The sequence below is a fragment of the Bacillus sp. K2I17 genome (assembly GCF_002209985.1).
Classification (GTDB): domain Bacteria; phylum Bacillota; class Bacilli; order Bacillales; family Bacillaceae_G; genus Bacillus_A; species Bacillus_A wiedmannii.
This window is the reverse complement of record NZ_NJGF01000007.1, coordinates 1-115,343: the sequence shown is the minus strand read 5'-3', so window position 1 is coordinate 115,343 and position 115,343 is coordinate 1. Positions and strand designations below refer to the sequence as shown.

General features: G+C 35.7%; 125 protein-coding genes, 1 pseudogene, 4 riboswitches and 3 other annotated features. Of the genes and pseudogenes, 26 read left to right on the top strand and 100 right to left on the bottom strand.

Going from position 1 to position 115,343, the window contains the following annotated elements:
* Positions 1 to 164 precede the first annotated feature (164 nt).
* The 15 genes from ndk to CER22_RS10965 form a co-directional block, all read right to left on the bottom strand.
* A complete protein-coding gene (gene ndk / locus CER22_RS11035) occupies positions 165 to 611 on the bottom strand; it encodes a nucleoside-diphosphate kinase (protein WP_000415885.1) in 447 nt (148 codons plus the stop codon).
* A 124-nt stretch (positions 612 to 735) separates the two neighbouring features.
* Positions 736 to 1,698, bottom strand: a complete 963-nt coding sequence (gene hepT / locus CER22_RS11030) for a heptaprenyl diphosphate synthase component II (RefSeq protein ID WP_000776075.1) — start codon at positions 1,696 to 1,698, stop codon at positions 736 to 738.
* Positions 1,699 to 1,736: 38 nt separating this feature from the next.
* Positions 1,737 to 2,450, bottom strand: coding sequence for a 2-heptaprenyl-1,4-naphthoquinone methyltransferase (gene menG / locus CER22_RS11025; protein WP_087985543.1), 714 nt, complete (start codon positions 2,448 to 2,450; stop codon positions 1,737 to 1,739).
* A gap of 29 nt (positions 2,451 to 2,479) precedes the next feature.
* A complete protein-coding gene (locus CER22_RS11020; RefSeq protein ID WP_141542766.1) occupies positions 2,480 to 3,229 on the bottom strand; it encodes a heptaprenyl diphosphate synthase component 1 in 750 nt (249 codons plus the stop codon).
* 212 nt (positions 3,230 to 3,441) lie between these two features.
* The gene (gene folE / locus CER22_RS11015) at positions 3,442 to 4,011 is read right to left on the bottom strand and encodes a GTP cyclohydrolase I FolE (RefSeq protein WP_001151478.1); all 570 of its coding nucleotides are present in this window, start codon (positions 4,009 to 4,011) and stop codon (positions 3,442 to 3,444) included.
* A 120-nt stretch (positions 4,012 to 4,131) separates the two neighbouring features.
* Positions 4,132 to 4,404 carry an HU family DNA-binding protein gene (locus CER22_RS11010; RefSeq protein WP_001043860.1) on the bottom strand — a complete coding sequence of 91 codons (273 nt, stop codon included), beginning with the start codon at positions 4,402 to 4,404 and terminating at the stop codon, positions 4,132 to 4,134.
* Between the two features lie 299 nt (positions 4,405 to 4,703).
* Complete coding sequence (gene spoIVA / locus CER22_RS11005; protein ID WP_000416519.1) at positions 4,704 to 6,182, bottom strand: stage IV sporulation protein A; 1,479 nt, start codon at positions 6,180 to 6,182, stop codon at positions 4,704 to 4,706.
* 242 nt (positions 6,183 to 6,424) lie between these two features.
* Entirely contained in the window at positions 6,425 to 7,138 is a 714-nt protein-coding gene (locus tag CER22_RS11000; RefSeq protein ID WP_000755477.1) for a hypothetical protein, read from the bottom strand.
* Positions 7,139 to 7,202: 64 nt separating this feature from the next.
* Positions 7,203 to 7,406, bottom strand: a complete 204-nt coding sequence (locus CER22_RS10995; protein ID WP_001288995.1) for a DUF2768 domain-containing protein — start codon at positions 7,404 to 7,406, stop codon at positions 7,203 to 7,205.
* A gap of 266 nt (positions 7,407 to 7,672) precedes the next feature.
* On the bottom strand, positions 7,673 to 7,924 hold the full coding sequence (locus CER22_RS10990; RefSeq protein ID WP_000369753.1) for a stage VI sporulation protein F: 252 nt from the start codon (positions 7,922 to 7,924) through the stop codon (positions 7,673 to 7,675).
* A gap of 115 nt (positions 7,925 to 8,039) precedes the next feature.
* On the bottom strand, positions 8,040 to 9,062 hold the full coding sequence (locus CER22_RS10985; RefSeq protein WP_088062692.1) for an NAD(P)H-dependent glycerol-3-phosphate dehydrogenase: 1,023 nt from the start codon (positions 9,060 to 9,062) through the stop codon (positions 8,040 to 8,042).
* An 18-nt stretch (positions 9,063 to 9,080) separates the two neighbouring features.
* Positions 9,081 to 10,391, bottom strand: coding sequence for a ribosome biogenesis GTPase Der (gene der / locus CER22_RS10980; RefSeq protein WP_001125888.1), 1,311 nt, complete (start codon positions 10,389 to 10,391; stop codon positions 9,081 to 9,083).
* A gap of 124 nt (positions 10,392 to 10,515) precedes the next feature.
* Positions 10,516 to 10,701 carry a capping complex subunit for YIEGIA gene (locus CER22_RS10975; RefSeq protein ID WP_000979052.1) on the bottom strand — a complete coding sequence of 62 codons (186 nt, stop codon included), beginning with the start codon at positions 10,699 to 10,701 and terminating at the stop codon, positions 10,516 to 10,518.
* Positions 10,698 to 11,591, bottom strand: coding sequence for a YIEGIA family protein (locus CER22_RS10970; RefSeq protein WP_000141603.1), 894 nt, complete (start codon positions 11,589 to 11,591; stop codon positions 10,698 to 10,700). Before CER22_RS10970 ends, CER22_RS10975 begins: the two co-directional genes overlap by 4 nt.
* Positions 11,584 to 12,195, bottom strand: coding sequence for a YphA family membrane protein (locus tag CER22_RS10965; RefSeq protein WP_088062691.1), 612 nt, complete (start codon positions 12,193 to 12,195; stop codon positions 11,584 to 11,586). Before CER22_RS10965 ends, CER22_RS10970 begins: the two co-directional genes overlap by 8 nt.
* Before the next feature lie 116 nt (positions 12,196 to 12,311).
* Here CER22_RS10965 and CER22_RS32520 point away from each other — a divergent pair, with 116 nt between their 5' ends.
* Positions 12,312 to 12,446, top strand: coding sequence for a YpzI family protein (locus tag CER22_RS32520; protein ID WP_000513900.1), 135 nt, complete (start codon positions 12,312 to 12,314; stop codon positions 12,444 to 12,446).
* 331 nt (positions 12,447 to 12,777) lie between these two features.
* Here the strand turns inward: CER22_RS32520 and CER22_RS10955 are convergent, their stop codons facing one another.
* The 4 genes from CER22_RS10955 to CER22_RS33030 all read right to left on the bottom strand — a co-directional run bounded on the left by CER22_RS10955 (position 12,778) and on the right by CER22_RS33030 (position 16,302).
* Positions 12,778 to 13,827 carry a type 2 isopentenyl-diphosphate Delta-isomerase gene (locus tag CER22_RS10955; protein WP_087985539.1) on the bottom strand — a complete coding sequence of 350 codons (1,050 nt, stop codon included), beginning with the start codon at positions 13,825 to 13,827 and terminating at the stop codon, positions 12,778 to 12,780.
* Positions 13,828 to 13,839: 12 nt separating this feature from the next.
* Complete coding sequence (gene rpsA / locus CER22_RS10950) at positions 13,840 to 14,988, bottom strand: 30S ribosomal protein S1 (RefSeq protein WP_000229549.1); 1,149 nt, start codon at positions 14,986 to 14,988, stop codon at positions 13,840 to 13,842.
* A 334-nt stretch (positions 14,989 to 15,322) separates the two neighbouring features.
* Positions 15,323 to 16,000 carry a (d)CMP kinase gene (cmk, locus tag CER22_RS10945; RefSeq protein WP_000361262.1) on the bottom strand — a complete coding sequence of 226 codons (678 nt, stop codon included), beginning with the start codon at positions 15,998 to 16,000 and terminating at the stop codon, positions 15,323 to 15,325.
* 128 nt (positions 16,001 to 16,128) lie between these two features.
* The gene (locus tag CER22_RS33030) at positions 16,129 to 16,302 is read right to left on the bottom strand and encodes a YpfB family protein (protein ID WP_000738047.1); all 174 of its coding nucleotides are present in this window, start codon (positions 16,300 to 16,302) and stop codon (positions 16,129 to 16,131) included.
* Positions 16,303 to 16,482: 180 nt separating this feature from the next.
* Between CER22_RS33030 and ansA the strand changes: the two genes are divergently transcribed.
* Positions 16,483 to 17,457 carry an asparaginase gene (gene ansA / locus CER22_RS10935; protein ID WP_087985537.1) on the top strand — a complete coding sequence of 325 codons (975 nt, stop codon included), beginning with the start codon at positions 16,483 to 16,485 and terminating at the stop codon, positions 17,455 to 17,457.
* A 36-nt stretch (positions 17,458 to 17,493) separates the two neighbouring features.
* Here ansA and CER22_RS10930 read toward each other — a convergent pair whose 3' ends face one another.
* From CER22_RS10930 to CER22_RS10875, 12 genes are all read right to left on the bottom strand, one after another.
* Entirely contained in the window at positions 17,494 to 18,474 is a 981-nt protein-coding gene (locus tag CER22_RS10930) for a YpdA family putative bacillithiol disulfide reductase (RefSeq protein WP_088608749.1), read from the bottom strand.
* Positions 18,475 to 18,583: 109 nt separating this feature from the next.
* Complete coding sequence (locus CER22_RS10925) at positions 18,584 to 19,114, bottom strand: peptidoglycan recognition protein family protein (protein ID WP_001240648.1); 531 nt, start codon at positions 19,112 to 19,114, stop codon at positions 18,584 to 18,586.
* Between the two features lie 79 nt (positions 19,115 to 19,193).
* Positions 19,194 to 19,430, bottom strand: a complete 237-nt coding sequence (locus tag CER22_RS10920) for a DUF3961 domain-containing protein (protein WP_001983018.1) — start codon at positions 19,428 to 19,430, stop codon at positions 19,194 to 19,196.
* A 93-nt stretch (positions 19,431 to 19,523) separates the two neighbouring features.
* Positions 19,524 to 19,733, bottom strand: coding sequence for a hypothetical protein (locus CER22_RS10915; protein ID WP_000426773.1), 210 nt, complete (start codon positions 19,731 to 19,733; stop codon positions 19,524 to 19,526).
* A gap of 78 nt (positions 19,734 to 19,811) precedes the next feature.
* The gene (gene gudB, locus CER22_RS10910; protein WP_000225171.1) at positions 19,812 to 21,098 is read right to left on the bottom strand and encodes an NAD-specific glutamate dehydrogenase; all 1,287 of its coding nucleotides are present in this window, start codon (positions 21,096 to 21,098) and stop codon (positions 19,812 to 19,814) included.
* A gap of 351 nt (positions 21,099 to 21,449) precedes the next feature.
* On the bottom strand, positions 21,450 to 22,058 hold the full coding sequence (locus CER22_RS10905) for a genetic competence negative regulator (protein WP_001235391.1): 609 nt from the start codon (positions 22,056 to 22,058) through the stop codon (positions 21,450 to 21,452).
* Between the two features lie 77 nt (positions 22,059 to 22,135).
* Positions 22,136 to 23,011: a MerR family transcriptional regulator gene (locus CER22_RS10900; RefSeq protein ID WP_142291699.1), complete on the bottom strand. Its 876-nt coding sequence runs from the start codon at positions 23,009 to 23,011 to the stop codon at positions 22,136 to 22,138.
* Entirely contained in the window at positions 23,011 to 23,793 is a 783-nt protein-coding gene (locus tag CER22_RS10895) for a metallophosphoesterase (protein ID WP_088062688.1), read from the bottom strand. The genes CER22_RS10900 and CER22_RS10895 overlap by 1 nt, the downstream gene beginning before the upstream one ends.
* A gap of 58 nt (positions 23,794 to 23,851) precedes the next feature.
* Positions 23,852 to 24,331, bottom strand: a complete 480-nt coding sequence (locus CER22_RS10890; RefSeq protein ID WP_001231546.1) for a LysM peptidoglycan-binding domain-containing protein — start codon at positions 24,329 to 24,331, stop codon at positions 23,852 to 23,854.
* A 22-nt stretch (positions 24,332 to 24,353) separates the two neighbouring features.
* On the bottom strand, positions 24,354 to 24,917 hold the full coding sequence (locus tag CER22_RS10885) for a CPBP family intramembrane glutamic endopeptidase (protein WP_001025770.1): 564 nt from the start codon (positions 24,915 to 24,917) through the stop codon (positions 24,354 to 24,356).
* Positions 24,917 to 26,446, bottom strand: coding sequence for a RecQ family ATP-dependent DNA helicase (locus CER22_RS10880; RefSeq protein ID WP_088608748.1), 1,530 nt, complete (start codon positions 26,444 to 26,446; stop codon positions 24,917 to 24,919). Before CER22_RS10880 ends, CER22_RS10885 begins: the two co-directional genes overlap by 1 nt.
* Complete coding sequence (locus tag CER22_RS10875) at positions 26,436 to 27,497, bottom strand: helix-turn-helix domain-containing protein (protein WP_088062686.1); 1,062 nt, start codon at positions 27,495 to 27,497, stop codon at positions 26,436 to 26,438. The genes CER22_RS10880 and CER22_RS10875 overlap by 11 nt, the downstream gene beginning before the upstream one ends.
* Positions 27,498 to 27,786: 289 nt before the next feature.
* On the opposite strand from CER22_RS10875, the gene CER22_RS10870 reads away from it, so the two are divergent.
* Positions 27,787 to 28,035 (top strand): ferredoxin, encoded by a 249-nt coding sequence (locus tag CER22_RS10870; protein WP_001151994.1) that lies wholly within the window; start codon positions 27,787 to 27,789, stop codon positions 28,033 to 28,035.
* A gap of 123 nt (positions 28,036 to 28,158) precedes the next feature.
* Here CER22_RS10870 and CER22_RS10865 read toward each other — a convergent pair whose 3' ends face one another.
* Positions 28,159 to 28,737 carry an ECF transporter S component gene (locus CER22_RS10865; RefSeq protein ID WP_000810851.1) on the bottom strand — a complete coding sequence of 193 codons (579 nt, stop codon included), beginning with the start codon at positions 28,735 to 28,737 and terminating at the stop codon, positions 28,159 to 28,161.
* A 162-nt stretch (positions 28,738 to 28,899) separates the two neighbouring features.
* Positions 28,900 to 29,039, bottom strand: a riboswitch (FMN riboswitch).
* Between the two features lie 245 nt (positions 29,040 to 29,284).
* Here CER22_RS10865 and CER22_RS10860 point away from each other — a divergent pair.
* Positions 29,285 to 29,971, top strand: a complete 687-nt coding sequence (locus CER22_RS10860) for a hypothetical protein (RefSeq protein ID WP_000711800.1) — start codon at positions 29,285 to 29,287, stop codon at positions 29,969 to 29,971.
* A 29-nt stretch (positions 29,972 to 30,000) separates the two neighbouring features.
* On the opposite strand, the gene CER22_RS10855 is transcribed toward CER22_RS10860, so the two are convergent.
* The 14 genes from CER22_RS10855 to CER22_RS10790 form a co-directional block, all read right to left on the bottom strand.
* The gene (locus CER22_RS10855) at positions 30,001 to 30,615 is read right to left on the bottom strand and encodes a peptidoglycan DD-metalloendopeptidase family protein (protein ID WP_088062685.1); all 615 of its coding nucleotides are present in this window, start codon (positions 30,613 to 30,615) and stop codon (positions 30,001 to 30,003) included.
* Positions 30,616 to 30,700: 85 nt separating this feature from the next.
* Entirely contained in the window at positions 30,701 to 31,282 is a 582-nt protein-coding gene (locus CER22_RS10850; protein WP_087985531.1) for a cob(I)yrinic acid a,c-diamide adenosyltransferase, read from the bottom strand.
* Positions 31,283 to 31,419: 137 nt separating this feature from the next.
* Complete coding sequence (resE, locus tag CER22_RS10845) at positions 31,420 to 33,195, bottom strand: sensor histidine kinase ResE (protein WP_000964666.1); 1,776 nt, start codon at positions 33,193 to 33,195, stop codon at positions 31,420 to 31,422.
* On the bottom strand, positions 33,195 to 33,911 hold the full coding sequence (gene resD / locus CER22_RS10840) for a DNA-binding response regulator ResD (protein ID WP_000426862.1): 717 nt from the start codon (positions 33,909 to 33,911) through the stop codon (positions 33,195 to 33,197). Before resD ends, resE begins: the two co-directional genes overlap by 1 nt.
* Positions 33,912 to 34,213: 302 nt before the next feature.
* Positions 34,214 to 35,371, bottom strand: coding sequence for a cytochrome c biogenesis protein ResC (gene resC / locus CER22_RS10835; protein ID WP_087985530.1), 1,158 nt, complete (start codon positions 35,369 to 35,371; stop codon positions 34,214 to 34,216).
* Between the two features lie 14 nt (positions 35,372 to 35,385).
* Complete coding sequence (gene resB, locus CER22_RS10830) at positions 35,386 to 37,011, bottom strand: cytochrome c biogenesis protein ResB (RefSeq protein ID WP_000910540.1); 1,626 nt, start codon at positions 37,009 to 37,011, stop codon at positions 35,386 to 35,388.
* 121 nt (positions 37,012 to 37,132) lie between these two features.
* Positions 37,133 to 37,654, bottom strand: a complete 522-nt coding sequence (gene resA / locus CER22_RS10825; protein WP_000742211.1) for a thiol-disulfide oxidoreductase ResA — start codon at positions 37,652 to 37,654, stop codon at positions 37,133 to 37,135.
* Positions 37,655 to 37,748: 94 nt separating this feature from the next.
* On the bottom strand, positions 37,749 to 38,477 hold the full coding sequence (gene rluB, locus CER22_RS10820; protein ID WP_000440552.1) for a 23S rRNA pseudouridine(2605) synthase RluB: 729 nt from the start codon (positions 38,475 to 38,477) through the stop codon (positions 37,749 to 37,751).
* Positions 38,478 to 38,769: 292 nt separating this feature from the next.
* Positions 38,770 to 39,300: a spore maturation protein SpmB gene (spmB, locus tag CER22_RS10815; protein ID WP_000029511.1), complete on the bottom strand. Its 531-nt coding sequence runs from the start codon at positions 39,298 to 39,300 to the stop codon at positions 38,770 to 38,772.
* Positions 39,297 to 39,893, bottom strand: coding sequence for a spore maturation protein SpmA (gene spmA, locus CER22_RS10810; protein WP_000247806.1), 597 nt, complete (start codon positions 39,891 to 39,893; stop codon positions 39,297 to 39,299). The genes spmB and spmA overlap by 4 nt, the downstream gene beginning before the upstream one ends.
* Positions 39,886 to 41,010: a D-alanyl-D-alanine carboxypeptidase DacB gene (gene dacB / locus CER22_RS10805; RefSeq protein WP_001252621.1), complete on the bottom strand. Its 1,125-nt coding sequence runs from the start codon at positions 41,008 to 41,010 to the stop codon at positions 39,886 to 39,888. The genes spmA and dacB overlap by 8 nt, the downstream gene beginning before the upstream one ends.
* 110 nt (positions 41,011 to 41,120) lie before the next feature.
* On the bottom strand, positions 41,121 to 42,035 hold the full coding sequence (locus CER22_RS10800; protein ID WP_000082674.1) for a superoxide dismutase: 915 nt from the start codon (positions 42,033 to 42,035) through the stop codon (positions 41,121 to 41,123).
* 105 nt (positions 42,036 to 42,140) lie between these two features.
* Positions 42,141 to 42,632 carry a YpuI family protein gene (locus tag CER22_RS10795; RefSeq protein ID WP_000067570.1) on the bottom strand — a complete coding sequence of 164 codons (492 nt, stop codon included), beginning with the start codon at positions 42,630 to 42,632 and terminating at the stop codon, positions 42,141 to 42,143.
* Between the two features lie 22 nt (positions 42,633 to 42,654).
* Entirely contained in the window at positions 42,655 to 43,044 is a 390-nt protein-coding gene (locus tag CER22_RS10790) for a hypothetical protein (RefSeq protein WP_000583791.1), read from the bottom strand.
* Positions 43,045 to 43,230: 186 nt separating this feature from the next.
* On the opposite strand from CER22_RS10790, the gene mprF reads away from it, so the two are divergent.
* A complete protein-coding gene (mprF, locus tag CER22_RS10785) occupies positions 43,231 to 45,816 on the top strand; it encodes a bifunctional lysylphosphatidylglycerol flippase/synthetase MprF (RefSeq protein WP_048541887.1) in 2,586 nt (861 codons plus the stop codon).
* Positions 45,817 to 45,820: 4 nt separating this feature from the next.
* Here the strand turns inward: mprF and CER22_RS10780 are convergent, their stop codons facing one another.
* Complete coding sequence (locus CER22_RS10780; RefSeq protein ID WP_142293463.1) at positions 45,821 to 46,609, bottom strand: hypothetical protein; 789 nt, start codon at positions 46,607 to 46,609, stop codon at positions 45,821 to 45,823.
* 175 nt (positions 46,610 to 46,784) lie between these two features.
* Between CER22_RS10780 and deoD the strand changes: the two genes are divergently transcribed.
* From deoD to CER22_RS10760, 4 genes are all read left to right on the top strand, one after another.
* Entirely contained in the window at positions 46,785 to 47,492 is a 708-nt protein-coding gene (deoD, locus tag CER22_RS10775) for a purine-nucleoside phosphorylase (protein WP_000110707.1), read from the top strand.
* Positions 47,493 to 47,648: 156 nt separating this feature from the next.
* The gene (locus CER22_RS10770) at positions 47,649 to 49,460 is read left to right on the top strand and encodes a sensor histidine kinase (protein ID WP_088608747.1); all 1,812 of its coding nucleotides are present in this window, start codon (positions 47,649 to 47,651) and stop codon (positions 49,458 to 49,460) included.
* A 107-nt stretch (positions 49,461 to 49,567) separates the two neighbouring features.
* Positions 49,568 to 50,098: a tyrosine-type recombinase/integrase gene (locus CER22_RS10765; RefSeq protein WP_000806231.1), complete on the top strand. Its 531-nt coding sequence runs from the start codon at positions 49,568 to 49,570 to the stop codon at positions 50,096 to 50,098.
* Between the two features lie 119 nt (positions 50,099 to 50,217).
* Positions 50,218 to 50,412, top strand: coding sequence for a DUF3924 domain-containing protein (locus tag CER22_RS10760; protein ID WP_001094861.1), 195 nt, complete (start codon positions 50,218 to 50,220; stop codon positions 50,410 to 50,412).
* A 298-nt stretch (positions 50,413 to 50,710) separates the two neighbouring features.
* On the opposite strand, the gene CER22_RS10755 is transcribed toward CER22_RS10760, so the two are convergent.
* Complete coding sequence (locus CER22_RS10755; protein WP_000897337.1) at positions 50,711 to 51,556, bottom strand: DUF72 domain-containing protein; 846 nt, start codon at positions 51,554 to 51,556, stop codon at positions 50,711 to 50,713.
* A gap of 160 nt (positions 51,557 to 51,716) precedes the next feature.
* On the opposite strand from CER22_RS10755, the gene CER22_RS10750 reads away from it, so the two are divergent.
* The 3 genes and pseudogenes from CER22_RS10750 (at position 51,717) to CER22_RS10740 (ending at position 55,152) form a co-directional block, all read left to right on the top strand.
* On the top strand, positions 51,717 to 52,988 hold the full coding sequence (locus CER22_RS10750; RefSeq protein WP_088062682.1) for an ATP-binding protein: 1,272 nt from the start codon (positions 51,717 to 51,719) through the stop codon (positions 52,986 to 52,988).
* 229 nt (positions 52,989 to 53,217) lie between these two features.
* A pseudogene (locus CER22_RS10745) lies at positions 53,218 to 54,528 on the top strand (Gly-Xaa-Xaa repeat protein); the annotation flags it as partial.
* Positions 54,529 to 54,723: 195 nt separating this feature from the next.
* A complete protein-coding gene (locus tag CER22_RS10740; RefSeq protein ID WP_088608746.1) occupies positions 54,724 to 55,152 on the top strand; it encodes a hypothetical protein in 429 nt (142 codons plus the stop codon).
* 126 nt (positions 55,153 to 55,278) lie between these two features.
* Here CER22_RS10740 and CER22_RS10735 read toward each other — a convergent pair whose 3' ends face one another.
* Positions 55,279 to 57,321, bottom strand: coding sequence for a transglycosylase domain-containing protein (locus CER22_RS10735; protein WP_088062680.1), 2,043 nt, complete (start codon positions 57,319 to 57,321; stop codon positions 55,279 to 55,281).
* 312 nt (positions 57,322 to 57,633) lie between these two features.
* On the opposite strand from CER22_RS10735, the gene CER22_RS10730 reads away from it, so the two are divergent.
* The 3 genes from CER22_RS10730 to CER22_RS10720 all read left to right on the top strand — a co-directional run bounded on the left by CER22_RS10730 (position 57,634) and on the right by CER22_RS10720 (position 60,182).
* Positions 57,634 to 58,254, top strand: a complete 621-nt coding sequence (locus CER22_RS10730; protein WP_000231446.1) for a DUF47 domain-containing protein — start codon at positions 57,634 to 57,636, stop codon at positions 58,252 to 58,254.
* A gap of 11 nt (positions 58,255 to 58,265) precedes the next feature.
* On the top strand, positions 58,266 to 59,264 hold the full coding sequence (locus CER22_RS10725) for an inorganic phosphate transporter (RefSeq protein WP_048544857.1): 999 nt from the start codon (positions 58,266 to 58,268) through the stop codon (positions 59,262 to 59,264).
* Between the two features lie 117 nt (positions 59,265 to 59,381).
* Entirely contained in the window at positions 59,382 to 60,182 is an 801-nt protein-coding gene (locus tag CER22_RS10720; protein WP_000455764.1) for a sulfite exporter TauE/SafE family protein, read from the top strand.
* A gap of 293 nt (positions 60,183 to 60,475) precedes the next feature.
* Here CER22_RS10720 and CER22_RS10710 read toward each other — a convergent pair whose 3' ends face one another.
* A complete protein-coding gene (locus CER22_RS10710; protein ID WP_000882907.1) occupies positions 60,476 to 60,703 on the bottom strand; it encodes a hypothetical protein in 228 nt (75 codons plus the stop codon).
* Between the two features lie 169 nt (positions 60,704 to 60,872).
* Between CER22_RS10710 and CER22_RS10705 the strand changes: the two genes are divergently transcribed.
* Positions 60,873 to 61,385, top strand: a complete 513-nt coding sequence (locus CER22_RS10705) for a Crp/Fnr family transcriptional regulator (RefSeq protein WP_000600574.1) — start codon at positions 60,873 to 60,875, stop codon at positions 61,383 to 61,385.
* Between the two features lie 31 nt (positions 61,386 to 61,416).
* Here CER22_RS10705 and hmpA read toward each other — a convergent pair whose 3' ends face one another.
* From hmpA to CER22_RS10690, 3 genes are all read right to left on the bottom strand, one after another.
* Complete coding sequence (gene hmpA / locus CER22_RS10700; protein WP_088062679.1) at positions 61,417 to 62,625, bottom strand: NO-inducible flavohemoprotein; 1,209 nt, start codon at positions 62,623 to 62,625, stop codon at positions 61,417 to 61,419.
* 159 nt (positions 62,626 to 62,784) lie between these two features.
* Complete coding sequence (locus CER22_RS10695) at positions 62,785 to 63,303, bottom strand: hypothetical protein (RefSeq protein WP_000734814.1); 519 nt, start codon at positions 63,301 to 63,303, stop codon at positions 62,785 to 62,787.
* A gap of 114 nt (positions 63,304 to 63,417) precedes the next feature.
* Positions 63,418 to 64,515 (bottom strand): site-2 protease family protein, encoded by a 1,098-nt coding sequence (locus CER22_RS10690; protein WP_075308733.1) that lies wholly within the window; start codon positions 64,513 to 64,515, stop codon positions 63,418 to 63,420.
* A 156-nt stretch (positions 64,516 to 64,671) separates the two neighbouring features.
* On the opposite strand from CER22_RS10690, the gene CER22_RS10685 reads away from it, so the two are divergent.
* Positions 64,672 to 64,869 carry a hypothetical protein gene (locus CER22_RS10685; RefSeq protein WP_001053356.1) on the top strand — a complete coding sequence of 66 codons (198 nt, stop codon included), beginning with the start codon at positions 64,672 to 64,674 and terminating at the stop codon, positions 64,867 to 64,869.
* Between the two features lie 107 nt (positions 64,870 to 64,976).
* On the opposite strand, the gene CER22_RS10680 is transcribed toward CER22_RS10685, so the two are convergent.
* On the bottom strand, positions 64,977 to 65,828 hold the full coding sequence (locus CER22_RS10680; protein WP_142291698.1) for a hypothetical protein: 852 nt from the start codon (positions 65,826 to 65,828) through the stop codon (positions 64,977 to 64,979).
* A gap of 108 nt (positions 65,829 to 65,936) precedes the next feature.
* Here CER22_RS10680 and CER22_RS10675 point away from each other — a divergent pair, with 108 nt between their 5' ends.
* The gene (locus CER22_RS10675; protein ID WP_088062678.1) at positions 65,937 to 66,713 is read left to right on the top strand and encodes a class I SAM-dependent methyltransferase; all 777 of its coding nucleotides are present in this window, start codon (positions 65,937 to 65,939) and stop codon (positions 66,711 to 66,713) included.
* A gap of 39 nt (positions 66,714 to 66,752) precedes the next feature.
* On the opposite strand, the gene CER22_RS10670 is transcribed toward CER22_RS10675, so the two are convergent.
* Positions 66,753 to 66,962 (bottom strand): hypothetical protein, encoded by a 210-nt coding sequence (locus CER22_RS10670; protein ID WP_000880630.1) that lies wholly within the window; start codon positions 66,960 to 66,962, stop codon positions 66,753 to 66,755.
* 271 nt (positions 66,963 to 67,233) lie between these two features.
* Positions 67,234 to 67,492 (top strand) — a binding site (T-box leader).
* A gap of 56 nt (positions 67,493 to 67,548) precedes the next feature.
* Here CER22_RS10670 and brnQ3 point away from each other — a divergent pair.
* Positions 67,549 to 68,904: a branched-chain amino acid transport system II carrier protein BrnQ3 gene (gene brnQ3, locus CER22_RS10665; protein ID WP_088062677.1), complete on the top strand. Its 1,356-nt coding sequence runs from the start codon at positions 67,549 to 67,551 to the stop codon at positions 68,902 to 68,904.
* Between the two features lie 23 nt (positions 68,905 to 68,927).
* Here the strand turns inward: brnQ3 and CER22_RS10660 are convergent, their stop codons facing one another.
* From CER22_RS10660 to gltP, 9 genes are all read right to left on the bottom strand, one after another.
* Positions 68,928 to 69,224, bottom strand: coding sequence for a DUF3922 domain-containing protein (locus CER22_RS10660; protein ID WP_131932946.1), 297 nt, complete (start codon positions 69,222 to 69,224; stop codon positions 68,928 to 68,930).
* A gap of 98 nt (positions 69,225 to 69,322) precedes the next feature.
* Positions 69,323 to 69,955 carry a response regulator gene (locus CER22_RS10655; RefSeq protein ID WP_000598709.1) on the bottom strand — a complete coding sequence of 211 codons (633 nt, stop codon included), beginning with the start codon at positions 69,953 to 69,955 and terminating at the stop codon, positions 69,323 to 69,325.
* Positions 69,952 to 71,007, bottom strand: a complete 1,056-nt coding sequence (locus CER22_RS10650; protein ID WP_064476649.1) for a sensor histidine kinase — start codon at positions 71,005 to 71,007, stop codon at positions 69,952 to 69,954. The genes CER22_RS10655 and CER22_RS10650 overlap by 4 nt, the downstream gene beginning before the upstream one ends.
* Positions 71,007 to 71,747 (bottom strand): cell wall-active antibiotics response protein LiaF, encoded by a 741-nt coding sequence (gene liaF, locus CER22_RS10645; RefSeq protein ID WP_075308724.1) that lies wholly within the window; start codon positions 71,745 to 71,747, stop codon positions 71,007 to 71,009. The genes CER22_RS10650 and liaF overlap by 1 nt, the downstream gene beginning before the upstream one ends.
* Before the next feature lie 106 nt (positions 71,748 to 71,853).
* The gene (locus tag CER22_RS10640) at positions 71,854 to 72,516 is read right to left on the bottom strand and encodes a PspA/IM30 family protein (RefSeq protein ID WP_075308722.1); all 663 of its coding nucleotides are present in this window, start codon (positions 72,514 to 72,516) and stop codon (positions 71,854 to 71,856) included.
* Between the two features lie 56 nt (positions 72,517 to 72,572).
* The gene (locus CER22_RS10635) at positions 72,573 to 72,929 is read right to left on the bottom strand and encodes a lmo0954 family membrane protein (RefSeq protein WP_000808634.1); all 357 of its coding nucleotides are present in this window, start codon (positions 72,927 to 72,929) and stop codon (positions 72,573 to 72,575) included.
* Positions 72,930 to 73,158: 229 nt separating this feature from the next.
* A complete protein-coding gene (locus CER22_RS10630; protein ID WP_088062675.1) occupies positions 73,159 to 74,475 on the bottom strand; it encodes a Na+/H+ antiporter NhaC family protein in 1,317 nt (438 codons plus the stop codon).
* A gap of 94 nt (positions 74,476 to 74,569) precedes the next feature.
* Positions 74,570 to 74,675, bottom strand: a riboswitch (SAM riboswitch).
* A 120-nt stretch (positions 74,676 to 74,795) separates the two neighbouring features.
* Positions 74,796 to 75,314 carry a DUF402 domain-containing protein gene (locus CER22_RS10625; protein WP_088062674.1) on the bottom strand — a complete coding sequence of 173 codons (519 nt, stop codon included), beginning with the start codon at positions 75,312 to 75,314 and terminating at the stop codon, positions 74,796 to 74,798.
* A 66-nt stretch (positions 75,315 to 75,380) separates the two neighbouring features.
* A complete protein-coding gene (gltP, locus tag CER22_RS10620) occupies positions 75,381 to 76,655 on the bottom strand; it encodes a glutamate/aspartate:proton symporter GltP (protein ID WP_087985514.1) in 1,275 nt (424 codons plus the stop codon).
* 493 nt (positions 76,656 to 77,148) lie between these two features.
* On the opposite strand from gltP, the gene CER22_RS10615 reads away from it, so the two are divergent.
* Together CER22_RS10615 and CER22_RS33025 are read left to right on the top strand one after the other, a co-directional pair.
* The gene (locus CER22_RS10615) at positions 77,149 to 78,438 is read left to right on the top strand and encodes a murein hydrolase activator EnvC family protein (RefSeq protein WP_088608745.1); all 1,290 of its coding nucleotides are present in this window, start codon (positions 77,149 to 77,151) and stop codon (positions 78,436 to 78,438) included.
* Between the two features lie 102 nt (positions 78,439 to 78,540).
* Entirely contained in the window at positions 78,541 to 78,702 is a 162-nt protein-coding gene (locus CER22_RS33025; protein WP_001096003.1) for a hypothetical protein, read from the top strand.
* A 30-nt stretch (positions 78,703 to 78,732) separates the two neighbouring features.
* Here the strand turns inward: CER22_RS33025 and CER22_RS10610 are convergent, their stop codons facing one another.
* The 12 genes from CER22_RS10610 to CER22_RS10550 all read right to left on the bottom strand — a co-directional run bounded on the left by CER22_RS10610 (position 78,733) and on the right by CER22_RS10550 (position 89,741).
* Positions 78,733 to 80,088: a sodium-dependent transporter gene (locus CER22_RS10610; protein WP_046958187.1), complete on the bottom strand. Its 1,356-nt coding sequence runs from the start codon at positions 80,086 to 80,088 to the stop codon at positions 78,733 to 78,735.
* Positions 80,089 to 80,199: 111 nt separating this feature from the next.
* Positions 80,200 to 80,447 (bottom strand) — a binding site (T-box leader).
* 61 nt (positions 80,448 to 80,508) lie between these two features.
* Positions 80,509 to 81,126, bottom strand: coding sequence for an NAD(P)-binding protein (locus tag CER22_RS10600; RefSeq protein ID WP_088062670.1), 618 nt, complete (start codon positions 81,124 to 81,126; stop codon positions 80,509 to 80,511).
* On the bottom strand, positions 81,101 to 81,856 hold the full coding sequence (locus CER22_RS10595; protein ID WP_088062668.1) for a sirohydrochlorin chelatase: 756 nt from the start codon (positions 81,854 to 81,856) through the stop codon (positions 81,101 to 81,103). Before CER22_RS10595 ends, CER22_RS10600 begins: the two co-directional genes overlap by 26 nt.
* Before the next feature lies 1 nt (position 81,857).
* Positions 81,858 to 82,634: a uroporphyrinogen-III C-methyltransferase gene (cobA, locus tag CER22_RS10590; RefSeq protein WP_088062666.1), complete on the bottom strand. Its 777-nt coding sequence runs from the start codon at positions 82,632 to 82,634 to the stop codon at positions 81,858 to 81,860.
* Between the two features lie 85 nt (positions 82,635 to 82,719).
* Positions 82,720 to 82,920: a DUF3906 family protein gene (locus tag CER22_RS10585; RefSeq protein ID WP_000366913.1), complete on the bottom strand. Its 201-nt coding sequence runs from the start codon at positions 82,918 to 82,920 to the stop codon at positions 82,720 to 82,722.
* A 10-nt stretch (positions 82,921 to 82,930) separates the two neighbouring features.
* On the bottom strand, positions 82,931 to 84,553 hold the full coding sequence (locus tag CER22_RS10580) for a nitrite/sulfite reductase (RefSeq protein WP_088062664.1): 1,623 nt from the start codon (positions 84,551 to 84,553) through the stop codon (positions 82,931 to 82,933).
* Positions 84,554 to 84,564: 11 nt separating this feature from the next.
* Positions 84,565 to 85,158 carry an adenylyl-sulfate kinase gene (gene cysC / locus CER22_RS10575; protein ID WP_048561381.1) on the bottom strand — a complete coding sequence of 198 codons (594 nt, stop codon included), beginning with the start codon at positions 85,156 to 85,158 and terminating at the stop codon, positions 84,565 to 84,567.
* Positions 85,159 to 85,170: 12 nt separating this feature from the next.
* The gene (sat, locus tag CER22_RS10570; RefSeq protein WP_088608744.1) at positions 85,171 to 86,307 is read right to left on the bottom strand and encodes a sulfate adenylyltransferase; all 1,137 of its coding nucleotides are present in this window, start codon (positions 86,305 to 86,307) and stop codon (positions 85,171 to 85,173) included.
* Between the two features lie 38 nt (positions 86,308 to 86,345).
* Entirely contained in the window at positions 86,346 to 87,050 is a 705-nt protein-coding gene (locus tag CER22_RS10565; protein WP_075308704.1) for a phosphoadenylyl-sulfate reductase, read from the bottom strand.
* 86 nt (positions 87,051 to 87,136) lie between these two features.
* Positions 87,137 to 87,280, bottom strand: coding sequence for a YezD family protein (locus CER22_RS10560; RefSeq protein WP_000116163.1), 144 nt, complete (start codon positions 87,278 to 87,280; stop codon positions 87,137 to 87,139).
* A gap of 72 nt (positions 87,281 to 87,352) precedes the next feature.
* Positions 87,353 to 87,461, bottom strand: a riboswitch (SAM riboswitch).
* A gap of 116 nt (positions 87,462 to 87,577) precedes the next feature.
* The gene (gene lysA / locus CER22_RS10555) at positions 87,578 to 88,894 is read right to left on the bottom strand and encodes a diaminopimelate decarboxylase (protein ID WP_000280662.1); all 1,317 of its coding nucleotides are present in this window, start codon (positions 88,892 to 88,894) and stop codon (positions 87,578 to 87,580) included.
* Positions 88,895 to 89,074: 180 nt separating this feature from the next.
* Positions 89,075 to 89,256: riboswitch (Lysine riboswitch) on the bottom strand.
* Positions 89,257 to 89,345: 89 nt separating this feature from the next.
* Positions 89,346 to 89,741 (bottom strand): DUF3888 domain-containing protein, encoded by a 396-nt coding sequence (locus CER22_RS10550; protein WP_001228833.1) that lies wholly within the window; start codon positions 89,739 to 89,741, stop codon positions 89,346 to 89,348.
* A gap of 254 nt (positions 89,742 to 89,995) precedes the next feature.
* Between CER22_RS10550 and CER22_RS10545 the strand changes: the two genes are divergently transcribed.
* Both CER22_RS10545 and pssA read left to right on the top strand, forming a co-directional pair.
* On the top strand, positions 89,996 to 91,882 hold the full coding sequence (locus CER22_RS10545; RefSeq protein WP_088062660.1) for an LTA synthase family protein: 1,887 nt from the start codon (positions 89,996 to 89,998) through the stop codon (positions 91,880 to 91,882).
* A 182-nt stretch (positions 91,883 to 92,064) separates the two neighbouring features.
* Positions 92,065 to 92,766 (top strand): CDP-diacylglycerol--serine O-phosphatidyltransferase, encoded by a 702-nt coding sequence (gene pssA, locus CER22_RS10540; protein WP_000285422.1) that lies wholly within the window; start codon positions 92,065 to 92,067, stop codon positions 92,764 to 92,766.
* 29 nt (positions 92,767 to 92,795) lie between these two features.
* On the opposite strand, the gene CER22_RS10535 is transcribed toward pssA, so the two are convergent.
* From CER22_RS10535 to CER22_RS34100, 21 genes are all read right to left on the bottom strand, one after another.
* Complete coding sequence (locus CER22_RS10535) at positions 92,796 to 93,767, bottom strand: NAD(P)-dependent oxidoreductase (protein ID WP_088062658.1); 972 nt, start codon at positions 93,765 to 93,767, stop codon at positions 92,796 to 92,798.
* Between the two features lie 145 nt (positions 93,768 to 93,912).
* Positions 93,913 to 94,080, bottom strand: coding sequence for a YozQ family protein (locus CER22_RS10530; protein ID WP_087985505.1), 168 nt, complete (start codon positions 94,078 to 94,080; stop codon positions 93,913 to 93,915).
* A gap of 67 nt (positions 94,081 to 94,147) precedes the next feature.
* Positions 94,148 to 95,167, bottom strand: coding sequence for a histidinol phosphate phosphatase domain-containing protein (locus CER22_RS10525; protein ID WP_088062656.1), 1,020 nt, complete (start codon positions 95,165 to 95,167; stop codon positions 94,148 to 94,150).
* A gap of 13 nt (positions 95,168 to 95,180) precedes the next feature.
* Positions 95,181 to 95,504 (bottom strand): phosphoribosyl-ATP pyrophosphatase, encoded by a 324-nt coding sequence (gene hisI / locus CER22_RS10520; protein WP_088608743.1) that lies wholly within the window; start codon positions 95,502 to 95,504, stop codon positions 95,181 to 95,183.
* 10 nt (positions 95,505 to 95,514) lie between these two features.
* Positions 95,515 to 95,820: a phosphoribosyl-AMP cyclohydrolase gene (gene hisI, locus CER22_RS10515; protein WP_088608742.1), complete on the bottom strand. Its 306-nt coding sequence runs from the start codon at positions 95,818 to 95,820 to the stop codon at positions 95,515 to 95,517.
* Positions 95,817 to 96,575 (bottom strand): imidazoleglycerol phosphate synthase cyclase subunit, encoded by a 759-nt coding sequence (hisF, locus tag CER22_RS10510; protein WP_046955256.1) that lies wholly within the window; start codon positions 96,573 to 96,575, stop codon positions 95,817 to 95,819. Before hisF ends, hisI (CER22_RS10515) begins: the two co-directional genes overlap by 4 nt.
* A complete protein-coding gene (gene hisA, locus CER22_RS10505; protein ID WP_000402304.1) occupies positions 96,569 to 97,288 on the bottom strand; it encodes a 1-(5-phosphoribosyl)-5-[(5-phosphoribosylamino)methylideneamino]imidazole-4-carboxamide isomerase in 720 nt (239 codons plus the stop codon). Before hisA ends, hisF begins: the two co-directional genes overlap by 7 nt.
* Positions 97,261 to 97,890: an imidazole glycerol phosphate synthase subunit HisH gene (gene hisH / locus CER22_RS10500; RefSeq protein WP_000560363.1), complete on the bottom strand. Its 630-nt coding sequence runs from the start codon at positions 97,888 to 97,890 to the stop codon at positions 97,261 to 97,263. The genes hisA and hisH overlap by 28 nt, the downstream gene beginning before the upstream one ends.
* Positions 97,891 to 98,475 (bottom strand): imidazoleglycerol-phosphate dehydratase HisB, encoded by a 585-nt coding sequence (gene hisB / locus CER22_RS10495; protein ID WP_088608741.1) that lies wholly within the window; start codon positions 98,473 to 98,475, stop codon positions 97,891 to 97,893.
* Positions 98,475 to 99,764 carry a histidinol dehydrogenase gene (gene hisD, locus CER22_RS10490; protein ID WP_088062648.1) on the bottom strand — a complete coding sequence of 430 codons (1,290 nt, stop codon included), beginning with the start codon at positions 99,762 to 99,764 and terminating at the stop codon, positions 98,475 to 98,477. Before hisD ends, hisB begins: the two co-directional genes overlap by 1 nt.
* Before the next feature lie 11 nt (positions 99,765 to 99,775).
* A complete protein-coding gene (hisG, locus tag CER22_RS10485) occupies positions 99,776 to 100,411 on the bottom strand; it encodes an ATP phosphoribosyltransferase (RefSeq protein ID WP_088608740.1) in 636 nt (211 codons plus the stop codon).
* Positions 100,387 to 101,649, bottom strand: coding sequence for an ATP phosphoribosyltransferase regulatory subunit (gene hisZ / locus CER22_RS10480; protein WP_088608739.1), 1,263 nt, complete (start codon positions 101,647 to 101,649; stop codon positions 100,387 to 100,389). Before hisZ ends, hisG begins: the two co-directional genes overlap by 25 nt.
* Positions 101,650 to 101,957: 308 nt before the next feature.
* A complete protein-coding gene (gene leuD / locus CER22_RS10475) occupies positions 101,958 to 102,539 on the bottom strand; it encodes a 3-isopropylmalate dehydratase small subunit (protein WP_088608738.1) in 582 nt (193 codons plus the stop codon).
* Positions 102,517 to 103,911: a 3-isopropylmalate dehydratase large subunit gene (gene leuC / locus CER22_RS10470; protein ID WP_088608737.1), complete on the bottom strand. Its 1,395-nt coding sequence runs from the start codon at positions 103,909 to 103,911 to the stop codon at positions 102,517 to 102,519. Before leuC ends, leuD begins: the two co-directional genes overlap by 23 nt.
* Positions 103,911 to 104,975: a 3-isopropylmalate dehydrogenase gene (leuB, locus tag CER22_RS10465; RefSeq protein ID WP_088608736.1), complete on the bottom strand. Its 1,065-nt coding sequence runs from the start codon at positions 104,973 to 104,975 to the stop codon at positions 103,911 to 103,913. The genes leuC and leuB overlap by 1 nt, the downstream gene beginning before the upstream one ends.
* A gap of 78 nt (positions 104,976 to 105,053) precedes the next feature.
* Positions 105,054 to 106,574, bottom strand: a complete 1,521-nt coding sequence (leuA, locus tag CER22_RS10460) for a 2-isopropylmalate synthase (RefSeq protein ID WP_088608735.1) — start codon at positions 106,572 to 106,574, stop codon at positions 105,054 to 105,056.
* Between the two features lies 1 nt (position 106,575).
* The gene (gene ilvC, locus CER22_RS10455) at positions 106,576 to 107,592 is read right to left on the bottom strand and encodes a ketol-acid reductoisomerase (protein ID WP_097889760.1); all 1,017 of its coding nucleotides are present in this window, start codon (positions 107,590 to 107,592) and stop codon (positions 106,576 to 106,578) included.
* Positions 107,593 to 107,612: 20 nt separating this feature from the next.
* Complete coding sequence (gene ilvN, locus CER22_RS10450) at positions 107,613 to 108,122, bottom strand: acetolactate synthase small subunit (RefSeq protein WP_088608733.1); 510 nt, start codon at positions 108,120 to 108,122, stop codon at positions 107,613 to 107,615.
* A complete protein-coding gene (gene ilvB, locus CER22_RS10445; RefSeq protein ID WP_088608732.1) occupies positions 108,119 to 109,819 on the bottom strand; it encodes an acetolactate synthase large subunit in 1,701 nt (566 codons plus the stop codon). The genes ilvN and ilvB overlap by 4 nt, the downstream gene beginning before the upstream one ends.
* Before the next feature lie 73 nt (positions 109,820 to 109,892).
* Positions 109,893 to 110,120, bottom strand: a binding site (T-box leader).
* 17 nt (positions 110,121 to 110,137) lie between these two features.
* Positions 110,138 to 111,034 carry a branched-chain-amino-acid transaminase gene (gene ilvE, locus CER22_RS10440; protein ID WP_087985494.1) on the bottom strand — a complete coding sequence of 299 codons (897 nt, stop codon included), beginning with the start codon at positions 111,032 to 111,034 and terminating at the stop codon, positions 110,138 to 110,140.
* Between the two features lie 158 nt (positions 111,035 to 111,192).
* Complete coding sequence (locus CER22_RS34100; protein ID WP_087985493.1) at positions 111,193 to 111,381, bottom strand: hypothetical protein; 189 nt, start codon at positions 111,379 to 111,381, stop codon at positions 111,193 to 111,195.
* A gap of 68 nt (positions 111,382 to 111,449) precedes the next feature.
* Here CER22_RS34100 and CER22_RS10430 point away from each other — a divergent pair, with 68 nt between their 5' ends.
* Both CER22_RS10430 and CER22_RS10425 read left to right on the top strand, forming a co-directional pair.
* Positions 111,450 to 111,689 (top strand): DUF3911 family protein, encoded by a 240-nt coding sequence (locus CER22_RS10430; RefSeq protein WP_000752504.1) that lies wholly within the window; start codon positions 111,450 to 111,452, stop codon positions 111,687 to 111,689.
* A gap of 86 nt (positions 111,690 to 111,775) precedes the next feature.
* A complete protein-coding gene (locus CER22_RS10425; protein ID WP_060489510.1) occupies positions 111,776 to 112,015 on the top strand; it encodes a YkuS family protein in 240 nt (79 codons plus the stop codon).
* A gap of 363 nt (positions 112,016 to 112,378) precedes the next feature.
* Here the strand turns inward: CER22_RS10425 and CER22_RS10415 are convergent, their stop codons facing one another.
* A complete protein-coding gene (locus CER22_RS10415; protein WP_000608225.1) occupies positions 112,379 to 112,468 on the bottom strand; it encodes a hypothetical protein in 90 nt (29 codons plus the stop codon).
* 108 nt (positions 112,469 to 112,576) lie between these two features.
* Positions 112,577 to 113,044 carry a GerW family sporulation protein gene (gene ytfJ, locus CER22_RS10410; protein ID WP_053078521.1) on the bottom strand — a complete coding sequence of 156 codons (468 nt, stop codon included), beginning with the start codon at positions 113,042 to 113,044 and terminating at the stop codon, positions 112,577 to 112,579.
* A 202-nt stretch (positions 113,045 to 113,246) separates the two neighbouring features.
* On the opposite strand from ytfJ, the gene CER22_RS10405 reads away from it, so the two are divergent.
* The gene (locus CER22_RS10405; protein ID WP_137012683.1) at positions 113,247 to 113,639 is read left to right on the top strand and encodes an imidazole glycerol phosphate synthase; all 393 of its coding nucleotides are present in this window, start codon (positions 113,247 to 113,249) and stop codon (positions 113,637 to 113,639) included.
* 33 nt (positions 113,640 to 113,672) lie between these two features.
* Here the strand turns inward: CER22_RS10405 and CER22_RS10400 are convergent, their stop codons facing one another.
* The gene (locus tag CER22_RS10400) at positions 113,673 to 115,016 is read right to left on the bottom strand and encodes a TrkH family potassium uptake protein (RefSeq protein ID WP_088062622.1); all 1,344 of its coding nucleotides are present in this window, start codon (positions 115,014 to 115,016) and stop codon (positions 113,673 to 113,675) included.
* Positions 115,017 to 115,343 lie beyond the last annotated feature (327 nt).

Sequence of the window (115,343 nt, the reverse complement as noted above, 5' to 3'; positions counted from 1 at the left end):
CTTATTCTCCGATAGGCCTTTTACTTTACATATCAATATATCATAACAGCTCTAACTTCGTAACTAATTGAAACAAAAAAAGTGCAAGAAGAATACCCCTATTCTCCTTGCACTTTCTACTATTATCACAGTGATTAAAGCGTTTACAAATTATTTCAAAATAATTAGTAAATCCATTCATTCATTAATTTTGAGTAGTCAACTAATTCTTCTTCCTTAAAGAAAATAGCAATCTCGCGCTCTGCACTTTCTAACGAATCAGAACCATGGATAATGTTTTTCGCAACAGTTACACCGAAATCTCCACGAATTGTTCCAGGAGCTGCTTCATGTGGTCTTGTTTTACCCATCATGTTACGAGCTGTATCTACTACGCCTTCACCTTGCCATACCATTGCGAATACAGGTCCAGATGTAATAAAGTCTACTAATTCACCAAAGAAAGGTTTCTCTGTGTGCTCAGCATAGTGTTGTCCAGCAATTTCCGGAGTGACTTGCATTAATTTTGCACCAACTAATTGAAAGCCTTTTTTCTCAAAACGAGCTACGATTTCCCCAATGAAGGCACGTTGTACACCGTCTGGTTTTACCATTAGAAATGTTTTTTCCATAAAAAATCTCTCCACTTCTGAATTATGTATGTAATTGTATATCCCCACACACATATTAACACCCTTATCACAATTGCGCAATAGTTTTGAAATAGAGAGATTATTTTATTTTTTAGAAAAAACACTAAAATTTTCGTTTCCCAATATACTTTGCTACATTTTGTAATGCATACTTCGCTTGTCCACGCGGAAGTGGTTTTATGATTTCTAATGCTTTATGTAAATAACGTTCACTAAACGCAAATGCTTGATCAATAGCGTCACTATTTTTTACAGCCTCAATAATTCCTTTCATTTCGTCCGCTGTTGTATTTTCATGTACAGATGTGATTTTCTTACGAAGCACGGGATCTTCCATAGCGTATAGGGCAGGAAGCGTAATATTCCCTTGTAACAAATCACCACCAGCAGGTTTTCCAAGCTTCTCTTCTGTGGAAACGAAGTCTAAAATATCATCAATAATTTGATACGACATTCCTACAAAATACCCATACCAAAATAGTCGATTTACCGTATCACGATTAGCGCCAGCAGCAATTGCTCCTAGTTGACAACTCGCAGCAATTAATAAGGCTGTTTTTCGCTTTATTCTTCTTAAATACGTTCGTAAATTTTGGTCATAATTGTACTTATCTTTAATTTGTTCAATTTCACCTTTACACACTTCTAAAATGGTATGCGATAGCGCCTGATGCGCCTCTGGAATTTCGATATTTGTTATACATTCAAGAGACTTAGCGAACAAATAGTCCCCTGTATACATTGCAATACGATCTCCCCATTTCGCATTCACAGTTGCACTACCACGTCGTAAAAATGCAGCATCAATAACATCATCGTGAACAAGAGAAGCCATATGAATAAGTTCTAACGCAACAGCTACATGTTTAATTGCATCTAACTTATAATCTCCAAATTTTCCCGCAAGCAACACAAATACAGGACGAATTCGCTTCCCACCAGCTTCAATAAGTTGTAATGCCGCCTCTTCTACCAATGGCTGTTCAGAAGCAACTGTCTTTTTTAATTCTTTTTCTATCACATTAATATCCGATCGTAAAAAAGAGTACATAAGTTGTAACTTCATATTGTTCACCTTAACCTAAAACTTCTTTTTTCTTTTTTCTATTTTGATTCTGGTTTCATACCTAAGTGCATCGCTGCTACCCCAAAAGTAAACGGCTTCACTTGTACACGTTCAAGTCCAGCTTTTTCGAACATATGAGCCAATTCTTTCATACCTGGGAATGTACTAGCAGATTCTTGCAGCCATGAATATTCTTTAAAACTTTTCGCAAATAACTTTCCAAATAACGGCATGATATATTTAAAGTATAAAATATACCCTTGTCGAAAACCAATCATTGTTGGTTGAGATGTTTCTAAACAAATCACTTTTCCACCTGGTTTTACTACACGCGTCATTTCTTTTAATACGTGCATATAATCCGGTACGTTACGTAAACCAAATCCAATCGTTACATAATCAAAGGTGTTATCTTCAAATGGAAGTTCCATTGCATTCCCGTGTAAAAGTTCTACTTGTTTTAATTGTAACGCCTCTACCTTTTGCTTACCGACAGATAACATATTTTCACTGAAGTCTAAACCAACAACCTCGCCCTGTTCACCTACCGCTCCAGCTAGCGCAATTGTCCAGTCCGCTGTCCCGCAGCATACATCAAGAGCTTTGCTACCTGGTTTTACATCCATAATGCGCATCGTCTCTTTACGCCACGCTTTATGTCTTTGAAAACTAATGACAGAATTCATCACATCGTATTTATCAGAGATTTTCTCAAATACATCATGTACTCTTTCTTCTTTTGATTGTTGCATGCTCGTACCTTCTTCCAATGTAAAATTGCTTATGTCTTCGATTTATCTCTTAACACAGAGTTTATTTCGCTTATATCTGTGTGGTTTTCCAAATATTGATTTTCTTTCTTTCTGAGTTCCATCATCCATCCATGAATAACTGTTTCTACCTCCGCTTTATCCTTCATAATCCCTTGAACTGCTTGAAAAACAGGTGAATGTTGTTTATCAGCGTGCAGTTCATATTCTTTTTGAAGACGGTTTTTTCCTAGTACATACGTTATAAACGGCTTCCAATGCGATAAATGAAAATGATCACATGTTTTTTGCAAGAGTGCAGACTCAATCGTTACTACACTTTCCATTATGTCATCCATCGTTTCATGCGCTTTTTGATATAACATTATTTTGTGTTCATTAATTTCTTTAATTCCTTCAGCAAGCGCACGAATTAAAACAATATCACAATTCATAGACAGTAAGTAATAATATAACCCACTATAGTAATCACCAGCAAGCACTGTTAACTGGCGACGTTTATGCGATTCATTTGCTTCTTCCCCTGCTTTATTTGATACTCTTTCATGTGTATCAAGTGCAATTTGCACAAGCATAATCGTTACTACATAATGCTCAATTTGTTCTATATGTAAATTTTCACTTTTTAAAGCACCATACAACAATGCTATTTTTTCTTCATCAATAAATGGTTCTTCAATATAGTTTATAAAATAAGGATGGCGTAATTTCTCCATCAATTTCTCTCTTATACCCGCATACCCTCCGTAGATGTCACACACAAAAATCACCCTTGTTTTCTAATTCATAAAACTTATTATAACACATACATTCTATTTTCTATAACCAAAACTTGGCTACTCTTTCCAAACTTCCACCGAACTAAATAACATCTTCCATTCTTTTTAGTAGTCTTTCTATTCTCACTCTGCCTTGCTAAAACTATATCATTTATTTACATAAAAAAAAAAGAAAAGCAGTTTCCTACTTTTCTTTACTTTGTTTTAATAAAAGATAAAATTTCACTACGTGCCGCTGCATCATTTTCTAACACACCACGTACTGCTGTTGTTACAGTTTTCGCGCCCGGCTTTTTCACACCACGCATCGTCATGCACATATGTTCCGCTTCTACTACTACCATTACACCATGCGGTTCTAGTACTTCCATAATAGAGTTCGCTACTGTTGATGTAATACGTTCTTGCAGTTGTGGACGACGTGCAATTGTATCTACAGTTCGAGCTAATTTACTTAACCCTGTCACTTTTCCGCCTTGCGGAATATATGCAACGTGAGCAACTCCATAGAATGGAACTAAATGATGCTCACACATCGAATAAAACGGTATATCTTTTACTAGTACAAGCTCCTCGTGATCTTCTCCGAACACTTTATGCAAATGTTCTTTCGGATCTTCATGCATACCCGCGAACACTTCTGCGTACATTTTTGCCACACGCTTTGGTGTATCAAGTACTCCCTCACGATTTGGGTCATCTCCGATTGCCTCTAAAATAAGGCGTACTGCATGTTCAATTTGTTCTAAATTAACTTTTGCCATCCGCTAGCCCTCCCGAAAACCTAAAAGTGATACGAACACATTCTAGCATATTTATGTTTTTAAAAGCAAAAAGAAGAGTTCCCAAAAAGGAAACTCTTCTTCCCTGTTAATATGTAAGGATTATTTAACCGCATCTTTTAACGCTTTACCAGGTTTGAATGCAGGTACTTTACTTGCAGCGATTTCAATCTCCTCACCTGTTTGTGGGTTACGACCTTTACGAGCCGCACGCTCACGAACTTCGAAGTTACCGAATCCGATCAGTTGTACTTTATCACCTTGTTTTAAAGCTTCTAAGATAGAATCAAAAACAGCGTCTACTGCTTTTGTTGCGTCCTTTTTAGAAAGGGAACTTGCTTCTGCAACAGCATTGATTAAATCTGTCTTGTTCATGCCATTCACCTCCTCCCAAAGATAAGACTGTATAATGATCATAAAATGAGTCTTACTTTCATTTGTAGGCAATTTTTACAAATTCTATACTACAAAGATGTAGATAAATCATTATCAACGCCTATATTATACGATTCTCCCTTATAATTCAATATTTTTAAGGAAATTGTTACTCTTAAAATGTGAAAATCTGATGAAACTTGACAATTTACAACAATATATTAGATAATGACTGTTTATTTTGCTATTCTATACGCGAAAATCAAAAAAAATCCCTCTACGATGAGAGGGATTTTTTCTTATAATATAATCGCAATTAATCCGCCAGATCCTTCATTAATAATTCTTTCTAGCGTTTCTTTTAATTTATATCTTGCATTTTCTGGCATTAAAGATAGTTTCGCTTGAATGCCTTCTCGAACAATAGAGCTAAGTGAACGTCCGAATATATCAGAATTCCAAATTGATAATGGGTCATCTTCAAAATCCTGCATTAAATAACGAACTAATTCTTCACTTTGCTTTTCAGTACCAATAATTGGCTCAAACGTTGACTCCACATCTACTTTAATCATATGAATAGACGGAGCTACAGCTTTTAGTTTCACACCAAACCTTGAACCGTGACGAATAATTTCTGGCTCATCTAAGCTCATGTCAGCTAACGCAGGCGCTGCTACACCATATCCTGTTTGCTTTACCATACGCAGGGCATCCGCCACTTGATCGTATTCTATTTTCGCATGAGATAAATCGAGCATAAGCTTTAATAAATGATCTTTCCCTCGAATTTCTACTCCTACTACTTCTTTTAAAATTTGATCATATAATTCATCTGGTGCATATAAATCAATCTCTGCTACACCTTGCCCCATATCAATGCCAGCTAAGCTCGCTCGATCAATAAATTCATACTGACTAAACTGCCAAACGACACGGTCCACATCACGAAGACGTTTTATATCCTTCACAGTCTCTTGAACAGCTTCTTGATAACTTTGGCGCAACCAATGCCCTTCATTTAACACCATCACCCAGCTCGGAAGGTTAACATTCACTTCTAAAACCGGGAACTCAAATAAAGCCTCTCGAAGCACATTGTACACATCTGTTTCCCTTAAACTTTCTACACTCATCGCAATGACTGGGATATCATATTCTTCAGATAAACTTTGGCGCAATTGCTCTGTATCTGGATGATACGGCTGTACAGTGTTAATGATCATAATGAAAGGTTTTCCGACTTCTTTTAACTCATTTACTACGCGTTCTTCTGCCTCTATATAATCTCTTCTTGGAATTTCACCAATCGTTCCATCTGTTGTAATTACAACACCAATTGTGGAATGTTCTTGAATTACTTTACGTGTTCCGATTTCTGCAGCTTCATGGAATGGAATAGGTTCTTCATACCAAGGAGTATTAATCATGCGCGGGCCATTCTCATCTTCATAGCCTTTTGCTCCTGGAACCGTATATCCAACGCAATCTACCAATCGAATATTCACTTCAAGACCTTCATCTACTTCGATAGAAACCGCTTGGTTTGGAACAAACTTCGGTTCCGTCGTCATGATTGTACGACCAGCAGCACTTTGAGGCAGTTCATCCTGCGCCCTTTGACGGTCAGACTCATTCTCAATATTAGGAATAACTACAAGTTCCATAAATTTTTTAATAAATGTTGATTTCCCTGTTCGAACAGCTCCTACAACTCCAAAATAAATATCACCGCCTGTGCGTTCCGCAATATCTTTAAAAATATCTACCTTTTCCAAGTGATTCCCTCCCTCAATATTTTTGGGAATAATTCCACATTTATAGTCAACTAATACCTTCTCTAACGTTGCCTATAATATCTGATATAATATAATGGTATTCTAGAAGTTCGGACAATATATCATATAATTTTGTCCAATTTCATATGACTATTAAAAAATACCTTTTGTTTGCATCGCAAGTTGTGTAACATAAAAAACCTTTCTTCTAGAACTTATTCACTAAAAGAAAGGTTCATGACTTATGATTTTAAAAAAATTGGTTCTCCATTCTTTACCGTATACGGTAAAGAATACGCAGGTACAAATGGAGAATCTTTCGAAAGTATATTCCGAATATCTTCCCCTTCCTTAAATTGCCCTTCATTTTTTTTCAACGCTTCATATAAGTCGATTCGATAATCAACATAAATTTCTCCCTTTTCATTGATTACAAAAGGAAGCCCTTTACCAGAATACGGACTTGTCACTTGCGGCACATCTTTATATCCTAGTTTTTTGAAATCTAATTCATATACACCATCTGAAATTACCTTTTTAAAAGGCGGATATTGATGTTCATCCCGATACATCCTAAGCTTTAATGATAATTCCTGGATTTGTTCAGCCATCCTAACATCAATTAACTTTACTGTCGGGTTTGTTTCAACGTCTATTAATACGTATTGGTATACTCCTCCGCTTTCATACGCATTTCCTGGTGCCTCCTGTATGTAACGCGGAGCAATCTTTTGAAAATCGATTGGATACTTTTGATAAATAGGCGTACTCATATCCCGCGTCTTAATTGGCAATATCCCCTCATTTTGCTCCTTAAATGTCACTACAGCTTTTTGAACAACCTGTATCTGATCTTCATAAGGAACGGCATTTTGTTTCATATTTTCTTTCGGATACAGACATCCTGTTAAAAGGCTCATACAACAAAATATTAAAATAATATGGACTTTTTTCACTAGCAATCACCTTTTCATACTAATATAACTTGCTCCGTATGTAGCATTTTCGAGACCATTCCCTTTACTGCTGTACAGGTCCACTAAATACAACAAGAAAAATAACAATTCCTGACACAATCATAAGGGTGTACGCTACTAACGCTGTAATCCCTTTCAAAAATTTATTCTTTATTTTGTATCTACTTAGTAAAATAAAACTTACTGCAAAAAACATAAATCCAATTGCTCCTAAAGCAAACCACATTTTTATGAGCCCTTCTGACATATACACACCCCTTTTTATTAATCTATTTTTATACTATTTTAACAAATTAAAATCTTTAAACAAATACAAAAAGAACATTTTACTACAAATTAAGAATATATAACTTTAATCAACAGGTTTTTTCGCATCTTCCACTAATCTAAATAAAAATAAAACCGAAGCGAGTGTATCTCTCGCTTCGGTTGACCAAATATGCCCAAAACAGCTCTATTCCCATACTTTCATGGCTATCATATGCAATCTACAAACTCTTTGTTTCTTATATCTTATTTTTTAAACATTTTGCTTAACGAACCAAAATCAGCGGGCATATTATTGTTAATAATCGCTTTTACAATTTGATCCTCTTGTTCTTTCGGCACTTCACGTCCTGCCATAAGAGCCACTTGATGAATCAATTGACGAAGCACAGTCTCATCACGTAAATTCGCATTCTGTACAGATGATGCTAATTTAAAAATATCTTCTTTATTCACTTTCGCTTCTTTTTCAATGTTATTAAAAATGTTATTATCCATTCTTTTCACCCTCTCCTCAAGTTACTCTTCATCCTATGCAAAATTAAAAAAATGGTGAAAAGACCCATAAAAATAAAAAGCGACAGAAGTACAAATGTACTTCTGTCGCTTTTCTTTAAAGTAAGTCCGGTATAGCTTCCACTTCATGTTTTCGAACACGTCCCATTAATGAGCCTACTGCATCTTTCACATTATTCCCATTGAATAGCACGTCATATAAAGCAGCTGTAATCGGCATTTCAACTTCCATTTTCTCTGCTAATTCGTGAGCAGCTTTCGTTGTTCTTACACCTTCTACAACCATACCCATGCTTTCTAACACCTCTTCTAAAGAGTGTCCTTTTCCAAGCATATTTCCAGCGCGCCAATTTCGGCTATGAACACTTGTACAAGTTACAATTAAGTCTCCCATACCAGTTAGACCAGCAAACGTTAATGGATTTCCGCCCATTTTTCTTCCTAAACGAGCAATCTCCGTTAAACCACGTGTCATTAATGCCGCTTTCGCATTATCACCTAATCCAAGTCCATCAGTTATCCCAGCAGCTAATGCGATAATATTTTTTAACGCACCACCAAGCTCAACTCCAACGATATCTGGATTTGTGTATACACGGAAGTAACTATTCATAAACAAATCTTGTACTTCCTCAGCCGCTTCCATACGCTTTGCTGCAGACGTAACAGTTGTCGCTTGACGTAAACCAACTTCTTCAGCATGACTCGGTCCAGATAGTACAACAACATCTTTAATCAAGTCCTCTGGAATTTCTTCCTCAATCACTTCCGAAATACGTTTTGATGTACCAGGTTCAATCCCTTTACTTGCATGAATCCAAGTAGTCGGACCTGCTACATATTTCTTCATATCTTGTAATACCTCTCTATACGCTTTCGTTGGTACTACAAGAAGTACTACATTTACATCTACTAATGCTTCTTCTAAAGAAGAGTAGGCTGCGATTGTGCTTGGCAATGTAATTCCTGGAAGGTATCGACTATTCTCATGTGTTGTATTAATCTCATCCATAAGTTCAGAACGATTTCCCCAAATACGTACATCATGTCCATTGTCAGCTAATACCATCGCTAACGCTGTTCCCCAGCTACCTGCTCCAACTACTGTGATTTTTGTCATAAAATCACATCCTCTCCATTAGTCTCTTGCTCTAGCGATAATGTGAATCGGCGTTCCTACAAAACCGAACGCTTCACGTAAACGATTCTTTAAGAAGCGCTCATATGAAAAGTGCATTAATTCTGTATCGTTTACAAATATAACAAATGTTGGTGGTTTTACCGCAACCTGTGTCGCATAGAAGATTTTCAGACGGCTACCATTATGAGTTGGTGTTGGATTCATCGCTACCGCATCCATAATTACATCATTTAATACGTTCGTTTGAATACGGATACTATGGCTTTCATTTACTTCATTAATAACTGGTAATAATGTTTGTGTACGTTTTTTCGTTTTCGCAGATAAGAATACAATCGGCGCGTACTCTAAAAATTGGAAATGAGCACGGATGTTTTCTTCAAATGCTTTCATTGTTTTTTCATCTTTTTTCACTGCATCCCATTTGTTTACGACGATAATAACAGCACGTCCTGAATCATGAGCATATCCAGCAATTTTTTTATCCTGTTCAATAATTCCTTCTTCTCCGTCTAAAACGACTAAAACAACGTCAGAACGTTCAATCGCTCTAAGTGCACGAAGTACACTATACTTTTCTGTGCTTTCGTATACTTTCCCTTTTTTACGCATACCAGCTGTATCGATGATTACATAATCTTGACCATCTTTACTATATGGTGTATCAACAGCATCACGTGTCGTTCCCGCTATATTACTTACAATTACACGTTCTTGACCAAGAAGTGCATTTACAAGTGATGATTTCCCTACATTTGGACGTCCAATTAAAGAGAAACGGATTGTTTCATCATCATACGCTTCTTCTTCAATCTTTGGAAAATGATTTGCAGCTTCATCTAACAAATCACCAAGTCCTAAACCGTGTGTACCTGAAATCGGGAATGGCTCGCCAAATCCTAATGCATAAAAATCATAAATATCACTACGCATTTCTGGATTATCAACCTTATTTACCGCAAGTACAATTGGTTTTTTAGAACGATATAAAATTTTAGCAACTTCTTCATCTGCTGCAGTTACACCATCGCGACCATTCGTCATAAAAATGATAACATCTGCTTCATCAATCGCTACTTCCGCTTGTTGACGAATTTGTGTCAAGAACGGCTCGTCTCCAATATCAATTCCACCTGTATCAATAATGTTAAATTCATGATTTAACCATTCTCCCGCACTATAAATACGGTCTCGCGTTATACCTGGTATATCTTCTACGATTGAAACTCTTTCTCCAACAATTCTATTGAAAATAGTAGATTTTCCTACGTTCGGGCGGCCTACTATTGCTATTACTGGTTTCGGCATATACTTTCATCCTTTCAACTTGCTTCTGTTTATTATGTAAAAAACCCTTCTTTGTGCAAGAAGGGATTTGCATTCCAGAATATTTCTCAGCGTATCAAAACACCTCACATTATACCACACGTTACTAATGTTTCACAATAATATATACATTCTCTTGTAAGCGATGCGCAATACCATCTAAAATTGCCTCTAAATTATTTGCAACAAATTCTAACTCATCTGTCGATTCACAAGTAAACAAAGGGGCACCACCAGCAAATTTCTCCGGCGTTGTTGTAATAACCGCGAGAATTACACTTTCTAACATCATCTTTTATCTCCCCTTCCTTTCGGGGCTTCCGATGACATATGAACAGCACTTTCTAACGTCGGCACATTCCCTATGACACCTATCGCTTTCTCTGCATCTTGATCTTGTGGCAAGACAAAAATCCCAACCCTACCATCTTCTAAATCACGCTTTGCTAGCGGCACAAGCGCTGGCGTACCAGAATCTCTATAAATCCCTAAAGCAACAGAAACATCATGTAAAATAGCTTGTCGTTGTCCTAAGTTTGAGATTGTCACCATCGCATCAATTGTTTTCGGCCTTAAAATAAAGCCCATTCCATATTTCATAATTTCCTCTTGCCTTGCTGGCAATCCAATATTCATAATGTAAATATTATCAATATACAGCCCCGCTCCTTCAAAACGAAGTGGAACATGCTCGATATCAACAAGATCATGTAACCTTCTGCCAGACATTAATTTTTTCGCGATAATAAATGCGATTATAGCCATAATTACTCCAGCAATCCACGAATGGAACCCTATATACGCAAACGTCGTTGCAAACGACGTTAACATCGCCAAATAGTTTCGACTTTCAAAAACTAATGCAATCCCTTCAATATATGTATTTCCACGCGGTACGAGCTCATATCCATCTAATTGTTGAAGGGTATTTCTTTCCATATTACGCACATCACGAAACTGTGTTGCTGCTAATGTAAGAAATGTAATAGCAGAAAAATCTTTTTTCAAAATTGACGGAATCGCAATTGCTCCTAAAGCCGCTGCAATTAACCCCATCGCAACGTGAATAATTTTTCCGTGGAGCCTCGTCGGATATTGACGCGTATCTGTCCGGAGCATTAGCACTCTCGTTACTGTCCCCGCTATTACTCCGCATAAAATGGCCGGTGTATATTCAGTCATGTATTACCCTCGCCTTTCTTTTACGTGCTTTCCTCTTGAACTGTTCCATGTATACTGATGCTTTTGCAATCCAAAACAAAATTGCCATGAAAAATGTAGCAACGGCGACGATATCAAAAAACGCTAAACTTCCGTAATCATAAGGGAAATGTAGTTTTCGAAAAATAAGTGTCACTAACAATTCCCCCTGTAACATTCCTATATAAAGAGAACATAATCGTAATATGCGATCCTCATGCAATAAAACCGATGCATACACAAGAGCACCACTTACCAAAAACAACCTGTCCACCACAATCCAAATCGGATCATATACTTCTAACAAATGAAAACTTGTATATAACATTGCAATAATAAGTGCCGAAAGTAAGCTATATAATTTTTTCCAAATAGAATATAGTGCGATTCCTATAAAAGCAACAATACAAAGCAAAAGTGCATTTACTGATACCGTGAATGAAGCAATCGTTACATGTAACGGAGAGCAAATAATAAAAATCAATATACAAGCGCTTATCTTCCACCGCATAGAGTCCTTTTTCATAAAAAAAGTTACAACAATCCACCCTATCCAAGCTAAAAAATAAAAAGTACTCCCTTCCATCATTTCACCTCCTATGTTTTCCATTATGGGAACTTTTTATGAAAGTTAATCCACTTTCTTCGCGCATAGTTTTTTCATATAACAGCAACACTTTTAATAAGGAGGTGCTATTCATTATGGGTAAAGATCGTCAAGAACGAAAACTAAGAGAATCACGACGCGTTGAATCTGATCGTGACCAATCACTACAATATCCGGGTGCAACTGGACTGGATACACCAGAGCAAGCCCGAAAACAAAATCAGCACTAATGAACACAAAAAGACGGTTTCGATATTGTACGAAACCGTCTTTTACATAATTATTTTAATGATTTTTACTTATATCAAAATAATATTTAACATCCGAATTTTTCTATGGTTTATTTTTATCTCCACCTATTTTTCCTTTACGAAATTAAACCCTCCCTAATAATTCAGTAGCAAACTATCTACATTTTCCAGCCTCTTTTTCAGTCGCAACTTGCACAAGATAGTGTTTATATAGGAATAATTTTATTTTGATAGAATATTAATTCCATTCCTCACTTTATATTACTAAAACGAACAAAAAACAAAAAAATCAACCAAACGGTTGATTTTTTTATCTTCTACTATAATGCGTCGTATCAATACCACGCTGCGTTAACCAATGATACGTTTCGCCCTTTACAACAAGAGGTACAGCCTGTAACTCTTCTATCGTCTTTGCACCAAGAGCTGTCATAATAAATTTCAAATCTGTATGTAAAAGATCAATTTCATCCACTAACTTCTCGATACCATCTTGCATTAAAATACGTAAAAAGTATCCAGCAAACGCAGTTGTATTCGCCCCTAATGCGATTGCTTTCGCTACGTCAAGCGCTGTTTGTATACCCCCAGATGCAATAAAAGAGAGGTTATTATTTGTAGAGGTTGCTTCAATAATCGAGGTTGCTGTTTGTATGCCCCAGTTATTAAAATAAGAAAGCATTCGCTGTCTTCTTTCATTTTCAACAGCAGCAAAATTTGTACCACCTTGTCCACCAATATCAATTGCCGTTACACCTATGCTCGCTAGCTGTTGTATTGTTTCCTTACTCATCCCAAATCCAACTTCTTTCACAATGACAGGAACTTTACTATTTAATACAATTTTCTCAATGCGCTGAAGTACACCAGTAAAGTCACGGTCTCCTTCTGGCATCGTTAACTCTTGTATGACATTTAAATGAATTTGCAATGCATTCGCTTCAATCATATCAACGGCACGCTCTGCTTGTTCGATAGTTGCCTCACTACCTAAATTAGCAAAGAAAATACCATTTGGATTTACTTTTCTGATAATCGTATAAGAAGCAGCCTCACTTTCATCTTTTAACGCCGCCATTTGCGACCCTACAGCCATAGCAAGATTATGATGTTTCGCTACATATGCTAATTGCTCATTAATATGTAACGTTTTCTCTCCCCCACCACCAGTCATCGCATTGATAAAAATCGGCGAACTTAGTGAAAGTTCGCCGATTTTTGTTTCACATGTTATTGTGTCATAACTTGAATTTGGCAATCCTTGATGCACAAAATCAATATCATGAAATCCATGCGTACGAGACTGACCAGTAGAAAGAGCGTATTCAATATGATCTAATTTACGTTTTGCCCTTACCACTTGTACCCCTCTTTATTTCTTTAATTTTTTCAGTTGTTCACCAATAATATCACTTAATTGGAAAGTAGCAGAATCAGCATTTGGTTCATACTGACTGTAATCCTCAATTACATTATTTTCCTCAAGCGTTTCTTTTATACTTAAAGAAATACGTTTCTCTGCAACATGGACTTCAAGCACTTTCACTTTTACTTCTTGTCCCATTTCCAATACTTCATTTGGATTTTTCACGTGACGATTTGCAATTTGAGATACATGCACAAGACCTTCAACGCCAGGTAAAATTTCAACGAATGCACCGAATGTAACAAGACGTTTTACTACTCCCTCACGAATATCTCCAGCTTTTATTTCGCCAGCAACATTCTCCCAAGGTCCTGGCTGAGCTGCTTTAATTGATAAAGAAATACGTTGTGTATCAGCATCAACAGATAATACCTTTACCTTTACCTTTTGACCTTGCTCTAATACTTCAGAAGGTTGCTCTACACGTTCGTGTGAAATTTGTGAAATATGAACTAAACCGTCCACACCACCAACGTTAACGAAAGCACCAAAATCCGTTAATCGTTGCACTGTTCCTTCAACAACGTCTCCTTCTTTTAATGAAGAAATCGCTTCTTTTTTCTTAGAATCTAGTTCTAATTCTACTACTGCTTTATGCGAAAGGATTACACGATTTTTTTCGCGGTCTAATTCAACAATTTTCACGGCTAATGTTTTGCCTTTATAGTCAGTAAAATCTTCTACATAATGTACTTCTACAAGTGAAGCTGGGATAAAACCACGAACACCAAGGTCCACAACTAATCCACCATTCACGATATCTTTTACAGTAACATCAAACACATGACCAGAAGTAAATTTCTCCTGTAATTCTACCCATGCTTTTTCTGCATCAACAGCACGTTTAGATAAGACAAGATCATCTTCTTCTAATTTAATAATTTTCAATTCTAGTATTTGATCTAATTCTACAACATCGCTTGCTTTTTCAATATGAACGTTAGCTAATTCACTAATTGGAATTACGCCATCTGTTTTGTATCCAACATTTACAAGCACTTGTTTCTCTTCAACTTTCGTTACAGAACCTGTAACAACGTCACCAACTTGTAATTCTTTTGAATCCATAACTTCTTCATTCATTTTCTCTACCATGGAAATACCTCCCTACAGAATTGACAAAGCATTTTTTATGTATATACGAAATGAAAACATATGTTTTCATTTGCATGTTTAAGAATTTATCATCACATACTCAGTTTTCATACATTTCACTAGAAAATATATTAAACCTATATAAATAGTATACAGCAAAATCATCTTGAAGAAAGTATGTTTTGAAATATAATAGCGAATATATTCTGAAAGTTTTATCCTTCTTTTACTAACTTCTTACAAATCCGAGCATTTGTCAAGGAAAGAGACTCACAATTCACGCATCCTTTACATTTCTATATAAACAAAAAAAGAAAGAGGTTATCCCCTTTCTTTATTTTGCAAACACTCCTGAAACAATACTCATAATTTTTTGGACAACTTCTTCAATTGATAAAGAAGTTGTATCTAATTCCAATGCATCATCAGCTTTCTTTAGAGGAGAAACCTCGCGTTCTGAATCTAATTTATCACGCTGAGCAATTTCTTTTTTTAACTGCTCTAAATTAGAATCGAAACCTTTATTTATATTTTCTAAATGTCTTCTTTCTGCTCTTTCTTCAACAGAAGCAAGCATAAAGATCTTCACTTCAGCATCTGGTAACACATGTGTACCAATATCACGGCCATCCATTACAACGCCGCCTTTTTCCGCTAACTCTTGTTGACGACGCACCATTTCTTCACGAACAAGGCGATGTTTCGCCACAATAGATACTCGATTCGTCACCTCAGGTGTACGAATTACTTCAGAAACATCTTGTCCATTTAAAAATACAAGTTGTGTATTTTCTCCTTGCTGAAACTCAATATTTACATTCTTTACAACTTCCATTAACTTCTCTTCATTTTCAATGTCCACTTTTTGTTCAAGGGCTGCATATGTAATCGTGCGGTACATTGCGCCTGTATCAATATAAACGTAAGAAAGTTTCTTTGCCACAACTTTTGCAACCGTACTTTTTCCAGCAGCTGCTGGACCATCTATAGCAATTGAAATTCGTTTATCCATTGTAACACCTCATTTTTTCACTTATAAAACAAAACGAAAAGCAGGTATTCTCCTGCTTCTTCTCATTTGCTTCACGTCATTAAATCCTCAATTATTGTAGCATAATCCTTCATAGAAGAAAATGAAAACTACCTATTCACCTGTAAGATTTCTGCTTTGTTTTTTACCATGACACCTTCATAATAAACAATTTTAGATAAATATTTCACTGATGACTTATGTATAAATAACAATTGCACAACAGAAAGACAAATGAATTGTATTACTAATATACGAATAAAAATTTTCTCCATCTTTTTCAATGTAATTGCTCCCTCCTATCCTACATTTACACATTTCGTTTCGTGATTTTATACATCGTATATATAGCAGCTAACTTTATTGTCATTTCCGAGGCATACTTTTATACATTTCCATTGTCGAATTTACTCAAAACATGTTATGTTCTAAATGTATTTTTCAACTTGAAAGGGGTATAAGCATTGAAAAGAATCCTAGTTTTACACACAGGTGGAACAATTGCAATGGAGGAAGATAAAGAAACTGGGGTCGTACAACCAGGTGAAAAAAATCCTCTTTTAAAATTTATTCCTGATTTAGAAGGCGATGTTGATTTAATCGTTGAAGACGTGTTCCATCTACCATCTCCTCATATGACACCGAGCGAAATGTTACAATTACAAGTCATCATTGATGAAAAAGTAAAACAAGACAACATTCATGGCGTAGTCATTACGCATGGTACGGATACATTAGAAGAAACAGCCTATTTCTTAGATTTAACAGTGCAAGCAACTATTCCAATCGTTGTAACAGGTGCAATGCGTTCTAGTAATGAATTAGGTGCTGATGGTCTATATAACTTCTTATCGGCTGTAAAAGTAGCTAGCTGTAGTGAAGCTGCTGAAAAAGGTGTTTTAGTCGTATTAAACGACGAAATCCATTGCGCTACAAATGTAACGAAAACACATACAAGTAACGTGGCAACATTCCAGAGTCCACAGTATGGACCAATCGGTATGGTAACAAAGCGCGGCGTTGTATTCCATCACGCTTTAGTACACCATGAAACATATTCAGTAAATAAGGTTTCTAAAAACGTAGTTGTTCTAAAAGCATACGCTGGTATGGACGATACATTGTTAGCAGCAATTGAAAACCTTCCAGTAGACGGGATTGTTATTGAAGCACTTGGACAAGGTAATTTACCTCCAAGAACACTTCCTAGTCTAGAACGATTAATCGACAAAGGAATCCCTGTCGTATTAGTTTCTCGCTGTTTCAATGGCATCGTGCAAGATGTATATTCATATGAAGGTGGCGGCAAACAATTAAAAGATATGGGTATTGTATTCACATACGGTTTAAATGCTCAAAAAGCACGTATTAAATTATTAGTTGCATTAGAGAATACAAATTCTCATGAAACAATCCAAAATATGTTTATGCACAATTAAAAAGAAGCTGTCGAAGTTTATTTCGACAGCTTCTTTTTATATTTCCCTTGACGCAATGGTTTGCGCAATCGCATCCCCATGAAATCGACCGTTCTCAATAAATATTTCATTCGCATTATTTCCAGCAGCAATTACACCTGCAATGAAAATATTTTCAGCGTTCGTTTCCATTGTATCCTCTGCATAAATCGGACGTCCTGTTTCTACATCAATCCGAACACCCATCTTCGTTAAGAAACTATGATCAGGATGGTAACCAGTCATCGCAAATACAAAATCATTTTGGATTGTATATGCCTCATCATCGACTGTAAACGTTAATGTATGTTCAGTAATTTCTTTCACGTGAGCCCTGAAATGCATTTGAATTGTGCCGCTTCGTACTAACGCCTCAAACTCCGGCAAAATCCACGGCTTAATGCTTGGTGAATACTCACTTCCGCGATATAAAACCGTTACACGCGCACCGGTTTTAACAAGTTCTAACGCGGCATCTATACTCGAGTTTTTCCCACCTATAACTACTACATCTCGATCAAAATAAGGATGTCCCTCTTTAAAATAGTGAGCTACTTTCTTCAGTTCCTCGCCGGGAACATTCATATAATTTGGATTGTCATAATATCCAGTTGCTACAACAACATATTTCGCTATATATATTTCTGTACTTCCGTCACGCTTTGTTGTCTCAACATGAAAAACTTCTCCATCTTTTTGTACTTTTTCCACTCGCTCAAAAGCATTTACACGTACAGATTTACGCTTTACTACTTCACGATAATACGCAAGCGCTTGATTTCGAACTGGCTTACGATTTTCTGTAATAAAAGCTACATCACCAATTTCTAATTTTTCACTAGAAGAGAAAAATGTTTGATGAGTTGGATAATTATAAATCGCATTTACAATGTTGCCTTTTTCAATTACTAACGGATTTATCCCTACCTTTTGCAACGAAATTGCTGCTGCTAATCCGCACGGACCGCCTCCAATTATGATAGCTGTTTCTTTCTGCATACTCAGCTCACTCCTAGTCTTCTACCAATACGCTATTTATAAAAACAAGAAAAAACCTACTTACAGCAGTAGGCACCTATCTTTATTGTATTCATTTTTCATATATTTGTCATCTAAACGAAACGTACATCCGATAGACATCTGCTAAAAACTGCTGAAATTTAATACCTTGTTTCCCTAATACATTTTCAGGATCAATCTTTCTAGCTGGGTCAAGTGTTTTATGTGATACGATATCTTTCTTCGGATTCAAGCCGAAGTTTTGACATAAATACGCATGATACCACGTAAAACGGGTATATGCTTCCCAAAAGTTAACATCACCGCCATAACAAAGTTCCACTCCAATGGCAGCCTTATTAGCATCATAACCATATAAGTCATTATCTGTCGGCACACCATATCGAACGTGATAGGCAACTTCATTTATAGGAACAATTTCCAATATTGTTTTATCATCTATAAATGTATGTGCCGAAGCTTTCGGTTGTATTTCATTAAAATAATCCCGATTCCCTATCGCATTGCTACCAGGGTTCCCCGTATCATGACTTACAATAAACCTTACTTTAGAAAGAGGAATTCCCGGTCGTGAACTTCCATACCCAATATAGTTACGCTCTATAGGAAACATCGCCATTACTACCAACTCCCGCTTCAGAAGATTACCTTACTTCTTTATATATGTATTCGGTAGCAATGTCCTTATCGCATATTTCTTACGCGAAGAGAAAATCGAAAATATTTGATGTGAACACCATAAATAATAAAATACTTACAGCAACTCCATAAAAACCGTAAAACCAAACACAATCTTCTTTCGTATCTAAACCGAAAAATTTATTTACAGATTGTAATAATGTGCCGCGCTTACTTTGTTTGTTTCTTAATACTTCCACTCGTTCTACAACATCTGCTGGCATCATAAATCTTTGGTCTACTGTCATTTTCATCATTTATCTCTCCTTAAAATCATTTCCGTTTTGTTTATCTAAGGAAAGTATAGCACGTTTGTTCGTGTAGAACAAGCGTTCTTTTTTGTTTTTATTTTATTTTTCAACAATCCAAGTAAGAATTGAGATTACAAAAGCGATAATCGGCCCTACTACAACTGCACCAAATATTAAAAACAGTAGTCCTTCTCCGAACATCCGAACGTTACTTGTTTTTCGGGCTTTCATCGTTCTTGAGAGTTCTCCCTCTAACCTCTTAACCTTTTCTTCTAATTGTTCTACTCGTTCCATCATTTCATTTTCCATATACAACACCTCACACTAATACTTCAACAAAAAAACGTGATTCCCTCGAAAGGAATCACGTTTTCTCACGATATAATATTATACCCAACCTCTGAAGCGACTTGCTTCAGCCATTTTACGAACACCGACCATATACGCAGCTAAGCGCATGTTCACTTTACGAACTTGTGCTGTTTCATAAATAGAATCAAATGATCTTACCATTACTTTTTCTAAACGTTGTTCTACTTCTTCTTCAGTCCAGTAGTAACCTTGGTTATTTTGTACCCACTCAAAGTAAGATACTGTTACACCGCCAGCACTTGCTAATACGTCTGGAACAAGTAAAATTCCGCGATCTGTTAAAATTTTAGTTGCTTCTAATGTTGTTGGACCATTTGCAGCTTCAACAACGATTTTTGCTTTAATATTATTAGCATTTTCTTCTGTAATTTGGTTCTCAATTGCAGCTGGAACTAAAATGTCGCAATCAAGTTCTAACAATTCTTTGTTTGAAATTGTATTATTAAATAGTTTTGTTACTGTACCGAAGCTATCACGACGGTCTAATAAATAATCAATATCTAATCCGTTTGGATCATGCAATGCACCGTAAGCATCCGAGATTGCAATAACTTTCGCGCCTGCATCATGCATAAATTTAGCTAAGAAGCTACCAGCATTACCGAATCCTTGAACAACAACGCGTGCACCTTTAATATCAATGTCGCGTTTTTTTGCAGCTTCGCGAATACAAATTGTTACACCTTTCGCCGTTGCTGTTTCACGTCCATGTGATCCACCTAATACAAGTGGCTTACCTGTAATAAATCCTGGTGAATTAAATTCATCAATACGGCTATATTCATCCATCATCCATGCCATGATTTGAGAGTTTGTGAATACATCTGGAGCTGGAATATCTTTCGTCGGTCCTACGATTTGGCTAATTGCTCGTACATAACCGCGGCTTAATCTTTCTAACTCACGGAATGACATTTCACGTGGGTCACAGATAATTCCACCTTTACCTCCACCGTATGGTAAATCAACAATACCACATTTTAAACTCATCCAGATTGAAAGTGCTTTCACTTCATTTTCTGTTACATTCGGATGGAAGCGAATTCCACCTTTCGTTGGACCAACAGCATCATTATGTTGTGCACGATATCCTGTAAATATTTTAACAGTCCCGTCATCCATACGAACTGGTATTTTCACTGTCATCATACGAATTGGTTCTTTTAATAATTCATATACTTCGTTTGGATAACCCAATTTTTCTAATGCTTCACTAATAACAATTTGTGTCGAATTCAATAGTTCAAAATGTTGTTCCCTTTGTTGTTGTGTTTTTGTTTGAGTTCCCTTTTCGGCTACCATAGTAAGTAAACCCCCTGTAATTTCACTTGTTTAGTAAACCTTCATTGCCTAGTATACACCGTTAAATTTGGAATGCAATAGAAAACGCTAACAAATATATACAAACTATTTCCTGTTGCAAGCGTTTTCACTATCATTATAGTCCTTTTATTGCTTTTAGAAAAGTAAAATACTTAAATATTTAAATGTTTTTTATTTTACTTATATATAACAACTTAAGAAGATATTTTTAAGTATAGTAAAGAGCGCCCAAATATTTATGATTCCCGCTATACCATTAATTGTTTTGACATTTTCAGACCAACATTTTAGGTTTCTCCAAATAAAAAACAAAACCTTAGCTTTGTTATATTAGCTAAGGTTTTGTTTTTTCACAAAGTAATTGTGTATTTGTTCAATTGCTTGAGAAGCCATTAATTCTTTACCATACTCCATTAGACGATAAATAGTTGCTGTAGACGGATTACCATATTCCGCTAAAATAGCTATAAAATCTGCCTTCAGTAATTGAACCTGCTCCTCTTCTTCCATCCAAAGATAGAAACGCCCATCCCACGTATATAGTTTTCCGCCAGTTACATCAAGGTTATATAAACGATTCGACAGGTTAATTACGTCATCTAGTGTAGCAAACTCATAAAGTATATGCTCGCTTTCATCTAGAGTCACTTGCATTTCAATAAACTCGTCACGGAACTCATCATCTGTATCCACATCTTGATGTTCTTTCGTTACAATTACGACCATTCCTTGCGCTTGTAGAGAAAATACTTCAACTGCAATTGGACCATCCGCTTCAAACCCTAGTTCCTTATTTGCTTCTTGCATCATATCACGAAATAATTGCTGTACTTTCGGTGCATTTCTCCACAAATCTTCTTTCGTTAATCCTCGTTCAGATAAATCATCAAATGTTAAGAAAATTTTTATCTTATTGTAATTTAATCGTTCCAGCCTCATCTCATACCCTCCCTACGTAACCAATGAATATAATTTTTATTATATGAAATAGAAAATAGATGGTTCTTTTCGAACAACTATTCTAACATTTTTAACCAATCATCCCATTCTTCTTTCGTATCACCAATTAGGCATGTTTGAATGTTCAACTGATCTCGAGCACCTATTTCTCCTATAAACCCAACAGAAAGTTTCTCACTTTTTTCTTGCAACAAATTCATGTCCTTTATCGCGTTCTTAAGTTCTCGTTCCTCATCAAAAGAGACTACTACATATGTAGGTTGTATTTGCTCAACAGCTAACAAAATACCATCTTCCGCTAAGCTTGACCTAATATATATCACCTCATATCCTTTTAAGCGTAAATACGTTGAGAAAACAAACCCTTTCAACATATTATTTTCTAACACGACAACTTTGTGTATAGAAGAAAATGATGATGCATTATGATACACCATTCCTAGACGAGTTTGTAAAAATGATACGACATATTGGAATTGCACCATTGTAACTTCATTATTATTTTTTAACGTTAACAATTTATTTGACACTTGAAGAACAATACTTGCTATGACTTTTTCTGTTGCATAAATACTGAAAGCCTCGTTTAACAATGCAGAAGTTGTAATTTCATCAAATTTTAACAAAGCTTGCAGTAAATCGTCCACTAAAACAACTTCTCTATCGTAATGTATTTCTTTTTGAACATTACTCTGCAAACGATTCCCTTCTAATAATTGAACCGCTTGTCCAATCATCATGCCGGAAGAAACCTTGTCCATTAACCATTTCAAAATTTGAATATGCTCTTCTGTATATAATCGATGCCCCGCATGATTCCGCTTCGGGGCAATAATTTGATATCGTCTTTCCCATGCACGAAGCGTACTCGGCTGAATTCCAATTATATTCGAAACAGCTTTTATGTTATATTTCCCGTTTAGAGTTGGCATCATTTCCCTCCGCATAACGTAATAATATGTGTTTGAGCAGGTGCTCGGAAGCGAAGTGGAATCAACGTTGTTCCATACCCATTACTAACAAAAAGAGTCATATTTGAATGCTTATATACGCCACCTTTTAAATATTTTTTAGATGGGAATAATCGAATCTGTCCTCCATGTGTATGTCCACTTAACACAAGTGAAATTTGTTCTTTTCCAGACATTTTATTTATTATATCAGGGTTATGGCTAATTAATATGCGAAAACCATCTTCTTTGCAATCAGCCAAAGCTAAATCTAAACGATCACGCTTCAAACCAACATCATCTACACCGAGCAAACAAATTTTTTCTCCTAGTTCAGACTCAAATACAACTCTTGTATTATCTAAAACTTTCACATTATTTTCTAATAACAAAGCATCTAATTCATGATATTCAATCTCATAATCATTATTTCCCCACACAAAATATACAGGAGCTATCGCTCTTAACTTTTGTATATTTGCAGAAATTTTCGATAAAGGGACGCCTCTTTCCGCTAAATCACCGCCAATAATTACAAGGTCTACTTTTCCTTTTACTTGTTCAATTAATGAACTTGAAATGACCCTTCTATGAATATCAGAAATAAAAAACACCTTTACTTTTTGAAAACTTTTCGGAAATTCTTCAAAAAGTAAAGTATGTTCTAACACAGTATTACGCATCGCTTCTGTATACATTACCATTACAAGAAGAAATATAATACCAATACATATGAGAGCACTTAATAAGATAATCCATATCATATATTTTTCACTCCCTTCCGCATAAAGATAATCCTCAGTTTTTATAGTAGGTATGCTACTAGCTATCCTGTTTTGCGGACTTATCTTTTATCGGAATTTTTATTTCTTGACCTACATTCACTTCATCTTCTTGTAAATCATTATACTTTTTAATCACTTCAATCCCAGTTTCATCTGAAAAATATTGCTTCGCTATACTTTCTAAAGTTTCTCCTTCTTTTACCGTATGCGTTACTACTTTCTCAGATGTTGCCTCAGACTCAGATTTAGCTGAATCAAAGAAAATGACCTCAAACGCACTTTTCCCAGCGTTATTACCATCACTTTTCACCTGAATATATTTATCTGTATACCATAAGATACTAATTGGTAGTAATATGAATAGAAATGTTAAAACTCGGACGAAAATATGATTCATTTTAAACTTTTCTTTTTTCTCTTTATTTCTATGAATTTCACTACGCGGCGGTAAACTTTCTTTTTCTTCCACTCGCTCAACTTCTAATTCCTCTTCGAAATCAGGAATTCGTTTTCTCATGTTGTTCACCACCACCTTCCATTTATTTTCTTAATTGGAGTCCCATTATAAAATCAACAAGAAAGTGTGCAAAGATTGTTATAAATAAATTTCCTGTCCATTCAAACACATAACCAAAGACAAAACTAATGAAACAGACGAAACAAAACAAAAATGGCTTTGTTATATACCGAATATGTAACACTGCAAATACTAAACTCGCTATTACAATTCCAAAGTGCGTCTGCACTACACCTCTAAATAAAAATTCTTCTGCAAAGCCGATAATGAACGTAATAACGAGTAGGTGCATAACTGACATTCCTTGAAACATCTTATCGTTAATACCACCATCATCAAACCAAGACTCTGGAAATACTCGCATTGCAACATAATCTAATAACACAATACCAATCGCCAACAAGCCACCTATTATAAGTATAGACACCGGTTCCCACTTCCACAGACTATACACCGATTTTATATCTCGGAATAATACATATGCTAGTAAACAACCGATACCGATAATAATGAACTGTGTGATATACAGATTCAGCCTTATTTCTTTCGGACTCATATCTTCAATATTATGCCTTTGAATGTTCATCATTCCCCCATCTTTTCTAGACCGAAAAGCTTTTGTAACTCTGTTTCCCAATTATAGTCGAAATCCGATTGTTGCGCTTGTCTTTTTTTATAATCTATTTTTGTAATACCACAATAGTCACAGCAATTTTTCAACTCGTTCTCTTTTCTATAACCAAACTGTTGTAACAAATATTCACGCCTACATTCTTTCACTTGTATCCACGATTTCATGTTTTCTAGCTCACTATATTTATTACGTAGCCTTATTTCTACTTCAACTATTAATCTGTTCATAATTTCATCTGACAAGCTCTCTAATTTTAATTTTCGCTGTTGTATGATTCCAAGCTGTTCAAGATGATAGCGGATGAAACGCCAATATTGTTCATTAAATCTTGCTGCATTATAACAAATTTCTTCTACCTCTTCTATTGGTAATTCTTTCGTTTGAAACATTCTTTCTTGTAGTAAAGAGAATAAAAATTGTATTTGCGACTGACTTGGCAATTCATCTTCAATTATTGAAATTGGTAAATCGTGATCTAACGGACTACATAGTAAGATAGCTATACTCGGTTCACCATCTCTTCCAGCTCTTCCGATTTCTTGTAAATAGGAAGCTATATTAGTCGGATAATGAAAATGAATAATATAGCTCGTATTCGACTTATTTACTCCCATACCAAAAGCACTTGTACATATTACAAGCTGCAACTGGTCATTCATAAACTGCTGTTGAATTAACATACGCTCTTCATGTTCCATACCACCATGATAAAAAGCGACACCAGTCACGCCTTTTCCTCTTAAATACTCCGTTAAACGTTCTGTCCACGCTCTGCTTGAACAATATACAATCCCTGGCCCTTGTAAATACATCACCTGGTTCAAAAGCGCTTCTTTCTTCTCTTCTATCGTCTCCACAAATTGTACTTCCATCGCAATATTTGGACGATCAATAGAGTATACATGCTGCGTCACTTTCTTCAAATCTAAACTCTCTGCTATATCTCGGAGTACATCTTTTGTCGCTGTTGCCGTTAATGCTAGCACCGTAGGAGACCCGATATTTTCAATGACTACATTTAGTTTTTTATAGTCTGGCCTAAAATCATAACCCCATTGTGAAATACAATGAGCCTCATCCACAACAAATAATGAAATATGAACTTTCTTCAATTCTCTTATTAACACTTCCGACTGCAACATCTCTGGTGAAACAAAAATAAATTTATATGAAGCTAATTTTTTCATCGCTTCTCTTTTTTCATGTAATGTCCGAAAACTATTAAGTGCTATTACTCGGTTTTTCACAACATACTTTAATTGTGTAACTTGATCTTCCATCAAAGATAATAATGGTGATACAACAAGCACGGTTCCTTCTTGCATTAGCCCTGGAAGTTGATAGCACATAGACTTCCCTCTTCCAGTCGGGAGCATTGCTATAACATCTTTTCCTTCTAATAAATCTGTAATTACCCCTTTTTGCCCTGTACGAAATTCAGAATATCCAAACCATCTATATAAATATTCCTCAAGCTTCATTTATACCCTCCATCCGCGCCAATACAAGACGAACTTCAAAATAAGAGATACCCTCTCCAACCGCTTGTTTCAACTCACGCAACTTACGTGTTTGTAATGCCTCAATTACTTTTGTTACTTTATCTATTTTGTCTTTTTCCATAAACATCTCGATTGAAAACTCTTTTTCCCGCAAAGCAATTTCAACAAAATGATCTTCTATCGTTGCAACCTTTAAATTTCTAATTGTCGCTATTTCATCTAAAGAGCGTCCTTGTCTCCAAAAATTATATGTTTTTTTCGTTGATAAACTAAATAATTCAGCTCTCTCATTTGGATAAGAGATAATCTCAGCCAATAGCGGAAATTCATTTTCTTTATCGTGAACTTCTTGTATAAAGAAGTGAATCGTACCCCAAAATAAAAAATACACCCGGAATATATCTTGTTTCGTAATTTCCGCTAATTGCTGCAATGTACAACCGATACGTTCATATCCTGTTAATCTATATGTTACAATCGTCGCTTCTACTACATCACCTTTTCCTAAAAGATTATGTATTTCTTTCCATAATCTTTTAGCCAATTCACTTCGCCTATATGGTATACCTGTTAAAAAGCGTTTTACCCACATCATTATTTCTGTATCTTGTTGAATGGGAATAAATTTCGTATTATTCTGTTGTAAATTAGATATAGTTTGAATAATTAATGATAAACGTTTCCAAAATGTTTCACCTAATTCACCATAGTGTAAACTATGTAAATGCGCGGGAAAAGCATACACTTCCTCCCATGTATGTAACTGCATTTTACCTTTAGATGTTAACAAATATGTATTTTCATGTATTTCTCGAATCAAATCTGCTTGCAACAACTTTGCAACTTCACGATCATAGTCTGTTCTATTTAACGATTTATATATTCCAAACAAAAATGAAATTCGGAACATGTTTCCATCTTGTAACGTTTGCGAAGATCGTTTTCCTTTTAATAAATAATAAATAGAAGAAACGGTCCTTTCACCATTCAATTGTTTTAAACAATACAATAAAGTATATTGTAGTTGCATTACCGCTTCCACCTTTCAATCTAGCTTAATTACTTTTTAGTATGATTGCACTTACTCATTAAACTTATCATATCGGCACTATGTACTTGTATATAGTATATTGTACCAAACGAAATAACATTTACGTATTTTGAAAATCTTATGACATAATGCAAAAATTAGTTGACACTCTAATTGATAAGGATTATCATTATAATTTTATGTTGAAAAGTTTTAAAAACCGTTTTACAATAAGGTTATAATTTTTATGGCGAGCTTTTCACATACATATTATCAGGAGGGAAAAAAGATGGCAAAATATACAATCGTTGATAAAGATACTTGTATCGCATGTGGTGCTTGCGGCGCTGCTGCACCAGACATTTATGATTATGATGATGAAGGTATTGCATTTGTAACGTTAGACGATAACCAAGGTATCGTTGAAATTCCAGATGTATTAATTGAAGATATGATGGATGCATTCGAAGGTTGTCCAACTGACTCAATTAAAGTTGCTGATGAATCATTTGATGGCGACTCTTTAAAATTCGAATAGTCTTTTATTAACTTCAAAAAATATCCCTCATTCATATGAGGGATATTTTTTGTTTTCTATTTTCATTCTACTTAATAAAAAACCACTAATAGTTCCATACTACTAATGGTTTTATTTTATATTTTATGCATTTTTCATTTTTGCAAACACCCATACTTTCAGGCGTGAGAATAACGCTACAAATACAATTGTCACAACAATTCCTTTAATCAAATTAAATGGTAAGATTGCCGTTACAACCGTTGTTCTTATAGCCTCGCTAGACATAGCTGGTGAATTTAAAAACCAAGTGTAAGCTGGGAATATAATGATGTAATTTAATACACTCATAATGAGCGCCATTGTAATTGTCCCTAGCATTAATCCTGTCGTTAAACTCTTAACAGTACGATACTTTCTAAATAAGAAAGCTGCCGGTCCAATAAATAAACATCCTGCAATAAAGTTAGCAATTTCTCCAACTGGCACTCCCGTTAAACTCCCTTGAATTCCGTAATGTAAAATATTCTTTATCGCCTCTACAATTATCCCTGCAACTGGCCCGAAAATAATTGCTGCAATTAGAGCTGGTACATCACTAAAATCAATTTTTAAAAATGGCGGAAGCCCTGGAAACGGGAAATCCAACATCATCAGTAAATATGCAATACTACTTAGCATCGCTACACTCACCATCTGCACTACACTGTTTTTTTGTTTCATCTTTCTCTCTCCTTTTCCATCGATCTTCTCATGGAAAGTGGAAAGGTTCTGCTATGCCTACTTTTTCATAGAACGAAAAAACCCTTTGTGTTTTACACAAAGGGAGAATTTAAGGCACATCAAACAGACGTTCAAATCCATATCTTTTTTGAACGCTTGAACCTCCATCTTCTCCCATCCAGACTATACTGTCGGCTTTGGAATCACACCAAATCCTGCCTTAACGGCTCGCGGGCTTAGAACAAAATCACATATAGTTCATCACCGCCGGTCGGGATTTTCACCCTGCCCCGAAGATAGACCGATATTCTATTTTCCACTTTATTATACAACAACATAATCGTATTGTGAACAAAAAAAGTGTAACTTATTAAAAATAAGTTATTAATTTTATATAATTAAAACCAATCACTATATTTTACAATACACCCCAGATTTTTTAGTATTCGGCATTTCCCCTATGAATCCCCTAGTCATATATAATGAAAAGTGATAAGATGTTGAATTGTTAAGATAAGAACATTTTCTGGATTATGGAGGAAATGTCATGAAAAAAGAAAAGAGACACTCTATTCGAGAAGCAATGAAAAAAAACTTAAGAAAAGAATACTTTTACTTAAAAAAAGAATTACTTTTCTACTGTCCAATTGATTTAGGCACATTCTCAAGCGAGACATACTATGCTGCTTTCGATGAAGATGGCATCAGTATTTATCAGTATGATAAAAAAACAGAGAGTAAATTAAAACTGTGTGAGCGTCACCCATGGAAAAGTTGGAATAAAGTGAAGGTGGATCATTATTTGACAACTTCTCAATTTATTTTTCAAGGTGAGCGAAACTGGATATTATCCCTTTTCCAAAAAGGAAAAGAAGCTCAAAAAATAATTGAAGAGCACACATCTTTACAAACTGAAGTTGTTTCCCGCTCCTTCTTGAAAAAACTTCCAGGGTTCCGTTCTAATGCACCGTTGAATAAATACATCGGCAGCATTTGCTACACTGCACTTATTGCATTTTTATTAAAATGGATGATTCCATTTCAAGCACCACAAATCGCCCTGTACTCCATTTCAATCGGTTGTATGCTTCTTGGTTTACTTTGTTTGACAATCGGTTTAATTGAACCGACTATTGTACTATTTCGAACGAACGAAAAAACAAGAACGAAAGTATTTTACTTATATAGCTACTTAGCTATTTCTGGATTTATATGTGTCTTTATTTTTTGGTAAAAAAAGAGCTAGTTTAACTAGCTCTTTTTTTACTTTACGTATAATTGTTGATTTGGATAAATCCTATCTTGCTGCAGTCCATTTTTATCTTTAACTTCCTTAACTGACATACTAAATTTCCGTGCAATACTAACTAAAGTGTCCCCTTTTTGGACGACATATAAGGATGAGGAAACAACTTCATTTCTCTGTTCATTTAGAACAAGCAATGGATTCATCGCATTCTTTTTCGCCATCGTCCATCTTCCTTGATGAACTTCTAAATGTAAGTGTGCACCTCTCGATTCTCCTGTATTTCCTACTTCTCCAATTATTTCTCCTTTTGAAATATAATCCCCTTGAACTACATATCTCTTATTTAAATGCGCATACACGGCCTCATATTCTCCATGTTTAATAAATACAACGTTTCCATAACTACTTGAATAGTAAGACTTTGTTACCTTACCTTCTTGAATAGCTGCCACAGGCGTGCCAATCGGTGCCGCTATATCTATACCGTAGTGTTTTCCATGCCTTGTCCCAAAATAATCACTTATCTGCCCTTCAACAGGCCATGTCCATTGATTTCCCTCTGCGTACACATGTAATTGAGAAAAAAACAATACCGTCAATAACATGACGCCACATTTTAACACTTTCATATACATCCTCCGTTTTCTAATTAACACCATACCTTCTCTTATTTTGGTATATTACAGAAAAAAGTATACAAAAAAAGAAAGTGAATCACTCCACTTCCTTCTCGTTTTTATCACGAAAAACGATTGCACTGCGATTATACTCCACATCTTTTACTTGTAATCGAGCGTTTATTACTCTAGCTACCGCAAACAAATAATCAGATAATCTATTTACATACTTTAGAACAACTTCATTTATTTTCCCTTCTTTTTGCAAGGACACTACACATCGTTCTGCTCGCCTTACAACTGTACGTGCAATATGAATAGCAGCTGCCGCTTCGCTTCCACCTGGTAAAATAAAACGCTCTAACGGCGGTGCTTCTTCTATATACGAATCAATCCTTCTTTCTAAGCTTTCAACCATTTCAACCGTTACTTTATAAGGAATTTTCCCCTCTACTATCGCCAAGTCTCCCCCGCAATCAAATAGTTCATGTTGAATATTTTCAAGTTCATTGTAAATATCTCCAAAAGATCCGCCTTGTAGCTTAGTCATTGCATATCCAATATGAGAATTCGCCTCATCTATCGTGCCATATGCTTCAACTCGGATATTATCTTTATCCACTCTGCCGCCTATTACACTTGTTGTCCCTTTATCTCCTGTTTTCGTATATAATTTCATCGCTTCACGACACCCCTCTTGCTATTCTTCATTCGACTAAGATAGAAAAAAAGTTCTACTATTATTTATTTAATTGATTTTACAAAAAAATAAAAAACAGTAGAACTTTATTCATTATCAACTTTAAAAACGTATATCTAAATTATACGATTCGGTAAATATACAGAGAATGTAGTTCCCTCTCCAACAACACTTGAAACAGCAATTTTACCATCATGGCCTTGCACAATATTTTTTGCAATCGCAAGCCCGAGCCCCGTTCCACCTTTTTTCCCACGTGTTCTTGCTTTATCAGCTTTGTAGAAACGATCAAATAAAAATGGAATATCTTCTTCTGGAATACCAGCGCCCGAATCTTGTACTTCAAAAGTAAGACCATTATTTTTCGTATTAATTACAAGCGTTACATGTCCGCCTGCATTCGTATGACGAATTGCGTTATCAATTAAATTCGTCAATACTTGTTCCATACGATCTGCATCAAACGGGTATTGTTCAATTGGATTCTGGAAATCAACCGTTAATGCGACTTCTTTATCCTTTGCAATTCCTTGGAATTTACGACCTATTTTTTCAACGAAAGGATGAATATCAACTTCACCTATATGTAACTCTACATTACCACTTTCCATACGCGCTAAATCTAATAGTTCATTTACAAGTTTACCTAAACGAACGGATTCATCATAAATAATTTGAACAAACTCATTAATTTCTTCTTTCGTTTGCACAATATCATCTAAAATCGCTTCACTATACCCTTGAAGCATTACCATCGGTGTACGAAGTTCATGTGATACGTTCGCAATAAAGTCTTGACGCATCTTCTCAAGACGGCGCTCTTCCGTCATATCACGTAATACAGCTACAGCACCACGAATTTTCGTTTGATTGTAAAGCGGCGTCATAAGAACTACATAGTTCCCTTTTTGTAAATTAATTTCAACCACTTGTTGTTGTTCACTTTCTACAACGAGATGGAATAGTTCAACAAGTTCAGAAGGTAGTTTTTTACTGAGCTCTACTTCCTTTTCCTCTTGCCAAACTTGTAAGAAATGTTCAGCCGGCGGATTAATTACAACGACTTCACCTTCTTGATTTAACGTAATAACCCCATCTGCCATACTACTTAAAATACTAGCTAACTGTTCTTTTTCTTGCTGCAGGGCATTCATATTAAACTTCAACTGTTTCCCCATTTGATTTAAGGCCGTTGCAAGCTCACCAATCTCATCCTGAGATACCATAGGTGCTTTCGCATCAAACTTCCCACGCGCGACCTCAAAAGCAACCTCACGCATTTTACGGAGTGGTGCTGTAATTCGAGTAGATAAGAAGAATGCAAAGAACGTTGTTAATATAATCGCAATCCCTGCTGATAAGAATATAAAATCAGTCGTTCTCTCCATACCTTGTATCGGTACTTGTAAAGATTCGTATACGAACACTGCACTTTGATTTTTTGAATGCACTGGTTTTCCGACAATCATAATATCATTTTCAGTGTTTTTATTCTTTCTACTATTAGAGGCTTTTCTAATGTTATTCTTAATTTCTTTTTTGTCTGTAAAAACAGCCGCTAATTCTTTGTCTTCTTTCAAATCATCCATTGTAAGAGTGACTAATCCTTCTTGTTTCGGCGAAGAAGATATTTCTTTACCATCTTCTACAATAATGATCCTTGAAAGTGGATCAGAGAATTTGTACGCGATATTCTCAATCGTTTTTACATCGGCACCTTCCTCAATTAACTCTGAAACACTTGTTGCAACTTTTTGAAGCCTAGCTTCACTCATATCAACATAATATGTTCTAAAAAACTGTGAAAGTAAAATCGCAACAAATCCGAGCACAAACGAAACGAGAAGTAATATAGTCATCCATAACTTCCCTACTACACTTCTCCAAAGCATCAGTCGTTCACAACCTCAAATTTGTAACCTACGCCCCAAACGGTAACAATCATCTTCGCAGCATCTGGTGATTTTTTGCTTAACTTCTCACGTAAACGCTTTACATGCGTATCAACTGTACGTAAATCTCCGAAGAATTCATATTGCCATACTTCTTTTAACAATTGCTCACGATCAAATACCTTATCAGGCGCTTTCGCTAAGAATAATAGTAATTCGTACTCTTTCGGTGTTAAGTTTACTTCATTACCATCTGCTGTAACACGGTGTGCATCATTATCAATTGTTAAATGAGGGAACACAGTAACATCTTTTGTCGTTGTATCTTGTGTAAAGAACGTTGTTGGTACAGAACGGCGTAAGACCGCTTTCACACGAAGCACTACTTCACGTGGGCTAAATGGTTTCACAATATAATCATCAGTTCCTACCTCAAACCCTTGTACTCGGTTTACTTCTTCACCTTTTGCCGTCAACATAATAATTGGCGTCGCTTTCTTCTCACGAACCCCTTTACACACTTCAATACCATCTTTACCTGGCATCATAAGATCTAATAGGATTAAATCGTAATCATTTTGTAACGCCATTTCTAAAGCTGTATCACCATTGTCCGCTTCTTCAATTGTGTATTGTTCTCTTTCTAAATACATTTTCAACAAACGACGAATACGATCCTCATCGTCTACAATTAAAATTCTTGATTCATTTTCCATTTCTACCCGTTGCGTACTTTTACCACAACGGTTTACACCTACCCTTCTACACTAGTATGTTGCGCTATTCTCGTTTATTTAAGCAATCTTCTAAATGTTTCACTTCCCATATTATGCTTCACAAGAATAATAAAGTTTGTTCAATTTTTTTCCAAAACTATGTATTTTTTTTGAACAGGATATAATGTCCTCGACATCATTTTACAAAATCAACCGCTACTTTGTCATGTTTTTCTCAAAAAAGAAGAAAAGTTGACAAAAATAAAATAGGAAAGTGACATTCACTCTCCTATTTTATTTCTCTATGCGTATGAATGTAAACCCGCGATAATTAAGTTTACTACAATAAAGTTAAACATAATGATTGCAAAACCAATTACCGCTAACCACGCTGACTTCTCTCCGTGCCACCCTTTTGATAAGCGTAAATGTAATACCGCCGCATAAAAGAGCCAAGTAATAAGCGCCCAAACCTCTTTTGGATCCCAACCCCAAAAACGTGTCCACGCTATTTGAGCCCAAATCATGGCAAAAATTAATGCACCTAATGTGAAAACCGGGAATCCAATTGCAATAGAACGATATCCGATTTCATCCAGTAAATCACTATTTGTATTCTTTACTAACGGCTGAAGTGCTGCCGATACTCGTTTGCGTAAAACAAGTCTTAATACAATATAAAGTAATGTCCCAACTAACACTGACCAAATAACAGTATTTAATTTTTTCGCATTTACAATCGCTGGAACTTCAACTGTCGGTTCTAATTTATTTTCTGTCAATAACTTTCCTTCGTGCGGTCCTACTAAAGCTGGAAGATTGTACTTCATTTCCACTTGTTGTTCATTTTTATCAACCCATTGAAACTTCGCTTCATATTTCATACTAGAAAATAACGTTGTCACTCCAATAAAACCAACTGTACAAACAAGTGTGAACACTACCGTTTCTAACCAAAATGTACGTTTGCTTCTCGTTGATTGGTCTACATTTTTCAATAAATACATAACGCCCGTAATAAAACTAATTGCTAAAATTGCTTGTCCTGCTGCTGCAGTCGTCACGTGAATATGCAACCAATTACTTTTTAAAGAAGGAATAAGCGGAGATATTTCCCTCGGAAACATACTTGCATAGGCAATTAATAAAAGTGCAACTGGTAATGCAAAAAGTCCGATTATACTTACGCGATACATAAAATACATGACAATAAATGCTCCGACAAGCATCATGCCGAAAAATGTACCGAATTCAAAAAAGTTACTAACTGGTGCATGTCCTGATGCAATCCATCTTGTAACAAAATATACTGTTTGTGCAATAAACCCTAAAATTGTAATCGTTATTCCTATATTTGCCCATTTATGACCTTTTTCTTTAATTGCTCCCCCGAAAAATAGAGTTGCAATTAAATATAAAATAAATGCGGTAAAGAGAAAGTTACTACTTATTTGCACCATATCGTTTCCCCACCTTAACTAATTTTTTTATCCACTACTTTATCGCTTGGCTGCGGAATTGCCGTACCTTCTAGTACTCTTTCAATATCTTTCTTTAAACCGAACCAATTTTTATTCGTGTGTCCTGCAATCCACCATTCATCATTAACGCGTTGTATCCAAATACGACGATGATTCCAATACATCCCTTGAATGACACCAACCATAAATATAAATCCTCCAATACCGAGAATCCAAAGCGTTAAATCTTTCCTTACAGTAAGTGCTGTTGCATTTTGCATTTCCACACCTGCAAACGACATTTTATATTTATTATTTCCATCAGGTTCTATATTTTGCTGAATACCAACAAAACTCACTTCACCATCTGGTGTTTCAGGCGTAAACATTTTAAACACAAATGCAGGGTTGTTTGGTAATTTCGTTTTCGTATTTGGTCTTCCACTCTCATCAAAATAAAAGTCAGGGAAATAGCTTAATAGTTCTAAAGAATAACCATTTCCTAAATCATATTTTTCTGTAGGGTTCGTTAAATCAACTTTGATCGGTCCCCACTTTTGATTATTTTCTTTGTTTTGCAAATGGAATGACATGCTTTTAAATTCACTTTCTTTGTAATCCACTTGATATATAGCAAATTGATCAAATTTCAGCGGTTCATTCACTCGAATTTCCGCTTCTTTTACTTTTTCTAATTTCGGTTTTTGTCCTGCTATATTTTCGCCGACCGCTTTATATAATACAGCATTCGTTTGGAAGTTTTTCGCAATCATTTTATCGCCTACACGATCAATCGCTTCATCAAAAACTTCCTTGTCCTTACTTTTATCATAAACTTCCTTAATAAATTTCTCGTTTTTTAAATAGTATTGACCATCCGTTCCTGGTATTTCTTTCGTTTCACCGTCACGTAACCAAAGGGCTTCGTCTACGTACATACTCGGTAAAAAACGGAGCATTGCACCGAATAAAAAGATAATGAGACCAATATGATTCACATATGGACCCCAGCGTGAAAACCGTCCCTTTTCCGCCAAAATATTTCCGTCTTCCACTTTCACGTTATAGTTTCTTTTCTTTAAATTCTTTTGCACTCTTTCAAGATCACCATCTTGCGGTGTACCAGTACCGTATAATCTTTGTCTCTTTAAAAAGCTAGGGTGTCTTTTCACCCCTTGCTTCTTTAAAGCTTTATAAAGTGGAATGACACGGTCTAAGCTACATATCACAAGTGAAATACCAATTGAAGCAATTAAAATCATATACCACCATGAACCGTATAAATTATTAAATCCTAATTGATAGTATAATTGCCCTAAAAATCCGTATTCTTGCTTATAATATTCAGCTGGTGCAATTCCTGGAGTTATGTACATTTCTTGTGGAAAAATAGTTCCTATCGCTGATGCAGCTAAAGTGATTACAATGAGCCATACACCCACTTTTACAGAAGAGAAAAAGCTCCAAATTTTATCGACTATCGTTTTTGTTTGCGTGAGAGATCTCCGAGCACTCCCCTCATAGCGCATATCCAATAGTTTTATATTTTCATTGCTTTCAAATGGTTTCCCACATGCTTCACAAAAAACAGTTCCTATCGGATTAACGTGTCCACATTCACACTTAATTTCTTTCAACACTCTCACCGCCCCTATATCTATATGTACTATTGTATATTCTACCCTCAAGTTACCGCAATACTCAGAATTTTTAAATCAAAGACGCTATAGGTAAGCGCCTCGTATGTAAAGGCTTTCTTTATTACGGAGTAATTTTCTTTAAATACTCTTCCAATTGTTCTATCGTTTGTTCACCTTTAATCTCTTGAATCACCTTACCATCCTTATCAATCAAGAAGCTTGTTGGTAACGGTATTACTCCATACGTTTTTATAATTTCTCCACCTTTATCAATTGCGACTGGGAACTTAAGATCGTATTGTTTCACAAAATTCTTAACAGCAATATCCGTTTCATCTGCATCTAACGCAATAATTTCAACGCCTTTTTCTTTATACTTTGGATATAATTCGTTCATATAAGGCATTTCTTTTTCACACGGTTTACACCAAGTGCCCCAAAAGTTTAAAAATACACCTTTTCCCTTTAAATCTTTTAATTCAATTTTCTTTCCTTCTAAATCTGTTACAACAAAATTAGGTGCTTCTTTTCCGATTTGCATTTTCTCTTCTTTAGTGAAATATCCTTGATAAAGTGTAAATCCTACAGCACCGCATAAAATGAGTAGAATCATAACGCGAAATAATAAGCGATTTTTTTTCATATTGTCTCCCCTCTCTTCGACGAGTGATAAATATATGTATTTTTTAATAAATCACCAGCGGAGCATTCCACTGGTGAAAGTTTCACACTATCGATTAGCGCGGCTTTGTAGAAGCCAATGCACGTAATTGTTTCACCTCATGTGGTGACAATTCTCTCGCATCACCAGGTCGCAAGCTACCCACTTCTAAAAAGGCGTAGCGTTCACGCTTTAGTTTCACTACTTTACAATCTAACGCTTCAAACATGCGGCGTACTTGACGATTACGTCCTTCATGAATCGTTAATTGTACAATCGCAGTCTCTTTACGCTTGTCCCAAGAAATAATTTTCACTTGTGCTGGTGCTGTTTTCCCATCTTCTAATGCAACACCTCGTTCTAACATGCGAATTTTCTCACCTGTTAATGGCCCTTTAATTTTTGCAACATACGTTTTTTCAACTTTATATCTCGGATGCATTAATACATTTGCAAATTCCCCATCATTTGTCATCAATAATACGCCAGACGTATCATAATCTAAGCGTCCGATTGGGAATAAACGTTGTCTAATTTCAGGGAAAAAGTCTGTTACAACACTTCTTCCTTTATCATCTGATACACTTGAAATTACGCCAGTTGGTTTATATAGTAAAAAATAAACAGGTTCTTCTTTTTCAAGAGGGATGTTATTTACTTCTACTTTATCTTGAGGAGTTACTTTCGTTCCTAACTCCTTCACTATTTTTCCATTCACTTTTACTTTTCCTTGCTGAATTAATTCCTCAGCCTTTCTTCTCGATGCAATACCTGCTTGCGCAATCACTTTTTGTAATCGTTCCATTTCTTTTTTTCACCTCGAATTTATCTTACCTTACATTAGAAAGACTTGGCAACCGCATACGCTTGACGGCCATTCGCTTCATCTTACTTAAACAACATAGCGATGATAATAAACATATAAAGGGCAAATCATGTTTTTACCTTTTATTATTGTCCATATTCTTCATATTGCTCACAATAAAAGTTCATCATTTTGTCAAAAATACCACATAAAAAAACCACTATTAAGCAACACCTTAATAGTGGTCGTATACGTATTATAAGCGAAATAGCATAAAAAATGAATAGCCGCCTTACTTAAACATTAAAGAAACAAACACAATTGAACAAATAATCCCGATTAAATCGGCAAAAAGTCCTACTTTTAATGCATCTCCCATTTTTCTAATTCCAACAGCTCCGAAGTATACTGTTAAAATATAAAAAGTCGTATCTGTACTCCCTTGCATCGTAGAAGCCAATCTTCCAATAAACGAGTCTGGCCCATATGTGGCAATTAAATCGGTCGTAATACTTAAACCAGCAGAGCCTGAAATAGGGCGTATAAGTGCTAGTGGAACAATTTCTGCTGGGACATGAATTAAATCTAACATCGGCTTCATTACTGATATCATTGCATCTAACGCTCCAGACGCCCGAAAAATCGAAATAGATACAAGCATTCCAACCATAAACGGTAAAATAGAGATCGCAATTTGAATCCCTTCTTTTCCCCCCTCAACGAACGATTCATACGTCGGCACTTTCTTTATTGTGCCATATAAAAGGATAAAACCAATTACACAAGGGATTACCCATAATGATATCGTATTGACAATACTCATTTTTTCCGCCCCTTCCTACTCCTTCTTCGGTAAAAATAGCGGTCAATCCAAATCGCTCCGATCATAGAGAGTACTTGTGCAATGAATGTTACCCCAACAATTTCAGTAGGATTCGCTGATTCATACGTCATTCGAATCGAAATGACAGTAGTAGGAATTAAAGTAATCGCTGATGTATTTAACGCGAGAAACGTTACCATAGAACGGCTCGCCGAATCCTTCCCTCCATTTAACTCTTTCAATTGTTCCATCGCTTTAATACCAAGAGGGGTTGCTGCATTACCTAACCCAAAAAAGTTCGCCATCATATTCGATAAAATAAATCCCATTGACGGATGATCTTTCGGTATTTCTGGAAACAACCTTTTTACTATCGGCATAAAAAGTGACACTAACTTTTTTAACAACCCTGCTTCCTCTGCAATTTTCATTAAACCGAGCCAAAATACTAATACACTAATAAGTCCTATACAAATTGTTACTGCATCTTTTGCTCCGTCAAATACGGCTTTATTTATTGCTTCCATCGTTCCATTTATCATGGCATATACAATCCCTATGACTGCCATCGCTACCCATACGAGATTAACCATCGCTCCCAACACCTATCATATGAGAAAAAATTTCTTTCACATTATTCCAATACATTCCCGTTGTAGCTACTAACTTTCGTTTACTATAAAATAAATTCCGTTCTCCAACTTTCTCATTGCCAACATAAATTTCCGTCTTCCCAACCTTTACTCCATCTTTAAGTTTTGCACTTTTATCAAGTTCAACTTTTAATACGACATTCTTTCTTTCCTGCTCAGTTAATGGCACCGCAAAACTATTTTTTGTATATACATGATTGGCATATTTCTTTTCAGTTATTTCAGCAAGAGCTCCTTGTCCTACAACGTTCGTTTGCTTGAAACGTTCAAAACCTTTATCAAATAAATTCATATGATCATCCCAATCACTAGAAGCGCTCAAAGTTACGACAATTAGATCTAGTCCATCTTTTGATGCTGTTGTAACAAGTGTCCGTCCTGCTTTCTTCGTAAAACCTGTTTTTCCTCCTGTCGCAAATTCATAATAAGATGTCACGAGTTTATGTTTGTTTTTCCACGGATAATCCCACGAATCTGATTTATACGTTTTTGTCCCAAAAATCTTCTTAAAGGTTTCGTTCCCCATTGCATACTTTGTTAAAAGTGCCATATCATAGGCTGATGAATAATGGGATCCATCTCCATCCAAACCATGTGGGTTTGAAAAGTGAGTATCTTTCATTCCAATTTGTTTCGCCTTTTCATTCATTAAATATACGAACCCTTCTATACTTCCTCCTACATTTTCAGCAATTACTTGTGCTGCATCATTACCAGATCTAAGCATGAGTCCGTATACTAAATCCTCTAACTTCACTTTCTGTCCAGGCTTTAAATAAATTGCTGATCCTTCTACTCTCACCGCTTCATTACTAACCGATACCATTTCTTTCATTTTTCCTGATTCAGCAGCTAACAAGGCTGTCATAATTTTTGTTATACTAGCAATTTTTTGTGGCTCATGTTCTGCTTTTCCGTATAATACACGACCGGACTGTTGCTCCATTAATACAGCATTTCGAGCACTGACATTACTGTTCATCTTTGCATATGTAGGAATTGGTATAACGCTTGCGTACATAATAAGAAGCGTGATTATTACACAAATTCGTCTCATATTTCCCCCACGTCCTTTTGGCACTTTTTGTACAAGTGTATGCTTGGCCTTTTAAAATATGAACGAAATCTCTTTCTCCTTCTAATAAAAAAGACGCAGAGAACCTGCGTCTAATACGGTGTCCATTCAATTTGTTTCGCACTTTCAAATCTTTTTTCTACATCAGGCCAATTTACAACATTCCACCAGTTTTTAATATATTCATCTTTTCGATTTTGGTATTGTAAATAATACGCATGTTCCCACACGTCTAGCACGAGGAGCGGTATCGTATCCCATTGTGTAAATAATTGATGAAGTGTACTCTGCAAAATTTCTAATCTTCCGGATCGTGGTACCCAAACGAGAAGCGCCCAGCCTGATCCTTCCACTTTAGAAGCTGCTTCTGTGAAATGTTTTTGAAAACGTAAAAAACTCCCAAAATCTTGTTCAATCTGTTGTGAAAGAGCCCCTCTTGGACTTCCGCCACCATCTTTTTTCATGTTATTCCAAAATATCGTGTGTAAGTAATGACCTGATCCATGAAAAGCCGCTTCTCTTTCCCAATGCTTAATTAAATCAAATTGATTTGTTTTTCTCGCTTCTTCCATCATTTTCTCTGCCTTATTTAACCCTTCCACGTAACTGCGATGATGTTTATCATGGTGTAACATCATAATTTCTCTAGAAATATACGGTTCTAACGCATTATACGGATAAGGTAATGGTGGAAGTGTATGCCCTCCAATTGGAACAGCTCGTTCACTATCCCCTCTTTCATATAGTTCATATTCCTCTTCTCCTTGCACGAATACTTCCTGCAAATGATGCTGAATATGTTCTACATCATCACTTATTTCATACATAAACTCTGCATCTGTATCATACTCATGCTCTTTCATACGATCTAATAACGTTTGAATTTTATAAGCAAGCATATGGACATCATACACTTCCATTGCACGGCTATCTAATACGTGAAGAACACTTTCACACCAGCTTTCTACTTCATGAAAGTAATCTGTAAATACACCTTGCTGACTCATGTTACACCTCCTTAATGCTATCCCCATAAATATATTCAAAGGAAATCCCTTATATAACTTTACAAAAGGAAAAGAAGCTAAGTCCCCTTAGCTTCTTTTTCGCAATTAATATTTGTGTAACATCTTTGTTTGGTAATCCGTCTCATAATATTCTAGTTCTTCACGCATCAATTGAAATTTTCCTTCTAAACTCTTCATCACTTGCTCTATAGATGCTGGTGGCGTTTGTTGAAAAACGATGGAGTTTTTCCCTGTATAGGCAGACCGACTATTTTCATACCAATGATCACTCTTTGGTGAGAAAAACTCTGCAATTACTTGATGATAAATTTTATATAAAATTTTCTCAGCTGCTGTTTTTCGAAATGGCTGGCTATTTAACAAAACAAAACATGCATCATGTCCTTCTTCACAAAAAACGAGAAGACGTCTTATTGATGCTAATAACCCTTTATAATATTGCTCGTTCCCTGCTGGTTTTTCTTCTAATAAAGAAGGCAACGTATGATAATTTACATAATTGGTTATTAAAGTAATAACATCTTCTAAAAACATAGAAACTTGTTCTGTTTGATTTTCAACCATTAGATTAGACATTTTTTCCCTCTCCTTTGCCATTTCACGCTATTTCTACTCTTTTATTTTTATGTAATTCAGCTAATATTTCTTGTACTTTCACCACTGTTTCCTCATCAAAATATTGTTGGAATGCTTCTATATTATTTAAATATAAACGTTTTTGCATGCGATGCTCATTCTCTTTCAGTAAACAACATATCGCTACAATATCCCGTAAATATATGTCTTGTTCTTCTACTTTACATACTGGATTTCCTTCAAAAGGAGTAATTTCTTGTAAAACTTCTTCAAAATATCGAACGTATAAAACGGAAAAAGTTCTCTCTTTATTATTTAATATATATGTCACTTCAGATCTATTAAAGAAATCTTCTGATGTATTAGGTTTCGCTTTCTCTAACTCATATCCCGCATAACCTATTATAATCATCTACTTCCCCTCTCTTCCTTCTTTCAATTCATTTTAACTTAATTTTCTGACAAACGAAATACTCTTTTAAATATAACCCATATAAAAAATAGCTTCCCTATACAGGAATTTACCTTTTTATTTTTCTTGAAGTTTGTCATAATAATATTATTGTCTCAGTTTTCTTATACAAGGAGAGTTGTATTTATGTCGTTTTCATGGAAACGTTTCTTACAAATCGGGAAAATTATCTTCCCATTTGTTGTATTAACAATTGTATTCTTTCAAGCAAAAAAAGAATTAGCAGGCATTTCTTTTTTAGAAGCAATCAATACAATTAAAAACATTCCAACCGGAGGAGTCTTTTTAGCAATTACACTTGGTGCATTTGCCGTATCAACAATGTTCTTTTATGACTATGTTATGCTTCGTTATTTAAAAGCTGATATACCAGTCCAAAAGATTTTTCGTATCTCATGGATTGCTAATACTTTAAATGGATTTATTGGGTTTGGTGGTCTCGTTGGAGCTGGTGTACGCACAATGCTTTATCGTCCATACATAAAAGAAAATGGCAAACTTATTAAAAGTATCGCCTGGATGACAACTGCTTTTATTAACGGACTCGCAATTCTTTCTTTCCTCGGTCTTATTGGAATATTAGACACAAGTTTTATTTTGCATGAAAAACCGTGGCTATGGCCTGTTCTTATTTTCTTCGCCCTTTTCGTCCCTATATACATTGGCTTTTCTAAACTAAAAAATAGAAAACCAAAGCAAACCGAAGGGCAAGAAGAAGGGGAAGAAGAAAAAAATCCAACTGTTTTATACTCATTAGTCTCATTAGTTGAGTGGGTATCTGCCGGTATTGTTATGTACGTCATACTAATATTATTTGGTATCGATATCGAATTTCAAAAGTTTTTAGGTGTGTATGTAATTGCTGCTTTAGCTGGTGTTGTTAGTCTCGTTCCTGGTGGACTTGGTTCATTTGATCTTGTCTTTTTAACTGGGCTCGGACAATACGGCATTGATACAGGCGTATTACTACCTGCTATGTTATTATATCGCCTCGTCTATTACATTTTACCTTTCTGCCTTGGTCTTATTTTTGCAGCTTTTGAAATGACAGGCGTGGCCATTAAAAAGTTTGAAGATAAACCTTTTATTGCGCCTGCATTAGAAACAACTGGTGTTATATGGACTTTGCAGCGTGATTTTTTAGGAAAACTAGGTTCATGGGCCTCTGCTGCTTTAACAGTATTTGCTGGATTAATGGTTATTTTATCGACCATTCTACCGACAAGTATAAACAGGGCACACGCCTTACATATTCTAGCTCCAAAACATCTTATTCAATTTTCTTTTAGCTTATCACTAACATTTGGTATTCTCCTCCTGATCCTTTCGCGAGGGATATATTATGGAACAAAGCGTTCTTACTATATGACGATTATTTCTTTAATCGGAGCAGCCATCTTTAATACGCTAAAAGGGATTGATATTGAAGAGACGTTTATTTTATTAATCGTACTCGCTGTATTATATATGCTTCGTAAAAGATTTGTACGCGAGAAAATGGAAGTCTCACTTTCTGATATGGTAAAAGTTTTTATATTCTTACTCATAACTTTATATTTATATAAAAACTTAGGTATTTTATTTGCAGGTGCAAAAGAAGCTTTTAAACCTGATTTTGTCGTTCGTAATATTACACAAGTGAAACGAAGTGCCTTAGCAGCTGCCTTTTTCGTTCCTACATTTTTACTGATTGGCTCACTCATTGCCAATCGTTATCGAAATGAATTTCCCGGGCAACCAGCTAATGATAAAAGGTTGCAAAACTTTTTAGATGAACATGATGGTAATGTACTTAGTCATTTAGGATTTTTAGGAGATAAACAATTTTTCTTCAGTAGTGATGGGAAAGCGCTCCTTCTCTTCTCTATAACTGGAAAACGTCTCGTTGTGCTAGGTGATCCAATTGGGGATCCTTCCTCCTACCGTACTGTGTTACAAGAGTTTTTAGCTGAGGCTGATCGATTTGGATACATTTGTGTATTCTACCAAATAGAAAGTAAATGGATGAGTTTATATCATGATTTTGGTTACAACTTCTTTAAACTTGGTGAAGAAGCTGTCGTTGATTTGAACACATTTACAATAACAGGAAAAAAACGAGCCGGTATGCGAGCGACTTTCAACCGTTTCGAACGAGAAGGCTATACATTCTCTATTCATCAGCCACCATTCTCAAACGAATTATTTGAAGAGTTAAGAAAAGTTTCAGATGCGTGGCTCGGCGGAAAAAAAGAGAAAGGTTTTTCACTCGGATACTTTGATCGTGAATATATTAGCCGAGCACCTATCGCTACATTATGTGATGCTGATGGAAAAATCATTGCATTTACAACCTTTATGCCCGTATATCAAGACGGATCATTGTCTGTTGATTTAATGCGCTATTATCCAGATGCACCTAGCGGCATTATGGATGCAATTTTCATCCACCTATTCCAGTGGGCAAAAGAAAATGAATACCACTCCTTTAATATTGGTATGGCACCACTTTCAAATGTAGGTTTATCGACACAATCTTTTTGGTCCGAACGAGTTGCTGCTGCCATCTTTAATAATGTTCGTTATACGTATAGCTTCAGCGGGCTACGTCATTTTAAAGAAAAATATAAACCAGCATGGAGCGGTAAATATTTAGCATTTAGAAAGAATCATTCTTTACCAATTACAATGCTCTCTGTAACAAAATTAATAGGAAAAAGAAAAAACAGCTAAACATTTAGCTGTTTTTTCTTTTTTGAACTTGTACAATAAATTCTTTTTCATATTTCTTACCATTTATATAGAAATCTCCCCATATTTTATACGTTCCTTCTATAGGAAATGTAATACGGTATTGTAATTGCTCATCTGTATCAACAGGTATTGCGTATAAAAAGTTTTCTCTCGTTTCGTCCACGATATAGAGCGCTTCCACTTCTCCTCTCTCTGAATGTAATTTCAATTTCTCACCCTTTTTCGCTTGGAATTGAAATGTTAACGTCGCTGGTTCATTCGGATGCAATGCACCAAATAATAGAGAAACTTCATACTCCCCTATTTTTTTTGTAAGCACACTATCAATTGGAAATTTTACTTTTTTCTTATTTTTCTCCTCTATTTCTCTCCCAAAATCATTCTTCGCAAATGATTTCACAGACTTGTTTTTGTCTTCATATAAAAATATTGTATACCTTTCATCTTTCGCTATTTTGGAAGATACCTTATATGATCCATTCCCTGCAAATGTAGGTTTCATTTGTTGTACATGTTTTAATTGTCCGTCTACAATAACTGCCCGAATTTGATCATTCACACCACGAACTTCGTTATTTTTATTATTTAGTAATTGAAACAAAATATTTACTTTCTCATTTCCTTTTCCATTTGACACATCCCATTTTACTTCCTGAACATCACCTACAGTCTCTGTAGTTTCCTGATACTTTTTTATGTAAAATCCGCCTACTACAATAAATAGTAAAGCAACAAGTCCAATGACAAGATTTTTCAAAATATCACCTACCATTTTTATTGTCTCTGTTTATACAAAACTTCTTACATATATATTCTAGATTATGATTTATGAAATCCTCCTGCTTTGCACATATTACAAATAATTAAAAGATTTTAATTGAAAGGATTGATAGTGTATAATGCAAATGATATTGATTTCTATCAATACATTATAAGGAGGACTTTTCATGAGTGTACATATTGAAGCAAAACAAGGCGAAATTGCTGAATCTATTCTATTACCTGGTGATCCATTACGTGCAAAATATATTGCTGAAACATTTCTAGAGGACGTTACTTGCTATAATAACGTGCGTGGTATGTTAGGTTTCACTGGAACTTATAAAGGAAAACGCGTATCTGTTCAAGGTACAGGTATGGGTGTACCTTCTATTTCTATTTATGTAAACGAATTAATCCAAAGCTACGGAGTTAAAAATTTAATTCGCGTTGGAACTTGCGGTGCGATTCAAAAAGACGTAAAAGTACGTGACGTTATTATTGCAATGACAGCTTGTACAGATTCTAATATGAACCGTTTAACATTCCCAGGTTTTGATTTTGCACCAGCTGCAAACTTTGACCTTTTAAAGAAAGCTTACGATGCTGGAACTGAAAAAGGCTTACACGTTCGTGTTGGTAATGTTTTAACAGCAGATGTATTTTACCGCGAAAGCATGGACATGGTTAAAAAACTTGGAGATTATGGTGTACTAGCAGTAGAAATGGAAACAACTGCTCTTTATACATTAGCAGCGAAATACGGTGTAAATGCGTTATCTGTATTAACAGTAAGCGATCACATTTTCACTGGTGAAGAAACAACATCTGAAGAGCGTCAAACTACATTTAACGAAATGATTGAAATCGCTTTAGATGCAGCAATTCAACAATAATACATTAAAGAACTCGTCATACGTCTGTCGAGTTCTTTTTATGTGACTTTTTATTAAAAACTACTTTCAGAAGAGACAGATTTTCTCCTCTACTTTTTTGTAACGTTTGTTATAATTAAGAAATCATTTACAGTATTTCTCACAAGAGGTGACGCAGTGAAAAACAGAAGTATCGTCTTTAAACTATTTTTATTAACATCAACATTATTTACAATCATATTCCTCCTTTTTTTCTTAGGACAATCTCTATTTTTAGAGAAATTTTACATTAATAAAAAAGTAAAAACAGTTCAAACTGCTTTTGAGAAGTTCGTAAATACTTACGAAGAAAGTGGTAAAACTTATGAGGAAATTCGAAAACTAAAACAAGAATTTCATGACAAAACAAATGCTGAAATGCAGTTTTTAAATACGAACGGCATTATTAAAAGTGACAATAATTTCTACATTGATGTAATTAATCCTAAAAATAATAAAGCATATTCCATTCCACTCAATAATGTTTTAACGCCAGAAGAATATAATAAATTCGAAAACTTAGGATTAAAAAAAGATGGGATGATAAACGTCGTCGGTTTTGTACAAGATTCCACCATAACACCACTAGAATTGACAACAAACTATAATCGATGGCAAAACGAAAATGTCAACTCAGATTTTCAATCCATTAATGGAAACCCTGCTAAAAATAGACTTACAAGCCGATCCAAAACTGTGACTCAAATTGAGTTTACTGGTATCGTATCTAAGTTACAGCTTCCATCCAAAGCAGATGTTCGTCTTGCAAATGATTTTGAAACATTACAAGCCGTTCAATATTTTGCAGAGATTATTAGAAATGGCACTGCTAATTCACACCAATTAAACACTTATATAATAGATGGTGGAGAGAATATAAAAAATAGTATCTTTGTAAAACCTATTGTGGAAAATGGAAAAATTACAGAATACGCTTTTGCGATAGCATCTTTACAACCTGTTAATGAAGCGATGCTCGTTTTAAAGGATTATTATGTCTATGCCTTAATCATCGTATTTCTCGTAATTATTTTATTATCCTTCTACTACTCAAAAATCATTGTGAAACCATTAATTAAAATGAATCGCGTTACAAAAAAAATGGCCAATTTTGATTTTAGTGAAAAATTACCTGTGACAGCAGACGATGAAATTGGCGGGCTTTCCGGTAGTATTAATACGTTATCTGTAAACTTAAAAGACCGAATCGATCGATTAAATGTTGCCAATACAAAATTACAACAAGATATTGAACGTGAACGTCAATTAGAGAAAACGCGAAAAGAATTCATTTCTGGTGTATCACACGAATTAAAAACACCACTTAGTGTAATTAGAAGTTTCGCAGAAGGAATTAAAGATGGCGTTAGTAAAGATACGACGTATTACACAGATGTTATTTTAGAAGAAACAGAAAACATGAACAGACTTATTGTTGAAATGTTAGAATTAGCAAAACTAGAATCTGGTACGTACAAACTAGATATGACGACATTCTCAATCGGTGAATTAATTCAACAAGTCTATACAAAGTTATTATTTAGCATGGAGGAAAAGCATTTACAAGTGAACGTAGATGTAGACTCTTCTATATTCGTTAAAGCGAATCGTAGTCGTATTGAGCAAGTCGTTGTGAACTTACTTAGCAATGCAATTCGCTATACGCCAGATGGAGAAAAAATACACGTCTCCGTTATAGAACTGGAAGATATAGTAAAAGTCGAAATCGAAAACACAGGAAACCCTATCCCTGAAGAAAGTCTTGAAAAAATTTGGGATCGTTTCTACCGTTTAGATGCATCTCGTAGCCGTCATACTGGAGGTACCGGTCTCGGGTTATCTATTGTAAAAAACATTTTAGACCTCCACCATGCCGAGTACGGTGTATATAACACGACTAATAGTGTTGTATTCTACTTTAATTTACAAAAAGTAAAAGAAGTCAAATAATTTGTCTTAATTTCACTAGGAGTTCACATGAAATTCACACTCTCCCTTTATAGTAGGAAACAAGTTAATCCTTTCCTTTACACACATAAAAGAGGAGAGTGCGTGAAATGAAACAAGCAGGACAACCTATTCAAAATGAAAAACAATTAGAAACTATCAAAAATATACTTTTACAATCTTCGAAACGTGATGGCTTATTATTCGTATTAGCTGTAAATTCTGGCTTAAAAGTAAGTGAAATCTTACAATTAAAAGTTAGTGATGTAATCGATGAACATGAAAATGTTCGCCATTCCATTTTATTTTACAATGAAAAAGTAAAGAAACATAAATGGTTTGCTGTAAATGAAGACTTGCAGCACGCGATCGAAGACTACATGAAAGAACGTAAAACTTGGAAACGTAATGAACCATTATTAAAGTCTCAAAAAGGAACGAAATCTATTACGAGACAACATGCATGGTACATTTTAAACAAAGCTGCAAAAGAAGTTGGATTAGAAGGGATTAGCTCACATACACTTCGAAAAACTTGGGGATATTGTGCATACAAATCAGGTGTTGATATCGCATTTTTACAACACTTCTTTGATCATAGTACTCCATCAAAAACTTTAAAGTATATCGGTATTGCTTAATAACTCTTATACATAAAAAAAGTTACCATTTATAAATGGTAACCTTTTTTATGTTTCACATTCTCTTTTCTTGTCTCTCCTATATTGTAGTGGTACTCTAATAGTAAGGGGGAGAAATTATGAACACATTAACAATTGAATTACCGAAAGAAACGGCTGAAAAACTTGATTTATTAAAACAAGCTTATGAAAAGAAAACAGGTGCTTCCATTTCTGAAAGTACTCTTGTTCAAACACTTATCTCAAAAGAGTTTATCCAAGCGATAACTCCTTTTGATTTACAACAATTCGTCACTGGAAAAGAACAGCATTAATTGCTGTTCTTTTTTTTTGATACTTTATTAGGAGTTTACTAGCATTCTCCCCCGAAAAACTTCTTTGCTTCAGCCAAACCTTTTATCAGGAATCTTCCTACCCGGTAATGTCTCATAAAAAGTTTTTTATTTATTTTTCGGAAAACTATTGACAATGATAATGATAACCATTATCATTTATTACGAAGCCAACAATTGATGAATCAACCAAACGCTCAGTAACATTGTTACCCCTCTTTTTCATATAGAAAGGCACTGTACATTCCCCCTGTTTGTACAGTGCCTTTCTTGTTTATTATCATTCAAACAAATTTAATTGCTCAGGCTTCGGCTCACCATATGTAATGTTCATCATTTTCATAAGCTGTTTCGCATTATCCGCTGCATCTCCGCCCGAATTATTGTTAAATAGTACATATATGTCCTTTGTCTTCTTTTTTAATTGCTCTAGTCTTTCTACCCATTCTTCTAATTCTTTATTGTTGTAGCGATATAAGCAACGAACCGCTCTCCAATTTTCCCCTTTATCAAGCCACCCATGAACATTCCTACCATGAAAACGTATTAACACCATCTCTGCATTCGTTACTTCTAATACGAGCGGTACCGAACCTATCCCGGCCTGCGGCTCATCACAAATGGTATGAATCCATTTCTCATGTTCTAGAAACTGTATCGTCTTATCTTTCATTTCGGGATAAAACCATGTTTGATTTCGAAATTCTATGGCACACGGTAAACCTTCCATTTTTTCTTTCGTATATCGAAGAAAATCCACATTTTTCTTTTTACAATCAAACCATGGTGGATATTGAAATAAAATCATTTTTAATTTATCAGCTTCTATTAAAGGCAGAATAGATTGTTTGTACACATCAAACATCTCATCAAACGTAGAAAAAGGGATTTCACCTTTCATATGTCCTGTCATTCCTTGATATGCTTTTACTATAAAAGCAAAATCTTTCGGTGTTTCCATTGCCCATTTTGTATAGTTTCGTGCAGGTTGCATCGCATAAAATGAACTATCCACTTCCACTATAGGAAAATACTCACTATATGTTCGTAATTTATTTCTATTTTCATAGGGATCTATATATAAAGAATCATGATCTCCCCACCCTGTCACTCCAATGAAAAGCAAATATATCCCTCCCTTTTTAACTTCACCTTCTATTCATTCTACTCACTTCCCGAACACTTCAGCTAATCAATTTTATTAAGTAGCCCCTTCTTTAAGAGTATCCGTATAAAAATATGATATACTAGATGGAAGAATTTTTAAATTGAGGGGTTATTTATTTATGCTTCCAAACGATGATATTGTATCTCATGAAAAACGAATAGAAGAATTAGAAAATAAAGTACGTTTTTATGAAGAACTTGTGAATCAATTACCAAATCATTTCACATACAAAAATCCACATATTGGTTTACAAATAAAGAAAACGAGAACGACTCATTCCATTCAAAACATAAAAAAAGAGAATAAAGAGGCTGATTTTCAACTTACTTGCGATTCATTATTTTTATTTGAGCAACTTGAAACATACTTCATTCATATTTTTGATGCTTTTTCACATCATGTAACCTTTGTTGATGCTAAAGGAAATATCACTTTATGTAACCAAGCTGCAGCAGATGATTTTGGTGTAGTACGAAATGATATAATCGGAAAGCCAATTCAACAATTACTACAATTGCCAGAAGAAAAAATTAAAGCTCTTGAAACATTAAGAACAGGAACAGAAATATATAATGAAGAAGTTTTAGACAAAAACTATGGCATTTTAAATAACCGAATTATTCGTGATTATAACGGAGAGATTTTTAGAGTTATTAGTGTCTTTCATTATTTAAACACAGAACGTGATGCAGAGAAATTTTCTTTAGCAGGGCGAATTGCAGCTGGGATTGCACATGAAGTACGTAATCCTCTTACAACCGTACGAGGTTATTTACAATTTTTACAAGAAACTGTTTCTCCATCTAATAAAGAATTATTTGAAAACTTACTTATTCCTGAATTAGACCGCGCAAATAGTATTATTACAAAATTTTTAGCTATTTCAAAAACACGCGAATTTACAAGAGAACCGTTTCCTATTAATACATTTTTACGTGAGTATATTCAACAGTTACTAGCTAGTGAAGTCTTTTTACATAATATTTCAATTGATTATAATTTTTCTACCGAATTAGATGATGTATTAGTCCATATTGATCGTCATGAACTTGTACAAGTTTTTTTAAACCTATTTCAGAATGCTGTCGATGCTCAAGGTGAAAAAAAACTTTCTATCCAAATTACTAGTTATCGCCTAGATAATTTTGTTCGTATTACTTTCACTGATAATGGAATTGGTATTCCAACAGCCATTCAAGAGTATATCTTTGATCCATTCTTCTCAACAAAAGATTCGGGCACAGGACTGGGCTTGTCAGTAACGAAGAAAATTATTCAAAATCATAACGGTACATTAAAAATGACCAGTAATCAAGATGGTACAACTTTCACTATTTCAATTCCAATTTTACCTAAAACAACCCTTGAAAGATTAAATGACTACAAATGAGGTACTCCTCCACAAACTGCATGCCAATTGTTAAATACCTACAACAATTAGCATGCAGTTTTTTATGCTGAATTTTTCGTCTTTACATTATATAAACCTTCTCTTTATCTTACTTATTTTTGCTAAGAGGGCCAATTTCTTATTTTTTTTAGAAATGGTAGTTTGTCCATCACGAATTTAGTATAAATTTCATTTTAATATATAGTAACGACTATTGATTCTATGAAAGAAAGGAAAAGTATTTTATGGTAATGATTGTTGCGAAGTCAGAGCTTGTAGTTATATTAACATCTCTAAGTCCGAACTTACAGAATTCGTTAGACTTCTTCAAGCTCTTGGCCAAGCTATTCAAGCTGTCTTTCAAAACCCTTCTCAAAATAATATCGATAACTTGATTGCTGCCCTAAATAACCTACAAAAATTCCTCAATTGCTTAGATTTATCTCCAGCACAAAAACAAATTGGAAATTCTATTATCGCTAATCTATTAACTATTTTAAAAACAAAACCTTTCTCATGCGGAGCATTGTACGTTGAGCTACAAAGCTTGCTTAATTATTTATTGTATATCGCTAAGTTATTCAAAGTAGATTGCTGCACTATCGACAAACTAGTTAAACTCATAACAGAGATCCAAACTATCCTAGTTCAATACGGGTCAGGTTGCCTTGGAGGAGGAGCAACAGGTGCTACTGGGGCTACTGGACCTCAAGGACCGGCTGGTGCTCAAGGTGCTACTGGCGCTCAAGGACCTCAAGGTGCTCAGGGACCAGCGGGTGCTCAAGGCGCTACTGGACCTCAGGGTGCTCAAGGTATTCAAGGTCCAGCGGGTGCTCAAGGTGCTACTGGTGCCCAAGGACCGGCTGGCGCAACAGGTGCTACTGGTGCTCAAGGACCAGCTGGCGCAACAGGTGCTACTGGTGCTCAAGGACCAGCTGGCGCTCAAGGACCAGCTGGCGCAACAGGTGCTACTGGTGCTCAAGGACCGGCTGGCGCTCAAGGTGCTACTGGCGCTCAAGGACCGGCTGGCGCTCAAGGTGCTACTGGTGCTCAAGGACCAGCTGGCGCAACAGGTGCTACTGGTGCTCAAGGTGCTACTGGTGCTCAAGGTGCTACTGGCGCAACAGGAGCAGCGGGTACTCCAATTCCTGTAACTATCGCAGCTATCGGAAACTCAAATCCACAAACTATATCCCCTGGAACAAACATCCAATTCAATCAAGTTTTTGAATTAACTAATATCTCTTTCAACGATACTTCAGATACTTTAACAATTTTAGAAACAGGCGTATATGATATTAGTTTCTCAGCGTCTACAACGTTCCCAGGATCTTCACCATTCGGATTCGGTATTTCATTCAATGGCCAACCACCTAATCGTAACTTCTCAACTAACGTTATCGGTAGTGCTGTTTCTTTCTCTACAATCGTTACTTTACAAGCTGGTACAACGATTGCTGTACAGCCTACAGCAAACACTATTTCTATTCCTAACACAGGCGATACAACTGCAACACTATCCGTATTCCGAATTTACTAATTTTCAATCAATAAGTATATTTATAATAATATGTATCGTTTAACCGTGCATTAAATCTCTCTTTATATAGAAAGGAGCACTTATTTGGGAGGATAAGTGCTCCTTCTTTACGTTTCTTTACCTCAAATTTACTCTGTCTTAATCCTCATTTTGTATGATAAATAGTGAAGTCAAAGATATGAAAGAGGGATGAAAATGAGAGTTATGTCACTAATACGCATTTGGATTGCTCTTATGGTATGCATTATTTTATGTGTAGGATTTTTTTTAACTCTAAAATATTCCACTATATCAAAAGCAGAGAGAAAAACTGTTCCATACAAACTTTTGTATGCAAAACAAAGCAACATCCCTTATTCCAATACCTCAAATAATGAAAAAAAAGTTATAAAAGGAATGCTTATTACGAAAGCTGCTAGTTCCGAAGCGTTACTTCAAATTGCTGAAACGATTAAAGTTCAGTATACAAATAAAGAAATTGATGAAATCACGCTTTCTATCCATAATGAAAATAATGGTAATTACGAAGAAGAATTACCTTACGAACCTATTAGTAAAGGAAAAATAATCATCACATACGATTCTCAATCCTTTGGCAGTACAAATGTTACACTTAACGAGTAATACTATTTATCCCAATTAATATGGGCTAACAACTCGTAGGGATAGATACAGCTCCTCCCACCGATTAAAAGTTCACTTAATTTCTCATACGAAAAAGAGGCGAATTTCGTTATTCGCCTCTTTCTTTTACCAAAGTGAAGGAATCCATTCTTTCACTTTGTCGAGCCACTCTTGTTGCTCTTTTTTTCTTTGCTGTTCCTCTTCTTTCCTTCTCTTCTCTTCTTCTTTTCTTCGTTTTTCCTCTTCTATTGTATTCAATTGTTTTTTATAATCAGCCTCAGATATGAGCGATAACTGGAATGCTTTTTGAGCTGGATTGGCATTCGCTTTTTTCATAATATCCCGGAACATTGTCGTCGTAATTTGACTCCCCCCTGGAACATAATGATCGCTATCTGTTTTATCAAATCCTACCCAAATCGCACCTACTAAATCTGGTGTGTATCCAACAAACCATGAATCCTTTGCACCGGTGCTTGGTCCATTTACAATTTGAGTAGTTCCTGTCTTACCGGCCGTATCAACATTATTAACTTTCGCCTTTTCGCCCGTTCCCTTTTCGACAACACCTTTTAATAAATATGTCATCTTTTGAGCAATTTTCTCGCTCGTCACTCGTGTCTCTTTCTTATACCACTTTCCAATTGTTTCACCTTCAGCATTTTGTATCTCTCTAATCGCATGAGCTTCCACTTGGACACCGTCATTTGCAAATGTACTGTATGCTTGAGCCATTACAAATGGAGAGGTCCCAACATGCATCCCGCCTAAAGCAATTGGATACGTACGATCTTCTGGCACTAATGGAATACCAAATCGCTCTAAAGATTTCAATCCTTTATCCAATCCAATTTGTTCCAATAGCCAAACAGCCGAAACATTGTACGACTTTGCCACGGCTTCATACATTGTCACATCACCGTGAAAAGTGTGATCACTATTTTGCGGTTTATATTCTTTAATATTAAATGGTTCATCTTTTAATATATCGTATACTTCATACCCTTGCTCTAAAGCTGGTACATATACAGCCAGAGGCTTTAACGTTGAGCCAGGTTGTCTTTTTAATTGGGTTGCATGGTTAAACTGTAAAAACTGATACGGTCCTCTACCTCCAACTAAAGCTGGTACACCACCTGTTTTTGGATTCATAAGAACTACACCCGTTTGCATAAGCTGGTCTGAGCCATTATCTTTGAAATAACTCTCATTATTCACAACGTCTTCTACAGCCTGTTGTTTTTTCGGATCAAGCTCTGTGTAAATACGATAACCACCTGCTAAAATTTCATTTTGTGTTAATTCGTACTTGTCCATAGCTTCCCTAACAATATAATCTACATATTGAGAGTATTTCCCTTTGTATTTATCATCCACACCACGTTTTAACACAAGACCGCTCTCTTTTTCTTTATTATACTGTTCGTCAGAAATATATCCTTGCTCTTTCATTAAACTTAATACAACATTACGTCGTTCGATTGACTTATTAAAGTTTTTATATGGTGAATATGCAGACGGTGCTTTAATCAAGCCAGCAATCGTTGCAGCCTCTGAAACCGTTAAATCTTTTACATCTTTATCAAAATAAGATTTAGCTGCCCTTTTTATACCCCAAGCACCTTCGCCAAAATAAATTTGGTTCATATACATTTCAATAATTTCATCTTTCGTATACGTACGCTCTATTTTTTTTGTTAAAAAATATTCCTTTATTTTTCGAGAGTATGTGCGGTCTTGTGTCAGAAATACATTTTTCGCAAGTTGTTGTGTAATTGTACTTCCCCCTGCTACAACTTCTCCTGCTGTAATATTTTTAAAAACTGCACTTATAATTCCACTATAGTAAATACCGTGATGGTTAAAAAACTCCTTATCTTCTACTGCAACAATTGCCTGAACCATAATGTCAGGAATATCTTTCCTTTTAACACCTTCTGTTTTAGAAGAAGCTAATTTAGTCGCAACTTCATTATTTGCATCATAAATTAAGGTCGGTTGCGGAACAGCTTGTTTTAATTCAGATATGTCTTGAATGGAAATTATTATATTTATAGCAACAAATAGAGTAGCGAGTAAACTCCCTAATACAATTAATGAATTACGAAGTTTCTTCCTCTTGTTGAACCACTCCTGCATTTTTTTTAAGTGAGTGTTCTTCAATTTCATTCGTTCACTTCCTTCGTTTGTTTACACTCTTCTTTTCAAAAGGAAGAATATACCTCCTTTTAAATTTATTATAATAACGTAGTCGTTCCTATAGTGTAAAGCTTTTCTTTCACATTCATACTTTTTGCAAGAAAAGGACATTCTACAAGTAAGATATTCACTATTGATTATTAATATTATTAATACAACAATGAGAGTTATGTTAAGTTTTTGTAAACTTTTCGATAAAATGTTTTAAAAAACGACAGTTTTTTGTTAGAATTGATTAGCCAATATATTTTACATATATTACTTTTGTGGGGGTAACTAATAATGGTATTTAAATCAAAAAAAGATAAATTTTCTGAAATGTTAATGAATGTTTCAGAAAATTTAAAAGAAGGCGCGCAGTTTTTCGTGGAGTATAAAATTAAAAATGCTAGCGATTTAAAAGAGTTTTCTATGCGCATGAAAGAGTATGAGTCAAAAGGTGACTCATTTATTCACGAAATCATTATGGAGCTAAACAAAGCGTTTATTACTCCAATTGAACGTGAGGACATCCTACAACTTGCAATGAGTATGGATGATGTATTAGACGGATTAGATCATAGTGCTGGTCTATTCGAAATGTATTCTATTACAGAAGCTGATGAATACATGATTAAATTCGTTGAAGCAATTAATCAATGTGCGATTGAGATTGCAAATTCTGTTGAACTACTGTCTAAAAAGAAGTTAGTCGACATTCGTACGAACGCGATTAAGATTAAGGATTACGAATCACAATGTGATGATATTCGCCGTCATGCAATTAAGCACTTATTCTCTCGTGAGAAAGATCCGATTAAGATTATTCAATACAAAGAGATTTACGAAGAGCTTGAAGAAGTAGCGGATAGCTGCCAAAGCGTTGCAAACGTATTAGAAACAATTATTATGAAGAACGCGTAAGGAGTTTGATCATGGATACACTCTTGATACTGACCGTTTTAGTAGTCATTTGCGCTTTAGCTTTTGACTTTATCAATGGATTTCACGATACAGCAAACGCTATTGCAACGGCTGTTTCAACGAAAGCTCTAAAGCCTAGACATGCAATTATTATGGCAGCTATTATGAACTTTTTAGGTGCGATGACATTTACAGGTGTAGCAAAAACGATTACAAAAGATATCGTTGATCCATTTGCCTTGCAAAATGGTTCTCTTGTAATTTTAGCTGCTTTGCTTGCGGCAATAGCTTGGAATTTAATTACTTGGTACTACGGTATTCCAAGTAGTTCTTCGCATGCAATTATCGGCTCAATCGCAGGTGCAGCTATCGCTGCTGCCGGTATTAGCTCATTAAATCTTAAAGGGTTCATAAAAATTCTTGAAGCTTTAATCATTTCACCGATTATCGCTTTTGTTATTGGTTATATCGTATACAGTATTTTTAAAGTGGTCTTTAAAAACTTTAATTTAACGAAAACGAACAAAAACTTCCGTTTATTCCAGATTTTCACTGCAGCATTACAAGCTTATACACATGGTACGAATGATGCACAAAAAGCAATGGGAATCATTACGATGGCTCTTATGGCCAATAACTATCATACTTCTGACGACATCCCGTTCTGGGTACAATTATGTTGTGCAATCGCAATGGGTCTTGGTACTTCTGTTGGCGGATGGAAAATTATTAAAACTGTCGGTGGACAAATTATGAAAATTCGTCCTGTAAATGGTGTAGCTGCTGATTTATCATCATCACTTGTTATTTTCGGCGCAACATTCATTCACTTACCGGTTAGTACAACGCACGTTATCTCTTCTTCTATTTTAGGGGTTGGTGCTTCACATCGTGTGAAAGGTGTAAAATGGGGAACTGCAAAACGTATGTTAATTACATGGGTTATTACACTTCCTATTTCAGCTTCGTTAGCTGCATTATTTTACGCTTTATTACACTTAATCTTTTAATTAAAAGTCGTCTCCCTTATTTTTCTAGGAAGACGACTTTTTTGTGAACAAACCTTTTTCTTATTAAAAAGCGTGTATAATAATTGGTGGATAAGTTATATAGAGGAGTTGGAAATTTTGGAATACATCATGTTACTTTTCATCGGGTTAATCGCCGGGACAGTCGGGAGTCTAGTCGGGCTTGGTGGCGGAATTATTATTGTTCCGTTATTAATCGGATTACACAGTCTATCACCACAACTTGCAGTAGGAACTTCAATGGTAACAGTCGTTTTTACAGGACTATCTTCCACCCTTACTTATATGAAGCATAAACGAGTAGATTACAAAAGTGGACTTATTTTATTTATCGGGAGTGGCCCTGGTGGTATCATCGGCTCGTGGGCAAACAAATTTTTAAACCAAGATACATTTTCTTTATATTTTGGGATTTTCCTTATTTTTGTCTCCATCCTTCTTATGTTACGAGACAAATTAAACCCCCTTTCTTTATCAAATATGACGGTAATTAAGCGTTCTTTTACAGATAACGAAGGAAACACTGTACACTATCAATTTCCACCGCTTCTCGCTATCTTTATCGCCTTTATAGTTGGTTTTATATCTGGATTATTTGGAATTGGCGGCGGTGCCTTACTTGTTCCAGCAATGATGCTACTTTTTGCATTCCCAGCACATATTGCTGTAGCAACTTCGATGTTTATCGTTTTTTTATCAGCAATTGTAAGTTCTGCAACTCACATCTCCCTTGGAAATGTCAGCTGGGTTTACGCATTAATTCTTATTCCTGGTGCATGGATTGGCGGGAAAATCGGGGCTTATATTAATACAAAATTAAGTGGTAATGCCGTAATTAATTTATTACGTATCACATTAATCATTCTTGGAACTAGATTAATCATTACTTCTTTTTTATAACGCGTTCTTTTTAGAATGCGTTTTTCTTATACACATGAATATAAAAATCCTCCTAAGAGAACAAATAAAATTAAACAAACACATAATAACATATAATTGGAAATATGTACTTTCTTCAAGTTGACCACTCCTATAACTGCGACTGTTATCTTTATGATAGCGAAAAAATAATTCACTTGCAGTTACAAAGTGCTAACAATGCAAAATCATTTATTACAAATTTTATCCTTATATTTCATTTCTTTGTATATTCTATCGTTTTAATAAAAAAAGATGTCATATTGACATCTTTTTTAGTGAAGAAGTGACCATCCCATAAAATCCTCATGTACTTGGCACGCCCTCTTATCGTTTCGATCATATAATTCAGCATAACTATCTGTTTCTTCATCATAAGCCATCGTATAAATAATTTGGCCGTCTACTTCAACGGATAACACGACTCCACCTTTCATCTCTTCTACATGAATGATAGCATTCGCCGGAATTCTCATATCCGTCATTTTTATCGCATCTAACAATATACTAAACCCCCTACAGCGTATTCATTGCTAGTACTATTACACACTAAATAGTATACTACTGTAATAGCATATATTTCGTCAATGAAATTGCTATTTAAAAGCATATTGTCTTTATACATATACGCTAAAATAGAAGAAATAGAAATGTTTAAATGGGGGGCTAACATTGATTCTACACAAAGGAGATGTACTATTCCGTCAAGGCGAGGACGGTCCTTTATATTTTATAAAAACAGGTTTATTAAAAGTAGTACGGATAGAAGAAGATGGAACACCATTTCTATTCAACATTATCGTTCCAGGTGAAACGATACCTCACCATTCTTTAATTTCACCGAAGGAATATCACGGTACAGCAATCGCTTTAATGAAAACAGAAGTTGAACCTATAATTAGTAATGAATGGTACGATCAACTTCAGGCAAATCCTGCATCATATGCAAATATTGCTATGCAACTACAATCAAAATTAAGAATGATGCAACAGCGTATCGATCAATTGACAACCGTCTCTCCGAAAGAACGTCTACATCGTTTACAAGAATGGTTCACACTATATTTAGGTGACATTCCTATATATGAAATATTAACACAAACTGAAATCGGTCAACTCATAGGTATACGCCGTGAAACGGTAAATCGGCTGTTACGAGAACAAATAAAAAACGAGGTAAAATAATACCTCGTTTTTTATTTATTTCAAACTTCATCTATTGTAAGCTTGCTGCTGGACCGAAAAATTCATAATGAATATGCTCTTGTTCCACACCTAAATTAGTTAGTGCAGCATTTATATGCTTCATAAATGGTACGGGACCACAGAAATAAAATTCTGCTTCAGTTGTCGGAATAATAGTTTGTAACCATTCAGCTTCAATGAAACCTTCTTTATCAAAGTTCTTCATTTCCATATCTTTTTCAGTTGGTGCAGAATAGCAAGTGTATGCTTTAACTTGTTCGTATTCATTATCTACTGTCTCAACGTGTTCTTTCATTGCATGTGTATTACTATTTATCGCTGCATGAACAAAACATACATTACGTTTTGAGTTTTGTTCAATTAACGTATTTAGCATACTCATCATTGGTGTAATACCTACTCCACCACTAATTAGCACAACTGGTAATGTTGAATCCATATTTAATACGAAATCTCCTGCTGGTGCACTTACTGGTAACATATCCCCTTCTTCTACATGATCGTGTAAGTAGTTAGATACTTTACCGTCCGGTGTATCTACACCTTTTTCTTTCTTTACACTAATACGATAATATTCTTTTCCAGGAGCATCTGATAAACTATATTGACGATTATGTGTATACGTTTCACCTTCTATATTTATTTGAATCGTTACATATTGTCCTGGGATGAATGAAGAAACTTGTCCACCATCTTCAGGTTTTAAATAAAATGATGTAATAACGTCGCTTTCCTTCACTTTTTTAACAACCACAAAGTTACGGAAATCTTTCCATCCACCTTCTTTATGTGCCGCTTCTTCATACATCTCTGCTTCAATGCTAATGAATGCATCAGCAATGACACCATAAGCTTCTCCCCATGCATTTAAAACTTCATCAGGTGCACCTGCGACCTCTTTAATTGCACGTAGTAAACATGTACCTACAATCGGGTAATGCTCTGCTTTAATACCTAAACTTCTATGCTTATGACCAATTTGTTTTACAACTGGAATAATAGCTTCTAAATTATCAATATACGTTGCAGCTGCATAAACAGCATTCGCTAGCGCTTGTTGTTGTCTTCCCTTTTTCTGATTTGTATGGTTGAAAATATTCAATAACTCCGGATGTTCCGAAAATAAAATTTGATAAAATCTCGTTGTAATTTCAACGCCTTTTTCTTGTAATAATGGTACTGTTGACTTTACGATTTCAATTGTTTTTGCACTTAACATTGTATCCCACTCCTCTATTTCCTTAACTGTTTTTAGTTTAACTGAATTGTATAGTACATATTGTGATTTTAATCACTATTAACACGGTGTTTTTGTGAATAATATATGAACATTGCACTTACAAAAGAAAATAAGCCAACTAGAATTCTAGCTAGCTTATTATTTGGACTGTATAGCTTGTTCAATTACCCTTATATCTTTTCCATCTCCAAACTCTGTATACCCCCAGATGTTCGTTTCACCTCTATATTTATTTACAATAATATCTAAGTCATGGTATACACGATGTGCATAAACTACATACTCAATATTTTGAAGTTCCACACCTTTTTTTACAATTTCATAGCTTCTATTTACATCACGTTTTATTTTTTCATTCTTTATTTCTGTATGTATATTTTTTAAAGACGATTCTTGTTGTTGAAACCATTGTTTAAATTGGTTCCAGTCTCCTTCTGTATAATTCTCTGCTTTACCGTAATTTAAGAAATTATTATAACTTTCATGCGTCATACGAATAAAATCTAGCACTTTTGTCTCCTCTTGCACATCTTCTATTTGAGCTATTGTACTTACCTCAGCAGGCTTATTCGCATAATGTAATAGCAATTTCATAAGACTATAGCTCGCAATGATCATTACGATAATAATCCCGAATACAATTAACAATTTCTTCATATACAGAACTCCTTCTCTACTAAAGATATTACAAAGTATGACTATACTTGTAACATTCTCTCGTAGAAATATAATTCCTGTATAAATTCTTCCTATCATTTCGACAATATTTTTCTATACATTTCTCGTTGGTAAATGTTCTTGTAAAACAATGTACCCTTCATAAGCTGTGTAACCGAGTATAGCCATTAATCCGATATAACAAGCAAAGACTGTCCATTTTGTTTTCATATCAACTTTATAATAGTTTTCCTGTTGTCTCTTTTCCGTCTCCCATTCCTGTAATTTTCTTTCTGACATTTCAAATGCTTCTCTTATATGAATTGTATGCGTTTCTTTTTCATCTTCATATGGAACGTAATCAAGCGGCTCAAACTTTGGTAAAAGATGCTCTAACACTTCAATCTTTTGAAGTTCTCCTACTTTTAATTCTTTCTCTCTTTCTTTTTGCCTTAATATATTTATTTCATGTTGCATCATATATATATTTCGATGCACCGCACCTGTTTCTTTTAACTCCTCTTCAAGTCTTGCAACATATTCTTTCATTCCATCAATTCTATATCCTAATTCCTTAATTGGCTCATCTCTCTTTATTACTCTATATAATTCCATACAGCCGATAATAAAAATAAATCCTCCCAAAATACTTTTAAAGTAAATGGCATAACCGAGCAATACAATAAGACCCGCTCCCCAAATCTTTGTACTTACAACTGAGATAATTCGTCCACCATCTAATGGAGAAACCGGAATCAAGTTAAAGAAGTTAATCATACTTCCAAGTAAAATAATTAATGCCCAAAATGGCTCTTTCGTTATTATATAAAGTGGAATCGCAGGTAAAAATGACAACAATCCGAAAAGAGGTCCCATGAAGGCGATGTAAGCTTCATCTTTTGCATTTTTCGGCATCTCTTTCATCCCAATAAGAGCGCCCATAAATGGAATAAATATTGCTGGCGATGTTGGTATACCTTTTCTTTTCGCAGCCCATAAATGGCCCATTTCATGAATAAACAACAAATAAATGAGCGCTACCCCAAATTTCCAACCATATATAACCGCGTATGCACCAAGTGATAGAAACATACTAAATACCGTTGAAAACTTTGCTAGTTTAAAAATTGCAAATACCCACTTTAACTTAGAAAGTAAAAATAGCCCTATTGCAACAATAATTCCCCATAATCCTTTTTTATTATTTTTCATATTCCTCTCCTTTATCTCTCATTAATGAATCATATTTATTCATCAAAACTATTCTTTTCTCTATTATGACATATTTTTTTCTATCGTTAGAAATAATGTTTATTTAATCCATTTTTAGCCAAAAATATAAGTATAAATATAAGGAGGTGTTTGCAAATGAATTTACAATCTCTCATAATAGGCGCTCTATCGTTTTTAGCTTCAACTCTTATTTTTTATACCGTTAGTTACGTATTATTATTAGATTTGTTGCCCAATCACGTATTTATTGCCCTTGTCATCCTTTCCGCTCTTATGATTTCTTTTCTTATTACACGAAAATCAATGAATGAGCCATCTGCAAAAGCAAAATAATAGAGAGGGGGTGTTTTCCCCTCTCTATTATCATTTCCTAGGAAAGGCCATATAAACTTTACTAATTACCTTCATCCCGATCTGTCAGGGCTAATTAAAGTTTCATTTTATCTTTGTAAATCCATTTTTTCACCATACTCTTTAACAATTTGAATGATATTTTGAAAAACACCTATTTTTTCTTTTTTGCTATTTAATATTTTCAAATCATAATTTTCATAATATGTTTCTAATGACTTTAATTGTGATTCTGAAGCATCTTTTACCGGAACAGTAGCATGCAATTCATATTGTTTATACCCTTCCTTTACCTTTTCACCTGAAATTTTTTCACTCTCTTTTGCTCCAATTAATTTTTGAACTTTTTCTGGGAAAACGACTTGTAAATAATACTCTTGTTCCTTCTCTAACTTGTTGTATAGTGATTGTGAAATCGTATACCGCACCGTATAATTCACTTTTTGATCGCCTGCTTTAATATGAAACGCAGTAATCTGCAAATCTTTTTTTGTTACATCCGTTAAAGGACCTACCTGCATCTCGTCTTCTTTTTGTTCTGAAACATTTGGAAATATAGCCAAAAGCTTTTCCGTATCTTTTTTATTCAGCATATACATAGCTTTCTTATATTGTACCCATCCTCGTCTGTCTTCTCCTCTTAGCCACGCATAATATGTTTCTTTTTTTCCATCCCTATTAATTTGTATTTCATATTCCGGTTCACCAAAACTACCTGTTACTTCTTGTTTTTCCGCTTTATCTATAATGTCTATTACTAACTTAGCTTCTGATTCCTGTAACTTTTTCTCTTTATGTTTTTTTTGTATAACGGTTACCCCTTTCGTTTCTTTCACTTCATTCACCGTCTCTTCCACTTTTTTTGTTTCTTTTTTTTGCTCTACTTGACCACAAGATGCTAGTAACGTAGCAAATAACAACAATACATATTTCCTTTTCAACTTAATCCTCCTTTTACAATAAGAAATTCTTATACTCTTCATATAAAAAACAAAAACGTGAAACACTATAAAATACGCTATACTAAGTATTGAAAGGAGGTCTTTTTCATGTCCATTAATTTTCACGATGCAAATAATAAATACACATACGCACAGCGAAACGCCCATATTTCTTGGGGAGAAATGATAAAAAGTATTACAAATATACAAAACAAGCAAATAATTGATATCGGCTGTGGTGGCGGGATTTATACGAAAGAACTTGCTCTTATGGGGGCCAAAAATGTCATTGGACTTGATTTTTCAAAAGAAATATTACAAGCTGCAAAAGAAAATTGTAGCGGCTTTCCAAATATTTCATTCATTCACGGTGATGCACATAACGTCCCATATCCTAATGATACATTCGACATTGTTATTTCGCGCGCAGTGATTCATCATTTACAAGACATTCCTGCATTTTTACGTGAAGCTTCTCGTATATTAAAGAAAAACGGTGTACTTATTGTACAAGACCGAACTATTGAAGATTGTACAATTCCTGAAAGCCCCGAACACATTCGTGGATATTTTTTCTCTACCTTTCCAAAACTCATTGAAATAGAATCAAAAAGGCGGCCAAAAACCACCACGATACAGCAAGAATTACAAAAATATTTTCTTCACGTATTCCCCTCTCAAACACAATGGGAAGTACGAAAAATACATGATTCTGTAGAAGCATTGCTACAAGATTTATCACCTCGAACAGGTCGATCCATTCTATATGAATTAACAGATCATGAACTTTCTCAACTTCTACAACAGGTCCAGACCGCATTACAAAGCATCTCTCCTATTATCGAAAGAGATCGGTGGACAATTTGGAGCGCCATGAAATTGTAAGGAAGGAAGCCTCACAACATAATGTGAGGCTTCCTTCTTTCATAATCTAATTTTGCAACACTCTTGATATCCTCCACTTCTGGCCTGTGCACTTCCACACTTCGGACATACTAAATATCTAGACTGATTTGTCAACAAACTACCTTTTTGAAAGAGTAAAACTTCTGCTTGTTTAAACGAACGCGAATAATATAACCACATAAAACCAATTATAGCAATAATGCCAAATAATACTCCCATCGCAAGCATTCCAGTCACCTCTTTTGGTTTGTTCTTTCCAGCAAGTGGATTGTTGTATTATTCTCTGTAAATTCAAACAATACCTTCTTTACTCCTATAAATATCAACTTTCTCTATAAGTTTTACAATTCTCTACAAATTTTTACTCCCATTTTACAATTCACCATTCCCTTTACAACAACGAATATCACATTCAATATTTCCATATATAAATATACCTTTCAAAAAAATGTTGACTTTCAAAAAAAAACATGTGACAATACTGTCAGAATACTTGAATAAAAATTCATTGACGAGAACGAGTACGTTATAGGACTGTCCCCCAGAGAGTTGGCGATTTGCTGAAAGCCAACGTTCAGTGCGTAACCGAAAATCATCTCCGAGAAGTAGAACCGAATGTTACAGTAAGTTCTTACCGGCTGTCCCCCGTTACAAGGAACACGTATCATGTTGTACGTTGTAAAGCCGTATACATATAGACTCATTTCTACATGTATAAATTAGGGTGGTATCGCGGGTAAATATAACTCGTCCCTTTCTTTAGGGACGAGTTTTTTGTGTTCTTACAAATGAATTTAAAAAAGGAGGAAAAACAATGAACACTGTATCAAAAAAACATATTTTTTTCACGGGTCTTATGCTATTTTCTTTATTTTTTGGGGCAGGTAATTTAATTTTCCCTCCCATGCTTGGACAAAATGCAGGTGAAAACTTTTGGCCGGCAATGATTGGATTTTTACTAACAGGAGTCGGTTTACCATTATTAACTGTTATTGCAATTTCTTTATCAGGAAACGGCATGCAACAACTCGCAAGTCATGTTCACCCATTATTCGGAATTTTCTTTACTGTAGTTGTATATATCGCAATCGGTCCTTCTATGGGAATTCCACGCGTTGCAAATGTCGCTTATGAAATGGGTGTTAGTTCTTTCTTACCAGAAACAATTCGTTCTAGTAACCTAGCACTATTTTTATACACAGTCGTCTTCTTCGCTATCGTATTTTGGCTTAGTTTAAATCCATCTAAACTTGTCGATCGCATCGGAAATATTTTAACACCTATTTTATTACTCTCTATTTTCTTACTATTTGTTAAAAGTGTATTTACACCACTCGGGCAATCAGGACCAGCAATGCAAGAGTATCAAACTTCTCCAATCTTCAAAGGTTTTATGGAAGGATACTTAACGATGGATACCATTTCTGCGCTTGCATTTGGAATTATCGTTGTAAATGCCATTCGCTCTAAAGGTGTGAAGGATCGTAAATCCATTGCCATCGCAACAGCGAAAGCAGGACTTATTGCCGCTACTGGTCTCGTACTTGTATATGGTGCACTTGGCTGGCTCGGTGCAACTAGCGTCTCGCTCGGATATGCACAAAATGGCGGAAAATTACTTACTGTTATCGTACAGCAATTATTCGGTCCATACGGTTTACTTCTATTATCTCTAATCGTTACACTCGCTTGTCTAACAACTTGTGTTGGACTTGTATCTGCGTGTAGTCAATATTTCTCAACATTATTGACTAAATTTTCATACAAAATGTTCGCGAGTATCATTTGTGCATTAGGATTATTAGTTGCCAACTTAGGTTTAACGAAAATTATTGCCATCTCTGTTCCAATTCTACTTGTTGTATATCCAGTTGCAATTGTACTCGTTCTACTATCGTTACTTCATAAATATTTCGGTGGATATCGCTCTGTTTATGTAGGTGCTTTAATTGGAGCAGCAATCGTAAGCGTATTTGACGGATTAAAACAAGGTGGCATTTCAGTTTCATTTATCACACCATATTTTGAATTTATCCCTTTATATAATGAAGGAATTGGCTGGCTAATACCAGCATTAGCCGGGGCTATTATCGGCCTTACAATCGCTAAGTTAAGCGGTGCGAAAAAAGTTCCCTTAATAACCGATTCCCGCGAAGTAAAAGCATCCTAAAAAACTCCCGAAAGGGAGTTTTTTTACTTTTGATAAGCAGTATGATTAAAACTGCTTATTTTATACGCTTTCGTATAATATTCGATATTTGTATCCACTGTTTCTACTTTGATAACATCGTAGCAATCTTCTTGCTTTACTAAAAATAAATAGTACTCTTCTGTCGCCTCAACAATTGCAATTTTATCTGTTTCAACATTATATTGTTCACAAAGCGCTTGTAATGCGTTCACATAATCCCCTAATTTTTTAGACTTATCCATGCCAAATATCGTTTGAACTAACATACACTCTCTCCCCTTTGTATGTACTGTTAACAACTTAATGATAACGCTTACATTTGTTAACGTCAATAAAAAGATTTGGCGTAAACTAATAATCAGCGGAGATACCCCCCACTGATTAAAGTTTCACTTTATCATTTCGTCAATTGATGTCTAAACGCATAAATAACTGCCTGTGTCCGGTCACTTACATTTAGCTTATTTAAAATATTACTCACATGTGTCTTTACTGTTTTGAGAGCAATAAACAATTCATCTGCAATCTCTTGATTACTTTTCCCCTCTGCAATTAATAACAAAATTTCAGACTCTCTTTCTGTTAACTCCTCATGCAAAGGTTGTTCTTTCTTCTGACGCATACGAGACATCATTTTACCAGTAACTTTTGGCTCTAATACAGTTTCTCCATCATAAGTAGCTCGTACAGCGTCTGCTATATCACTTGCTCTTGATGTTTTTAATAAATAACTTGTCGCTCCCGCCTCAATAACAGGGTACAATTTCTCATCATCTAAAAAGCTCGTTACAACTACAATTTTCGCTTCTGGCCATTCCTGAATAATAGCACGTGTTGCTTCAACCCCATCCATCTCGTCCATGACAAGGTCCATCAAAATAATATCTGGTCTTAATTGCAGTGCTAACTCTGAACCTTTTCTTCCATTTTCAGCTTCTCCAACTACTTCGATATCTGGCTGCGTTGATAAATATGCTGATACACCCATTCGAACCATTTCATGATCATCGACAAGTAACACTTTTATCATGATTCTCCCCCTCTCTCAATCATAATCGGTACTTTTACTTCTATTTGTGTCCCTTTAGCGGGGAAACTAAGTACTTTTAATGTCCCACCAATTTCATGAACACGCTCTTGCATTGATCTTAAACCATATGAACCAGCCTTATTCACTCCGACTTCAAATCCAACGCCATCATCAATAATTTTTAGAATTGCATATTGATCAATTTTCCGAAGACGTACTTCCGTTTTCTTCGCTTTCGCATGTCGTAAAGTATTGGATAAAGCTTCTTGCACAATACGAAATAAATGATCTTCTACACCTTTTTTCAATTCTATTGGCTCGATTAGCCATTCAATTTTCATATGTTGCTTTCGCGATAATTCCGTCAATAATTCCTCTATACCTTGTGTCAGTTTCTTACCTTCTAATTGTACAGGCCGTAAATGAAGAAGCAACGCTCTCATTTCTGATTGTGCATTTACAACCATATTTTCAACGAGCTGCAACTGCTTTTTTGTCGTTTCTGGAATTTCAGCTACTTGTTCATTAATAGCCGACATCATCATCGACATTGCAAAAAGCTGCTGACTTACAGAATCATGCAGCTCCCTCGCCAATCGATGCCTTTCTTGAGATATCGCTTCTTGTCTCATCTCTTCATTCCAATGAGCTCGTTCATTCGTTACTTTTTGAAAGAGTCCAGCTTGCTCCTCTAATCGACGAGCAAGACCGATTACTTTTCGTTCTACTTCATGAAATTCATCATCTGCAGTAAACGAAACATCACTCGGAAAATTCCCTCGCTCCACTTCAAATAGAAAAGTATTTAATCCTTGTATACGCTGCTCTATATAGTAACCGATTGCATATCCTACAATTCCCCCGATAAGTAAACTTGTAGTCATAATAAACAAGCCAATTGGAACAGAAGCGATGGATTCCTTCCATAATAAATCATACACTTGTTGCTCGCTTTTCCATACATATACAATTGTACAAATGAGTGCAATACTAACAGAAGACAACATAGAATAACGAATATACATCCACGAAATATTTTTTTGTTTCTTCATTATACTTTCCTCACTTCCGTATCGCCTACGACAAGCGAAGAAATAATTTTAATACGACGAGGCGCTTCTTTATACTGCTCTGTTCTAAATGTAACATTGCGATTAAATCCTGTCTCTTCATGTCCTGGCAGGAGCACACGTCCGACAATAACAGAATGATTTAAAGACAATTCAATATCATATGGCACATATAAACGAATATTACCAACGACACCTCGGATAACAATTACCGTTTCTCCTTCTGGAATCATAGCAGTTGTTAAATCTATTTCCACATCACAAGCACCATATTGAACATTAATATCCTCAAGTTCATAAATATGATCCATCATTCGTATATTCCCTACAAACATATTTTTTAAATATGGTTCTGTACGATATATTTGCTTCTCTTCGTCTATAATCCCTTTTTCTTTAATTTCAACCTTCATTGCTTTTTGCTGATGTCCTTGTTGAATCAGTTGATAACCAATTAAAGCTAAACAAGCAAATACGACAAGAACAAATGCTGCTGATGAAAATAAGAAGAATAAAAATACGATACCACCAACAAATAAAAAGACATTTCCCCTTACATAACGATTCTTCTTACGATAATGCCTTCCAAACATAAGCATAATAAATGCAAAAATGAGACCACCTGGTTCAAAATGTCCAAGTATCATATCAAGAAAAAGACCGAATCCAAATATGATGAGGAGCATCCCCATTAATTGTGTTTTTGAAAATTGTTTCTTCATTTCAGCTCCCCCCTTCTTGTTACATATACATAGAAGAAAAGGCATTGCTTTCCAACACCTTTTCTCCTATCACTATATCATAAGCCTGTTTTATAATATACTACTATTATTTTGTTAACTCTTTCGTTAACGATACATCATTCTTCTCTTTCATTTCACGCTCAAGCTTTGCAATCTTCATATCAAATGTGTCACGTTCATGCTCCTCATTTATACGAGATTCTAAGTCGCGAATATGATCTTCAATTTCCTCAAAGCGTAAGAACGGATTATTTTCATCCATTTTATGCATCGCTGTATTCATACGACGATTTGCATGTGCCATATTTTCACGTGCCATTAATTCCATACGTTTTGCGTGCATTTCTTTTAATTTATTTTTCATCTCAGCAAGACGACGCTCTAACTCATCAATTTGATCTACAACACCTGCATACATTTCTTCTAATCGAGTTACTTGCCCTTCATAATACGCTACTTCTTCTAGCGCACGCTCATGTAGCTGTAATTCGCCTGCTTCTTGAGCGACGATCGCTTGCTTTGATCTTTTATTAACGAAATAACGTGCTTGCTCAAGCTCACGAGCGAAATTAGATTTTAATGTTTTGTGGCGCTCAATTAACTTCTCAATTTTTGTTATTTCACGCTCACTATCGCGTAAATATTGGTTTAACATCGCGATTGGATTTTTTCTTTCTTTCTCATCTAACACATTATGAAAATCTGCTAAAATTGCATCGCGTACACGTCCGAATAAAGATTGTTTCATTATAATCTTCCTCTCTTCTACTTTATCAATTTGATTTGGTTTTTATTAATTTTTTATTAGTTTTTCATTAACTTGTTCCACTCATCTTCAAAGTTGCTATATGGTTTAGAACTTTCTGGTGCAGAATCAACAACTACATTTTTTTCTTTTTTCCACTCACGGTATCCGTAGTATAAAACTACTAATGCTGCGATACCGATTAATGCTGGGGAATGAGAAAGGGCGATGGACAAGCCGATCAAACCAACAATACCCCAAGCTAACTTTCCAAAAAATGATTGTGCTCGCACAAATGATTTATAGCTCCAGTACACAACTCCTGCTCCAATTGCGAATCCTATAATACCAGCAAGACTGCCAAGAGCAATTAAAGCTAAAATACCAGCCGCGATAAACGCTAGAAATTGTTTCATCTTGTGCTTGCCTCCCTTCGATTTGATACTCTTATCTTAACTATTTTTTCACTTTTCCATAACGAGCTTAAGAACCGTTTTCGACTCAGACTTAAGACTGAGTTGCATTCAGCCTTTTGTAAAAATATGCGGTAGGATAGGATGATTCACTCTTTTATCGCACATAAAAAGCCGTACAGAGAACATTCTCTGTACGGCTTTCATTACTATTCATAAACTTCATTTTAAATTATGCTGTTTTGTGATACTCTTTCTTTCCCGCTACTTTAGAAAACCTCGGGAAACCAATTAATATAGAAATAATTCCACATACTCCAACTAAGATAGGATAAAACGCATATGGTAACAATTCAATCGGAGATAACGCCGCAAATCCTGCTGCCGTTAACATTTGCGCACCATACGGAATTAACCCTTGCACACAACATGAGAAAAGATCTAATACACTCGCTGATTTACGAGGATCAATTTCATATTGATCTGCAATGTTTTTCGCAAGTGGACCTGTAAAAATAATAGAAATCGTATTATTCGCTGTACACATATTCGTCATACTCACTAAGCCAGCGATACCGAACTCTGCTCCTTTTTTCGAACGAATGTTACGAGTTAAAATATTCATTAAATATTGAATACCACCATTATATTGAATCAGTTCGACCATACCACCAATTAAAATAGCAAGTAATACTAACTCCATCATACCGCCCATTCCAGTCGTTACACTTTTAAAGAAACTCTCTAACGTGTAACTCCCATCTAAAAGACCTATAACGCCGGATAGTACAGTTCCACCAGTTAACACAATAAGTACATTCCAACCAAGCAATGCTGTAATAAGTACTCCTGCATACGGTAAAATCTTTATCCAGTCAAAGCTATGCGCTTTAATCTGCGTGTCACTTCCTAAAGTAACGATTACTAATAGTACAACTGTAATAATAGCTGCTGGTAATACAATTAAAAAGTTCGTTTTAAACTTATCTTTCATTTCTGTTCCTTGTGAACGTACAGCTGCGATTGTTGTATCTGAAATAAATGATAAATTATCCCCAAACATCGCCCCACCAACAACAGTAGCCATCGTAAGTGCAATAGAGATATCAGTTTGCCCACTAATACCTACAGCAATTGGTGCTAATGCAGCAATTGTTCCCATTGAAGTTCCCATCGCTAATGAAATAAATGCCCCTATAACAAAAATTCCAGCTACGATAAATCCTTGCGGTAAAATGGATAACGCTAAATTAACTGTAGAATCAACGCCGCCCATCCCTTTTGCTGTTTCAGAAAATGCTCCTGCAAGTACAAAAATCAGAACCATAATCATAATATCCGGGTTCCCTGCACCTTTAGCAAATCGTTCTACTTTTACATTAAAACTTTCTTTACGATTCATTGCTAAAGCGACTCCTACAGCAATTGAAATTGCTACAAGTATCGGCAATTTATAGAAATCACCTGTAATAATTCCAGAACCAATAAATAGCGCCAAAAATATCCCAAGTGGTAATAAAGCCAAACCATTTCCTCTCGTTTCTTTCAAAGTACCATCTCTCCCTAGTTTCAACCTTTTTCTAATGAATAACAAAAGACCTCTTCCAATGAGAAGAGGTCTTATACATCTATAAGGAACGCTCTTCTCATCTTTCAAGCACATGCTTGCTGGATTTGGCACAGCACTCTGAAATCGAGTCCGCTGCCGAGGCATCGTAGGGCCAGTCCCTCCGCCTCTCTTTATAAGAAGGTTTCATATTTATTTTTTAATAATAATTTCTTCCCTAACTTTACTCGCTTACAAAACAAAAGTCAATTATTTTTTGTATAGATTTTTTTGGTAATTATACAAAAATTTGAATACAACAATCATTTTAACTTTTTGATTTCTTCTTCCAATATTGAAATCCAATAAAATTCACTATTTTTTATTGCATCTATTATCCATTTCGTAGTGTACCAAGCTAACTCATACTCTTCTTTTGTAACATCGCCACTTTTATAAGCATCCTCTAGCTCATCTTCATCCAATATATACATTTTACCGTTCGGTAATAACACTACATCTAAATATAAATCATCAAAATACGGTAAACCACGGTCGTCAATTTTATATTCTTTCGCCACATCGATATAATATTGCACTAATTTTTTCTGATCATCTAACATAGCTGTAATCGCAAAGTTTTTCCCGTCTATGAAATATTGAATCCACGTATATTGATTCCCTGCGATACAAAGTTCTTTACTATCATATTCTTTACAACTAGGTTCTCTTACCTTTTTTATTTCTAATATTCCTAGCATTCCTTCTTCCACTTGCTTAACCGTATAATCCTTCTCTATTAGTCGCTTCCACGAAGAACCGTCACCATATTTACGTTTCATTACGTCCGCTCCCCTTCTATATAGAAAAGCCCCCACATATTATGTGAGAGCTTGTTCAAATTATAATTAAGCTGCTTGACCTTTTTCAGAAATCTCTTTCAAATAAGCTTGTCCTTTTTCAGCGTCATATTGACCTTCCCACTTAGACATAACTACAGCTGCTAAAGAGTTTCCTACAACGTTAACTGCTGTACGAGCCATATCTAAAATACGGTCAATACCAGCGATAAAGGCTAAACCTTCAGCTGGAATACCTACTGTACCAAGTGTTGCTAATAATACAACGAATGATACGCCCGGTACACCCGCAATACCTTTTGATGTAACCATTAATACAAGTAATAATGTAATTTGTTGTGTAATGGATAATTCAATACCGTACATTTGCGCTAAGAAAATTGCTGCAATTGCTTGATATAAAGTTGATCCATCTAAGTTAAATGAATAACCTGTCGGAATAACGAAAGATGTAATTGCTTTCGGACAACCGAATTTCTCCATTTTCTCCATGATTTTTGGTAAAACTGTTTCTGAACTTGCTGTAGAATATGCTAAGATCAGCTCGTCTTTTAAAATCTTAAAGAATTGGAAAATGTTAATTCCAAATAGTTTCGCTGTAAGTCCTAGTATGACTACAACGAAGAAAATCATCGCACCATATACAACTATGACTAATTTCCCTAATGGAATTAATGAAGATAAACCAAACGTCGAAACTGTTACACCAATTAATGCGAATACACCAAACGGTGCAAATTTCATAACTTGGTTAGTCACGTAAAACATCGCATCTGCTACACCTTGGAAAAATTGAAGAACCGGTCTTCCTCTTTCACCAATCGCCGCAACTCCTAAACCAAATAGTACAGAGAAGAAGATAATCGCAAGCATATCGCCCTCAACCAATGATTTCATAATATTCGTTGGAACGATATTCACAAATGTATCTGCAAACGAATGACTTTGTACTTGAGCTGTTGTTTCTGCATATTTAGAAATATCAGTCTTTGTTAATTGATCCATATTCACGCCTTTTCCTGGTTGGAAAATATTCGCTACCAGTAGACCAACAACAATTGCAATTGTTGTAATAATTTCAAAATAAAGAATTGTTTTCCCGCCTAATCGGCCTAGTTTTTTAACATCGCCAACACCAGCAACTCCAACAACAATACTTGCTACAACAATCGGCACAACGATCATTTTAATTAATCGGATAAAAATATCACCAATTGGTTTTAGGTACCCTACAACTGTGCTATCGCCATAAAAAATTGCCCCCACCGCGATACCTAGGGCAAGTCCAATTAAAATTTGCCATGCAAGTCCTATTCTTTTCATATTTGTTGTAACCCCCTCTTCGATGTGTCACTCTACCTCTCATTCTATATCTATAAAACTTGAAATTAAGAGTATTACATATTATTCGACAATTCACTACATTTTGTCCCTGTTAAAAATCATAAATCAAAAAATTAAATCTGACAACAAAATAACTTTTCCTGAACACAAATAATTTTCTTGACAAAAATAAAACCCATGTCAGAAAACCTAACATGAGAACGATTCCTCACTAGTATTTTAGTGGGTTTTCAACTTGAATTTCACTATATAAAATCACGATTTTTTCCCTTTATTTTACAGATAAAATCTAGAATACACCTTTGTTGCACAAACTAAAAAAGTAAAATCACCATTACAAATACTGTTGAAAAATGATAAATTCCGACAAAACTTAGCAACTTTATAAAATTTTCTTTACATTATGGTTACAACGATAGACACTCTTCTTCTTATGATATATAACATTCATAGGGAAAGGAGCCAGACAACCATGAAAAAGAAATTTGCAGCGTTTAGTGTTTTAGCAGCAGGAACACTTTTTGTTTCTCCGTTACTTTCACCCGTATACGCTGAAACGAATCAAGATAAATTATCTAATATTCAATCTGAATTAGAAGGAAAACAAAATGACTTACAAAATAAATCAGTTGAGAAAGAACAAATAGAAAAAGAAATTCAAGAATTACAAAAGAAAATCGACGATTTAACTACTTCTATTAATAAAAACGAAGCTGAATTAAACGATACAAAAAAAGAAATTAGTAAAACACAACAAATAATTACTGAAAAAAAGAAACATATAGAGCAATTACAAACAAACATAGATACGCGTCAGGAAGTTATTAAACAACGTTTACAATCTATGCAAGAAAAACCTCGTACAAACATCATCACAGAGGTATTAACAAATTCTACAAACATTGCTGATCTTGTTGATAATATGTACTCTGTAAGTTTAATTTTAAACAATGATACAGATATTGTTAAAAAGCAAACAACTGACCAAAATGCTGTGACGAAAGAAAAAGAGGCTGTTGAGAAAAAAGAGCAACAACTGAAAGAATCCGAGCAAAAATTAGAACAAAAACAGCAAGAATTACAAAATAACCAACAACAGCAGCAAACCTTTATTAGCGATCTACATACGAAAGTAGCAAAAGTAGATTCAGAGATTGAAGGATTAGAAGAATCTAAAGGCATTTTAGAAAATCAGCGTCAAGCTGTTCAAAAAGCAATTGAAGAAGAAAAACGTGCCGAAGAGGCTCGTAAAGCTGAAGAAGCTCGTAAAGCTGAAGAAGCTCGCAAGGCAGAAGAAGCTCGTAAACAAGCCACTACATCTGCTCAAACAGCTCAAGCAGCTCCAACACCACACGATACAAATATTGGCGGGTTTATTAAGCCAGCAGCTGGATCAAAAACTTCTGGGTTTGGCGTGCGCTCTATAGATAACCATAAAGGAATCGATATCGCAGCCTCAGGAACCGTTCCAATTATTGCCGCTGCTGATGGTGTTGTTATTCGCTCAGAATTATCATCTAGTTACGGAAACGTTGTGTACTTATCTCACCGTATAAACGGAAAAACATATACGACAGTATATGCTCATATGAGTAGCCGTTCTGTATCAAATGGACAAACTGTAAAACAAGGCACTCAACTTGGATTCATGGGAAATACTGGCCAATCATACGGGCAGCATTTACACTTCGAACTTCACCTTGGAGAATGGAATGTCGGTAAGACAAACGCAGTGGATCCATCTCCTTATATCGGATTATAAAAAAAACTCGGTTCATACCGAGTTTTTTTATTTCCACTTCACACACTATAGGCATTCCACATAGACTACAACTAAATGCCCATATTTTACGAGGTGAATCATATGAATACACAATTACAACAGAAAATAGAAGAAGCTAGAGAAACTTACATTGGCCGGTTATTTACATTTGGCGGCTCAGCATTATTTTTAATCGGATCATTCATTGCAGTCGTCACAGCCTATAAAGCGTATAATCGTTTATTGAATACACCTACAACATAATAAAAAGACGGAGAAATCTCCGTCTTTTTATTATGCAAACATTTTAAATACGCCTATCGCATTTAAAAATACAATAATTACCGTTACTGGAATAACATAACGAAGTAAGAAGAACCAAATATTAAATAATGTTTTCCCTTTCGTTTCCGTAACTTCTAATTCTTTCATTAACATTTCTTTACTCATTTTATTTGGTACGAATAGCGAAATGGCTAGTACTCCGAGCGGCAGTAATACATTACTTACCGAAAAATCGACGAAATCAAAGAATGTCTTACCAAATATTTTCACATCACTCATAATTCCAAACGATAATGCTGACGGGATTCCAACTGCAAAAATAAGAATACCAATTAATAATGATGCTGACGGACGCTTTTTCTCATTATCTTTCGCAACAGATGCTACTACAATTTCAAGCATGGAAATCGCAGATGTTAAAGTTGCAAAGAAAAATAAAACTAAAAACATAATGAAGAAAAATTGTCCAAATGGTATTTTCGCAAATACTGCTGGAAGGACGATAAACAGTAGTCCTGGTCCTTCAGTCGGCTTAACGCCTAATGCGAAAATCGCCGGGAAAATTGCTAATCCTGCAAGTACTGTAATAAAAACAGTTAAACTTACAATAGACGTTGCTGATTTAGCTAAATGTTCTTCTTTCTTCAAGTACGAACTATACGTGACCATTACTGAGGCACCTACTGTTAGCGAGAAGAACGATTGTCCCATCGCGTATAAAATCGTATCTGCTGTCAGCTTTGAAAAATCTGGTTTCAAAAAGAACTCTACCCCAGCAAAAGCACCATCGAGTGTTAACGCACGAATAATGATTGCAATAAACAAAATAAATAATAGTGGCATCATATACTTACTTGCCTTTTCTATTCCCTTCTCTACACCTTTACTTACTACAAAAATAGTACAAAGCATAAAGATAAATTGCGCTCCAATCGCACTTACTGGATTTGAAATCGTTTCACCAAATAATTTTCCATAATCAACAACACCATTCCAAAAGCTTCCTGTAACACTATAGTATAAGTACAGTAAAATCCATCCACCTACGACACTATAGAAAGAGAGTACACTAAAACAAGTTACAACTCCCATACGACCAATCCAAGGATATAATTTACTATTTGGTACTAGTACTTTATAAGCTGTAACTGCCTCTTTTTGGGTGCTACGTCCAATGACAAATTCCGCTATTAGAAGAGGCATACCTATAAATAAAGTTAATAGTAAAAATACAAGGAAGAATGCGCCTCCCCCACCATTACCTGCAACATATGGAAATTTCCATATGGCACCAAGACCTACTGCGGCTCCGGCTGCTGCGAGTACAAAGCCTATTTTCGACGTCCATTGCTGTGTTTCTTTCATCATAAATTCTCCTTTTCTGAATATTTAAACTTTTGTTAATTATACACTTTCATTTCATACTCGCACACCTCCTTTAGAAAATAAAAAAGTCCCCTACACGCAAATATGCATGTAGAGGACGATATATGTAATGTAAATACCGTGGTACCACCTCAATTGGATTGATAAATCCCACTTGTTCAAGTACAGGAAAATTCCGATACTCTATCCTTTTAACGGCGGAACCCGGGTTGCCTACTACAATGTTCAACATACCTCTCGCAAGCCCATTCTGTATATTTTATCGTACCGGGCTCACACCTTCCCCCAGCTCTCTGAACGTATCAAATATACATACTCTTCTTGCTCATCGATTTCATCTATTGAAGTTACTTGTGATTATAAATTATATTTTTATAGTTGTAAAGTACAATTTATTCATTATCCTATATGAACTCTTCTCTCTAATTCTTGTAAAAACAATTCTCTTTTTTGTTCATTTTGAACATATACCGACTTTAATACTTCTTGCAACAATATATTTCTCTCTCTTTTCTCTATTTGTAGTTCTTTCACTTTTATTCTAACTTCGGATAAAAAATCAAGATACGATTCATACGCCTCATCATATTTATTTGCAATATCATCACGAATTTTTTTTGCAAGTTTCGGACTCGCTCCTCCTGTAGAAACAGCCACATTCAATAATCCACGATGAATTGCCGCTGGAAAATGAACATTACCACTTTCCGGGTTCGTAATAACATTTACTAACTGATTTTCTGCGCTATCTTCAGCAACTTGTTCATTTAATACGGCATCACTACTCGCTGCAACGACCAAAAAAGCACCTTTAATGTCACTTTTTTCATACTCCCTTTGATACCAACGAATTTTCTTTTCTTCCACAAGTTTCACTAAATTCGCATCCAATTCAGGACTTACCACAACTATATCCGCACCTTGTTTTAGTAAAGGAATAATTTTGAATCCCGCGACTTTTCCTCCACCAATGACAACAATACGTTTCTTCTCAACTCGCACTGTAAGTGGATACATATTGATCTCCCTTCAATAATTTCTTCGTTTTCTGAATTAACATATATTGAAATGCTTCATTCTTTCCTAAATACGGACTTATTTTTATCTCATCCAACTCATATTGGCGCACTTCTTTTTCAATATGTTTCATAAGTAAACCTGTAAATAATAAGTAAGGCAGTACAACGATATTCTTTTCTTTTCGTTCAACAACTTCCTTTAACTTCTCCTCAAATTTCGGCTCGGCAGCCGCTAAATAACAAACCTCTACTTTTTTAATTTTCTCTTCATGTTGAAATAAAGAAGCAATCCAGTTTATATCTCTTAATACTTCAGGATCACTACTCCCTCTTGCTACGAGAAGTAGCGTCACTTCATTCTTATCTTCCTGTTCAATGCCACTTCCACTATACACCGATTTCACAAGTGTTTCTGATACACCAAACGGGTTACCGTAGGTCACTTTAACATTCGAAAATTGATTATTTAACTTTTCCAATTCAAACGGTATATCTTTTTTCACATGACCTGCCGCTAATAAAAAAACTGGAATAACAATAATCTCTGTAGCACCACGCTTCACACATGTACGGAACCCTTCCTTAATCGTTGGGCTCGCTAACTCTAAAAAACAAACTTCTTGAATACTTGCCTCTACACGGTTCATGCATGACGTAATAAATGCAACCGCTTCTTCTTTAGCTGCTTTCAAACGACTTCCATGGCATATATATAAGATGGCTTTCATTTTATAACACTCCACTTACTTGATAGGTACTTTCTGTCTGTTTCTCAAACCAATGGATTTTTTCTCGAAAACGGACCACTTCTCCAATTACAATCATGCTCGGATTTTGAATTTGTTCTTTTTTTGCAACATCCACAATTGTTCCTAACGTCCCAACAACTGTGCGCTGCATTGATGTCGTTCCCCGTTCAATAATAGCAGCAGGTGTACTTTTGTCTTTTCCATGCTTCATCAGTTGTTCACATATGTAGGGTAAATTGCTAACCCCCATATATACAGCTAAAGTCTCTACACCTTTCGCTAAATTTTCCCACTTCACTTCTTCTTCAGCACCTTCTTTCCTATGCCCTGTCACAATAGCAAAACTTGCACTTGCATCACGATGTGTCACTGGAATGCCAGCATAAGCAGGAGCAGCTATTCCAGCTGAAATACCAGGAACGATTTCAAATGGTACCCCTTGCTTTGCTAACGCTTCAGCTTCTTCTCCTCCTCTACCAAATACAAATGGATCCCCGCCCTTTAGCCTCGTTACAACTTTTCCCTTTTTCGCATATTTAATAAGAAACGTGTTAATCGTCTCTTGCTTCATCGTGTGATAATTTGGTAGTTTTCCGCAATAAATTAAATCCGCTTCAGGCTTTGCATGGGAAAGCAACTCTTTATTCACGAGACGGTCGTATAAAATAACATCTGCCTTCTTAATACATTTCAACCCTTTCACAGTAATTAAATCTGGATCACCAGGACCTGCACCAACGATATAAACCTTCCCCATCATCTCTCCTCATTTCTACTATTAAAGTGAAACTTCCATCCTTATATACGAATGGAAGTTTTCATTATTTCGTATTACCTTTTTCCTACTCATGAATAACAAATGCTGCACCTTTTCGAATCTTCTTTTTTTCAAATAGAGAAATCTCCTTTACTTCTGGTAACGGTAAAAAATGCTTTTCAAGCTCTATCTCCGCGAGCTTAAATGCCTGTTCTTCACTTTGAGCAACAACAACAATCGGAACAATACTATTTACTAACACAGCTTCAAATCGATATAAATCCATATTGTCCCTCCTAAGACGCTATTACTTCTTCTAACACAGTATTTAACGCTATTTGTAATGTCTCTATACCAACACGGCTGACAAAATCATAAAATGTTTCAGCTAGTAATTTATTCTCTTTGAAATAGCTTATAAATGATGCAAGTACATCAGGTAGATCCTCGCCATCTATTTTCCCTTTTAACTTTTGGTTATAAGCACCGCCATCTAACAGCGTTCCACCTACGTATATTTCAAATGCTTCAACAATTCCTTTTTCCTTCGTTTTCATTTTCACCCCTTGCAATCCAATGTCAGCAATTTGACGTTGCCCACATGAATTCGGGCATCCTACCATATGAATACGAACTGGAACATCGAGTGCAATTTGTGTATCTAAGTACTCTGCGATTTTGCGTAATCTTTCTTTCGTTTCTACTAAAGCAAGATTGCAATACTCAATACCGGTACAGGAAACCGCATGACCAATAAATGATTTAGGACTTGCTGATATGGCTTTAAACAACGGCTCATTTAGTAAACCTGTTACATTTTTTGGCGGAACATTCGGAATAATGAAGTTTTGCGAATTACATGTACGAATCTGTCCATTTCCATACTGCTTAGCAATTCTTGCAATCTCAAACATTTCTTCTGCATGTAGACGTCCTACCGGCACATTAAAACCTACATATTTTAGTCCATCTTGTTTTTGATCTTGAACACCATAAAAGTATCCCGCATTCCATCCTTTGAGAGCACTTTCTCCTTTACTTTGCAATGGTCCTATATACTCTATTAGTTTCTCTTTAAATCTCTCTGCTCCCCAGTCTGCAACTAGAAATTTCAAACGAGCTAAATGACGTTTTTCACGGTATCCAAAATCACGGAATATCGTAGCAATCGCAATTGCTACCGCCTTCACTTCTTCTGGTAAAACGAATACATCTAATTCATCAGCTAAATATGGACGGGCTGATAATCCACCGCCTACTTTTATATGAAAACCAACTTTTTTCTCACCATCTATCTCTTTCGTTGCAGGTGTAAATGCAACACAGTTAATCTCTGCGTTTGCTGAATTATAAATGTTAGAACTAATAGACATTTTAAATTTACGCGGTAAGTTAGAAAACTCTTCATTATGTTGGAAATAATCATATACCTCTTTCACAATACCCGTTGTATCAAACAGTTCATTTGCATCAATACCAGCAAGTGGATTCCCTGTAATATTACGCGTTATATCACCACACGCCCCCGCTGAAGATAACCCAACTCTTGCTAATCTTTTAAAAATATCTGGAATTTGATGAATTTCTAACCAATGAAACTGAATCGCCTGTCTTGTCGTAATATCTATTACGTCACGCCCATAATCCTCAGCGATAGAAGCAAGCACTTCTGCCTGTGCATTCGTAATAATCCCTGAAGGAATATTTACACGCATCATAAAATATCCAGCTTCTTTCGGTCTTTGTAAATATAACCCTGCCCATTTGAATGCGTCCCACTCTTCTTTCGGAATAGATTCGAAGCCATTTTCTGCATAGTAAGGAATATCATTAAAGATTTCCAATCCATCTTTTTTCAATTTATTTTTCTCAGTCTGATTTAATTTTTCATTGTTAGCCCATACTTTTTCATAACTCATTTTTTATCCCCCTATATAAAACTACGCTCTTGTAAGTACTTCACGATTTGTTCTGCACATTCTTCAATAGAATACTTGTGCGTTTCTACAATTAACTCTGCTTTCTCTGGCTCCTCATACGGTGAATCAACACCAGTAAACTCTTTAATATCACCCTGTCTTGCCTTTTTGTATAACCCTTTTGGATCACGTTTTTCACACTCTTCAATTGGACATTTTACAAACACTTCTATAAACTCATCTGCTGCTAATAGATCTCTAACTTGTTTTCGGTCTACTCGAAACGGTGAAATAAACGCTGTAAGAACAACAGTACCTTGATCTACAAATAGCTTCGCCACTTCACCAATCCGTCTTATATTTTCCATACGATCACTTTCAGAAAAACCTAAGTCTTTATTTAAACCGTGGCGTACATTATCTCCATCTAGTACATAGTTTCCAATATTCTTTTCAAATAGTTTACGAGCAACCGCGTTCGCCACCGTAGATTTACCTGAAGCTGATAGACCAGTAAACCAAACTACAAAACTATGATGCCCATTTCTTACTCTTCTCTCATCTTTTGAAACAGATGCTGTATGCCAAGTAATATTCGTATCCATGTCATTCTCTCCCTATTCTGTTACTACTTCTTTTTTCAAACCTTTAATTAGCACTTCCACTACTTCTTTACGACTAAATGTACTCGGCGGAACCTCACCGTTTCTTAATAGTTCTCTTACTTTCGTACCTGATAAAATGACATGATCCTCTTTTCCGTGTGGGCATGTTTTCGTCGAAGCCATCGCTTCACACTTCGTGCAGTAAAAACTATGTTCAAAAAATAATGGTGTAATCCCTAACTCTTCCACTGTAAAGTTTGTAAAAATTTCTTGTGCTTCATAAGTCCCGTAATAATCTCCTACTCCTGCATGATCACGTCCTACGATAAAGTGGGTGCATCCAAAATTCTTTCTGACTATTGCATGGAATATCGCTTCCCTCGGTCCTGCGTAACGCATTGCTGCAGGAAATACACCTAAAAAGACACGATCTTTCGGATAATAGTTTTGAAGTAATACTTCATAGCTTTCCATCCTTACATCAGCAGGAATATCGTCCGATTTCGTTTCCCCAACGAGTGGATTTAAAAAGAGACCATCTACAATTTCAAGGGCAGATTTTTGAATGTATTCATGGGCACGATGTACCGGATTTCTCGTTTGAAATCCAACCACTGTTTTCCAATCACGTTTTTTAAATTCTTCTCTCGTTTCAATTGGATCTAAATGATAAGAAGGAAACGGATTATTTTCAAAGCGTTTTGTAAGAATAATAGCTCCCCCGACATAAACGTTCGGTCGTTCATATAATTTTTTCACTCCTGGATGAGCCTCATCCGTCGTTTTATACACAAGTAACGCTTCTTTTTCCTTGTCAGGCACAAAAATATCTTCTATTTGAATGACACCATATACATTTTCAGCATTAACAAGTTTTACTTCCTCTCCAGCTTTTAGACTCTCTGCTACTTCTTCTGTTACTGGTAATGTAATCGGTATACTCCATATGCTCCCGTTTGCTAAGCGAAGCGTTTCTACGACCGAATCATAATCTTTCTTTCCTAAAAAACCAGTAAGTGGGCTATATCCCCCTGTCGCTAATAGCTCTAAATCACTTAACGCAATGTTGTCTAGTTCAATTTCTTTTTCGATTTGTGATACGTCGTAAGTCTCGTCTATACGATTTATTAATTCGTTTCTTGTACTCATTTTCTATTTCCTCTCTTAGCTTTATTTTCAAATTCATCTTATTGGTAATGAAGACCACATTCTGTTTTCACTTTCCCAGACCACCTACCATCTCTCGAATCGCCACCCTCACCTACAGGTAACGTACACTTCTCACACCCAATACTTGGATATCCAACATCATGCAGCGGGTTATACGGTAAGCTATGTTTGTATACATATCGCCACACTTCTTTCCACGTCCAATGAATGAGTGGACAAACTTTAATAGATTGAAAGCGATGATCTTGATTTATAAACTTTGTATGCTTACGTGTTTCTGATTGTTCCCTCCTTAAGCCCGATATCCAAGCTTTTTCCGCTGCTAATGATTTTTCTAACGGTAAAATTTTTCTAATTTTACAACAAAGATTCGGATTACTTTCCCATAATTTCTCACCATGCAACTTCGCTTGTTCATCAAGCGTAAGTTCCGGCTGTTTTTCTATAATATTTAATGAAGGAAATCGTTTCCGCACTTTTTGAATTAATTCATACGTTTCTTGAAAATGAACATTCGTATCTAAAAATACAACTTTAGCAGATGGATTTACTTGGTTTATAAGATGTAGCAATACCATCCCTTCCACTCCGAAGCTACATGCGTATACAATTTCACTTTTATATTCTTTATAAGCCCAACTTAATACAGATAGCGCGCCTTTCGTTTCATCTTCTTCTGAAAATGAAACATTATTTTCTTCCCACGTTTCATACGTCAACATGTTCTTTCCCCCTGTAAAAGCAAAAAGACGGTTTTAACCTAATATAATAGGTTAAAACCGCCTCTAGTTTTTCTAGTCAGCGCTTTTTACTTTAAACGTACCTTTTCACTTTTCTCTAATTGAATGACTTTCCCATCTTGCACAACAATTGTAATTGAACCATATTTCATATCAGCAAGCATCGCTTGAATTTTCTCAGATACTTCCTCAAAATGTTCCCGTACGCTCACGCGAACAGCCCCCCTTTTTATTCATAAAAAAAATCTTTCCCATTTCGAAAAGACTGTTCGGTAATATATTTTACCTTATCTTTCAAAATGGATTCCATTTTGCTGGATTTAGCACCTTGCTTTCTATAAGCAGGTTGCCGAGCTTCTTCGGGCCAGTTCCCTCCGCTTCTCTTGATAAGCTTTGTATTTGTATTTTATCACAATTCTGATTTTTTTCAATCCTAGTTTTCCGATATATTTTAATTATTTTGTTTTATAAAAAAGGAATTGCCCATCCGAACAACTCCTTTTTCCCATTCACACAAGTTCTTTAATACGTATGCGATCGTTCCCAATAATATTTTCATATGTTTCACGCTCTACAACAATTTGTGATGTGCCGCCTTTCGCGAAGACGACAGCTGGTCTACGAATCCGATTATAATTATTCGCCATCGAGTATCCATATGCCCCTGTACAAGAAATTGCTAATAAATCGGCTGAAGCAACTTTCGGTAGAGTGATATCCCAAATTAACATATCTCCACTCTCACAGCACTTCCCAGCAATCGAGACAAGTTCCTCATTCTCATCATTCCCTCGATTCGCTAACATCGCTTCATAACGAGCGTTATATAAAGCAGGTCTTAAATTATCAGTCATCCCACCATCCACTGATACATATTTCCGAATACCAGGAATATCTTTCACAGATCCGACTGTATAAATTGTCGTTCCAGCATCCCCTACAATACTACGGCCTGGTTCAACCCATATTTCTGGCAGGGGATAATTACATACTGTAAATTGTTCCCTCACAGCACTTGTTACAGCTCGCACATATGTCTCAAGAGTTAATGGTGTATCTGACTCTGTGTAGCGTATTCCGAATCCTCCGCCTACATTTAGCACTTTTACTACATAGTTTGTTCGCTCTCTCACTTGTTCTAAAAATTGACGAAGAACTTCAATCGCTCGCACAAAGCCGGCCGTTTCAAATATTTGTGATCCGATATGTGAATGAATTCCTAACACATTATAATTTGATTTTTGTAAAGCAATCTCAATTACTTGCATCGCTTGACCATTTGACACGCCAAATCCAAATTTCGAATCATCTTGGCCTGTTGTAATATATTCATGTGTGTGCGCCTCTACTCCGGGCGTTACACGAATTAATATGTTCACAAATTTCCCATGTTGCACTGCTAAATCATGCAAAATTTCTAATTCCAAGAAATTATCTACGACAAAACAACCAATATTCGCCTGAAGAGCCATCACAATTTCTTCTTCTGTTTTATTATTGCCGTGAAAATGAATGCGTGATGCCGGAAATCCTGCTTGCAGCGCAGTATATAATTCTCCTCCAGAAACAACATCTAATGACATATTCTCTTCACGAGCCACTCGGCACATCTCCATGCACAAGAACGCCTTGCTTGCATATGCTACTTGATAAGAGAAACCACTTTCTTTAAACGCACGATGAAACGCGCGGCACTTTCCTCGAATTGACTCTTCATCGTATACATAAAGTGGTGTTCCGTATTGTTTTGCTAGCTGCGTCGTATCGCATCCTCCAATTTCTAAGTGTCCTTGCCCATTGATTCGGCTCGTGCCGTGTAAATACATTTGAATTCCTCCCTTATTTCCTCTAAAACTCATAACCCCAATCTTCTATTCATTGCAGCACGCTTTTAGATAGACAAAAAACGCGCGGAACAATGTTCACACGCGTTTCTTATTAGGAAAAATATATATTGAAAAAATAAACGAGTTGTTATCTCCTCAAAATAAGAAACCGCATCAACATCTCCAAATAGCTCTCCATAAAATAAATATTATGACAGTACTACATTTATTCAATGCAGTCCCAATATATGAATAAGATGGTTATTCTTATATTTCGGCAATAGTCCCTTTCAACCTATGATCACAGATTCCATTAAATCTCCCATAGCTTACTCTTTCCTATCGCGGCCTCTACCTTTGAGAGTAGATGAGGTAAGTCTATTTAATTTTCAAACATCTAATTGTTGCTATTAACAATACCAAAGGACCATTTTATTTGTCAAACAATTTTTTATATTGTTTTTTTACAGTTTAATTTCGTATCATTTGGTAAGCGCTTTACTGAAATCTTTGACACTTCCCATTCGCCTTCTTCATTATTAAATGTAATCGTTACCTTCTCAAATGGTGGAGCAATTTTCCCAGCAACTCGTTCATACTTCGTTACTTCAATACTTGCTTGAAATAAATATGTACCGCTATACACTTTTTTTAAACTAATAATTTTAGGACATTGATAAGGCTTCAAGCTCCCATATTGTTTTTCAATTGCTTTATTTATTTTCGGAAATAAAACAGAATAAAGGGCATCTTCCATAAGAGGTGCATCATATTGGGCTACCGACACACTCGGTGAAGCAAAAAGTATAACACTACTGCATACTATAAAATATAATAATTTTCGCATTATAACCTCCGTATTATTACACGATTCTTTCTGCGCACGATAATTATCATACATAGAAACTCCGTTTTATTGTCTCCCACTGCCCTTTTTCTACTCAATTATTATAAAAAAGTCCACAACTCTCTTTTATTTTCGTATAATGATACTCATAGTATAATAAACATAATAACAAAGGACTGTTCGTATATATAAAATGAGGCGCTAATCAAACCGGCTCACAAGAACTGTCATGCTTTTTAGGAGAGGAGTATATTATGCTACAACGTCTGTTTCCAAAACTGCGATTTGCACTCGTTGCAGTCGTTTTATTATGGATAAAAACATATATTGTGTACAAGCTAGCATTTGATATTAAAATTGATAACTTCTTTGAAGAATTTATGCTTTTTATTAATCCACTAGCTGCGTTACTTTTATTTTTCGGTTTTGCTTTACTTGCATCTAAACACCGAAACCGTATTATAGTTGGAATCAGTTTTATACTGTCCTTTATTTTATTTGGAAATGCAATGTTTTATGGGTTTTATAACGATTTCGTTACGTTCCCAGTTTTATTTCAAACAAATAATATGGCTGATTTAGGGACAAGTATAAAAGAACTCTTTACGTACAAAACATTACTTTTATTTGCAGATGCAATTATTTTAATGTTTCTTTCACGTAAATTCCCAGCATTTTGCGACAAGACGCCACTTTCTCGCTCTGAGAAGCGAACTTTCTTTAGCGGTGTAACAGCTCTATTAGCATTACAAATTGTCGTTTCAGTTATTTATAAGCCACAAATGTTCTCACGCTCATTTGATCGTCAAACTGTCGTGAAAAATTTAGGTTTATACACATATCATCTATTTGATATTACACTTCAATCTAAATCTTCGGCTGAACGTGTATTTGCAAGTGGTGACGGGTTCTCTGAAATTAAAAACTATACAGACTCAAAAGATAAGCAAGTTGATAAAAACTTATTTGGAGCTGCAAAAGGTAAAAATGTAATTTTGATTTCAATGGAATCTACACAAAGTTTTGTTATTAATAAAAAAATAAATGGAAAAGAAATCACTCCATTTTTAAATGAATTTATTAAAGATAGTTTTTATTTCGATAACTTCTATCATCAAACGGGACAAGGTAAAACTTCTGATGCTGAATTTATCGTTGAAAATTCACTTTATCCGTTAGACCGCGGTTCTGTATTCTTTACTCACGCAACAAATGAATATACAGCTACACCAGAACAATTAAAAAAATACGGATATTCTTCTGCTGTCTTCCATTCAAACGATAAAACGTTTTGGAATCGTGATGTAATGTATCCTGCACTTGGATATGATCGTTACTTTAATTTAAATGATTACGTAGGCACAGAACAAATGTCTGTCGGTTGGGGATTAAAAGATAAAGGGTTCTTTGAACAATCGATTCCAAAGCTAAAATCTTTACCACAACCGTTCTATACAAAATTTATTACTTTAACAAATCATTTTCCATTTCTTCTAAATCCAGAAGATCAATATGTTGATGAGTTTAATTCGGAAAGTGGTGTTGTAAACCGCTACTTCCCAACCGTTCGTTACACGGATGAAGCTCTTAAACTATTTATTAAACAATTAAAAGAGGAAGGACTGTATGATAATTCCGTTATTGTCATTTATGGAGATCATTACGGTATTTCTGAAAACCATAATGCAGCTATGGCTCAGTTCCTTGGTAAAGACGCTATTACACCGTTTGATTCTATGCAATTACAACGCGTCCCTCTCATTATTCATGTACCTGGTCAAAAAGGAAAAGTCATTTCTAAAGTATCTGGTCAAATTGATATTAAACCAACGCTACTTCATTTACTTGGTATTAAAACAAATCAATCAGTTGAATTTGGAACTGACCTATTTATTAAAGAAGAAGATCCACTTATGGTAATGCGTGATGGTAGCTTCGTTTCGGAAAACTATGTTTATACAAAAAACATGTGCTATAAACGAAATACAGGTGAAGAAGCGGACATTTCATTATGTCAACCAAATATTGAAAAAGCAAAAACTGAATTGAAACTCTCCGACAAACTCATTTATGGAGACTTATTACGTTTCGATCCTAACAATCGTTATAAAACCGGAACAATGACAACGAAATTTGAATAGCGCCAGAAGCAACTTTTATAAAAGTTGCTTCTTTTTTTACTTATTTTTCAAATCATTCCGCTATGAAATCTTTCACAAATTGGGAATTTTTTTCGTATGAGGAAGAAATTTATGGTATGATAAAATAAGTAAAATTTCATAAACTAATTAAGAATTTATTACAGAAAGCAAGGGATCAGATTTTGTATAGAGCAGCTATTCCAAACTTATTTACGCTCGGAAATTTATATAGTGGATTCTTATCAATCGGCTATGCATCTTTAGGATATTATAAATCAGCTGCTATTTTAGTACTTATCGGGATGATGTTAGATAGTCTTGATGGACGTGTTGCTCGCTTATTACGTGTTGATTCACAAATGGGAAAAGAGCTTGACTCGCTGGCGGATGTCGTAACATTTGGTGCAGCACCTGCTGTTCTCATGTATTACACATCTTTCTCCAATTACGGAATCATCGGACTATACATAGCGGGACTATTCCCTCTTTTCGGAGCATACCGTTTAGCACGATTTAATGTAACACCATCTTCTACTTCAATGAAATATTTCACTGGCGTACCGATTACAGCAGCGGGAGGGCTTGTTGCTTTCTTAACATTATTTTCACATACCATTCCAAAAATCGTTCTTATTACAGTATTTGTAACGTTCGCATTTTTAATGGTGAGCCGCATTCGTATCCCAAGTTTAAAAGATGTACCAATTCCACGATATAGTATCATTATTACACTATTTTTAGTTGGAATCATTATCACAATGTACCAAACAGGGTTCGGTAATTTTTCTGTTTTCTTATTCATTGCTATTCCACTATATATTTTGTATATGCTATCTCAATTTCTTAGACAAAGACCATCTAAAAGAGCAAATAAAGAAAAATAAGAAACCTTCCGGAATCGGAAGGTTTCTTTTTATTTTGTAACTACTACTTTTTGATTTACAGGTGTTACAGGCTCTTCCCCTTTTAATACGGCTAAAATATTTCTTACTGCCATTTCAGCCATCGCATCACGAGTTTCGAACGTTGCATTTCCTACGTGAGGAGCAAGTACTACATTCTTTAATCCTTTTAGCTCTTCTGTAATTTTCGGTTCAAATTCAAACACGTCAAGAGCTGCTCCTTCAATTTCATTCGTTTTTAATGCATGAGCAAGTGCCGCTTCATTCATAATTGGTCCACGTGAAGCATTTACAATATACGCTGTTTTCTTCATCATTTTAAACTGTTCATCATCAATCATATGATGCAATTTCGGATTATACGCACAATTAATTGTAATAAAGTCTGCTGTTTGTAATAATTCTTCCAATGTTACATATGTTGCTTCCAGTTCACTTTCAGCTTCAGGCTTTCGATTTGGTCCTGTATATAAAACATTCATTCCAAACGCTTTCGCACGCTTTGCAACTGCCTTTCCGATTTCTCCAAGGCCAATAATTCCAATTGTTTTACCGTGTACTTCGCGGCCTAAGAAAAATAATGGTGCCCATCCATTAAATCCAGTTGTACGACATAGCGTATCACCTTCCGGAATTCTACGTGCCGCTGCTAAAAGAAGTGCAAATGTTAGTTCTGCAGTAGCTTCAGTTGATACTTTCGGTGTATTCGATACTACAGTTCCTTTTTCACCCGCATACGTGTAATCAATATTGTCGTAACCAGCACCATAGTTTGCAACAATCTTCAAATTAGGTGCCGCATCAATCACTTCTTTTGTCACCTTTGTAGAAAGTAGGCTTAACAATGCATCTTTGTCTTTTACACGATCTGTTAATTCATCTAAAGAAATTAACGCCTCTTTATCGTACATTTCTACATCATGATCCTTTAATAGTTCTAATCCGATTGCTGGAATTTTCCCTGCTACTAATATTTTTGCCACTACTAACACCTCTTCTATAGAAAATAAGATATCTCTTATCTTTTATTGTAAGAAATCCACATATAAAAACCAAGGAATTTGATTATAGTTTTGAAAATCGACACTTTTCCACAAAAAAAGAGGAGATGCAAGTCTCCCCCTCTTCTTATGCTTTTTCTTGCGATTGTTTTCCAAGCTTCACATCGATCGTTCCCTCTGCAACTGTATCACTAATTTGTTCCTCAATAACGGATTGAGATGTAGCATTCGTTTCAGAAGTATAAGCTTGTTGTTGTGCACCTTGTACATTTTGTTTATTTTGTTGTTTCGCCATTTCTTACCCTCCTTTTTATTCTTTCTTATTTTGAACAAAAAGGGTGGTTTTCATCAAAAAATCGTGATCATTTTGAAATTGTTACTTCTTCTTCCAGTAATCTCATCGTTCTTACTCGTTTCGTAAATGTAGCTATGTGAGAAATATCATGATTACGTAACGTCTTTATATCCTCTTCCACATATTTCCCTAAATCATTCGGATAATGAGCATCTGAGGAGAGAGTAACTGGAACGCCATGCTTAGCTAGTACTTGTAAATATAGCGGACTCGGACACATTTCGCGTACAGGATAGCGATAGTACAATCCTGCATTTATTTCCGTTGCCGTATTTGTTTCTACTAACGCACGCGCAATTTCCTTATAATAAGAAAGTTGTTCATTTTCATCTAACCGATAATTAAATACTTTTATGTTATCAAGATGAGCTATAATATCAAATAAATTAGAGCGAACTGCACACTCAACCGTTTTGAAAAACGTATCATATAAAACATATAAGTCATGTTCCTTAAAATATTCTTTCGTATCTGGATTATCAAATCCCCAGCCATTTAAAAAATGAACAGAACCAATTACATAATCAAAATCTCCTAATGCGAGTAAAGATTGTAATTCTTGTTCACCACCAATAAAATAATCCGCTTCAATTCCAAGTTTAAGCGTAACACCTCTTTTACTCCACCGTTCTTTCGCCTCTTCAATTGCCTTTGTAAAATCATGTAGTGATGTTACCCTTACTTGGTCTAACCATTCCTTCTGTAAACGACCAAGCCTCGAATCACTAATATCGACATACCTTTCATAGTATTCTTTCGCTTCATAAAAACGGTATAAATGATCGACAATACCAACTTCTTTTATACCTTTTTGCAAAGCTTCTTCTAAATATAAATCAATCCATTTCATTGTAAATGGCCCTTCTTTCACACGTCTTTGCAGGCGTTCTTGTGTTTTCACAAGCCATTCCATAGAATGTTTCTCTTCTTTAAGTGGTTCATAATGTTGTAACACTTCATTTATTTTAGCTAGCCATCCTATTGAATATGGCCCTTCTTCTAAATGAATGTGATAATCCACCTTCATCTACATTTCCCCCTTATAATGTATCTATTTCACTTCTGTCCCCTACTCGCGAAAGCTTCCCTTTTCTTTCTGTCACTTCCTCCATAACATCTTCTAATGATATATTTTTTTCAGCTAATAAAACAAAGCAGTGATACAATACATCAACCATTTCTTTCACTAATTCTTCTTTGTCATTATTTTTAGATGCGATAATTACTTCCGTGCATTCTTCACCAATTTTCTTTAAAATTTTATCTTCTCCTTTTGAAAATAAATAATTTGTATACGATTCAGGAAGTGGATTTCCCTTTCGTTCTTCAATTGTTTCAAATAGTAATTTAAAGGCATTTTCCATATGTATCCCCCTATATAATTTGATAGTGAAAACATGTTTTCTCTCCTGTATGACAAGCAGGTCCCACTTGCTTTACGACAACAACAATTGAATCTTGATCACAATCTAAATAAAGAGATTGCACATATTGGACATTTCCTGATGTTTCTCCTTTATTCCATAACGATTGTCTTGAACGAGAATAAAAACATGTTCTTTTCGTTTCTAGCGTTTTTTCATATGCTTCTTCATTCATATAAGCTAGCATTAAAATTTCTTTTGTCCCTTCTTCAATTACAACTGCTGGTAATAATCCTTTTGAAAAGTTAGGTTTCATAACCGCACCTCAACATTTGCATTTCTTAATTTTCTCTTTACGTCCTGCACTGTCGCCTCACCATAATGAAAGATGGATGCCGCAAGTGCTGCATCAACTGTTGTCTTTTGAAAAACTTCTATAATGTGATCAACGTGACCACATCCGCCTGACGCGATGACTGGTACGGAAACGCTTTTTGAAATTTCTTCTGTTAAACGAAGATCATACCCGTTTTTCGTTCCATCTGCATCCATACTCGTTAACAAAATTTCGCCTGCCCCTAGCTCGGCAACGCGTTTTGCCCACCCGATTGCATCCATACCCGTATCAACTCTTCCGCCGTTCACATAAACATTCCACTTTTCTTCTGCTACTTTTCTAGCATCAATTGCTACGACAATACATTGTGAGCCAAAGTGTTCTGCCCCTTCTTCAATTAGCTTTGGATTTCGCACTGCCGCTGAGTTGATTGAAACTTTATCCGCTCCAGCTCTTAGTAAATTGTACATATCTTTAACACTTGAAATCCCCCCGCCAACTGTAAGAGGAATAAATACTTTCGAAGCTGTTTTTTCTACAACATCTATAATTGTTTTTCGTCCTTCATGCGTTGCCGTAATATCTAAAAATACAATCTCATCTGCTCCCGCCTCATTATATAAAGCAGCTATTTCAACAGGATCACCGACGTCTTGTAACCCTATAAAATTTACACCCTTTACGACTCGGCCCTCTTTCACATCTAGACATGGAATAATGCGTTTCGCTAACATAACTTTGTTACCTCTAACACTTCTTCTAAATCAATCGTTTTCTCATAAAGAGCCTTACCAATTATGACGCCGTATATATTCATATCATTTAATTTTTTCACATCTTGAATAGATGCCACTCCTCCAGAAGCAATAAGACGAATGCTCACGCTTTTTTGTAGTAACTCCAATTGCTCTAAATTCGGTCCTGCAAGTGTCCCGTCTTTCGAAATGTCTGTAAACACAATCGTTTGAACACCTACATTCTCCATTTGCTTTGCTAAATCAATGTAAGAAATTTCAGACACATCAAGCCAGCCTCTCGTTGCTACGAAACCATTTTTCGCATCAATTCCAACAATGATTTTCTCTTTATATAGAAGAACTGCTTCTTCTAAAAATTCCTTATCATAAAGAGCAGCTGTTCCTAAAATCACTTTATCTACACCCACTGACAATAACTTCTCTACCGCTACAAGTGATCGAATTCCTCCTCCAACTTGCACAGGAATACGTACTGCCTTGCAAATTCTTTCAATAACGAGCAAATTTACTGACTCGCCAGCAATTGCGCCATCTAAATCAACAATGTGCAACTTTTTCGCTCCCAATTTTTCGAATATAATCGCTTGCGCAACCGGATCTTCATTCATTACGGTTTCTTTACTAAACTCTCCTTGATAAAGTCTAACGCATCGCCCCTCTTTTAAATCGATAGCTGGGAAGATTTCCATGCCTCTACCACCCCTTTGAAATTTTTCAACATTTGCATTCCAATGTCACCGCTTTTTTCAGGATGAAACTGTGCGCCGTATATATTTCCTTTTGCTACAAAACCAGGTACTTTCACTCCATATTCACTTATCCCATACACAATTTCATTTGGACAATCTGCATAATAAGAGTGAACATAATATACGAAAGAACCGTCCTCTACTCCATTCCAAAGTGCTATTTCTCCCTCTTTCTTTAACTCATTCCATCCCATATGTGGAATTTTATAAGGAACCTTTAACTTTCGAATAACACCTGGCAATAAACTTAATCCGTTACAGTCTTGTAGTTCCTCACTTTTTTCAAATAAAAGCTGCATCCCTAGGCAAATGCCCAGAAGCGGTTTTCCTGAACGCCCGACTTCTTTTAACACACGCACTAAATTTTTTTCTTCCAATACATCCATCGCTTTCGGAAATGCACCTACTCCTGGTAAAATCACTCCATCACTTCTAAAAATCTTTTCTTTATCACCCGTTACGATGTACTCTGCTCCAATATATTGTAATGCTTGTTCCACACTGCGAATATTTCCCATTCCATAATCTATAATAGCAATCAATTACAACATCCCTTTCGTGGAATTTACACCAGTAATGCTGGCATTTCTTTCGACTGCTTCTCTAAGCGCTCTACCAAACGCTTTAAATAACGCTTCAACTTTGTGATGTGTATTGCTTCCGTATAAAATGCGAGCGTGTAATGTAATATTGGCAGCATGAGCAACTGCTCTAAAAAATTCTTCTGTTAGTTCTGTATCAAAATCCCCTAGCTTCGGATTCGTTAATTCTCCTTGAAATACAATATGTGAGCGCCCGCTAATATCAATTGCGACAAAACCTAAAGATTCATCCATCGGTACATATGCGGAGCCATAACGGTTAATCCCCTCTTTATTTTGCAATGCTTCTTTCAAACAATTTCCGAGTACAATTCCAACATCTTCAACTGTATGATGCGCATCAACGAATACATCGCCTTCCGCCTCCACTTGTAAACCGAATCTTCCATGCCTTGCAAATAAAGTTAGCATATGATCAAAAAATCCAACTCCCGTTTGTACAGAAACGTTCTTGCCTTCATCAAGCTGCAAACTTAATTTGATTTTTGTTTCTGTCGTCTCACGTATTTGACTGCACTCACGCATTATTCTTCCTCCTCAAATCTTATTTGAATTGCTCTCGCATGCGCATGTAATCCTTCTTTATTGGCAAGTTCTACAATATGATGTTGTACATCTCTTAACGCTTCCTCCGTATAAGACAGAAAGCTTGATTTTTTCACGAAATCATCGACTGATAACGGTGAGAAAAACCTTGCCGTTCCACTTGTCGGTAACACGTGATTCGGTCCTGCTAAATAATCACCGAGCGGTTCCGGTGCATATGGACCAAGAAAGATAGATCCTGCATGTTTCACATAAGCTAGAGCATTCATCGGTTCTTTTATATGTAACTCTAAATGTTCTGGAGCGATTTCATTCGATAATTGTAGCGCCTCATCTAAAGAAGGAACGATAAAGATAGCTCCATTTCTATTTATCGATTCACGTGCAATTTCGCTTCTTGGTAATGTTTCTAACTGTCTTTCTATCTCTCTTTCTACTTCTTTTGCTAACTCTATATTCGTTGTAATACAAATTGCTGTTGCTCTCTCGTCATGTTCTGCTTGTGATAATAAATCAGCAGCGATATATTTTGCATTACCGGTTTCATCAGCAATAACTACAATTTCTGACGGTCCAGCAATCATATCGATATTTACTATTCCGTATACTTCTCGTTTCGCCAGAGCGACGTACAAATTTCCTGGTCCAACTATTTTATCTACTTTTGGAATCGATTCCGTCCCATATGCTAAAGCAGCAATTGCTTGCGCACCACCTATCGTATAAATTTCATCTACTCCTGCAAGGCTTGCAGCAACTAAAATATGTGGATCAATCCCCCCTTGCCTTGGTGGTGTTACCATTACAATCTTTTTCACACCAGCGAGTTTTGCTGGCAATACATTCATTAATACTGACGAAGGATACGAAGCAGTTCCGCCCGGCACATATACCCCTATATTTTCTAACGGCCGAATGATTTGCCCTCTAATAATGCCTTCACTCGTGCAATCGAACATGGATTGTCTTTTTTGCTTTTCGTGATAAGAAATAATGTTTTTCTTCGCCTCTTGTAACGCTTCTAAAAATGAATTCTCTACAAACATACCCGCTCGTTTTATTTCTTCCTCACTTACACGAAACTCTTTAATCTCCACACCATCAAACTTTTTTGTATAAAAAGATAGAGCCTCATCCGTACTCTTCCTTACCTTTCGAACGATTTCGCTTACACTTCTTTGAACAGTTTCTTCTATTATATTAGCGTTTTCTCGTAGCAATTTTATTTTCGATAACGCCTTTTGAAAATCTTCACAAACTATCTCCATTACAAGTCCCCCTATTTTCCTGACAAAATTTCTTGCTCCATCATATTTACAATACTGAATATTTCGTCTTTTTTAGTTTTTAATGCAGCCTTATTTACAATCATCCGAGCAGATATAGAATACATTTCCTCAAATACAATGAGCCCATTTTCTTGTAATGTTTTTCCTGTTTCCACAATATCAACAATTGCATCTGCCAATCCAAGAATAGGAGCGATTTCTACAGAACCTTCTATTTTAATAATTTCTACATCCTCCCCTTTATCATGAAAATAGTTAGAAGTAATATGTGGATATTTCGTCGCAATGCGTTTCTTTCGGTAGCTCTTCGGATTATACGTAGGAATAGAAGCAACACAAAACTTACACACGCCCACTCCTAAATCTAACATTTCATAAATATCTTTCTCGTTTTCCATTAAAATATCTTTTCCAACGACCCCAATATCAGCTACTCCATGGTCTACATAAGTAGCAACATCTACTGCTTTCACTAAAATAAATGAGATATCTGTATTTTTACTTTGAAAAACAAGCTTTCGTCCTTTATTTTTGAGCTCCGAACAATCAATTCCAATCTGCTCAAAGAGCGGAATCACATGTTTTTCTAATCTTCCCTTCGTTAACGCAATTTGAATGTTACGCATGAAGTTTCTCCTTCTTTCTGGACTACCCATTTCTCTTTCCATACATATTCCACTAATGATTCGTTCTTCGCCTCAACGACCGTTACTATTTGATTTTTTCTTGCAAATTGAAAGGTGTCATTTACATTAGAGAATAAGGATAGCTCTACTTTTTTCCCGTCCTTTTGAAGTAAATTTCGTAATCTTTCCGCTTCTGCTAATCTATTTAACTCATAATGAATAATAATATCTATTCCCTTTTGTTCATATGGTTCTTGTTGCTCTTGCAGCGCCTTCACAATTTGATTGACTTGCACCGCGAGTCCAACAGCCGGCAGCATCTCTCCAAAATTTCCAATTAACTCATCATATCTTCCGCCACTAACAATTTCTTCTCCTATTTCATATATATACCCTTTGAAAATAACTCCCGTATAGTAATCTAAATGTTGGATCATACCTAAATCAATTGATATGTAAGATCCATAGCCTAGTCTTTCAATTGCTTCATATATTTCTTTCACTCTTGCAATCGCCATTTTCATTTCATTACTTGAGGCGAGTTTTTCTGCTTCCTCAATCACTTCTAAGTTCCCAAATAGTCTTGGTAACTTCTCAAGTAATCTTACTGTTTCATCACATCGATCTAATTTCTTTTCTCTAATAAAATTTGATAGAGCCGCATAATTTTTACTTTCAATGTATGTCCTAAGTACTCTCTCTTCTTCCTCATGAATGGAGAGTTTTTTTACAATACATTTATATAATTGCACTTGCCCAATCTCTATTGTAAAAGATTGTACCTTCACCTTTTGAAGTGATTGAATGACGCTTATGACGCATTCAATTTCAGCTCTTACATTATCAATACCTATAATTTCAATACCACTTTGTACAATTTCATTATATTTTCCAGTAAGGGACTCATTCGCCCGAAATACATTCCCGCCATACGTCAGTTTAAGCGGCGTATCCCACCTCTGCGTTCCCATCACTCTCGCTAAAGGAATTGTCATATCTGGACGTAACACGATAATCCGTCCCTTTTCATCAAAAAATTTATACATCTTTTCTTCATCTATCGGTCTATTTTGAAAGGCAAAAACATCATAAAATTCAATTGTAGGTGTCCTTATTTCCTCATAACCTCGCCCTAAAAAAGTACGTCTTAATTTTTGCTCCACCTCTTCAATTAACGTACATTCTTCGAATAAATAGTCTCTCGTTCCATTTGGGTTTGCCCGTTTCCATTTTGTCATCTAAATTCTCACACCTTTCCCTTTCTAATGTATGCTCATTTCATTCACCTAAACCGAAAATAAAAAGAGCCTTGTAGACAAAATACCTACAAGGCTCTTTAGTAGAGTGTAGGTACAACGGGAATAACCCTTGTACCTACACGTTTTCACGCTAGGTTCAAGGGCTTTATGTATGATGATGTAGTTGTGTAAGCACTTTAATAGATTGCATGATATTCATAATACTTACTCCCTTTCTCCTCTGATTTTTACATAGTATATAATACTTAATTCTGAATGTAAATACTTTTTGAACATTCCGTTATTTCTTAATGTAAAGCTACTCTCCTTTCATACTCTACAATTTCTTGTTCATATTGCATCGTAATACTAATTTCGTCTAGACCATTTAATAATTTCTCTTTCCACATTTTCTCGATTGTAAAATGAAACCTGTGCGTACTTGTTTTAATTACCTCATTCTCTAAATCTACTTCTATTTGTTCTCTCGCATCCGTTATGGCAAGTTGTTCTCGTATTTCTTTATCCATTACAATTGGTAACATACCATTTTTCATACAATTCATATAAAAAATATCTGCAAACCCGCCGGCGATAATAACGCGAAAACCATAATCAGCAAGCGCCCACGGAGCATGTTCTCTTGAAGAACCACAACCAAAATTATCACCTGTAATTAATATACTTGCTCCTTTTCTATTTTGTGCATTAAGCGGAAAATTAGGGTTTTCATGGCGGTTATTATCATAACGCCATTCATCGAATAAATATTTTCCAAATCCCGTCCTTTCAATTCTCTTTAAGTATTGCTTCGGAATAATTTGATCTGTATCAATGTTATTATTCATCAGTACTGCAGCAGTACCTTTATGAATACGAAATGGCTCCATCATAACTCTCCTTTCTAGTATCAACAAAATGACCGTATAACGCAGCTGCTGCCGCCATTGCTGGGCTAACTAAATGTGTTCGTGCCCCTTTTCCTTGTCTTCCTTCAAAATTACGATTTGAAGTCGAAGCACAATGTTCTCCTTCAGGTACTTGATCTGGATTCATTCCAAGACACATTGAACATCCAGGTTCTCTCCATTCAAATCCAGCTTCTTCAAATATGTGATGTAGCCCTTTTTGCATCGCAGCTTCTCTTACTCTTTTCGATCCAGGCACAACGAGCGCTCGCACACCTTCTTTTACCTTTCTCCCTTTCACAACAGATGCAGCAATTTCTAAATCAGAAAGCCTGGAATTTGTACAAGATCCAATGAAAACATGCTGAACAGGAATGTCATACGTGCTTTGTCCAGGGCTTAATCCCATATAAGAAAATGCTCTTTCGTCATTTGCATCCTGCTTTTCTGGCAATTTTTCATCAATACGAACACCCATACTCGGGTTTGTTCCCCATGTAACGTACGGTGCTAAATCCGTCACATCTATCGAAATATGCAAATCATAAATTGCATCTGAATCTGTATAAAGTTCAGACCATTTCTTCTCGAATGTTTCAAAGTCTTTCGGTGCATATTTACGTCCTTTTACATAAGCAAATGTTTTTTCATCTGGTGCTATAATACCAGCCTTTGCTCCTCCTTCAATTGCCATATTACAAAGCGTCATTCTCTCTTCCATCTCCATAGCCTCAATCGTATCTCCGTAAAATTCCATTACATATCCAGTTCCAACTGCTACACCGTACTTTGAAAGGAAATGCAAAATAATATCTTTTGCGTAAACACCTTTCTGTAATTTTCCTTTTAACTCAATACCCATCGCTTTCGGCTTTCGTTGCCATAACGTTTGCGTTGCCAATACATGCTCCACTTCACTCGTACCAATGCCAAATGCTAGTGCGCCAAACGCACCATGCGTTGCTGTATGACTATCACCACAAACAATTGTTTTTCCTGGTTGTGTAAGTCCAAGTTCTGGTCCGATAACATGAACAATCCCTTGCTCTTCATCCCCGATATCCGCTAACGGCACCTGAAATTGTTTACAATTTTCCCGGAGTGTATCTAGTTGCTGCTTCGCAATGCGATCGGTAATATTCCAAACATCTTTCGTTGGAATATTATGATCCATCGTTGCGAATGTTAAATCCGATCTGCGAACCGTTCGATTTGTAAGCCGCAAGCCTTCAAAGGCTTGCGGTGACGTTACTTCATGAACAAGATGAAGATCGATATATAATAAATCTAATCCATTTTCGTTTGTCGTAACTACGTGTCTTTCCCAAAGTTTATCTAGCAGCCTTTTTCCCATTATCTCCCTCTCCCTACTAACGCTTGCTCTTCCATCTCTTGTATAACTGCCTTCGTAAATGAAGTTGTCGTCTCATCTCCTCCGATATCTGCTGTACATTTTCCTAATTTAAGAACTGCAGATATCGCAGATTCAATTGCATTCCCTTCTCTCGTTAATTCAAATGATTGCCCAAGCATCATTGCAACAGAGCGCATCATTGCAATTGGATTTGCCTTATTTTTCCCGGCAATATCCGGTGCTGATCCGTGAATAGGCTCGTATAATGAAGGTCCCTTTTCCGCATGACTTGCTGATGGAAGCATTCCTAATGATCCCGCTAATACTGAAGCCTCGTCACTCAAAATATCCCCAAATAAATTTTCCGTTACAATTACATCAAACCGTCCTGGATTCCGAATTAACTCCATCGCAGCTGCATCTACTAAAATATGTTCTAGTTCAACGTCTGGATAACGAAGTGCTACTTCTTCCGTAATAGTTCTCCATAGTTTACTAGATTCTAAAACATTCGCCTTATCAATAGATGTTACTTTTTTCTTCCGCTTACTCGCTAATTGAAAGGCATAAGAAACGATCCGTTCAATTTCATGACGATGATACGTAAGTGTATCTGTTGCTACTTCGTCCGTTCGTTCTTTCGGATAAGAAAAATAAATTCCGCCTGTTAATTCACGAACAACAACGAAATCAATTTCATCAGCGTTTTTTAATGGCGATAAATGTGCCGTTGCGCTTTCTACCGTTACAGGGCGAACGTTCGCAAATACTCCAAGTCCTTTTCTTAGAGCTAATAATCCTTTCTCCGGTCTTTCTTTCGCGCTATCCCACCTTGGTCCACCAACCGCTCCAAGTAAAACCGCATCACTTGCTAAACAAGCGGCAAGCGTTCGTTGTGGTAATGGTTGCCCATTTAAATCGATAGCACTCCCGCCAAAGTACTCATCTTGTAAGTGAAAATGATGTCCATATAACCTTTCTACCATATGCAATACTTCTTTCGCACTTTCCATAATTTCTGGGCCAACACCATCACCAGCTAAACAAACGATACGTTTTTCCAATTTCAACACTCCTTTTAACTGAATTTTCAGAACTTTAATTTGATAGGTAAGGAAACTTCTCCCTCACCCATCAAACACTTATTTCACAAGCGCTATAAGAGATTTTAATTTCCCTGCTGCATGGACATATGCTCTTGCCGACGCTTCCAATACATCTTGCGCAACACCAAAACCTGATACTTGATGCGTTCCTTCTTTTAATTCAACATGAACATGAGCCAGTGCGTCTTGACCTTGTGTAATAGATTGTATGCGATAATCCGCCAATTCACATTCTAATCCTAAAATTCTTTGGATTGCATTATAGATCGCCTCAATACTACCAGAACCAGTGGCTGCATCTTCGTATGCATTTCCTTCTTCGTCTTTTAGTACAACTGTCGCGCATTGTGTACTATTTGATACGAAATGAACTTGTAGTTGCGTAATGTTATATTGCTGAGCTGCAAATGCTGCTTCACCAAGCATAAGTGCACGTAAATCTTCCTCAGTAATTTCCTTCTTACGATCAGCTAATTTTTTGAACGCTTCAAACACCGCATCTCGTTCTTCCTTTGTAAATTCATAGCCAAGCTCTTTCATTTTTTCTGTAAACGCGTGACGTCCAGAATGTTTTCCAAGTACGAATAGATTTTGAGATTCGCCTATTAGCGCTGGTTCAATAATTTCATATGTTGTCACTTCTTTTAAAACACCATCTTGATGAATTCCGGATTCATGAGCAAATGCATTCGCTCCAACGATCGCTTTATTTTTCGGTACAACCATACCTGTTAATCTGCTTACTAATGTACTCGTCGCTTTAATTTCTTTTAGCGTCATAGAAGACTCCGCCTTATAGAAATCTTTTCTAATATGAAGAGCAACTGCGACCTCTTCTAGCGCCGCATTACCTGCTCTTTCTCCAATTCCATTAATTGTTCCTTCTACTTGCAACGCTCCGCCTTCAACCGCAGCTAATGAATTTGCTACTGCCATCCCAAGATCATCGTGACAATGACAAGAGAAAATTGCTTTTTCATATGAAGGAACGGATTCTTGTAAGTATTTAAAAAGAGAATAATATTCTTTTGGATTCGTATATCCAACTGTATCTGGAATATTAATTACATTCGCTCCTGCACGAATCGCAACTTCAACTGCTTCAGCTAAAAAATCTCTTGCTGTTCTTGTCGCATCTTCTGCAGAAAATTGTACTGTCGGAAATAATGATTTCCCGAGTGTAACCGAGCGGTGAATACTATCTAATACATCTTCTTTTGACATACAAAGTTTATATTTCATATGAATATCACTTGTAGCTAAAAATACGTGTAAACGAGGAGATACAGCACCTTTCACCGCTTCATATGCTCTTCGAATATCACTTTCTTTCGCTCTAGCTAAACTCATAACTGTAGCATTTTGAATGGTATTTGCGATGCGTTTTACCGATTGAAAATCCCCTTCGGAAGCTGCTGCAAAACCAGCTTCCATGACATTAATACCTAGTCTCTCTAATTGCCTTGCAATTTGCAATTTCTCTTGTTCATTTAAATTTACTCCTGGTGATTGTTCGCCATCACGTAGCGTCGTATCCATGAACAAAATCTGCTTCATATTATTTGACCCCTGCCTTTACTCGCGGCTGTACAAACGGCATCATTTCACGTAATTTACGTCCAACTACTTCAATTTCGTGTTCATTCTCTTTCTCATTTGTCGCATGGAAATTTGGTTTTCCTGCTTTATGCTCTGCAATCCAGCCTCTTGCAAATGTACCATCTTGAATTTCTGCTAGCACTGCACCCATCGCTTTCTTCGTATCTTCCGTTACAACGCGTGGTCCTGATACGAAGTCGCCCCACTGCGCTGTATCTGAAACTGAATATCTCATATTTTCAAGTCCGCCTTCATACATCAGGTCAACGATTAGTTTTAGTTCATGTAAACATTCAAAATATGCAAGTTCCGGTTGATAACCAGCATCAACTAACGTTTCAAATCCAGCTTTTACTAGCGCAGTTACTCCACCGCAAAGCACAGCTTGCTCTCCAAATAAATCTGTTTCTGTTTCTTCTTTAAATGTCGTTTCTAATACACCAGCTCTCGTCGCTCCAATCCCATCAGCATAAGAAAGTGCCTTTTCAGTCGCAACTCCTGTTGCATCTTGGTATACTGCAAATAATGCAGGAACAGCTGCGCCTTCAGCAAATGTACGGCGCACAAGATGCCCTGGCCCTTTTGGCGCTACTAGAAATACATCTACATTAGCTGGTGGTTTCACTTGATCAAAGTGAACATTAAATCCGTGTGCAAAAACGAGAGAATTTCCTGCCTTTAAATTTGGCGCAATTTCCGCTTCATATACTTCTGGCTGGAGTTCATCTGGTAGTAGAATCATTACTACATCAGCTTTTTCCGCTGCTTCTGCTACTGTATATACAGAAAATCCATCTTCTTTCGCTTTATCCCAAGACTTCCCTTTTCTTAAACCTATTACTACATCAAATCCGTTATCACGTAAGTTTTGCGCATGCGCATGACCTTGCGAACCATATCCAATGATTGCTACTTTCTTTTCTTTTAATACATTTACCGTTACATCTTTCTCATAATAAACTTTTGTCATTTTCATTTCCCCCTATATTTAAATGATTATTGAATTAACATAACTTGCTTATCTTGTTTTTTCATACTACGCGTAAATGCTGTTACACCTGTTCTAGCAATTTCTTTCAAACCATACGGACGAAGTAATTCAATTAATGCTTCTACTTTCTCCTGCGTACCAGTTACTTGCACAACTATGGAATCCTTCCCAACATCTATTACAGCGGCTCGAAACGGTTCAATTAAACTATATAATTCTGCTCTTGCTACTGATGTTGCTACTTTAATAAGTGCAAGTTCTCTTGCGATCATCGCTTCTTCTGTAATATCTGATACTTTCAGAACATCAATTTGCTTATGAAGTTGTTTAATTAACTGCTCCACTTGCAGTTCATTTTCAACGTGTACAACAATCGTCATCCGCGATATGTCCGATGATTCCGTATGACCTACTGAAATACTTTCAATATTAAAATGTCTTCGTGTCATAACACCCGTAATTCGGTTTAATACACCACTTTGATTTCGAACTGTCGCTGTAACAATTCTCTTCACCTTTTTTCCACTCCCTCCATTTGGTGAACACCTTTCCCTGGCGCAACCATCGGCATTACCTTTTCTGATTGAAGTACACGGCAATCAATTACGACCGGTTCTTTTAATTCAATCGCCTGCTTTATTTGCTTCTTTGCAAGAAGTGGATCATCTATACGAACTCCTTTTATGCCATACGCATTCGCAAGAGCGACGAAATCTGGTTGACACGACAGTAAAGAGTGCGAGTATCTTTGATTATAAAATTCATCTTGCCATTGTCTTACCATTCCTAAAGCTTCATTATTTAAAATAAATACTTTAACAGGCAATGAGTGTTCTTTTAACACACTTAATTCTTGCAAGGTCATTTGAAATCCAGCGTCACCTACAATTGCAATAACTAGTTCCTCAGGCTTTGCAATTTGCGCACCAATTGCTGCTGGAAACCCAAATCCCATCGTTCCTAATCCTCCTGAAGTTACCCATTTATCTGGATTTTTGAGCGGATAATATTGTGCCGCCCACATTTGATGTTGCCCAACATCTGTTGTTACAATCGCTTCTCCTTTCGTAATTTCATATAACATATCAATTGCGTATTGAGGCTTAATACTTTCAGAATTTCGTTTATAAGAGAATGGATACTTTTCTTTTCTACTCTTTAGTAAAGAGATCCATTCATGATGATTTTCTTTCTTTCCTTCTGGTTGAAGTAATACTTCCAAAGCTCGCTTAGCACTTGCAACAATAGGAATTTCAGTCGGCACATTTTTTCCGATTTCGGCTGGATCAATATCGATATGCGCAACAGTCGCCTTTTTAGCAAAATAAGCTAAATTCCCAGTAAGACGATCGTCGAATCTTGCACCTATATTAATAAGTAAGTCGCATTCATATAACGCCATATTGGCTGTGTAAGAACCGTGCATTCCTCCCATCCCTAGAAAAAGTTCATCATCTGGCGGAAACCCACCAAGACCAAGTAATGTATGCACAACAGGAATTTCATATTTACGAGCAAAACTTGTTAACTCTTTCGAAGCCTTCGCATGCAATACACCTGCTCCAGCTAAAATTAACGGCTTGTTTGCAGCGCTAATTGCTTGTAATAATTTGTTTATTTGGAGTAAATTTGGTTCATAATTAGGGTTGTATCCTGGTAAATCCATTTGTACGTCATTACAGCGTTCTCCTTGCTCTACTACCATATCTTTCGGAAGGTCAATAACGACTGGGCCTGGTCTTCCTGTTCTAGCAATATGAAATGCTTCTTTAATAATTCGAGGTAAATCTGAAGCCTTTCGCACTTGATAGTTATGTTTTGTCACCGGCATCGTAAGCCCCATAATATCCGCTTCTTGGAAAGCATCACTTCCAATTAACGTCGTTGCTACTTGCCCTGTAAATACAACAAGTGGTAATGAATCAATCATCGCATCTGCTAGACCGGTAATAACATTTGTAGCACCTGGCCCACTCGTTGCAATGACAACCCCTGGATTGCCAGTAATTCTGGCATACCCTTCCGCGGCGTGAATAGCTCCTTGCTCATGCCTTGTTAAAATATGCGGAATTTCACAGTCATAGAGTGCATCATAAAGAGGTAAAACAGCACCACCAGGATAACCGAAAATCACTTCTACTCCTTCCTTTTCTAACGCTTCTAACAATAGCTGTGCACCAGTTGCCAGTTTCTCTTGCGTTTTTGAAGACATTGTTCTTATAAGCCCCCTTTTTGAAAATTTTTATCAATAAAAAAAATCCTACGTCCACACTCCAGCTATGTGCTGAAGGGACGAAAGATTTCGCGGTACCACCCTTCTTCGCAAGAATACTCTTGCCTCAGTGACCCATAAATGAGTCTAGCTAATAACGGAGCTACCGTCTAAGCCTAGACAAATGCTTCAGCTTAGCACTCAAGGGCGATGTTCGTCGACGTGAACCATCGGTTTTCAGCAACCACCGACTCTCTGTGAGGCTTCACAATCAACTACTCCTCCCTCTCAACGCTTTCTTATTGTTATAAAGAGTTGTTATCCAACTTTATTTTCTTCGTAAATCTTCTCTCCATCTTCTACAACTAACTTTCGGAATTCTTCTAATAAACGATTCGTATGTAGACCTGTTTGCCCTAAACCAATCGTTCTACCATCTACTGTCGTAACAGCAATTACTTCAGCAGCCGTTCCTGTTAAAAATACTTCATCAGCTACATATACATCATGCCTTGTAAATAACTCTTCTCTAACGTCATATCCAAGTTTTTCACCGATTTCTAATATAGCGTTTCGTGTAATGCCTTCTAACGCTCCAGCAGAACTTGGTGGTGTAATTAATTTATTTCCTTTTACAATAAACACGTTATCTCCTGAGCCTTCAGCTACGTATCCTTGATCATTTAACATAAGTGCTTCTTGTACTCCAGCTAATTTCGCTTCAATACGAACTAAAATATTGTTTAAGTAATTTAAAGATTTTACTTGAGGCGACAAAACATCTGGACGGTTTCGGCGCGTTGCAACTGTTACAACTGGAATCCCCTTTTCATAATATTCTTGCGGGAATAAAGATAGTTGTTCTGCAATTACTACTACATTCGGTTTCTTACAAGAATCAGGATCTAATCCAAGATTTCCTGCTCCTCTCGATACAACAAGGCGAATGTATCCATTAGATAATTTATTTTGTCGAATCGTCTCAACAACAATATTCGTTACTTCATCTAAAGAATATGGAATTTCTAACATGATGGATTTTGCTGATTCATATAACCGGACAAGATGCTCTCTCAAACGGAAAACATTACCGCTATATACTCTAATTCCTTCAAATACTCCATCGCCATATAAATAACCATGATCATATACTGAAACTTTTGCCTCGTCTTTTGGAACAAATTCTCCATTTAAGAAAATCCATTGCTCGTTCACTGGAAAGCGCCTCCTATGTTCTATGAATTTTTTATTGTTTCCTAGTTTACTCTCCTTTCTAAATAAATCAAGTGAATTTTTAGAAAATTTATAATTTTTAATCGTACGTACATCTTTGATTATATTGATTTAACAGCATTGTTAACGTTTACAAAAAGTCAAAAATTTTTTTCGTCAATTTCCACTAAAAAAAATATTTGTTTAAAAGAAGGATTTTCATCAATTGATACGAATCTATTGTATTCAATAAACGGACGTCCGTTTTTATAAATTCGGTAATATATAACGACTTTTGCTGAAAAAGGGGGAAAATAATAAAAATAACGCTGTCTAAAAATAACATTCATATTTTTCGTTTCGTAATCATAATCCTATTTTTAAAAAACAATTTGTCAAAATGAAGGAGGAAATCAATATGGCGTGTGTACAAATTAAAGGAACGAGACAAGAGGTAGTAGAAATGCTTCAACTATTTGATCTAATGGATACGAAAGGTTTTTGTAAATTCGATAATTATGTAGAGGTAGAACCAAATAATAAAGAACATAATAATTTTATTGCTTCAATTGACATTCATTCAAATACTTCTTCTGCCCAAGATACTTTAAACGATCAATTCGTAAGTCAAATGCTTACTGGTGTATATAACGACTAAACAAAGATTTACTTCCTACCGTCTTTTCATAAATATATGCAGTGGACTTGAGCATACTAGCAACTAGATGGTAGGAGGTGAGAATTATGGCTAGAATTGGCGTTGAAAACTCATTAACAGATGTTCAACAAGCTCTTCAGCAACAGGGACATGAAGTTGTTACCCTTGGCTCCGAACAGGATGCACAAGGGTGCGATTGTTGTGTTGTAACTGGGCAAGATTCTAATATGATGGGTATTGCAGATGCATCAATTAAGGGATCGGTAATTGCAGCTCATGGTTTAACAACAGATGAAATTTGTCAGCAAGTAGAGAGCCGCACTTAAATGTATTATACAAAAAGAAAGAGGACTCCTTTTCAAAAGGAGTCCTCTTTTTTATATTCACCTAACGGGAAAGTAACATATACTGGATGAAAGCCCTACCTCTCTCTCATCATTACGGTTCCACTGACCGCTCCTTGATTCACTAGTATACATATAAAGCCTACAATAATAATTTATAGGGTTTGTTCACAAAAGTTGTTGGTAAGACTACCCGATCTTTCGCAAACTTTTCGTATTATATTTATAAGATTTATTTACTTTACACTAGCTGTAACCGAGACACGAATTAAAATTTTAACACTAATACAATAACTTGTCAACATTTTTTGTAAATTAAAAACAGACAGTAACGGTTTGTCTGTTTTAGAATGGAGCTTTTTCTTTTATTACATATACAACAAAACCGCTTACTAACATACATAAGCCAACTACTAAGTTTTTGATATTAATCATAAATTCCTCTCCCTTATTCCACACATCATATATATTTACAGTTCAATTATTCCGATCATCTTAAAGCGCACTTTTTCTAATATATCATAATTCCTAAAAAATGCAAGTTCACTTTTGGCGACCATTTACAAATTTATCTACAGTGCTTGGTACCGTATTTAAAGCCTTTTCAATTAAATGTGTACTACTATTGAGGTGTAATACTTGCACACCGTTAGAACCGACTACTAAAAAAGCAACTGGGCTAATAGAAACCCCAGCCCCGCTTCCGCCTCCAAATGGATGGCTTTGCTTCTTCTCTTTATGCTGCCCTTGTCCGTTATTATGCTTTTCGGAAATAAAATCACCTTTAAAGTCACTTCCGCCGGCACCAAAACCAAAAGCCACTTGAGATACTGTTAATACTACATTTCCATCAGCTGTTGAAACTGGACTTCCGACAATCGTATTTACATCTACCATCTCTTTTAAATTTGTCATTGCTGTTTTCATTAAATCTTCAATTGGATGTTCCATTATGTATTGCACCCTTTCCTCATTATTCTTTTTTATACTTTCCAAAATAGAGGAAGTCATACTAACTTTTCCTATTTCAAAAAAACAATTTTACTCTTCTAAGTGGAATTACGCCTTGTACTCGTTCGGATAAAGTGAAACTTTAATCAGCAGGGCTTTGTTCATCCCCCATTGATTATTAGCCATCAGCAATCAGATGTTTACGGGCTACAATAGCGGGATAAAAAAGAAAAAGAGATGCATACTACTATTGAACCTTGTTATGAAAGGAGCCATGACTTTGACTGAGAAATTTGATGAGTATAAAAAAAGAGATAGAATAGATAGTGATTATAGTGACTATAAAGAAGAATATGCAGCTGAGGTTGCACCACAGCGCATTGATTATGATTACGATGAGAAAGATAATAAAGATGATGTAAGATCGTCCGCCGCTGGATCAACTGCTGGCTTTATCGCTCTTGCCTTATCTATCTTATCACTCTTTACCTTCCCAACATTATTTGGTCTTGTTTCTGTATTACTAGGAATTTACGCTTATAATCGCGGAGCTACTGTAACTGGTGGTATCGCTGCGATTGTCGGCGGAATTGCAGCACTCATTGCAATTTTATTCCGAGTAGCACTTGTCGGATTATTGTTCTCCCTTTTTTAAAAAGAAAAAGGTATCTCGCTTATGCGGGATACCTTATCCTGTAAATACATCTTCCGATGGATATTTAATTTTTTGTTTTGCTGGTCGCGCTAAAGAAAAAACAAGTGTTAACGGTCCAATTAATCCACAAAACATAACAAACATAATAATACATTTTCCAAACGCTGATAACTTTGCAGTAATCCCCATCGTTAACCCTACTGTTCCAAACGCTGAAATTGTTTCAAATAGTAACTGAATAAAACTAAAGTTTTCTGTAAGCATTAATACAAATACTGCTGCAAAAATGAGTATTTGACTGGCAACAGCAATGGCTAACGCTCTCGTTACTGTTGACATTTTTATCGTGCGCTGAAATAAAACGATTTCCTCTTTTTTTCTAAAGAAAGAAAGGACGGATGTAACTAAAATAACAAACGTTGTTAATTTAATCCCTCCACCTGTCGATACACTTCCTGCACCAATAAACATTAAAACCATCGTAAATAATATAGATGATTCTTCCATCCCCCCGTAGTCAACTGTATTAAATCCAGCAGTACGAGGAGTAATACCTTGGAAGAAAGAAGCCCATAACTTTTCATTTAAAGGTAAATCTCCTAACGTCTTCACATTATTATATTCCAATACAAAAATCACAATCATTGCTATAACATTTAACGCTACCGTTCCAACAATCATGATTTTAGAATGAAGGGATAATTTTCGAAAGCTACGACTATACCATATATCAATTAATACGGTAAAACCGAGACCACCAATTACGATTAATGAGCAAATCCCTATATTAACAATAGGATCTCCTACATACCTCGTTAAATTATCCGGCCATAGAGCAAATCCAGCATTATTATAAGATGCAATAACATGAAAAATACTATAGTATACACCTTTTCCAAAGCCAAACTCTGGAACAAAGCGAAACGATAAAAAGATGACTCCAATAAGCTCAATACAAATTGAAAATATAAAGACACGTTTTACTAATTTTACAAGACCACCTATATTTGTTTGATTAAATGCCTCTCCGATTAATAATCGATGGCGTAACCCGATTTTTTTACCTAATACCCAAACAATTAAAATGGCAATTGTCATAAGACCTAAACCACCTGTTTGAATTAAAAACATAATAACAATCTCGCCAAACATCGTAAACGTACTTGCAGTATCTACTACTCCTAATCCGGTTACAGTTGCTGCTGACGTTGCCGTAAAGAAAGCATCTACCCAACTAATATGTACTTTCGTTGCGAATGGTAACTTTAATAACAAACCGCCAACCACAATTAAGCAGAAAAAACCTAGTGCTAATATTTGTGGTGGATTTAATCGTATAAAACGATTATACAGCCCTTGTCTTTTTGTTACTTCCATGTTCACTAACTCCCTTTTCCCCTCATAACTAAAGGCTTATAAGAAACCTTACATAGCGGGATAAACCTTATATTCTTATAATATAGTTGAGCATAATCCTTTTTTTTAAAGATTTCAACTTTTATTTATACTCGAACTCCACTTCATTTTATGACAAGAAACTTTCTATTATATTTATTCGTACTCTACAACTCTCGCAACAATCATTTTATATGTATCATTTCTCAAATTCTCATACCTTTCACTCTATGTTCACATCAAGGTCACATCCAACTTTTATAGTATATGTATCGAAGTTGTTCCTCCCTAATTTATAAGACATTCCCC

Bases quoted from the DNA above. Each gene is read 5' to 3' on its own strand.
- CER22_RS10870 (WP_001151994.1), top strand. From the start codon at position 27,787: ATGGCAAAATATACAATCGTTGATAAAGATACTTGTATCGCATGTGGT.
- hmpA (WP_088062679.1), bottom strand. From the start codon at position 62,625: ATGTTAAGTGCAAAAACAATTGAAATCGTAAAGTCAACAGTACCATTA.
- CER22_RS10650 (WP_064476649.1), bottom strand. From the start codon at position 71,007: ATGAAGAAACAAAAAAATATTTCGTGGATGTATATTCGTTATTCTATG.
- CER22_RS10685 (WP_001053356.1), top strand. From the start codon at position 64,672: ATGAATTTACAATCTCTCATAATAGGCGCTCTATCGTTTTTAGCTTCA.
- CER22_RS10730 (WP_000231446.1), top strand. From the start codon at position 57,634: ATGGTATTTAAATCAAAAAAAGATAAATTTTCTGAAATGTTAATGAAT.
- CER22_RS10635 (WP_000808634.1), bottom strand. From the start codon at position 72,929: ATGAAACAATTTCTAGCGTTTATCGCGGCTGGTATTTTAGCTTTAATT.
- hisI (WP_088608742.1), bottom strand. From the start codon at position 95,820: ATGAAACCTAACTTTTCAAAAGGATTATTACCAGCAGTTGTAATTGAA.
- CER22_RS10430 (WP_000752504.1), top strand. From the start codon at position 111,450: ATGGCGTGTGTACAAATTAAAGGAACGAGACAAGAGGTAGTAGAAATG.
- CER22_RS10405 (WP_137012683.1), top strand. From the start codon at position 113,247: ATGAAAGGAGCCATGACTTTGACTGAGAAATTTGATGAGTATAAAAAA.
- dacB (WP_001252621.1), bottom strand. From the start codon at position 41,010: ATGAGACGAATTTGTGTAATAATCACGCTTCTTATTATGTACGCAAGC.
- CER22_RS10890 (WP_001231546.1), bottom strand. From the start codon at position 24,331: ATGAGAAAACGAATTCCTGATTTCGAAGAGGAATTAGAAGTTGAGCGA.
- CER22_RS10615 (WP_088608745.1), top strand. From the start codon at position 77,149: ATGAAAAAGAAATTTGCAGCGTTTAGTGTTTTAGCAGCAGGAACACTT.
- hisD (WP_088062648.1), bottom strand. From the start codon at position 99,764: ATGGAGATAGTTTGTGAAGATTTTCAAAAGGCGTTATCGAAAATAAAA.
- resD (WP_000426862.1), bottom strand. From the start codon at position 33,911: ATGGAAAATGAATCAAGAATTTTAATTGTAGACGATGAGGATCGTATT.
- ilvC (WP_097889760.1), bottom strand. From the start codon at position 107,592: ATGAAAATGACAAAAGTTTATTATGAGAAAGATGTAACGGTAAATGTA.
- gltP (WP_087985514.1), bottom strand. From the start codon at position 76,655: ATGAAAAGAATAGGACTTGCATGGCAAATTTTAATTGGACTTGCCCTA.
- leuC (WP_088608737.1), bottom strand. From the start codon at position 103,911: ATGGGAAAAAGGCTGCTAGATAAACTTTGGGAAAGACACGTAGTTACG.
- CER22_RS10670 (WP_000880630.1), bottom strand. From the start codon at position 66,962: ATGCTTGCGATGGGAGTATTATTTGGCATTATTGCTATAATTGGTTTT.
- gudB (WP_000225171.1), bottom strand. From the start codon at position 21,098: ATGGTAGCCGAAAAGGGAACTCAAACAAAAACACAACAACAAAGGGAA.
- mprF (WP_048541887.1), top strand. From the start codon at position 43,231: ATGTCGTTTTCATGGAAACGTTTCTTACAAATCGGGAAAATTATCTTC.
- CER22_RS10885 (WP_001025770.1), bottom strand. From the start codon at position 24,917: ATGAACATTCAAAGGCATAATATTGAAGATATGAGTCCGAAAGAAATA.
- CER22_RS10750 (WP_088062682.1), top strand. From the start codon at position 51,717: ATGCTTCCAAACGATGATATTGTATCTCATGAAAAACGAATAGAAGAA.
- menG (WP_087985543.1), bottom strand. From the start codon at position 2,450: ATGCAACAATCAAAAGAAGAAAGAGTACATGATGTATTTGAGAAAATC.
- CER22_RS10655 (WP_000598709.1), bottom strand. From the start codon at position 69,955: ATGATAAAAGTGTTACTTGTCGATGATCATGAAATGGTTCGAATGGGT.
- resA (WP_000742211.1), bottom strand. From the start codon at position 37,654: ATGAAAAAAAATCGCTTATTATTTCGCGTTATGATTCTACTCATTTTA.
- hisF (WP_046955256.1), bottom strand. From the start codon at position 96,575: ATGTTAGCGAAACGCATTATTCCATGTCTAGATGTGAAAGAGGGCCGA.
- spmB (WP_000029511.1), bottom strand. From the start codon at position 39,300: ATGAGTATTGTCAATACGATATCATTATGGGTAATCCCTTGTGTAATT.
- CER22_RS10920 (WP_001983018.1), bottom strand. From the start codon at position 19,430: ATGATGAAAATGACAGTAGACCAAAGATTTATGATGCCAGCAGATGTT.
- CER22_RS10900 (WP_142291699.1), bottom strand. From the start codon at position 23,011: ATGCCAACTCTAAACGGGAAATATAACATAAAAGCTGTTTCGAATATA.
- CER22_RS10415 (WP_000608225.1), bottom strand. From the start codon at position 112,468: ATGATTAATATCAAAAACTTAGTAGTTGGCTTATGTATGTTAGTAAGC.
- hepT (WP_000776075.1), bottom strand. From the start codon at position 1,698: ATGAAGTTACAACTTATGTACTCTTTTTTACGATCGGATATTAATGTG.
- CER22_RS10965 (WP_088062691.1), bottom strand. From the start codon at position 12,195: ATGGAAGGGAGTACTTTTTATTTTTTAGCTTGGATAGGGTGGATTGTT.
- resC (WP_087985530.1), bottom strand. From the start codon at position 35,371: ATGGTGCAAATAAGTAGTAACTTTCTCTTTACCGCATTTATTTTATAT.
- cmk (WP_000361262.1), bottom strand. From the start codon at position 16,000: ATGGATAAACGAATTTCAATTGCTATAGATGGTCCAGCAGCTGCTGGA.
- CER22_RS10880 (WP_088608748.1), bottom strand. From the start codon at position 26,446: ATGAAGCTTGAGGAATATTTATATAGATGGTTTGGATATTCTGAATTT.
- CER22_RS10925 (WP_001240648.1), bottom strand. From the start codon at position 19,114: ATGGCGATGTTTCCTATAGAGCGTAACTATATTGGGTATGGAAGTTCA.
- ytfJ (WP_053078521.1), bottom strand. From the start codon at position 113,044: ATGACTTCCTCTATTTTGGAAAGTATAAAAAAGAATAATGAGGAAAGG.
- deoD (WP_000110707.1), top strand. From the start codon at position 46,785: ATGAGTGTACATATTGAAGCAAAACAAGGCGAAATTGCTGAATCTATT.
- hisG (WP_088608740.1), bottom strand. From the start codon at position 100,411: ATGCGTAACATTCAAATTGCGTTAACGAAGGGAAGATTAGAAAAACAT.
- CER22_RS10695 (WP_000734814.1), bottom strand. From the start codon at position 63,303: ATGAAGAAATTGTTAATTGTATTCGGGATTATTATCGTAATGATCATT.
- CER22_RS10985 (WP_088062692.1), bottom strand. From the start codon at position 9,062: ATGACAAAAATCACAGTAGTTGGAGCAGGTAGCTGGGGAACAGCGTTA.
- folE (WP_001151478.1), bottom strand. From the start codon at position 4,011: ATGGCAAAAGTTAATTTAGAACAAATTGAACATGCAGTACGCCTTATT.
- resE (WP_000964666.1), bottom strand. From the start codon at position 33,195: ATGCTTTGGAGAAGTGTAGTAGGGAAGTTATGGATGACTATATTACTT.
- CER22_RS10525 (WP_088062656.1), bottom strand. From the start codon at position 95,167: ATGAAGGTGGATTATCACATTCATTTAGAAGAAGGGCCATATTCAATA.
- CER22_RS11010 (WP_001043860.1), bottom strand. From the start codon at position 4,404: ATGAACAAGACAGATTTAATCAATGCTGTTGCAGAAGCAAGTTCCCTT.
- CER22_RS10585 (WP_000366913.1), bottom strand. From the start codon at position 82,920: ATGGATTTATATCGATTTGAAGCTGTGTTAGTAAATAGTATTGTTCCG.
- CER22_RS10600 (WP_088062670.1), bottom strand. From the start codon at position 81,126: ATGTATCCACTTACAGTGCGAGTTGAGAAGAAACGTATTGTTGTCATT.
- brnQ3 (WP_088062677.1), top strand. From the start codon at position 67,549: ATGAACACTGTATCAAAAAAACATATTTTTTTCACGGGTCTTATGCTA.
- hisA (WP_000402304.1), bottom strand. From the start codon at position 97,288: ATGGAAATCTTCCCAGCTATCGATTTAAAAGAGGGGCGATGCGTTAGA.
- CER22_RS10690 (WP_075308733.1), bottom strand. From the start codon at position 64,515: ATGAAAAATAATAAAAAAGGATTATGGGGAATTATTGTTGCAATAGGG.
- CER22_RS10795 (WP_000067570.1), bottom strand. From the start codon at position 42,632: ATGTCTAATCTAATGGTTGAAAATCAAACAGAACAAGTTTCTATGTTT.
- CER22_RS10610 (WP_046958187.1), bottom strand. From the start codon at position 80,088: ATGAAAGAAACACAGCAATGGACGTCGAAAATAGGCTTTGTACTCGCA.
- CER22_RS10400 (WP_088062622.1), bottom strand. From the start codon at position 115,016: ATGGAAGTAACAAAAAGACAAGGGCTGTATAATCGTTTTATACGATTA.
- CER22_RS10760 (WP_001094861.1), top strand. From the start codon at position 50,218: ATGAACACATTAACAATTGAATTACCGAAAGAAACGGCTGAAAAACTT.
- CER22_RS10975 (WP_000979052.1), bottom strand. From the start codon at position 10,701: ATGATGTTAGAAAGTGTAATTCTCGCGGTTATTACAACAACGCCGGAG.
- hisB (WP_088608741.1), bottom strand. From the start codon at position 98,475: ATGCGTGAGTGCAGTCAAATACGTGAGACGACAGAAACAAAAATCAAA.
- rpsA (WP_000229549.1), bottom strand. From the start codon at position 14,988: ATGGTAGAGAAAATGAATGAAGAAGTTATGGATTCAAAAGAATTACAA.
- sat (WP_088608744.1), bottom strand. From the start codon at position 86,307: ATGAGTACAAGAAACGAATTAATAAATCGTATAGACGAGACTTACGAC.
- ndk (WP_000415885.1), bottom strand. From the start codon at position 611: ATGGAAAAAACATTTCTAATGGTAAAACCAGACGGTGTACAACGTGCC.
- CER22_RS10780 (WP_142293463.1), bottom strand. From the start codon at position 46,609: ATGGTAGGTGATATTTTGAAAAATCTTGTCATTGGACTTGTTGCTTTA.
- CER22_RS10865 (WP_000810851.1), bottom strand. From the start codon at position 28,737: ATGAAACAAAAAAACAGTGTAGTGCAGATGGTGAGTGTAGCGATGCTA.
- hisI (WP_088608743.1), bottom strand. From the start codon at position 95,504: ATGGAAAATGCCTTTAAATTACTATTTGAAACAATTGAAGAACGAAAG.
- CER22_RS10860 (WP_000711800.1), top strand. From the start codon at position 29,285: ATGAAAAAAGAAAAGAGACACTCTATTCGAGAAGCAATGAAAAAAAAC.
- CER22_RS10735 (WP_088062680.1), bottom strand. From the start codon at position 57,321: ATGAAATTGAAGAACACTCACTTAAAAAAAATGCAGGAGTGGTTCAAC.
- CER22_RS10895 (WP_088062688.1), bottom strand. From the start codon at position 23,793: ATGATATGGATTATCTTATTAAGTGCTCTCATATGTATTGGTATTATA.
- ilvB (WP_088608732.1), bottom strand. From the start codon at position 109,819: ATGTCTTCAAAAACGCAAGAGAAACTGGCAACTGGTGCACAGCTATTG.
- CER22_RS10875 (WP_088062686.1), bottom strand. From the start codon at position 27,497: ATGCAACTACAATATACTTTATTGTATTGTTTAAAACAATTGAATGGT.
- hisZ (WP_088608739.1), bottom strand. From the start codon at position 101,649: ATGACAAAATGGAAACGGGCAAACCCAAATGGAACGAGAGACTATTTA.
- CER22_RS10550 (WP_001228833.1), bottom strand. From the start codon at position 89,741: ATGCGAAAATTATTATATTTTATAGTATGCAGTAGTGTTATACTTTTT.
- CER22_RS10625 (WP_088062674.1), bottom strand. From the start codon at position 75,314: ATGAAACGTAAATATGGTGACGGTTCTTCGTGGAAGCGACTAATAGAG.
- CER22_RS10995 (WP_001288995.1), bottom strand. From the start codon at position 7,406: ATGTCAGAAGGGCTCATAAAAATGTGGTTTGCTTTAGGAGCAATTGGA.
- CER22_RS10855 (WP_088062685.1), bottom strand. From the start codon at position 30,615: ATGAAAGTGTTAAAATGTGGCGTCATGTTATTGACGGTATTGTTTTTT.
- CER22_RS10800 (WP_000082674.1), bottom strand. From the start codon at position 42,035: ATGAGTCAGCAAGGTGTATTTACAGATTACTTTCATGAAGTAGAAAGC.
- CER22_RS34100 (WP_087985493.1), bottom strand. From the start codon at position 111,381: ATGAATGTTATTTTTAGACAGCGTTATTTTTATTATTTTCCCCCTTTT.
- CER22_RS10675 (WP_088062678.1), top strand. From the start codon at position 65,937: ATGTCCATTAATTTTCACGATGCAAATAATAAATACACATACGCACAG.
- CER22_RS10970 (WP_000141603.1), bottom strand. From the start codon at position 11,591: ATGACTGAATATACACCGGCCATTTTATGCGGAGTAATAGCGGGGACA.
- cobA (WP_088062666.1), bottom strand. From the start codon at position 82,634: ATGGGGAAGGTTTATATCGTTGGTGCAGGTCCTGGTGATCCAGATTTA.
- CER22_RS10990 (WP_000369753.1), bottom strand. From the start codon at position 7,924: ATGGATAATAACATTTTTAATAACATTGAAAAAGAAGCGAAAGTGAAT.
- der (WP_001125888.1), bottom strand. From the start codon at position 10,391: ATGCCGAAACCAGTAATAGCAATAGTAGGCCGCCCGAACGTAGGAAAA.
- CER22_RS10580 (WP_088062664.1), bottom strand. From the start codon at position 84,553: ATGAGTTATGAAAAAGTATGGGCTAACAATGAAAAATTAAATCAGACT.
- CER22_RS10850 (WP_087985531.1), bottom strand. From the start codon at position 31,282: ATGAAATTATATACGAAAACAGGAGATAAAGGGACAACAAGTGTAATA.
- CER22_RS33025 (WP_001096003.1), top strand. From the start codon at position 78,541: ATGAATACACAATTACAACAGAAAATAGAAGAAGCTAGAGAAACTTAC.
- CER22_RS10545 (WP_088062660.1), top strand. From the start codon at position 89,996: ATGCTACAACGTCTGTTTCCAAAACTGCGATTTGCACTCGTTGCAGTC.
- CER22_RS10640 (WP_075308722.1), bottom strand. From the start codon at position 72,516: ATGAAACAATCTTTATTCGGACGTGTACGCGATGCAATTTTAGCAGAT.
- CER22_RS10915 (WP_000426773.1), bottom strand. From the start codon at position 19,733: ATGGAAAATGAAATGATGGAACGAGTAGAACAATTAGAAGAAAAGGTT.
- rluB (WP_000440552.1), bottom strand. From the start codon at position 38,477: ATGGAACGATTACAAAAAGTGATTGCGCAAGCAGGTATTGCATCGAGA.
- leuD (WP_088608738.1), bottom strand. From the start codon at position 102,539: ATGGAGCCATTTCGTATTCATAAAGGTACTGCTGCAGTACTGATGAAT.
- leuA (WP_088608735.1), bottom strand. From the start codon at position 106,574: ATGAAGCAGATTTTGTTCATGGATACGACGCTACGTGATGGCGAACAA.
- CER22_RS10595 (WP_088062668.1), bottom strand. From the start codon at position 81,856: ATGAAAGCCATCTTATATATATGCCATGGAAGTCGTTTGAAAGCAGCT.
- CER22_RS10425 (WP_060489510.1), top strand. From the start codon at position 111,776: ATGGCTAGAATTGGCGTTGAAAACTCATTAACAGATGTTCAACAAGCT.
- CER22_RS10725 (WP_048544857.1), top strand. From the start codon at position 58,266: ATGGATACACTCTTGATACTGACCGTTTTAGTAGTCATTTGCGCTTTA.
- CER22_RS10930 (WP_088608749.1), bottom strand. From the start codon at position 18,474: ATGCAGAAAGAAACAGCTATCATAATTGGAGGCGGTCCGTGCGGATTA.
- CER22_RS10565 (WP_075308704.1), bottom strand. From the start codon at position 87,050: ATGTTGACGTATGAAACGTGGGAAGAAAATAATGTTTCATTTTCAGAA.
- cysC (WP_048561381.1), bottom strand. From the start codon at position 85,158: ATGGATACGAATATTACTTGGCATACAGCATCTGTTTCAAAAGATGAG.
- CER22_RS10740 (WP_088608746.1), top strand. From the start codon at position 54,724: ATGAGAGTTATGTCACTAATACGCATTTGGATTGCTCTTATGGTATGC.
- CER22_RS10530 (WP_087985505.1), bottom strand. From the start codon at position 94,080: ATGGCGAAACAACAAAATAAACAAAATGTACAAGGTGCACAACAACAA.
- liaF (WP_075308724.1), bottom strand. From the start codon at position 71,747: ATGAAGAAACAATTTTCAAAAACACAATTAATGGGGATGCTCCTCATC.
- CER22_RS10905 (WP_001235391.1), bottom strand. From the start codon at position 22,058: ATGAGGCTGGAACGATTAAATTACAATAAGATAAAAATTTTCTTAACA.
- CER22_RS10765 (WP_000806231.1), top strand. From the start codon at position 49,568: ATGAAACAAGCAGGACAACCTATTCAAAATGAAAAACAATTAGAAACT.
- lysA (WP_000280662.1), bottom strand. From the start codon at position 88,894: ATGTATTTACACGGCACGAGCCGAATCAATGGGCAAGGACACTTAGAA.
- CER22_RS10790 (WP_000583791.1), bottom strand. From the start codon at position 43,044: ATGATTATAATAGGTTATGCGGGATATGAGTTAGAGAAAGCGAAACCT.
- spmA (WP_000247806.1), bottom strand. From the start codon at position 39,893: ATGGTTAATCTCGTATGGGTAGCGATGGCAGTCATAGGGATTGTATAT.
- CER22_RS32520 (WP_000513900.1), top strand. From the start codon at position 12,312: ATGGGTAAAGATCGTCAAGAACGAAAACTAAGAGAATCACGACGCGTT.